The organism is Nocardioides pinisoli (assembly GCF_024199985.1).
GTDB classification, from domain to species: Bacteria; Actinomycetota; Actinomycetes; order Propionibacteriales; family Nocardioidaceae; genus Nocardioides; species Nocardioides pinisoli.
Genome location: NZ_JANARS010000013.1, coordinates 1 through 90964, shown reverse-complemented (window position 1 = coordinate 90964; position 90964 = coordinate 1). Strand labels below are relative to the sequence as shown.

76 protein-coding genes and 2 pseudogenes are annotated in these 90964 nt (G+C 72.7%); 35 read left to right on the top strand and 43 right to left on the bottom strand.

Features of this window, described 5'->3' with window-relative positions; translation table 11 throughout:
• Together NCI01_RS21110 and NCI01_RS21105 are read left to right on the top strand one after the other, a co-directional pair.
• Positions 1 to 1204 (top strand): molybdopterin oxidoreductase family protein (locus NCI01_RS21110; RefSeq protein ID WP_254183464.1); only part of this gene is annotated, 1204 nt, incomplete at its 5' end.
• Positions 1204 to 1668: a hypothetical protein gene (locus NCI01_RS21105; RefSeq protein ID WP_254183463.1), complete on the top strand. Its 465-nt coding sequence runs from the start codon at positions 1204 to 1206 to the stop codon at positions 1666 to 1668. The genes NCI01_RS21110 and NCI01_RS21105, both read left to right, overlap by 1 nt.
• Before the next feature lie 65 nt (positions 1669 to 1733).
• Here NCI01_RS21105 and NCI01_RS21100 read toward each other — a convergent pair whose 3' ends face one another.
• Positions 1734 to 2012, bottom strand: coding sequence for a hypothetical protein (locus NCI01_RS21100; RefSeq protein ID WP_254183462.1), 279 nt, complete (start codon positions 2010 to 2012; stop codon positions 1734 to 1736).
• 320 nt (positions 2013 to 2332) lie between these two features.
• Here NCI01_RS21100 and NCI01_RS21095 point away from each other — a divergent pair, with 320 nt between their 5' ends.
• Together NCI01_RS21095 and NCI01_RS21090 are read left to right on the top strand one after the other, a co-directional pair.
• On the top strand, positions 2333 to 2749 hold the full coding sequence (locus tag NCI01_RS21095; protein WP_254183461.1) for a hypothetical protein: 417 nt from the start codon (positions 2333 to 2335) through the stop codon (positions 2747 to 2749).
• A gap of 64 nt (positions 2750 to 2813) precedes the next feature.
• Positions 2814 to 3287, top strand: a complete 474-nt coding sequence (locus NCI01_RS21090; protein WP_254183460.1) for a hypothetical protein — start codon at positions 2814 to 2816, stop codon at positions 3285 to 3287.
• A gap of 155 nt (positions 3288 to 3442) precedes the next feature.
• Here NCI01_RS21090 and NCI01_RS21085 read toward each other — a convergent pair whose 3' ends face one another.
• Together NCI01_RS21085 and NCI01_RS21080 are read right to left on the bottom strand one after the other, a co-directional pair.
• A complete protein-coding gene (locus tag NCI01_RS21085) occupies positions 3443 to 3604 on the bottom strand; it encodes a hypothetical protein (protein ID WP_254183459.1) in 162 nt (53 codons plus the stop codon).
• Positions 3605 to 3742: 138 nt separating this feature from the next.
• Complete coding sequence (locus NCI01_RS21080) at positions 3743 to 4336, bottom strand: TetR/AcrR family transcriptional regulator (protein ID WP_254183458.1); 594 nt, start codon at positions 4334 to 4336, stop codon at positions 3743 to 3745.
• A 94-nt stretch (positions 4337 to 4430) separates the two neighbouring features.
• Here NCI01_RS21080 and NCI01_RS21075 point away from each other — a divergent pair, with 94 nt between their 5' ends.
• The 3 genes from NCI01_RS21075 to bla are packed head-to-tail and all read left to right on the top strand — an operon-like array spanning position 4431 to position 7050.
• Positions 4431 to 5384: a CPBP family intramembrane glutamic endopeptidase gene (locus NCI01_RS21075; RefSeq protein ID WP_254183457.1), complete on the top strand. Its 954-nt coding sequence runs from the start codon at positions 4431 to 4433 to the stop codon at positions 5382 to 5384.
• Positions 5381 to 6031: a hypothetical protein gene (locus tag NCI01_RS21070; protein WP_254183456.1), complete on the top strand. Its 651-nt coding sequence runs from the start codon at positions 5381 to 5383 to the stop codon at positions 6029 to 6031. Before NCI01_RS21075 ends, NCI01_RS21070 begins: the two co-directional genes overlap by 4 nt.
• Before the next feature lie 59 nt (positions 6032 to 6090).
• A complete protein-coding gene (gene bla, locus NCI01_RS21065; protein ID WP_302182414.1) occupies positions 6091 to 7050 on the top strand; it encodes a class A beta-lactamase in 960 nt (319 codons plus the stop codon).
• 23 nt (positions 7051 to 7073) lie between these two features.
• On the opposite strand, the gene NCI01_RS21060 is transcribed toward bla, so the two are convergent.
• Complete coding sequence (locus NCI01_RS21060; RefSeq protein WP_254183454.1) at positions 7074 to 7967, bottom strand: PAS domain-containing protein; 894 nt, start codon at positions 7965 to 7967, stop codon at positions 7074 to 7076.
• 92 nt (positions 7968 to 8059) lie between these two features.
• Positions 8060 to 8647, bottom strand: coding sequence for a TetR/AcrR family transcriptional regulator (locus NCI01_RS21055; RefSeq protein ID WP_254183453.1), 588 nt, complete (start codon positions 8645 to 8647; stop codon positions 8060 to 8062).
• A gap of 94 nt (positions 8648 to 8741) precedes the next feature.
• Between NCI01_RS21055 and NCI01_RS21050 the strand changes: the two genes are divergently transcribed.
• A complete protein-coding gene (locus tag NCI01_RS21050; protein ID WP_254183452.1) occupies positions 8742 to 9647 on the top strand; it encodes an alpha/beta hydrolase family protein in 906 nt (301 codons plus the stop codon).
• 25 nt (positions 9648 to 9672) lie between these two features.
• Here NCI01_RS21050 and NCI01_RS21045 read toward each other — a convergent pair whose 3' ends face one another.
• Positions 9673 to 11001 carry a wax ester/triacylglycerol synthase domain-containing protein gene (locus NCI01_RS21045; protein ID WP_254183451.1) on the bottom strand — a complete coding sequence of 443 codons (1329 nt, stop codon included), beginning with the start codon at positions 10999 to 11001 and terminating at the stop codon, positions 9673 to 9675.
• A 159-nt stretch (positions 11002 to 11160) separates the two neighbouring features.
• Here NCI01_RS21045 and NCI01_RS21040 point away from each other — a divergent pair, with 159 nt between their 5' ends.
• Positions 11161 to 11424 (top strand): GlsB/YeaQ/YmgE family stress response membrane protein, encoded by a 264-nt coding sequence (locus NCI01_RS21040; RefSeq protein WP_254183450.1) that lies wholly within the window; start codon positions 11161 to 11163, stop codon positions 11422 to 11424.
• Between the two features lie 41 nt (positions 11425 to 11465).
• On the opposite strand, the pseudogene NCI01_RS21035 reads toward NCI01_RS21040, so the two are convergent.
• The 7 genes and pseudogenes from NCI01_RS21035 to NCI01_RS21005 form a co-directional block, all read right to left on the bottom strand.
• Positions 11466 to 12373 (bottom strand): annotated as a pseudogene (locus tag NCI01_RS21035) (formylglycine-generating enzyme family protein).
• Between the two features lie 34 nt (positions 12374 to 12407).
• Complete coding sequence (locus tag NCI01_RS21030) at positions 12408 to 13070, bottom strand: sulfatase-like hydrolase/transferase (protein WP_254183449.1); 663 nt, start codon at positions 13068 to 13070, stop codon at positions 12408 to 12410.
• Positions 13067 to 13825, bottom strand: a complete 759-nt coding sequence (locus NCI01_RS21025) for a sulfatase-like hydrolase/transferase (RefSeq protein WP_254183448.1) — start codon at positions 13823 to 13825, stop codon at positions 13067 to 13069. The genes NCI01_RS21030 and NCI01_RS21025 overlap by 4 nt, the downstream gene beginning before the upstream one ends.
• 115 nt (positions 13826 to 13940) lie before the next feature.
• Positions 13941 to 15749, bottom strand: coding sequence for a histidine kinase N-terminal 7TM domain-containing protein (locus NCI01_RS21020; RefSeq protein WP_254183447.1), 1809 nt, complete (start codon positions 15747 to 15749; stop codon positions 13941 to 13943).
• Positions 15750 to 15886: 137 nt separating this feature from the next.
• Positions 15887 to 17704: an efflux permease Rv1217c-related protein gene (locus NCI01_RS21015; protein WP_254183446.1), complete on the bottom strand. Its 1818-nt coding sequence runs from the start codon at positions 17702 to 17704 to the stop codon at positions 15887 to 15889.
• Complete coding sequence (locus tag NCI01_RS21010; RefSeq protein ID WP_254183445.1) at positions 17701 to 18636, bottom strand: ABC transporter ATP-binding protein; 936 nt, start codon at positions 18634 to 18636, stop codon at positions 17701 to 17703. Before NCI01_RS21010 ends, NCI01_RS21015 begins: the two co-directional genes overlap by 4 nt.
• A 355-nt stretch (positions 18637 to 18991) precedes the next feature.
• On the bottom strand, positions 18992 to 25570 hold the full coding sequence (locus NCI01_RS21005; protein WP_254183444.1) for a ThuA domain-containing protein: 6579 nt from the start codon (positions 25568 to 25570) through the stop codon (positions 18992 to 18994).
• Between the two features lie 602 nt (positions 25571 to 26172).
• Here NCI01_RS21005 and NCI01_RS21000 point away from each other — a divergent pair.
• Both NCI01_RS21000 and NCI01_RS20995 read left to right on the top strand, forming a co-directional pair.
• Entirely contained in the window at positions 26173 to 28857 is a 2685-nt protein-coding gene (locus NCI01_RS21000) for a bifunctional acetate--CoA ligase family protein/GNAT family N-acetyltransferase (RefSeq protein WP_254183443.1), read from the top strand.
• Positions 28858 to 28955: 98 nt separating this feature from the next.
• Positions 28956 to 29552 (top strand): hypothetical protein, encoded by a 597-nt coding sequence (locus NCI01_RS20995; RefSeq protein ID WP_254183442.1) that lies wholly within the window; start codon positions 28956 to 28958, stop codon positions 29550 to 29552.
• Between the two features lie 44 nt (positions 29553 to 29596).
• Here the strand turns inward: NCI01_RS20995 and NCI01_RS20990 are convergent, their stop codons facing one another.
• A complete protein-coding gene (locus tag NCI01_RS20990; RefSeq protein WP_254183441.1) occupies positions 29597 to 30604 on the bottom strand; it encodes a YhjD/YihY/BrkB family envelope integrity protein in 1008 nt (335 codons plus the stop codon).
• A gap of 171 nt (positions 30605 to 30775) precedes the next feature.
• On the opposite strand from NCI01_RS20990, the gene NCI01_RS20985 reads away from it, so the two are divergent.
• Positions 30776 to 31399 (top strand): DUF1269 domain-containing protein, encoded by a 624-nt coding sequence (locus tag NCI01_RS20985; RefSeq protein ID WP_254183440.1) that lies wholly within the window; start codon positions 30776 to 30778, stop codon positions 31397 to 31399.
• 119 nt (positions 31400 to 31518) lie between these two features.
• Positions 31519 to 31914, top strand: coding sequence for an SHOCT domain-containing protein (locus NCI01_RS20980; RefSeq protein ID WP_254183439.1), 396 nt, complete (start codon positions 31519 to 31521; stop codon positions 31912 to 31914).
• A gap of 60 nt (positions 31915 to 31974) precedes the next feature.
• Here the strand turns inward: NCI01_RS20980 and NCI01_RS20975 are convergent, their stop codons facing one another.
• Positions 31975 to 33111: an aminopeptidase P family protein gene (locus NCI01_RS20975; protein ID WP_254183438.1), complete on the bottom strand. Its 1137-nt coding sequence runs from the start codon at positions 33109 to 33111 to the stop codon at positions 31975 to 31977.
• A gap of 147 nt (positions 33112 to 33258) precedes the next feature.
• Between NCI01_RS20975 and NCI01_RS20970 the strand changes: the two genes are divergently transcribed.
• Positions 33259 to 34791, top strand: coding sequence for an ATP-binding protein (locus tag NCI01_RS20970; RefSeq protein ID WP_254183437.1), 1533 nt, complete (start codon positions 33259 to 33261; stop codon positions 34789 to 34791).
• Here NCI01_RS20970 and NCI01_RS20965 read toward each other — a convergent pair.
• From NCI01_RS20965 to NCI01_RS20955, 3 genes are read right to left on the bottom strand one after another with little or no spacing between them, the layout of a single operon-like run.
• Entirely contained in the window at positions 34788 to 35561 is a 774-nt protein-coding gene (locus tag NCI01_RS20965; protein ID WP_254183436.1) for an MBL fold metallo-hydrolase, read from the bottom strand. The genes NCI01_RS20970 and NCI01_RS20965 overlap by 4 nt on opposite strands.
• Before the next feature lie 10 nt (positions 35562 to 35571).
• Positions 35572 to 36918, bottom strand: coding sequence for a hypothetical protein (locus NCI01_RS20960; protein ID WP_254183435.1), 1347 nt, complete (start codon positions 36916 to 36918; stop codon positions 35572 to 35574).
• Between the two features lie 56 nt (positions 36919 to 36974).
• Positions 36975 to 37436 carry a hypothetical protein gene (locus NCI01_RS20955; RefSeq protein WP_254183434.1) on the bottom strand — a complete coding sequence of 154 codons (462 nt, stop codon included), beginning with the start codon at positions 37434 to 37436 and terminating at the stop codon, positions 36975 to 36977.
• Between the two features lie 142 nt (positions 37437 to 37578).
• Here NCI01_RS20955 and NCI01_RS20950 point away from each other — a divergent pair, with 142 nt between their 5' ends.
• The 3 genes from NCI01_RS20950 to NCI01_RS20940 all read left to right on the top strand — a co-directional run bounded on the left by NCI01_RS20950 (position 37579) and on the right by NCI01_RS20940 (position 41143).
• Entirely contained in the window at positions 37579 to 39642 is a 2064-nt protein-coding gene (locus NCI01_RS20950; RefSeq protein WP_254183433.1) for a phage holin family protein, read from the top strand.
• A complete protein-coding gene (locus NCI01_RS20945; protein WP_254183432.1) occupies positions 39639 to 40736 on the top strand; it encodes an AI-2E family transporter in 1098 nt (365 codons plus the stop codon). Before NCI01_RS20950 ends, NCI01_RS20945 begins: the two co-directional genes overlap by 4 nt.
• 131 nt (positions 40737 to 40867) lie before the next feature.
• Positions 40868 to 41143, top strand: a complete 276-nt coding sequence (locus NCI01_RS20940) for an HU family DNA-binding protein (RefSeq protein WP_254183431.1) — start codon at positions 40868 to 40870, stop codon at positions 41141 to 41143.
• Between the two features lie 373 nt (positions 41144 to 41516).
• Here the strand turns inward: NCI01_RS20940 and NCI01_RS20935 are convergent, their stop codons facing one another.
• From NCI01_RS20935 to pta, 3 genes are all read right to left on the bottom strand, one after another.
• Positions 41517 to 43058: an HNH endonuclease signature motif containing protein gene (locus NCI01_RS20935; RefSeq protein ID WP_254183430.1), complete on the bottom strand. Its 1542-nt coding sequence runs from the start codon at positions 43056 to 43058 to the stop codon at positions 41517 to 41519.
• A 352-nt stretch (positions 43059 to 43410) separates the two neighbouring features.
• A complete protein-coding gene (locus NCI01_RS20930; protein WP_254183429.1) occupies positions 43411 to 44610 on the bottom strand; it encodes an acetate/propionate family kinase in 1200 nt (399 codons plus the stop codon).
• Positions 44607 to 46682: a phosphate acetyltransferase gene (gene pta, locus NCI01_RS20925; protein ID WP_254183428.1), complete on the bottom strand. Its 2076-nt coding sequence runs from the start codon at positions 46680 to 46682 to the stop codon at positions 44607 to 44609. Before pta ends, NCI01_RS20930 begins: the two co-directional genes overlap by 4 nt.
• Positions 46683 to 46869: 187 nt before the next feature.
• Here pta and NCI01_RS20920 point away from each other — a divergent pair, with 187 nt between their 5' ends.
• A complete protein-coding gene (locus NCI01_RS20920; protein ID WP_254183427.1) occupies positions 46870 to 47694 on the top strand; it encodes a sigma-70 family RNA polymerase sigma factor in 825 nt (274 codons plus the stop codon).
• A gap of 34 nt (positions 47695 to 47728) precedes the next feature.
• Positions 47729 to 48142, top strand: a pseudogene (locus NCI01_RS22960) (SRPBCC family protein); the annotation flags it as partial.
• On the opposite strand, the gene NCI01_RS22955 reads toward NCI01_RS22960, so the two are convergent.
• The 9 genes from NCI01_RS22955 to NCI01_RS20875 all read right to left on the bottom strand — a co-directional run bounded on the left by NCI01_RS22955 (position 48085) and on the right by NCI01_RS20875 (position 58415).
• On the bottom strand, positions 48085 to 48432 hold the full coding sequence (locus tag NCI01_RS22955) for a spore germination protein GerW family protein (protein ID WP_372495230.1): 348 nt from the start codon (positions 48430 to 48432) through the stop codon (positions 48085 to 48087). The pseudogene NCI01_RS22960 and the gene NCI01_RS22955 sit on opposite strands and share 58 nt — an antisense overlap.
• A gap of 200 nt (positions 48433 to 48632) precedes the next feature.
• The gene (locus NCI01_RS20910; RefSeq protein ID WP_254183425.1) at positions 48633 to 52109 is read right to left on the bottom strand and encodes an ATP-binding protein; all 3477 of its coding nucleotides are present in this window, start codon (positions 52107 to 52109) and stop codon (positions 48633 to 48635) included.
• A 2-nt stretch (positions 52110 to 52111) separates the two neighbouring features.
• Positions 52112 to 52888 (bottom strand): DUF4194 domain-containing protein, encoded by a 777-nt coding sequence (locus NCI01_RS20905; RefSeq protein ID WP_254183424.1) that lies wholly within the window; start codon positions 52886 to 52888, stop codon positions 52112 to 52114.
• Complete coding sequence (locus tag NCI01_RS20900) at positions 52885 to 54387, bottom strand: DUF3375 domain-containing protein (RefSeq protein WP_254183423.1); 1503 nt, start codon at positions 54385 to 54387, stop codon at positions 52885 to 52887. The genes NCI01_RS20905 and NCI01_RS20900 overlap by 4 nt, the downstream gene beginning before the upstream one ends.
• A 93-nt stretch (positions 54388 to 54480) precedes the next feature.
• Complete coding sequence (locus NCI01_RS20895; RefSeq protein ID WP_254183422.1) at positions 54481 to 56568, bottom strand: elongation factor G; 2088 nt, start codon at positions 56566 to 56568, stop codon at positions 54481 to 54483.
• 104 nt (positions 56569 to 56672) lie between these two features.
• On the bottom strand, positions 56673 to 57488 hold the full coding sequence (locus NCI01_RS20890) for a DNA/RNA non-specific endonuclease (RefSeq protein WP_254183421.1): 816 nt from the start codon (positions 57486 to 57488) through the stop codon (positions 56673 to 56675).
• A gap of 45 nt (positions 57489 to 57533) precedes the next feature.
• On the bottom strand, positions 57534 to 58118 hold the full coding sequence (locus NCI01_RS20885; RefSeq protein WP_254183420.1) for a TetR/AcrR family transcriptional regulator: 585 nt from the start codon (positions 58116 to 58118) through the stop codon (positions 57534 to 57536).
• Entirely contained in the window at positions 58105 to 58281 is a 177-nt protein-coding gene (locus NCI01_RS20880; RefSeq protein WP_254183419.1) for a hypothetical protein, read from the bottom strand. The genes NCI01_RS20885 and NCI01_RS20880 overlap by 14 nt, the downstream gene beginning before the upstream one ends.
• Entirely contained in the window at positions 58278 to 58415 is a 138-nt protein-coding gene (locus tag NCI01_RS20875; RefSeq protein WP_254183418.1) for a hypothetical protein, read from the bottom strand. Before NCI01_RS20875 ends, NCI01_RS20880 begins: the two co-directional genes overlap by 4 nt.
• Positions 58416 to 58517: 102 nt before the next feature.
• On the opposite strand from NCI01_RS20875, the gene NCI01_RS20870 reads away from it, so the two are divergent.
• The 3 genes from NCI01_RS20870 (at position 58518) to NCI01_RS20860 (ending at position 61435) form a co-directional block, all read left to right on the top strand.
• Positions 58518 to 59735 carry an acetyl-CoA C-acetyltransferase gene (locus NCI01_RS20870; protein WP_254183417.1) on the top strand — a complete coding sequence of 406 codons (1218 nt, stop codon included), beginning with the start codon at positions 58518 to 58520 and terminating at the stop codon, positions 59733 to 59735.
• Between the two features lie 107 nt (positions 59736 to 59842).
• On the top strand, positions 59843 to 61006 hold the full coding sequence (locus NCI01_RS20865; protein ID WP_254183416.1) for an endonuclease/exonuclease/phosphatase family protein: 1164 nt from the start codon (positions 59843 to 59845) through the stop codon (positions 61004 to 61006).
• 138 nt (positions 61007 to 61144) lie between these two features.
• Positions 61145 to 61435, top strand: coding sequence for a sigma factor-like helix-turn-helix DNA-binding protein (locus NCI01_RS20860; protein WP_254183415.1), 291 nt, complete (start codon positions 61145 to 61147; stop codon positions 61433 to 61435).
• Between the two features lie 9 nt (positions 61436 to 61444).
• Here NCI01_RS20860 and NCI01_RS20855 read toward each other — a convergent pair whose 3' ends face one another.
• On the bottom strand, positions 61445 to 62908 hold the full coding sequence (locus tag NCI01_RS20855) for a phospholipase D-like domain-containing protein (protein ID WP_254183414.1): 1464 nt from the start codon (positions 62906 to 62908) through the stop codon (positions 61445 to 61447).
• Positions 62909 to 63086: 178 nt separating this feature from the next.
• Between NCI01_RS20855 and imuA' the strand changes: the two genes are divergently transcribed.
• The gene (imuA', locus tag NCI01_RS20850) at positions 63087 to 63773 is read left to right on the top strand and encodes a DnaE2-dependent mutagenesis accessory factor ImuA' (protein ID WP_254183413.1); all 687 of its coding nucleotides are present in this window, start codon (positions 63087 to 63089) and stop codon (positions 63771 to 63773) included.
• 19 nt (positions 63774 to 63792) lie between these two features.
• A complete protein-coding gene (locus tag NCI01_RS20845) occupies positions 63793 to 65364 on the top strand; it encodes a DNA polymerase Y family protein (RefSeq protein ID WP_254183466.1) in 1572 nt (523 codons plus the stop codon).
• Between the two features lie 22 nt (positions 65365 to 65386).
• On the opposite strand, the gene NCI01_RS20840 is transcribed toward NCI01_RS20845, so the two are convergent.
• Positions 65387 to 65629 carry a hypothetical protein gene (locus tag NCI01_RS20840; RefSeq protein ID WP_254183412.1) on the bottom strand — a complete coding sequence of 81 codons (243 nt, stop codon included), beginning with the start codon at positions 65627 to 65629 and terminating at the stop codon, positions 65387 to 65389.
• A gap of 376 nt (positions 65630 to 66005) precedes the next feature.
• Here NCI01_RS20840 and NCI01_RS20835 point away from each other — a divergent pair, with 376 nt between their 5' ends.
• From NCI01_RS20835 to NCI01_RS20815, 5 genes are all read left to right on the top strand, one after another.
• Positions 66006 to 69413 carry an error-prone DNA polymerase gene (locus tag NCI01_RS20835; RefSeq protein WP_254183411.1) on the top strand — a complete coding sequence of 1136 codons (3408 nt, stop codon included), beginning with the start codon at positions 66006 to 66008 and terminating at the stop codon, positions 69411 to 69413.
• Between the two features lie 73 nt (positions 69414 to 69486).
• A complete protein-coding gene (locus tag NCI01_RS20830) occupies positions 69487 to 70437 on the top strand; it encodes a glycosyltransferase family 2 protein (RefSeq protein WP_254183410.1) in 951 nt (316 codons plus the stop codon).
• Positions 70434 to 71183: a sulfotransferase family protein gene (locus tag NCI01_RS20825; RefSeq protein ID WP_254183409.1), complete on the top strand. Its 750-nt coding sequence runs from the start codon at positions 70434 to 70436 to the stop codon at positions 71181 to 71183. Before NCI01_RS20830 ends, NCI01_RS20825 begins: the two co-directional genes overlap by 4 nt.
• A gap of 56 nt (positions 71184 to 71239) precedes the next feature.
• Complete coding sequence (rffA, locus tag NCI01_RS20820) at positions 71240 to 72436, top strand: dTDP-4-amino-4,6-dideoxygalactose transaminase (protein WP_254183408.1); 1197 nt, start codon at positions 71240 to 71242, stop codon at positions 72434 to 72436.
• Entirely contained in the window at positions 72433 to 73191 is a 759-nt protein-coding gene (locus NCI01_RS20815; protein WP_254183407.1) for a class I SAM-dependent methyltransferase, read from the top strand. Before rffA ends, NCI01_RS20815 begins: the two co-directional genes overlap by 4 nt.
• Here the strand turns inward: NCI01_RS20815 and NCI01_RS20810 are convergent.
• From NCI01_RS20810 to NCI01_RS22890, 4 genes are read right to left on the bottom strand one after another with little or no spacing between them, the layout of a single operon-like run.
• Positions 73166 to 74377: a polysaccharide biosynthesis protein gene (locus NCI01_RS20810; protein ID WP_254183406.1), complete on the bottom strand. Its 1212-nt coding sequence runs from the start codon at positions 74375 to 74377 to the stop codon at positions 73166 to 73168. The genes NCI01_RS20815 and NCI01_RS20810 overlap by 26 nt on opposite strands.
• Positions 74374 to 75939, bottom strand: a complete 1566-nt coding sequence (locus NCI01_RS20805; RefSeq protein ID WP_254183405.1) for a glycosyltransferase family protein — start codon at positions 75937 to 75939, stop codon at positions 74374 to 74376. Before NCI01_RS20805 ends, NCI01_RS20810 begins: the two co-directional genes overlap by 4 nt.
• A gap of 20 nt (positions 75940 to 75959) precedes the next feature.
• The gene (locus tag NCI01_RS22895) at positions 75960 to 76523 is read right to left on the bottom strand and encodes a DUF6390 family protein (protein ID WP_254183404.1); all 564 of its coding nucleotides are present in this window, start codon (positions 76521 to 76523) and stop codon (positions 75960 to 75962) included.
• Positions 76520 to 77080 (bottom strand): hypothetical protein, encoded by a 561-nt coding sequence (locus tag NCI01_RS22890; RefSeq protein WP_254183403.1) that lies wholly within the window; start codon positions 77078 to 77080, stop codon positions 76520 to 76522. The genes NCI01_RS22895 and NCI01_RS22890 overlap by 4 nt, the downstream gene beginning before the upstream one ends.
• A gap of 491 nt (positions 77081 to 77571) precedes the next feature.
• Between NCI01_RS22890 and NCI01_RS20790 the strand changes: the two genes are divergently transcribed.
• The gene (locus NCI01_RS20790; RefSeq protein ID WP_254183402.1) at positions 77572 to 79023 is read left to right on the top strand and encodes an HNH endonuclease; all 1452 of its coding nucleotides are present in this window, start codon (positions 77572 to 77574) and stop codon (positions 79021 to 79023) included.
• Between the two features lie 894 nt (positions 79024 to 79917).
• On the opposite strand, the gene NCI01_RS20785 is transcribed toward NCI01_RS20790, so the two are convergent.
• A complete protein-coding gene (locus NCI01_RS20785) occupies positions 79918 to 80415 on the bottom strand; it encodes an RDD family protein (RefSeq protein WP_254183401.1) in 498 nt (165 codons plus the stop codon).
• 3 nt (positions 80416 to 80418) lie between these two features.
• Positions 80419 to 81027, bottom strand: coding sequence for a hypothetical protein (locus NCI01_RS20780; RefSeq protein ID WP_254183400.1), 609 nt, complete (start codon positions 81025 to 81027; stop codon positions 80419 to 80421).
• A 460-nt stretch (positions 81028 to 81487) separates the two neighbouring features.
• Between NCI01_RS20780 and NCI01_RS20775 the strand changes: the two genes are divergently transcribed.
• A complete protein-coding gene (locus NCI01_RS20775; protein WP_254183399.1) occupies positions 81488 to 81931 on the top strand; it encodes a DUF7144 family membrane protein in 444 nt (147 codons plus the stop codon).
• Positions 81932 to 81934: 3 nt separating this feature from the next.
• Positions 81935 to 83335 (top strand): DUF2252 domain-containing protein, encoded by a 1401-nt coding sequence (locus NCI01_RS20770; RefSeq protein WP_254183398.1) that lies wholly within the window; start codon positions 81935 to 81937, stop codon positions 83333 to 83335.
• 293 nt (positions 83336 to 83628) lie between these two features.
• Here the strand turns inward: NCI01_RS20770 and NCI01_RS20765 are convergent, their stop codons facing one another.
• Both NCI01_RS20765 and NCI01_RS20760 read right to left on the bottom strand, forming a co-directional pair.
• Entirely contained in the window at positions 83629 to 84207 is a 579-nt protein-coding gene (locus NCI01_RS20765) for a hypothetical protein (protein ID WP_254183397.1), read from the bottom strand.
• 301 nt (positions 84208 to 84508) lie between these two features.
• Positions 84509 to 85210, bottom strand: coding sequence for a response regulator (locus NCI01_RS20760; RefSeq protein ID WP_254183396.1), 702 nt, complete (start codon positions 85208 to 85210; stop codon positions 84509 to 84511).
• 192 nt (positions 85211 to 85402) lie between these two features.
• On the opposite strand from NCI01_RS20760, the gene NCI01_RS20755 reads away from it, so the two are divergent.
• Complete coding sequence (locus tag NCI01_RS20755; RefSeq protein WP_308213243.1) at positions 85403 to 85594, top strand: DUF1918 domain-containing protein; 192 nt, start codon at positions 85403 to 85405, stop codon at positions 85592 to 85594.
• Between the two features lie 212 nt (positions 85595 to 85806).
• Here the strand turns inward: NCI01_RS20755 and NCI01_RS20750 are convergent, their stop codons facing one another.
• From NCI01_RS20750 to NCI01_RS20740, 3 genes are all read right to left on the bottom strand, one after another.
• Positions 85807 to 86091 carry a hypothetical protein gene (locus NCI01_RS20750; protein WP_254183395.1) on the bottom strand — a complete coding sequence of 95 codons (285 nt, stop codon included), beginning with the start codon at positions 86089 to 86091 and terminating at the stop codon, positions 85807 to 85809.
• A gap of 370 nt (positions 86092 to 86461) precedes the next feature.
• A complete protein-coding gene (locus tag NCI01_RS20745; RefSeq protein ID WP_254183394.1) occupies positions 86462 to 87136 on the bottom strand; it encodes a response regulator in 675 nt (224 codons plus the stop codon).
• 108 nt (positions 87137 to 87244) lie between these two features.
• Entirely contained in the window at positions 87245 to 88990 is a 1746-nt protein-coding gene (locus NCI01_RS20740; protein ID WP_254183393.1) for a GAF domain-containing sensor histidine kinase, read from the bottom strand.
• Positions 88991 to 89226: 236 nt separating this feature from the next.
• On the opposite strand from NCI01_RS20740, the gene NCI01_RS20735 reads away from it, so the two are divergent.
• Both NCI01_RS20735 and NCI01_RS20730 read left to right on the top strand, forming a co-directional pair.
• The gene (locus NCI01_RS20735) at positions 89227 to 90495 is read left to right on the top strand and encodes an MFS transporter (protein WP_254183392.1); all 1269 of its coding nucleotides are present in this window, start codon (positions 89227 to 89229) and stop codon (positions 90493 to 90495) included.
• A gap of 63 nt (positions 90496 to 90558) precedes the next feature.
• Entirely contained in the window at positions 90559 to 90816 is a 258-nt protein-coding gene (locus NCI01_RS20730; RefSeq protein WP_254183391.1) for a hypothetical protein, read from the top strand.
• Positions 90817 to 90964 lie beyond the last annotated feature (148 nt).

Sequence of the window (90964 nt, the reverse complement as noted above, 5' to 3'; positions counted from 1 at the left end):
CAACCCGGCCGTCTCGATGCCGGAGTCGGCACGGATACGGCGGATCCTGGGAGGCGACCAGTGCTTCGTCATCGTCCAGGACCTCTTCCTCACCGAGACCGCCGAGCTCGCCGACGTCGTCCTCCCGGCGGCGGGGTGGAGCGAGAAGACCGGCTGCTACACCAACGTCAACCGCACCGTCCACCTGTCCGAGAAGGCCGTCGACCCGCCGGGCGAGGCACGCAGCGACCTCGACATCTTCCTGATGTACGCCGACGCGATGGGTTTCACCAACAACTCCGGGCAGCCGCTCATCCGATGGCGCACCCCGGAGGAGGTCTTCGACGCGTGGGCCGCGGTCACCGCCGGGCGGCCGGTCGACTACACGGGCCTGTCGTACGACAAGCTGCGCGGGCCCAGCGGTGTCCCGTGGCCGGTCAACGAGGAGCATCCCGACGGCACCGACCGGCTCTACGCCGACGGCGTGTTCCCCACCGACACCGACGACTGCGAGACCTTCGGCCACGACCTCGCCACCGGCGGCACCGTGACCGAGACCGAGCACCGGGCGATGAACCCCGCGGGCCGCGCCTTCCTCAAGGGCGCGCCGTACACACCGGCGCACGAGGAGCCGTCCGAGGACCACCCGCTGCTCTACACGACCGGTCGCACGGTCTACCAGTTCCACACCCGCACCAAGACCGGCCGCTCGGGCGACCTCAACCGCGCGGCGCCCGACGCATGGGTCGAGCTCTCCGCCGCGGACGCCGACGCAAGAGGGATCGAGGAGGGCGACTGGGTGCGCGTGGCGTCCCCCCGGGGCTCGATCGAGGTGCGTGCCCGGGTCGGAAACGTCATGGACGGCGCCGTGTTCGCGCCGTTTCACTACGGCCACTGGGAGCCCGACGCCGACCTCGGCGCAGGCCACGACGACGCCAACCGCAGGCTGGCCAACGAGCTCACCATGACCGTGTGGGACCCCGTCTCCAAGCAGCCCACCTTCAAGACCGCCGCCTGCCAGGTGACCCGGCTCCGCGCCGGCGACGGACCGTCTCCCGCGCCGACGACCACGGCGTCCGCTCCGGACACCGACCGGCCGCCCCCGCCGCCGCAGCGCCGGCCTCGGCCCACGCAGGGCGGAGGTCCGACCACCAGCACCGAGCTGACGCACACCCCCGCCTACCCGCTCGACCCCGCGCAGTCATCGATGGAGGGAGAGACCTGATGCCGCACCTGACGACGTACATCGGTCTGGCCGACCACAGCGAGAAGACCCTCGCCGAGTCGTTCCGCGCCGTCGCCGAGGGCCACGCGCACGTCGCCGACGTCTTCCACACCTGTCAGATGCTCGCCGAGTGGTCGGAGGACAACCGCTTGGCGCTCGCCCCGATCATCGACCGCTACGGCGAGGCCGACGACGTCGACGAGCCCGAGCGGCTCCACGCGGCCGGGCTGGCCGAGGCCAGGGAGGGCGAGATCGGGCTGCTGCGCGACCTCCAGGACCTGCACGTGCTCGCGTCGCTGGTGCAGACGACGTGGACCGTCATCGCCCAAGGGGCGCAGGGCCTGCGTGACCGCGACCTCCTCGACGTCGCCCACCGCGCCAACGACCAGACCTCTCGCCAGCTGACCTGGCTCAACACCCGGATGAAGACGGCTGCACCGCAAGCGCTCATCGTCGCGCCCTGAGCCGGGCAGCTCGCCCGCGTCGCCCCGTCGCCGGGGCGCGCGGGCTCGTGACGGTCGGGAACGCGTCAGGCGGCGCGCACGACGAACTGCAGGCGGTCGTGCTCGTCGGTGCGGACGTCCAGGACGCTGTCGTTGAACCGCACGGCGGCGATGGGCCCGAGGAACACCCGCGCGCCGTCGTCGTCGATGACCAGGTCCGTCTCCTCGGGCAGGGTCACCCGCCTGACGGCGAACGTGGGTCGGTCGGCATGGCGACAGATGCGCAGACCCGGCGCGTGCCAGGGCACGGTCGACCTGGAGAGGGCAGCAACCGCTTCGTGGGCCTTGTCAGTGAGCGTGAGCATGGATGACTCGACTCCTTCTGTTGGCTACCCCTCCACCATGACGCCCCCTTCGGCGGAGACAACCGGCCTCACGCTCACGCCGTTATCAAGCGTCGCCAGATGGTTATCGCGCCGTGACCTCCACGCGTGGCGGCGTGGCCCGCGACCGCGCCGGACCCTGCTGCGACCGCCGCGGACGCTGCGGGCAGGCCGTCGTGTCGCCGACTTCTCACCGTCGCCCTGCTACAGGTGGAAGCATGCCTCGGACACGAACCAACGAACACACACCCACCCGCGCGGCCCAGCGCCGGAGGCCGGGTCGGGGTCGACCATGGTCCGTCGTGCTGGTGGTGACCGCGTGCCTGGTGCTCGCCGGCGCCCTGTCGTCGTGCGGCCAGGAGGACGCGCGAGGTGACACCGCGTCCCTGAGCGAGCGAGCCGAGAACGACGTCCCGCTCAACCCGCCGACCCTGCGGTTCCACGTGTCCGAGGACGGTGAGGTGGACGCTTCGCCCGATCGTGAGGCCGAGGCCGGGGAGGCTGTCGCGATCGTGCTCGAGAACGAGTCCGACGTCAGCTATGAGCTGCGCCTGTTGGATCCCGAGGGGGACGACGTCTTCGCCGTGGACGCGACGGCGGGAGGGCGCGGAGACGGGCGCGCGATGCCCCGCGAGGTGGGTACCCACGTCGTCGAGGTGTACCCCCGCGACGAACCGGGAGCGTCCGTGGAGTTCCCGGTCGAGGTGTCGGAGAACTGACCGGCGTGCGGTGGCCACCCGGGACGGCACCTCGCCCGATCCCAGCTGCTGGAGGGACGTACCGATGACCCGACGGATCCTGCTCGTCACCAGCCTCCTCCTGGGCCCGGTCCTGCTGTCCGGATGCTCTGACGCAGCCTCGGACGCGGCGCCGGGTGCGGTCGCGATCGGCACCAACGCTCGTACGGAGCAGCTCGATGCCTTCGGCTTCGCGATCGTCGTCGACGGCGAAGGGCAGGGTCGGGTCGTCGGCACGCTGCTCAACACCGAGCGGAAGCCCCATGCAGTGACGGGTGCCGCCATCAAGAGCGACGGAGCGCCCGTCCGCGCCGCCGTGCTGGCTGATGTCATCCGGCTGCCACCCCGGACGCCGGTCGACCTGCTCGAGGCGCCACTGGTGTCCGTGCCTGCGGGCGACCTGTCGGTGGGCTCCTTCGTCGAGCTGACGCTGGACGTCACCGACGGTGAGCTCGTGGAGATGCTGGTCCCCGTCGAGGCGAGGAGCGGCCCCTACGCCGACGTCGACGTGCTCGGTTGAAACGGACTGGCAGAGACCGCCGCTGCCGTCGACGTCCACCTTGACGAGGCGCTGCGGCGCGAGCTGCTCGAGCTGGTCCCCGAGCGCGACATCGCCGGCCACCGCGACTTCGCCCCGGTCCCTGCCGGAGCTGACCGGTGCCCTGACGTGCCGGGTCAGGTCCTCGACCGGACGACCCAGGCTCGGGCCTCGTGGAGGGCCGCCCAGGTGGCCTCGCCGATGACGGGTGTGGCACCGAAGACCCGCACCGGGGGTTGGACGGTCACCGGGACGGCGCGAGCCAGCAGGTCGGCCATGTCCGGGTCGAGCCCGGACACGTAGAGGCGACCGTCTGCCTCGCCGATCTGCTCCGCATAGGTGGCCAGGACGCGGAAGAAGGTGGCGCCCAGCGAGGTCCGGCCGCGCAGGAGTCACGCGCGACGGCGTGGCCATGTCGCGGCCGGAGGGAGCCATCCTCAGTCGACGGTGACGGCCGACACGGCGATCCTGAGGGTGTCGAGCTCGTAGGTGAGCCGGGCCTGGGCTCCCGGGAGCGCGCGCTCGAGGGCGAGCCCGTTGACGACCGTGAGCAGGAACCGAGCCTGCTGCTCGACGTCACCCGTCGCCAGCGCCCCCTCCTCGCGGAGCGCGGTGAGCCAGCGGACGAGTCGTTGCACGGCGAGCCGCTCGAGTGCGTGGAACGTGTGCTCCGACTCGGGGTCCGGAGGGGACGCGACGTAGGCACGGTGGAGCGAGCTGACGTAGTCGCGGGCCTGCTCCCCCGCCCCGACCTCGGCGAGGACGGCCTGGAGACACCTCACCAGCCGGTCGGACGGGCTCGACGCGACGTCGTCCATCGGGTCGTCGGGGACGTCGAGCGCGTGCAACCCGGCGACCACCGTGTCGATGAGCTCCCGCTGGGTCGGGAAGAAGTGCCTCAGGGAGCCGACGCTCACCCCGGCGCGCGCGGCCACCGCTCGGACGCTCAGCCGCGCCGTCGGGTCCTCCCCCAGCATCGTCGCCGCAGCGATCAGGATCTTGTCCCTGGTGGTCGGTGCGGCTTCAGCCACCGGTCAGCACCTCCTCTCCGGATTAACACACTGTGCTAGCGTCAGCGTAGCGTTAGTACAGCGTACTAATCTGACGAGACGTGAGGGGAACACGATGACGACCACCCAGCAGCCCTCCGGGCAGCCATGGCTCCTGCGGGAGGACCTGCCCTCGCCCTCGCGGGGAGTCCCGGCCGGGGTGGAGTACCACCGGGTCCTCGCCGGCGAGAGGCGCCGGATCCCCCGGGGCCTGCTCACGATCGTGCTGCTGCTGGTGGGCTTCGTCGCCTTCTCGGTCGTCTTCATCGAGGCGGCGAAGGTGATCGACCGGGAGGTCCTGGGGCGCGACGAGTCGTTCACGCCGCTGCGGCACGTCGCCGGGTCGCTGTCGCTCGCCCTGCTCATCCCCTACTCGATGCTGCTGCAGCGCGTCCTGTACGGCGTCTCGCCCGGGTCGCTGCACTCGGTCACCGGACGTTTCCGCTTCGACGTCCTCGGCAGGACGTTGGTGCTCTTCGGACCCCTCGTCCTGGTGGCGGTGGGGATCAGCGCCACCCAGGGCGGAACGACGACGACGTGGACACAGGCGGACCTCATCGTCATGTTCCTCAGCGGGCTCCTCGTCAGCCCGCTCGCAGCAGCGGGCGAGGAGTACGGGTTCCGGGGACTGATGTTCCGGGTCGTGGGCGGATGGGCACGCAGCGCCCGCGCCGGGCTCGTGGCGGGCGTCGTCGTGACGACGGTGCTCTTCTCCCTCATGCACGGAACGCTCGACCCCTACCTGCTGACCTCCTACCTGGTCCTGTTCGGATCGATGGCGATCGTGACCTGGCGCACCGGCGGCCTCGAGGTCGCCGTCGTCCTGCACAGCGTCTACAACCTGGCGCTCCTGCTCGCCACCACCCTCCACCTCGACGTCGGCGGCGAGCTCGAGAGCCGCGCGACAGCCGTCGGGTCACCCGTGAGCCTGGTTCCCAGCGCCGCGATCATCCTCGCCACCGGGGTCGTGTGGCTCATGACGCGCACGAGCGGACCCGCACGGACGCTCCCCCGGGGTGACGAGCGGTGAACGAGAGCTGGAACGACCGACGCCTGACCAGGCGCGCGCGGCCGGGCGACGGTCGACCGCTCACCCCCTTCCGGTGGTGGCAGCTGTTCCGGCGCTCGGTGCTCTCGATCTCGCTCGAGCACGCAGGCACGCCGGTCGTGCACACGGTCGAGGTCAGGCACGGGGGCGACAGCAACGGCGTGGTGCGAGCCGGCCTCTACCTCGACGGCGTCCTTCGCTTCGAGTCCAGGCTCCCGGCCAGGTTCCTGGTCGAGGGAGGTCACATCGAGGTCCGCAAGAGCCCCGGTGGCATGCGACGGTGCCACTTCGTCGCCCATGACGGGACAACACGTGCGCTCGTCCCCGACCCGAGGTCGGCCGAGGGGCGTCGCATGCGGTTCGCGCGCGACCACCCCCGCTCGAGCGCGATCATCGGAGCCGCGTCGATCGTGCTGCTGGTCGTCGGCATCGGACTCGGCGCGTTGCAGGCGGCCGGGCCCGTCTCGGAGATCCCCCCGATCGCAGCGACGCTCGGCACCTTCCAGTCACCCGTGCGGCTCCCGGCCTGGCTCAACCTGTGCCTCGGGATCGGCGCGTCGGCCGCAGCGGTCGAACGTGCCCTGCGGATGCAGTACCACTGGCTGCTCGACAGCGGCGCGGGCACGTGAGCCCATCCGAGCCTCTGATATCCACGACAGCGAATCCACGCCGAGAGGAAACCATCGACATGTCGCACATCGACCTCCGCGCCCGCGCCGGGAGCGCCTCCGCGGCGCTCTCCTGCCTCGCCGTCATCGGCGTTGTCACGGGTTGCGCGCCGACACGGACGGAGACCGAACCCGCGGGAGGAGCGGACTCTCCGCGGGCGGCGACGGCCCCGGCTCAGGCGCCCGCCGCGCTCCTCCGGTCACGGCTCGCGGCACTCGAGAAGCGTCGGGACGCCCGCCTGGGCCTGGTGGCGATCGACACCGGCACCGGCGAGACGGTCGGCCACCGCGCCGACGAACGGTTCGCGATGGCCTCCACCGTGAAGGTGCCGCTCGCCGCCACGGTGCTCGACCGGCTGTCGGCCCGCGACCTCGAGCGGCGACTGTTCTGGTCCGAAGCCGACCTCGTGCCCTACTCCCCCATCACCGAGATGTTCGTCGAGGACGGCATGACCGTTCGCCAGCTCATCGACGCCGCGCTCACCCTCAGCGACAACACCGCCACCAACGTACTCTTCGACCTCGTCGGCGGCCCCGGCGCCGTCGACCGACGTCTCGCCGAGCTGGGTGACACCGTCACCTCGGTCGACCGGGTCGAGCCCGACCTCAACGACTGGGAGCCCGGGGAGGTCCGCGACACCAGCACGCCGCGAGCGCTCGCGAGCACCGTGCAGGAGCTGGCACTCGGCGAGGCGCTCGACCGTGCCGACCGACGGCTCCTCAACGACGAGCTCGGCGACAGCGTCACGGGAGCGGGCCTGGTCAGGGCAGGCGTGCCGGACTCGTGGCAGGTCGGCGACAAGAGCGGCAGCGCGTCCTACGGCGTCCGCAACAACGTCGCCGTGGTGCACCCTCCCGGCCGGGCGCCCTGGGTCGTCGTCGTGCTGACGTCGCACGACTCCGCGGACGCCGACACCGACGACGAGCTCGTCGCGCAGGCCACGAGGCTGGTGGTCGAGCACTGGTCCGACCGGCCCTGAGGGGGTGGGCGCGACCGCCGCCGCTACGGCCTGACCACGTCGCGGAGCGTCTCCATCGCTCGCCCCACGGCGTCGCGGGCGACATCGATGCGGGCGGCGATGGGCGGTGCCGCTCGCGTCAGGGCACGGTCCAGCTCGAGTGCGGCCGCGAACAGGTCCTGGAGCACCTGGGAGTGGACCGCTTCGAGGAGGCGCTCCCGCTCCTCGATGCGGGCGAGGCGCTCGCTGCGCCGGATGTTGCAGACCCGGCTCGGCGACTCGGGGCTGGAGTAGAGGTCTGTCACGGCGACCTCCACCCACGACCAGGCGCCGTCCGTGCGGACCCGGAGCTCGCCGACGCGCTCGGCCCGCGTCGGGTCGGCTTCCAGCAGCTCGTCGAACGACTGCCGGTCGTCCGGATGGATGCGGTCGGCCAGGGGCGCGCCCACGACCGCGTCGACCGGCCAGCCGAAGAGGTTCGCGACGGCCGGACTGGCGTAGCTCACCACGTGGTGCTCGTCGACGAGGACCGCGGCGTCACTGGAGCGCTCCATCAGGTGCCGGACGGCGTCGCCGAGGTTGAGCGAGGCGCCGACGATGCCGATCAGCTCCCCGTCGCGGTAGACGCCGCTGTCGGTCACCAGGGCGTGCAGGATCTCGCCGCCACGGCGCCGGACCGGGAACCCGCCGGACCAGGCACGCCCCTCCCGCAGCGCAGCCATGATCTCCGCCGCCACCCGTTGGGACACCTCCGGCACCGTCACCTCCGCGATGTCACGCCCCACGGCCTCCTCGGCGGGCCAGCCGTAGAGCTGCTCGGCTGCTTCGTTCCAGAACGTCACGGTCCCCTGGGGGTCCGTCGCGATCACCGCGTGCCCCACCGCGCCCAACAGCTCGTCGGCGGACGGTCGGACGTCACGCGCCTCGGCCTTCTCCATCGCTCCAGCGTGCGCCCCCGGGCACCCCACGGTCATGGGGCGAAAGACCCGGACAGGGCGGGCGTCAGCCCGACCCGGGTGACCCAGATGGACTAGGTCGCCGGCTCGGAGCGACCGTCCGTCAGCCGGCACCCAGCGAGCAGCCGGACCACCATGGCCTTGGCGTCATCGCGCTCGTAGCCCGGCCCCAGGATGCAGAGGTTGCCCACGGCCCGCATGAGGGCGTACGCCGTCACGCTCGGGTCGAGCTCGTCCGCCGCGACGGCCGCGTCCACCAGCACCCCGCAGGCCGGGACCAGCTTGTCGAGCATGAGGGAGTGCAGGCTCTGGAAGCCGGCGTCGTCGGACTGCAGGGCCACCCCGAGGCCGTGCTTGGTCACGAGGAACTCCACGAAGGCGCCGATCCACTCCTCGAGGGCCCGTCCCGGCTCGGACGCGTCCTCCAGCTCGTCGGCGAGGGCGACGCACGCGTCGATCTGGTGTCGGTAGACGGCGATGACGAGCTCGGCCCGGTCCGGGAAGTGGCGGTAGACCGTGCCGACGCCCACGCCGGCGCGCGCCGCGATGTCGCGGATGGGGGCCTGCACCCCGCGCTCCACGAACACCTCGGCCGCGGCGGTCAGGAGCGCCTCACGGGTGCGTCGGGCACCGGCCTCGCGAGCTCCGACCTCTGGTGACACGGCTCTCCTTGTTTCGCGGAACAATGTTCCGCTACAGTGGCGGAACGACGTTCCGTCAAGTATGCGGCACGTCATCCCCGAACAGGAAGCCGACATGCCCACTCCAGCACAGCAGCAGACCGTCGCGGTCAAGCCGATCGCCGTACCCTTCGACGAGCGCGACGTGGTCCTCCAGGTGAAGGTGACCGCGCCCAGGCAGGGTGCCGACCTGCCCGTCATCGTCTTCTCGCACGGCAACGCGTGGTCGATGGACGGCTACGAGCCGCTCGTCGACCGGTGGGCGGCCGCAGGGTTCGTGGTCGTCCAGCCCACCCACCTCGACTCGCGCCGCAACGGGATCGGGTTCGACGACCCACGGTTCGGCTCGATCTGGCACGTCCGGATCACCGACCTCCACGCAGTCCTCGATCACCTGCCCCACGTCGCCGACGAGGCCGGCCTCGCCGAGCGCGTCGACCTGTCGCGGGTGGCGCTGGTGGGCCACTCGTGGGGCGCCCAGACGGTCGGGGCGCTCCTCGGCGCGCGCGTCCTCGACTCCGCAGGCCAGGCCGGGGAGGACTTCTCGCGCACCGACGTCTCCGCCGGCGTCCTCGTCGCCGCGACCGGGACCGGCGACTCCCTGACGCCCTTCGCCCAGGAGCACCTGCCGTTCATGAGGCCGGACTACAGCACCATGACGATCCCAGCCCTCGTCATCGCCGGCGACGAGGACCAGTCGCAGATGTCGACGCGCGGACCGGACTGGTTCCTCGACGCCTACGACCTCAGCCCCGCGCCCAAGGACCTGGTGGTCGTCCCGGGCGGGGAGCACACGCTCGGCGGGATCGCCGGGGAGGCCGTGGCCGAGACCACCGACACCGACCCCGGCCGCGTCGAGCTCGTCGCCGACGCCGTCAGCGCGTACCTCCTCGGGGCGCTCGATGTCGACACCGACGCGTGGGCCGAGTTCGGCGACGCGGCCACGGCCGGACGCCTGGCGGCGGTCTGGGCGAAGCGCTGAGGATCCCCCGCGGTGAAGCCGACGGTCACGGCAGCTCGGGGGCGTGCCCGACCGGGTCCCGTCGTGGTCGGCCCTGCTCCGGGACGAGGACGGACCGCCACGCCTCGCCGACCTTCGAGGCGAGGAAGTCCACGTCGGGCGTGCTGGTCGCGTCGGCCGTGATGCCGAACGCGAGGCGGTCGCAGTAGCTCAGCACCGCGAACCCGAGCCGCACCCGGTCCGCGATCGGCACGACCGGGAGCAGGGACCGGACCGGGCGGTCGAGGCACGACAGCGGCGTCCGAGGCCCTGGCACGTTGGTCGTCACCGTCGAGATCTGCTGCTGCGGCAGGCGCAGCCCCCACCGCAGGCCGCGGTCCAGCACGGGGAACGGCACGAGGCGCGCCAGCGCCTGCAGCACCACGCCGGCCTCGGGCTCGTGGGCCCGCCGCAGGGCGGCGACGCGCTCGTGGACCTGCAGCACGCGCTCCACCGGGTCGTCGTGCTCGACCGGGAGCATCGACAGCATCAGCGTCACCTCGTTGCCGGGCAGGCCGGCGGTGCCGGGTGCTCGTGACGACACCGGCAGCAGGGTGCGGAGGGCGTGCGGGTGGGGCTCACGCCCGCGCTCGAGCAGCAGCGCGCGCAGTCCGCCGCTGATCGCCGCGAGCACGAGGTCGTTGACGGTGACGCCGAGCTCGCGCCGGACGTCCGCGGTCTCGGCGATGCCGACCTCCGTCCACGCGTAGCGCCGGGTCCCGTCGAGGTGCCCGAGCAGGCCCTCACGCGCCACCGGCAGCACCGCGGTGCCGAGCGTGAGGGCACCGCGGACCGCCGCCACGATGCTCCCCCGGGTGACGCCCGGTGCCGCTCGGGGCGGCGTCGGCGGCGGCTCGGTCTCGGGGGCCTCCGAGTCGAACACCATGCGGTAGAGACCGGTGCCGGACACACCGTCGGCCAGCGTGTGGTGCACGCGGGAGAGCACGCCCCAGCGGCCGTCGGACAGGCCGCGGACCAGGGTCACGTCCCAGAGCGGTCGCTCGCGATCCATCCGCTGCGCCATGACCTCGGCCATGAGCGCCGCCACCTCCGCCCGGCCGCCCGGCGCCCGCACCCGCCGCACCGTGACGTGGTGGCGGAGGTCGAGGTCGGGCGCGGCCTGCCACGAGGGAGCCCGCAGCCCGAACCTCCCGGGCACGACCCGCTGCTGGTAGCGCGGGACCGCCGGCAACCGCGAGGCGACGACCCTGCGGACCTCGTCGACACGCGGCGGAGGCCCGTCGAGCACCGCCAGCGAGCCGATGACGAGGCAGGCCGCCGGGTCGGCGACCTCGGCGGCGAGGAACGCGTAGGACAGCGGCGTCAGGCGTTCCATGGTGACCTCCTCACGGTGACCAGTCTGGTCCTCATGCCGGCCCGGGGCCGGGGCCACCGGTCCCCCGTCGACCGTGACCTCCGGCCCTTTCCGTCCCGTCCGGAGCACCACACCTGCGAGATCACACAGTGGGCCCCCACGAAGCACTACGCTCCATCCATGTTGATCCTCGCCATCATCGTGTTCGGCTTGCTGGCCGGCGGTCTGGCGCAGCTGGTGCTCGGCCGGTCGATGCGCGACGTGAACTGGACGATCGCCATCGTGACCGGCCTGGTCGGCTCCTTCGTGGGCGGTCTGCTGGTGAGCCTGCTCGCCGGAGACGGTCTCGAGCTGCGCCCCAGCGGCCTGATCGGCTCCTTCGTCGGGGCGCTGCTGCTCACCCTCGCCTGGGGTTGGTGGGACAAGCGCCGCGGCGCCGCCTGACCGCGCCGCCACGGGGGCAATGACTTCGTAGGGCAGGGCGGTCAGCCGCTCGCGTCCGCGCCGGTCGCGGGACGTCGTACGCAGCGGAACCCGATGTGGCTCGTGCCGGTGTCGACCGGCTGCGGCCGGCGTGCCGCCGGACGGTAGCGCAGGCAGTAGGTGTCGGCGCACAGGTGCGAGCCGCCCTTGACGACCTTCCGGCCCACGCGGAACTGCGGCTGTGCCGGGTCGTAGCTGGCCTCCAGGTCGCCGCCGCGCGGGTCCTCCGGCGCGCAGCAGGTCGAGCCGGCGCCGTCGGGGTGCCGGTCGGTCCACCAGTCGTCCGTCCACTCCCAGACGTTGCCGGCCATGTCGTAGAGGCCGTAGCCGTTGGGCGGGAAGCTGCCCACCGGGGCCGTGCGCAGGAAGCCGCTCTCCCCCGTGCTGCGCCACGGGAAGTCCGGGCCGTCCCAGGTGTTGGCCATGATCCTGCCGCCCGGTCGCACCTCGTCACCCCAGGTGTACGTCGCCCCCTCGAGGCCGCCGCGCGCGGCGTACTCCCACTCCGCCTCGGTGGGGAGCGCGGCACCGGCCCACGCGGCGTAGGCGCGTGCGTCGGCGTGGGCGACGTGGACCACCGGATGGTCCTCGAGGCCGTCGATCGAGCTCTTCGGGCCGGGGGGTGACGCCAGCTGGCGCCGGGCTTCCACCGCCACCACTGGCTGAGGTGTCGCAGGTCGACCGGACCCCGGGTGGGGGTGAAGACCATGGACCCGGGGACGAGGTTCTCGAGCCGCGCGCCGGGGTAGTCGGCCGGGTCGAGCGGCTGCTCAGCGACGGTGACGTGACCGGTGTCTGCGACGAACGCCGCGAACTCCGCGTTGGTGACCGCTGTCGCCTCGATCGAGAAGGGGCCGACCCTGACCCGATGGGTCGGCGCCTCCTCCGGGTAGTGCTCGTCCGAACCCATCGTGAAGAACCCGCCCCCGAGGTCGACGGCCATGTCAGCTGCTGCCGATGCCGCTCTGCAGCCTGGCCAGCACCTTGTCGACGCTGAAGCTGGGCGGCTCCTGGCGCGCCGGGAACTCGGCCAGCACGGCGACCATGCGCGCGACGTACATCTGTGCCGGCACGATCAGGAACGCGTGGTCCAGCAGCCAGTCGTAGTAGGTGTTGGACGTGATGTCGGCCCGCTCATAGGGGTCGGTGCGCAGGTTGAACACCTTGGGTACCCGCAGTTGGGTGTAGGGCTCGGCCCAGACCTGCAGCGTCCCCGGGGCTCGTTGCTCGAGGAAGACGAGCTTCCAGTTGTCGAACCGCATGGCGGTCAGGTCGCCGTCGTCGGAGACGTAGAAGAAGTGCTGCCGGGGGCTCGCGTCCACCTTGCCGGTCAGGTAGTCGAGCTGGTCGTGACCGTCGAGGTGGACCTTGTAGGTCCGGCCGTCGAGCTCGGTCCCGCCCCTGAGCCGCTCCGCCACGTCGGGGTCCCCGGCGGCGGCGAGCAGCGTGACGAACCAGTCGCTGTGGCTGACGATGCCGTTGAGCACCCGGCCCGCAGGGATCCGGCCGGGCCACCGCACCACCGCCGGCACCCGGTAGGCGCCCTCCCAGCAGGAGTTCTTCTCGTTGCGGAAGGGGGTCATCCCGGCGTCCGGCCAGGAGTTCATGTGCGCCCGTTGTCCGTGGAGTACATGACGATGGTGTCCTGGGCCAGCCCGTTGTCGTCGAGGAAGTCGAGCACCTCGCCGACCAGGTCGTCGTGGTCGCACATCGTGTCGTGGTACTCCGACTGCCACCGACCCGCGCGCCCCCGGCTCCCGTCCTTGACGTGGGTGCGGAAGTGCATGTGGGTGGTGTTGAGCCAGACGAAGAAGGGCTTGTCGGCGTCCGCGGCCTCCGACATGAAGCGCAGGGCCTCCGGCACGACCTCGTCGTCGACGGTCTTCATCCGCTCCTTGGTGAGCGGTCCCGTGTCCTCGACCCGCTGGCCGCCCTCGCCGTCGGCCCAGCAGTGCACGACGCCGCGCGGGCCGAAGCGCTCGCGGAACCCCGGGAAGTCCTCCTCGGTGGGGTAGTCCGGCAGCTCGGGCTCTTCCTCCGCGTTGAGGTGGTAGAGGTTGCCGAAGAACTCGTCGAAGCCGTGCATCGTGGGCAGGAACTCGTCGCGGTCGCCCAGGTGGTTCTTGCCGAACTGACCGGTCGCGTAGCCGAGGTCCTTCAACGCCGTCGCGATCGTCGGGTCCTCCGGGCGGATCCCGGTGTCGGCCCCGGGGGAGCCGACCTTGGTCAGGCCCGTGCGGTAGGGGTTCTGGCCGGTGATGAACGCGGCCCGCCCGGCGGTGCAGCTCTGCTCCCCGTAGTAGTCGGTGAAGCGGACGCCCTCGTCGGCGATGCGGTCGATGTGAGGTGTCCGGTAGCCCATCAACCCGTCGCTTTAGCAGCTCAGGTTGCTGAGCCCGATGTCGTCTCCCCAGATGACGAGGATGTTGGGCCGGTCCGCCATGTGCCAACGCTCGCGACGGACGTCCCGGGTGGCTTCACCTGATCCGGGTGACGTTGCGGGTCGAGGCGTCGTACCTGATCACCAGCAACGCCAGGTCGTCGACGAGCTGGTCGCCGTGGAAGGCGCGGACCCCGTCGAGCACCGCCCCCGCCAAGCCGTCCGCGGAGAGGTCTCGATGGGCGCGCAGCAGCTCGGCGGTCCGCTCGGAGCCGAACTGGTCCCGGCCGCGTCGTGCCTCCACCAGTCCGTCGGTGAAGACGCACAACACCTCGCCCGGGGCGAGCTCGACCTCGGCGTCGTGCAGCTCGGGGTCGTCGAACAGCGCGAGGGCGGTGCCGAGCGTCCCGACCTCCTCGACCTCGCCGTCCGTCCGCAGCACGAGCGGCATGTGGTGGCCGGCGAGGGACAGGGTGATGCGGAGCGGTGCGGAGGGGTCGTCGTCCCCGCGGGGAGGCCGCAGCTGGCCGTGCACGAGCGTGCAGTGCCGCTCGGACTCCGTCTGCGCCTGCAGCACGGCGTTGACCTCGCGCAGGGTCGCCGCGGGCGTCAGCCCGGGACGCGCGAGGGCACGCAGCGTGTATCGGGTGGCGGCGCTGACGGCGGCCGCCTCCGCGCCCTTGCCGCTGACGTCGCCGAGCACGAAGGCCCACGACTGCTCGTCCAGCGCGAAGACGTCGAGGAAGTCGCCGCCGATCTCGCCGCCGTCCCCGGCCGGGACGTAGCGGCTGGCGAGCTCGCACCCCGGGACGTCGGGCAGCCTCGTCGGCACCATGCTGGCCTGCAGGGTCGCCGCGACCCGCGACCGGTCGTCCAGCACCTGCTGCAGTCGCTGCTGGTCGCGGACCCGCTGGGTCACCTCGCGGAGCACGACCAGCTCTCCGGCCATCCGCCCGGAGATGTCGGTGAGCGGCTGCTGGCTGACGTCGAAGGTCCGCCGGTTGCCACTGGCGACGTCCACCAGCTCGAGGCCGCCGGGTCCGACCTCGGCGACCCCGGAGGTGTCCAGCAGGTCGCCCACCCGCCTGCCGACCAGCTCGCCCCGCGGCCTGCCCGAGAGCGCGACGGCGGCGGGGTTGACGTCGACGATGCGCTCGAACGCGTCGATGACGAACACGGCGTCGACCATGCTCTCGACGACCGCGCTGCGGGCCAGCGGGGCCAGGTCGACGAGGCGCTCCTCGAACAACCCCCACACGAGCAACCCGCCGGTGACGGTGAACGCGAAGGGGGTCAGGTCGATCCGGGCGAACCAGCCGACCTCCAGGTTGTGCAGGATGTTGGCCGCCCACGGGAGCAGCGCCGACGACAGCAGCACCATGGCCATCCGGCGGTAGGTCCGCGCCAGGCGCACCATGCTGGCGACGAAGAGCACCGTCGCGCCGACGAGCAGCAGGTTGTTGTAGGCGAAGATCGCCCAGAACGCCGGCCCCGTCTCGACGATCGGCAGCTCCTCGGCGCGGGCCGTCGCCGGGTAGTAACGAACGAGGTCGTGCGTGGCCGGGACCGCCAGGACCGTCAACGCGACGACCGGGGGCACGGCGAGCAGCGTCACCAGCCGGCGCGTGACCAGCTGGCCCCGGCCGGTGTACTGCAGCACGAAGACCATCCAGGCCGGGGCGAGCGTGACGATGCCGACGTACTTGAGGTCGCCCCACCAGCTCTTCACCGCGACCTCATCGACGGTGAGCTCCACGGCGTACGCCGTCCCCCACCACGCGACGGCGACGAGCATCACCGCCAGGCTCCAGCCCATATGCGTGCCCCGGCGCCAGGCGACGTAGGCGGCCAGCGCGGCGAGCACCAGTCCGGCGCCGGCCATGAGGGTGGCGAGCAGGGTCAGCACCCGGGGTCCTCCGCGATCGTGCTCCTCCACGCGAGGTCGCGTGGCCGGACCTCAACGCTAACCGGGGGGGCGCGCCGCGTCCGGCGAACCGGCCGATCTGCCCCCTTTGGGTGACGCGCCGGCCGGCTCGCTCCCGCTCATCCGTCGACGTACAGCTCCTGGCGGAGGGGCTCGCGCCCCGACGGCCGGGGAGCGGCGCCGGACTCGGCCCGTCTCCTGAGCCCGGCCAGCATCCCCGTGGACATCACGAAGTCGGCGGGGACGATGGTCAGGACGTAGTGCGCGGCCAACCACCACGGACGCACGCGACCGCGCACCCTGAGGTGGACCCGGGTCCCGGTGCCCGGCACCACGGTCAGGTGGACGGTCCACGTCCACGTGATCCGTGCGCCGTGCTTCTCCGCCCATCCGGGAGGCAGGTGCGTCTGCGACCTCAGCACGAGGAGGTGGGGCCGGTCGACGCGTGCCACGCGGAAGAAGGCCGTGCCGGGCGCGCCGTCGGGGATGACGTCGCCGACGCGCAGGTCCCGCACCAGGAGCGGGTCCAGGTGGTCGAGGCTGGCCCAGTTGTCGGGGAACAGCAGCCGGTCCACCCAGTGCGGGGTGTAGTAGCCACCCAGGTGCCAGCCCATCTGGGTCAGCCAGGGCCAGACGTCCTCGGGCCGCGCCCGGATGGTGGCGCCGTGGTCCATCACCATCTGCGGGCGCCGGACCAGCTCGTCGCCGGGCAGGTCGGCGGCGCGCTCGCGTGCGAGGAGCGCGTACGCCGCCAGCCAGCGCAAGCGCGAGACCGCGGTGGCGAGCACCGGCTCGAGGCTGCCCTGGGCCTCGTCGTGGTGGAGCCGGAGCACCAGCGTGACGACGTAGATCACCACAGCCATCGCAGCGATCTGCATCATCGAGGCCCAGTAGGCGCCGACGAGGTCGACGTCGCCCCCGAACGAGGCGTACCACTCGGTCGCCGCGCCCTGGAGGTCCTGGATGCGATCGCTGAGCGCCCCGAAGATCAGCCCGAAGCCGACCAGGAACGCGGCCCACCCGAGCAGCGTGCCCCGCTGGAGCCGCCAGACCAGGCCCGTCGGGCTGAGCAGCTCCCGTCTCGCGTGGGCAGCACCTCGGCGCTCGGGCCACATGCCCCGCCCGACGTCGCGCCGGTCGATGAGCACGAGCGCCGTCGCGACGAGGATGGCGGTCAGGGCCGCAGCCAGGGCCACCGGCCACCACAGGTCGTCGGCGAACGGCCGCACCTGCTGCCCCCAGCCGATCGGGGACAGCCACGCGGGCCAGGCGCTGGTCACGCGGAGCGCGGCGGAGTCGACGCTGCCGAGCATGTTGCCCAACGCGGCGAGCGCGAACGACGCGCCGAGGGTCGCCCCGGCGAGGCCGGTCGCTCCGCGCGTGGTCGAGACCAGCTGGGAGGTCACCGCCGCGACGCCGCTGAAGGCGACCCCCACGAGGGCGATCGACGCACCTCCCGCCATCGACCCCGGGACGGGCTGGCCACTCGCGACCAGGGCGAGGCCCAACGCCAGGGACAGGACGACGTTGGCGGCGAGGGCCACGACGACGGCCGCGGCGAGCGAGGCGTACCGGCCGACCACACCGGCCGCGAGCACCTCCTGGCGGCCCAGCTCCTCGGCCTGGCGGGTGTGCCGGACCACGGCCAGCACGCTCATCATGGCCGCGAGCACGGCGAGCGTCAGGGCGTCGCGGTGCAGGGCGTAGGCGCCGACGCTCGCACCGGTCGCGAGGCCGAGCACGCGCATGCCCGGGTTCTCCACGACGATCCGGGTGTCGGGCTCGAGGAGCTCGGGGTGCGTGGCGTAGCTGTCGTCGAACATCGCCGTGGTGGCCGCGAGGAAGCCGGCCATGCCCAGGATCCACGCCGGCAGGAGGAATCGGTCGCGACGCAGGGCCAGCCGCACCAGACGGACCGTCCCGGTGAACCCGCTCATCGTGGCACCGCCTCGGCGTCGCCGCGGCCGTCGGCCCCACTGAGGTCGTCGCCGTAGTGACGCATGAACAGCTCCTCCAGGGTGGGCGGCGAGGTGGTCATCGACCGCACGCCCAGGGCGACCAGGCGCTGGAGCACGTGGTTGAGCTCGCTGGGGTCGACGCTGAACTCGGCGTGGCCGTCGCGGGCGTGCGCGTCGTGCACGCCCGCCCATCCGGCGACCGACCCGAGCGGCTCGACCGTGTCGACGACCACGGACGTCCGGGTCAGGTGGCGGAGCTCGTCGAACGTGCCCGTCTCGGCCGCCCGCCCCGCGCGGATGATCGTGACGCGGTCGCACAGCGCCTCCACCTCCGACAGGATGTGGCTCGACAGCAGGATGCTCCGCCCGGCGGCGCGCAGCTGCTGGACGACGTCCTGGAACACCGCCTCCATCAGCGGGTCCAGCCCGGAGGTGGGCTCGTCGAGGAGGTAGAGCTCGACGTCCGACGAGAACGCCGCCACCAGGGCGACCTTCTGCCGGTTGCCCTTGGAGTAGGCGCGGACCCTCTTGGTCGGGTCGAGCTGGAAGCGGTCCAGCAGGTCCGAGCGGCGGGCGGGGTCGAGCCCACCGCGCAGGTCGCCCAGCAGGTCGATCACCTCGCCGCCGGTCAGGTTGGGCCAGAGGTTCACCTCCCCCGGCACGTAGGCCAGCCGCCGGTGCAGCGCCACCGCGTCGCGCCACGGGTCGCCGCCGAGCAGGGCGACGTGGCCGGCGTCGGCGCGCAGCATCCCGAGCAGGACCCGGATCGTCGTGGTCTTGCCCGCCCCGTTGGGCCCCAGGAAGCCGTGCACCTCCCCCGCCTCGACGGTCAGGTCGAGACCGTCGAGGGCCCTGGTCCCCTGGCCGAAGTCCTTCACCAGTCCGCTCACCTCGATGGCGCTCACCGGCATCACTCCTCTGCGGTCGCACGACAGCCCAGACCTCCACCAGACCCCATCCCGGCCGGTGTCGGCAGGGCCGAACGCCACCTCGCACCCGGCCGTGCCGCCCCACCCGGTCAGGTCCTCTGGTCGGGTCCTCGGACCCGTCGCGCGGCCAGCCCGACGGCGATGGCGGCCTGACGTCATGGCAGCAGGGCGCCCGGACGACCGCGCGCCATGACCCTGTCGACGTACGTCATGGCTGGCGGCCGCTGGCACGACCGTCCGCCATGACCTCCGGGGCGAGGCCCGGGAACGACGTACGCCGCGCCGGCCGCCGGGTCTCCCCCGGCGGCCGGCGCGGCGTGTGGAGCGGTCCGCTGGGTCAGCGGACGGTGAACCTCCACTTCTCGACCGTGCGGTTGCCGAGCGCGTCCTCCGCGACGAGGCGCACGGTGTAGCGACCGGGCGACAGGGCGCGCTTGGGCGTCCACGACATCCGGTCCTTGCGGGCGTCGTAGCGCACGCCCCGGACCCGGTCCCCGCCGACGAACAGCTTCAGGTCACCGGAGCGGACCGCGGACAGCCCGTCCGTGACGACCGCGGCGACCTTCGGCGTACGGTCGCGGCTCGTGCCCTTCGGCGTCAGCTTCCGGACGCGCGGTCCGGTGCGGTCCACCGTCCAGGTCGCCGTGGCCGGCGTGGCGTCGGTGCCGCCGGCACCCACGGCGCGGACCCGCACCTCGTGCTCCCCGGCGTCGAGGTCCCGGTAGACCTTGGGCGAGGTGCAGGCCTGCCAGGCGGCGCCGTCGAGCGAGCACTCGAACGACGCTCCCGCCGCGCCCGGGCCGGTGGCCGCGAACCGGATGTTGGCGGTCTTGGCCCTCGTGACGTCACGCGGCGAGCCCGTGATCGTCGTGTCCGGGATGCCCGGGGCCGGCGGCTCGACGTCCTTCTTGGTCGTCGTGACGGTCACCGTGCCGGTGTCGGAGTCGGTCCCGTCGGTGACGACGTAGTCGAACGAGTCGGTGCCGGTGTGGCCGGCGTCCGGGGTGTAGGTGACCGTGCCGTCAGCGGCCGCCACGGCCGTGCCGTGCGCAGGATCGGTCACCGAGGCCACGGACAGCTCGTCACCCTCGTCGGCGTCGGTGTCGTTGGCCAGCACCTTGACGTCGACGGCCGTGCCCTGGGGCGTGGTCGCGGTGTCGTCGACGGCCTTCGGCGCCGAGTTGACCGGCTCGACCGGGTCCTCGCCGTCGACCAGGAAGGCGTCGAAGGACACCTCGTCACCCTCCTGCAGCACTCCCGCGGCGAAGACGCCGAAGCGTGGCGCGACCATCTCGTTGTCGACCGGCCTGGGGAGGTCCTCCCAGGTCTCACCGCCGTCGAAGGAGGCCTCACCGGCATAGCTCGTCCCGGTCTTGGTGAGCCGGAACCTCATGTCGGTCAGGTCGGTGCCGGCGGGGATCGGCAGCTCGGGCTGCGGGTTGGTCCCGACGATCACGTTGTCGACCTCGGAGCGCAGCTCGACCCGGTTGGGTGCGGGCTTGTCCTGGTCGGAGATGACGACGAGCTTCACGTAGTTGGCGTCGTCGGCGTAGGCCATCAGGCCGGCCTGGCTGTAGCCCCCGTCGAGCTTCGAGACGTCGGCGTGGGTCTCCAGGGTCCAGTCGTCACCGGCGTGGTCGGCCGACTGCAGGACGAGGTTGGACTTGCCCGTGCCGCCCAGGTAGATCTCACCCGGCGTCGTGGTCAGGAACAGGCGCCCGTCCGCCACCCGGTACTTCGTCGGGTCCGCGGCCACGATCGCGTTCCACCGGCACGTGTCGAGACTGCCGCCCTCGAACGTGTCGTCCGGTGTCTCGAGCCCGCAGTCCTCGGTCACCGTCACCGTGACGGTGCCCGTGTCGCTGCCACCGTTGCCGTCGACGACGGTGTAGTCGAAGGTGTCGGTGCCGACGAACCCGGCGTCCGGCACGTAGCGGACGGTGCCGTTGTCGTTGACCGTTGCCGCTCCGTCGCCGGGAGCGGTGACCGCCTCGACGGCGAGGGTGTCGCCGTCGGGGTCGGTGTCGCCGTCCAGGACGGGGATGGTGACGGCCTTGCCCGCCGTGGTGACGGCGGTGTCGTCGTCGGCGACGGGCGGGCGGTTGGCCGCCTCGGCCGGCGTGACCCTGAAGTAGTCGAACGTCGCCGTCCGGTCGGGCTGCTGGACCCCGAGCGCGAACAGGCCGAAGTCCATGTCGGCCGTCGGGTTGGGCACGGTGCCGATGACCTGCCAGTCACCTCCGTCGAACGCGGCCTCGCCGAGATAGCTGGTGCCGGTCTTGGTCAGGCGGAGCCGGTAGGACGTGACGTTGGCCGGCGCGGCCAGCTCGGGCTGCGGGTTGAGGATCGCGGCGCCGGACTCCGAGCGGAGCTCGATCCGGTTGATCCGGCCCGCGTTGACGTCGGAGATCGGGTCGAGCTTGACGTAGTTGTCGTCGTCGCCGTAGATGATCAGCCCGCCCTGTGCGTAGCCGTCGGTGAACGTCGTCGACATCCGCGTCTCGATCGAGTAGTCCTCGGTCGTGTTGGCGTCGGACTGCAGGATGAGGTTCCTCGTGCCGGACGCGTCGGAGTCCTGGTAGAGGTCGCCCGTGGTGGCGTTGATGGTCAGGGCACCGTCCGCCACGTCGTACAGCGAGGCGTCCTCGCGCACGATGGCGTTCCAGCGGCACTCGTCCAGCCCGTTGCCTTCGAACTCGTCGGTCGGGTCGGTGGCCCCGCTGGTGCCGTCGGGCTCGAACCGGATCCAGTCGAACGTCGCCGTCGGCGAGGACGCCGCGCCGCCCGAGACCGCGGTCGGGCCGATCTTGGGCTCGGCGAACGTGCTCAGCGGAGCCGGCCGGCCGACCGACGAGAACGTCTCGCCGTCGGCGGAGTAGGCCGCCCGCAGGTCGGTGCCGTCCGAGATGAGACGCACGTAGTAGGTCGACGGGAAGCCTGCCGGGACTCCGCCCAGCTTGTCCGCGGCGTCGTTGCGCGGGTTGCCCTGCGCCTCGTAGATGAACTCGACGTCGCGGATGCCGCCGGCCGAGATGAGGTGGACCGAGGCCCAGTTCTCGTCGTCGGAGTAGAGCCGCAGCCCCGCCTGGTGGTAGTTCTCGGTCACCTCGGCGGTGATCTTGGCGGTCACCTCCCACGCGCCGTCGGGAGCCTGCTGGACGATGATGTCCTCGGCGTTGCCGCCGACGCCGTAGAGGCTGCCGCTGTTGATCGGCAGCTGGAGGCCGCCGTTCTCGACGCTCCACTCGCCGCTGTCGCGGATGACGTCCCACTTGCCGTCCAGCGACGTGCCGTCGAACTCGTCGGACTGCTGGGCGCCGCAGGAGTTGAGGACCCGGATCGGCACCGTGGAGGAGCCGGTGGCGCCCGAGGGGTCGGTCGCGGTCAGGCGGGCGTTGTAGGTGCCCGGCTCGGTGTAGGTGTACTCGGCGTCGAGGGTGGTGGCGGTGTCGCCGTCACCGGGGACGCCGAAGTCCCACTTGTAGGTCAGCTCGTCGCCGTCGTAGTCCGACGCCGTGCCGGTGAAGTCCACGGTCAGCGGGGCCGTGCCCTGTCGCGGCGTGCCCTCGGCGCCCACCTGGGGCCGCGAGTTGACCGAGACGCCCTTGCCGGCGGCGTCGAAGAAGTTGACGTTGAACAGGCCGGTGGCCGAGGGGTTGTCGTTGGTGAACACGAGGAACAGCTCGTGCGATCCCTCCTGCGCCGACGCTGCGATGTCCATGTCGACGAACTGCCACTGCTGCCAGCCGCCGGTCACGGGTACGTCGACCGAGCCGGCCAGCGGTCCGGTGGGGCTGTCGAGCCGGGCCTCGATGGTGCCGCCGGCTCCGGCGGAGGCGACCCGGAAGCGCAGCTTCGGCACCTGGTAGAGGCTGATCGGCGCGTAGGACACGTGGTCGCCGGCGTCGATGTTGGACAGGTTGCGAGAGCCACCGAGCGGGTCGGTCGCCGCCTCGGTGGCGACGCCCTGCTGGCTGTCGAAGTGCTCGGCCTGCTTGCGCTTGGGCTGCAGGACGACCTCGTCCTCACCGGTCAGGGTGCGGACGCCGTCGGCACCCTCGTCGGTGTAGCTGGCGTTGATGACGCCGAAGATGTCGGCGGAGGCGTCGTGCCCCTCGTCCCGCACGGTCGGCAGGACGACGTCGCAGCCGGTGCGCGAGCTGAGCGGGTGGCCGTGCGAGTCGTGGCCCAGGATGTAGTCGATCTCGACCTTCGAGCAGTCGACCTCCCCGTCCTCGGGGTCGGTCACGTTGACCTTGACCCGTACGGAGTCGCCGAACTCGAAGAACGCTCCGTTGGGCGGCAGCTCGATCTCGACGACCGGGCGGGTGTTGCCGACGGTGACCACCGCGGTGGCCACACCGGTGCGCCCGGTGCTGTCCGTGACGGTCAGGCGGGCGTCGTAGACGCCGGTCTGCGTGTAGGTGAAGGTCGGGTTGGGCTCGGTCGAGTCCACCGTGCCGTCGTTCTGGAAGTCCCACTCGTAGAGCTCGATCGCGTCACCCGCGTCGGGGTCGCTCGAGCCCTCGCTCGAGAACTCCACCTCCAGGGGCGCGGCACCCGAGTCGGGGGTGGCGCTCGCGGACGCCGAGGGTGAGCGGGCGCCCTCGTTGATGGCGTTGATCTTGTAGACCGCGGAGTTCTCGTTGCCGGTGAAGTAGCCGCCGTTGCCGTAGTCGAGGACGTAGAGCGAGCCGTCAGGGCCGAACTCCATGTCCATGGCCGCGTAGAGCGTCATGGAGTCGAAGAACGGGTCGATGCCGACCACGTCGCCCTCGGTGTCCATCGCGACGTCGCGGATCCAGCCGCGGGTCCACTCGCCGGCGAAGAAGTGGTTGTCGAAGTACTCGGGGAACTTCACGTCCGACTCGAGCTCGGGGTCGAAGTTGTAGACCGGGCCGGCCATCGGGCCCTCGCCGCCACCGCCGAACTCGTTGGTGGTGACACCGTTGTAGGTGACGTTGCCGCCGTCGTACTTGATCCAGGCGGGCTGGGCCGGCGGCAGGTTGGTCAGTCCGGTGTTGCGGGGGCTGTTGTTGACCGGTGCGGTGCAGTCGAACTTGGGACCGGTGGCGTTGGTCGCGAAGTTCCAGTCGTTGTAGGTCTCGGCCGGGGTGTTGGAGCCGGTGCAGTAGGGCCAGCCGAAGTTGCCGGCCTCGCGGATCTGGTTGAACTCCACGATGCCCCCGGGCCCACGGTTGGGGTTGGCGCCGCCGGCGTCCGGGCCGTACTCACCGAGGTAGACGTAGCCGGTGCGCTTGTCGACCGTCATCCGGAACGGGTTGCGGAAGCCCATCGCGTAGATCTCGGGGCGGGTCTTGCCCTGGCTGTCGGAGGCCTCCGGGAAGAGGTTGCCCTCCGGCACGGTGTAGTCCGCCTCGGTCGGGTCGGGGGTGATGCGCAGGACCTTGCCGCGCAGGTCGTTGGTGTTGGCCGAGCTGCGCTGGGCGTCGTAGGCCGGGTTGCGGGTGGGCCGCTCGTCGAGCGGCGCGTAGCCGTCGGAGGCGAACGGGTTGGAGTCGTCACCGGTGGACAGGTAGAGGTTGCCGTCGGCGTCGAAGTCGATGGCACCACCGGCGTGACAGCAGATGCCGCGGTCGGCCTCGACCTCCAGCAGCACCTGCTCGGTGGCCGGGTCGAGGTCGTCGTCGACCATCTTCATCCGGGTCAGGACGTTGTGGCCCTTCCACGCCTCGAACTGCTCTGCGGTGCCCTCGTTGGGCGCGTCGCCGGCGGGGGTGTCGAGCGGCGGGGCGTAGTAGAGGTAGACCCAGCCGTCCTCCTCGAAGGTCGGGCTCACCGTCAGGCTCTGCAGCCCGTCCTCGTCGTGGGAGTAGATCGGCACGTCGTAGAGGAGCGTGGTGTTGCCCTCGAGGTCGGTCAGGAAGATGCGGCCGTCGCGGGCGTTGTGCAGCACCCGGCCGTCGGGCAGCACCGAGATGCTCATCGGCTCGCCGACCTTGTCGACGCCCTTGGCGAGGGTGACCTGCTCGAAGGAGGCGTCGGTCGGCGGGGGCGGGGTGCAGGCGTCGGAGGCCTGGCCCGCGGCGTACTCGATGCCGCCGAGCAGGTGGAGTCGGAAGAGCGGCTCGGAGAAGGAGGCGTCGGTGTGGCCGCCGCCGGTGTAGAAGCTGCGACCGCCGTCGAACTCCTGGTACCAGGCGATCGGGTGGTCGTCGTCGGTGGCGTTGCCGTCGTTCTCGACGTAGGTGGACTCGTCGAGGGACGCGATGACGTTGATGTTGGGGTTGACCCGCGGGCTGTAGTCGGTGCCGCCGCCGTTGACGACCGGGTTGTCCTTGGACTGGAAGTTGTACCACTCGTCGGTGCGCTCCCAGCGGTCCGGCAGCGCGCACGAGGACGGCGTGCTCTTGTCCTCGACGTCGATGGTCGCGGTGGGCGTGCCGGCGGGGTGGCTCTGGAAGTAGGCGCCCACGAGCTCGCCGTACCAGGGCCACGTGTACTCGGTGTCGGAGGCGGCGTGGACGCCGACGTAGCCGCCACCGGCCTGGATGTAGTCCTCGAACGCGGCCTGCTGGGTGTCGTTGAGCACGTCGCTGGTGGTGGACAGCCAGACGACGGCCTCGTACTGCTCGAGGTTGGCGGCGGTGAACTGCGTGGCGTCCTCGGTGGCATCCACGTTGAAGCCGTACTGCGCGCCCAGACGCTCGATCGCGCGGATGCCCGCCCCGATCGACCCGTGCCGGAAGCCCGTCGTCTTGCTGAAGACCAGGACGTCGTACGTCGGCTCGGCGAGGGCCGCAGCACCAGCGGCGCCCGGCGTCGCGCCAGTGGCGCCCTGGGGCGTGACCGCAGTGGCGGGGGCGGCGGCCAGGCCGCCGGCGGCGACGGCCGCGGCCACCACCCCTGCGACCGATGTCCTGACCCGTGCGGCGGATGAACCGAACCTGCTCATGCTGTCCTGCCTTCTGGAGACCAAGCGGGGGTGGAGCGACGGGGGGCGGGCGCGTGGTCCGGGCATGGAGCACCGGACGTCTCCCAGGACAGGTGACGCAGGGCCACCCGTGACGTGGGTCACAGTAGGTAGCAGGATTCGACGGCGTCAATACATAAGTCCGTTGGCTTTTCCCGACGAGCGCGCAGAAGATTTCAAGCCGGTCGTCAGAAGTGGAACTGGGCGCTCAGGCTGAGGTTGGCCGGATGCCGGCCGCCACGGCGCGCTCCTCATAGCTGGGGTAGCGCGGGTCGCTGCGGAGGTCCCCGCAGACGGTGAACGCGTTGTGGGTGACCCCGTCGTAGCAGGGGCCCTCCGCATGGTCGAACTGCCAGCTGTCGAGCTCGCGCAGGTAGTCGGCGGTGAAGCCGTAGGAGCTCAGGGAGCCGTTCTCGTGACGGATGGTGATGGTCGCGTGGCTCCGCCCACCCGGGATGTGCGCACGCTGCGCCGCGGGGCCTTCGTTCCCATTACCCCGTCACCCGCGCACCATGCCCCGCCCCGCCACCGCTTCGTCCCTCCGGACGCTGGCACGTCTGCGCCGGTTCTGGCACGTTGGGGACGTGACCGACCAGGCGGCCGCGGACCTCGCCCCGCGGGAGTGGAGCGCGGAGCCCGCGGACGTGCTGCTGGCCGACGGCACCGTGGCGGTGATCCGCACGCTGCGCGCGGACGACCGCGAGGCCGTGCTGGCGCTCCACGAGTCCGTGTCGGTGGACACGCTGCGCCTGCGCTTCTTCTCCCCCAGCCGCGAGGCCGGCCGGCTCTACGTCGACCACCTCTTCTCCCCTGGCAACTCCGCGTCGGCGGCCCTGGTCGCGCTGGTCCGCGGTCGCGTCGCCGGGCTGGCGACCGCCGAGCTGCTCTCCCCCGACAGCGCCGAGGTGGCCTTCCTGGTCGCCGACGAGGACCGCGGCCGGGGGCTGGGGAGCCTGCTGCTCGAGCACCTCGCCGCCCTCGGCCGCCGGCACGGGGTCAGCCGCTTCGTGGCGGAGGTGCTCGGCGACAACCACGGCATGCTCGGCGTCTTCCGCGCGGCCGGGTTCGCGGCCACCAGACGGACGATCGCCGGCGAGGTGGAGGTCGAGCTGCGCACCGATGCCTCGCGCGAGGCCGTGGAGGCCGCGGACCGGCGCGAGTGGCGCGCCGCCGCCCGGTCCCTGCGCCCGCTGCTCCACCCCACGAGCGTCGCCGTGGTCGGCGTACGTCGCTCGGCGGGCGGCTTCGGGCACGGTGTGCTGGCGGCGATCCGCAGCTCGCCCTACGCGGGTGCGCTGCACGTGGTCCACCCGGAGGCCGACGTCATCGACGGGCTCCGGACAGTCCGCAGGCTGGCCGACCTCGATGCCCCGGTCGACCTCGTCGTGGTCACGGTCCCGGCGGACGGGGTCGCCGACGTGCTGCGTGACGCGGCCGCCAACGGGGCCGGCGCAGCGGTGGTCGTCTCGTCGGGCTTCTCCGGCACCGGCAGCGACGAGCGGCGCAGCGAGCTGCTGGGCCTCGCCCGCGCGCACAGCCTCCGCCTGGTCGGCCCCAACTCGCAGGGCGTCCTGGCCAACGGCGACGGGCTCGACGCGACGTTGCTCCACGACGTGCCTGCGGTGGGGGGACTCGCCGTCGCGTCCCAGTCGGGCGGCATGGGCTTCGCCCTCCTCGACCTCGCCCGCGACGTCGGTCTCGGCGTGCAGGCCTTCGTCTCCCTCGGCGACAAGGTCGACGTGTCCAGCAACGACCTCCTGGCCGCCTGGATGGACGACGAGTCGGTCACTGCGGGTGCGCTCTACCTGGAGTCGTTCGGCAACGCGCTCAAGTTCGCCCGCACCGCTCGACGCTTCGCCGAGCACAAGCCGCTGCTGGCGGTCGTGGGCGGCCGGTCGCGGGCCCGTCAGGACCCGTCGGCCTCCTCGACCGTCGGGGTCGGGGTGGACGCGTTGCTCGACCAGTCGGGGGTGATCGCCTGCCGCACCGGCGCGGAGCTGACCGAGACCGCCCTGCTGCTCGTGGAGCAGCCGCTGCCGGCGGGGCTCCGGGTGTGCATCGTGTCCAACACCGGCGGCGTGGGCGCGCTCACCACGGACCGGGCCGACGGCCAGGGCATGCTCGTGACACCGACCTCCTACGGCCTCGGCGCCGCCGTGCGGGCCGCGGTCCCGGGCGCGGTCGACGTACGCAACCCGGTCGACCTCGGGGCCGACGTCACGCCGGCCGAGCTCACCGCGGCACTCCGCGCCGTGCTCGACGCGGGCGAGGCCGACGCCGTGCTGGTCGTCCTCGTGGCCAACCGGCTCACCGACCGGGCCGCGCTGTTCGACGCCGTCGCCCGGGCGCGACCCGCGGGCGCTGACGTGCCCCTGCTCCTGGTCACGCCCGGAGCGGCCTTCGACGCGGCGCGCGGGCTGCCGGGCGTCACCGTCTACCGCACGACCGACGCGGCGATCGGTGCGCTCGGTCGGGCGATGCGCTACGCCGCCTGGCGCCGCGTCCCGGCCGACCAACCAGAGGTGGAGCTCGGCACCCGCGGGGTCCACGCCCGCACGTGGGCCCGCTCACGGCTGGCGGCCCGCCGCGGCGAGCCGGAGTGGTTGGCGCCCTCCGCGCACGCCGAGCTGCTGGCTCCCTACGGCATCACCCTCGTCGGCCGGCTCGCGCGCGGGCCCGACGAGGCGGCGTCGGTGGCTGCCCAGATCGGCTACCCGGTCGCGGTGAAGGTGGCCGACCCGACCGTGCTCCACAAGTCGGACCGCGGGCTGGTGCGGATCGACCTGCGCAGCGGCGAGGACGTCGCCGACGCCGTACGACGCTTCGCCGACGAGCTCGGCCGCGAGGACGTCGACGTGCTGGTCCAGCCCCTCGTACTCGGACACCTCGCCTCCGTGGGCCTGGTGCGCGACCCGCAGCTCGGTCCCCTCGTGCGGGTCGCCAGCGGCGCAGGACCGGTGGGCGGCTGGGCCGAGGAGGTCCTGCTGCTGCCGCCGGTCGGGGTGGCGGACGCGGCGCGTGCGGTGCGGGCCCTCCGGCTCTGGCCCCAGCTTGTCGGCGACCACGGCCTCGAGGAGGTCGACCTCGCCCCGCTCGAGGCGCTGGTGACGTCGGTGGGCCGGTTGGCCGTCGACGTCCCCCACGTCGCCGACCTCACCCTCGAGCCGGTGGTCGTCAACGCCCACGGGCTCTTCTGCGTCGACGTCAAGCTCCGCATCGCCGAGCCACCCGAGCTCGACACCGGCATCCCCCGAAGGCTCCGGTCCTAGCGAGGTCCGCGAACCACCCGTCGCGGGTGGGGCACACCCGGCTCCCGGGGACGACCATCGAGGCGACCACCCGTCGTGCGGATCGAGGAGGAGCCGAGGTGCAGCCTGTTGCTGGAGGGGTCGACCGGACTCCACGGAGGGCGGCGCGACGCCGCCTCGCCGTCCTGACCGGCCTCGTCGTCGGACTGGCCGTCGTCCCGGGTTGCGGGTCGGACGACGACGCGGCGAACGAGCCCACGGCGGCCGAGTCGTGGGCCTCCGACCTGTGCTCGAGCGTCGGCGACTGGACCACCACGATGACGGACGCCCGATCGACCCTCAGCGAGCCGCGCGACCTGAGCGTCGACGAGGTCGAGGCGACGTTCACGGAGGTCCGCACGGCCACGTCCACGCTCATGACGGACCTCGGCGACCTGGGCGCACCCGACACCGAGGCCGGGGACGAGGCCGGGAAGCTGGTGTCGTCACTGTCGGAGGACCTGCAGGCGCAGGCCGCCGTCGTGGAGGACGCCTCGAGCGACCAGCCGCAGGGCATGGGTGAGCTCCTCGCCCGCGTCTCCAGCGTCACCGGTGCCGTGGCCCAGATGATCTCGGACACGCAGGCGACCGTCACCGACCTCGGCGCGCTCGACGGAGCCCAGGAGCTGGAGGACGCCTTCGCCGACACGGCGTGCTGCCAGGACCTCACGTCCTGAGGACCCGCTCCGCCCAACGGAGCCCGTCACGGCCGGGTCGTACGTCAGGGCCCGGCGCGACCGGAACGGCTGCGCCACCGGTCGAGCAGCACCCCGCCCGGGCCGACAGGGACTCCCGGCTCCCGCTCACCCCGCAGCCAGGTGCCGAACCACCCGCGGTCGACGGCGATCACCTGTCCGACCACGGCCGTGATGAGGACGCAGAAGGCCACGACGTAGAGCCACGCCAGATAGCTGAACGCGACCCCGATGGAGCCGTAGCGGTCGGCGCTGGCCTCCAGGGCGAGCGGCAGCCACACCGCCGATGCCGGTCGGACGACCAGCATCAGGCTCGCGAAGAGGACGGCCGCCGGCACCAGGAGCCGGGGCCGGACAGCGCCCGACAGCAGGAGCCACGGGACGAACGTGATGATGACGACGTCGCAGGCGAACGACACGACCCTCTCCCACACGGCTCCTGGCGGGACGGCGGCGGCGAACTGGCCCAGGGCCCGGACCACGAAGAGCGAGAGCGCCAACGCGACGACCACGGCCAACCACCGCCATGCCGACCGCATGCTGCTGCGCGGGCGCGGCAGCTGCCAGATGGCCGCGTAGGCGCGCGTCAGCGCCCGGGACAGGCTCGTGGCCGACGCCAGCACGATGAGTGCCCCCAGGAGGCCGAACCCGGTGCTCGCGGACGCCTCGACTGCCTGGTCGAGCACGGTCCGGGACTGCGCCGGCATGTCCACCGCGTCGGCGATCGTGTCCGGGTCCACGCTGCCCACCCAGCTGGCGAAGAGGATCAGGATGGGGAACACCGAGGTGAAGAACTGGGCCGCGATGGTCATCGAGCGGTCGAAGATCTCGATGCGCACGCAGCTCCCGGCGCTGTCGAGGAGGATCCGGCCCGGCCAGCCCGCGAGCAACCGCAGCAACGGCCGCTGCAGTCGCGGAGGCAGGCGATCGACGGCTTGGCGGGTGAGCTCCTCCGGCGACCACGTCGCGGGCACGTCGCCCTCCGGCGACAGGTCCGCCCCGGGGGTTGGGCTCCCGCCACCGACGTCGCTCATGCCTCGATGCCTACCGCAGGAAGAGCGCCGCAGCCTCACCTGACCCGGATGAGTCGTGTGCGCTGCGCGCGAGGACGGACCGCTCACCCGGACCGGGTGATCCGGGGCCCGCGCGCCGGCTGCCACCGTGACGGGCGGGCGCATCCGCGCCCTCACGAGCGAGGAGTGACCATGTCAGAGACGTCGAGCCCGGACACATCCGATGCGGGCGTCGTCGCCGGGATCAGCGACGGGGCCTACACCCTCGTGGTGGCCGACTTCGCGAACACCGAGTCGGCGATGCGCGCCTACGAGGACCTGCAGTCGGTGGAGGACGGTCGCACCGTCGCGATCGAGGGCGTCATCGTGGTGAGGCGCGACGAGGCCGGCGAGCTCGACATCCAGGAGGCGACTGACCACAGCACGCGTTCGGGCTTCCGGTGGGGCCTGGTCGGCGGCATCGCCCTCGGCGTCATCTTCCCGCCGTCCGTCCTGGGCAGCGCCGCGATGCTCGGCGGCGCGGGAGCGGTCACCGGCAAGCTCCGCCAGCGACACCACCGCGCCGAGCTGGCCGAGGCACTGGAGGACGCGATCGAGCCCGGCCACTCCGGCATCGTCGCCCTCGTCTCCGACCCCAGGGCGGTCAGGATCCGTACGGCGCTGGCCCAGGCGGACGCCATCGTCGAGCACGCCATCGACAAGGTCGCCGCCGAGGACATCAGGGCAGCGGCCGACGAGCAGGCAGCCGACGAGCAGGCCGACGATCAGGCGGTCGAGCAGGCCGACGATCGAGCGGTCGACAAGGACGAAGCCTGAGCCTGGTGAGCGGCCCGTTCCTCACCCGGAACGAGTGAGCAAACGCCCCAGGACCTCTGCCACGCTCGCAACGACCCTCGACCATGCGGCCTCGGGGGCGAGACCGAAAGGACGCGACCATGGACTCCATCACCTCAGACTTCTGGGACGTGCTGCTGTGGAGCTTCTGGTTCTTCATCTGGATCGCAGCGCTGATGGTGTGGTTCCGCTGCCTGGTCGACCTCTTCAGCGACGACTCGCTCAGCGGCTGGGGGAAGGCGGGGTGGGCGATCGTCCTCATCCTCGTCCCGTGGCTCGGAGCCCTGATCTACGTGATCGCCCGTGGCCGGAGCATGACCCAGCGACAGCTCGCGTCGGCGGAGAAGATGAGAGCCGACCAGGAGCAGTACATCAAGCAGGTGGCGGGCACCGGCCCGACCCCGGCCGACCAGATCTCCAACGGCAAGGCGCTGCTCGACAAGGGCGCGATCACCCCTGCGGAGTTCGAGGCCCTGAAGGCGAAGGCGCTCGCCTGAGGACACCACGGGCCCGCGACCGGGCCCCGCGGCCCGGTCGACGACCTTCTCTTCGAGCACCTACTCGACGACGCGCAGGTGGTGGTCGGAGTCGTTGAGCCGACGGCCTGCCTCGTCCGTGACGGTGACGATGTCCTCGATCCGGACCCCGAAGTCACCCGGGAGGTAGACGCCGGGCTCCACGGAGAAGCACATGCCGGGGAGCATCGGCTGCTCCTCCCCCTCGATCATGTAGGGCGGCTCGTGCGTGGTGGTGCCGATACCGTGCCCGGTGCGGTGGATGAACCGGTCGCCGAGCCCCGCCTCGGTGATCACCGCCCGGGCCGCCCGGTCGACCTCCTGGCAGGCGACGCCCGGTCGTACGGCGTCGACACCCGCCTGCTGCGCCAGGCGTACGACCTCGTGCACCTCGCGGACCCGCGCGGAGGGCTCCCCCACCGAGACCGTCCGGCTGGTGTCGGAACCGTAGCCGTGCATGAGCCCACCGAAGTCGAGCACGACGGCGTCACCCGGCTCGATCGTGCGGTCACCCGCCTCGTGGTGAGGGTTGGCGCCGTTGGGACCGGACCCGACCACCGTGAAGTCGACCTGCTCGTGACCCGTCTCCCGCAGCAGCCGGGCGATGTCGGCGGCGACCTCCGTCTCGCGCCGGCCGGCGAACCGGAGGCCGAGGACCTGCTCGTAGACGGCGTCCGCAGCGGCACCCGCGGCGCTCAGCCGGGCGAGCTCGTCGGCGTCCTTGACGGCCCGCAGCATGGGCAGCGCCCGGGTGAGCGACCGGTAGGTGGAGCCGGGCAGGGCCTCCTGCAGCCCGAGCAGGTGCAGCGCCCACGCGGAGTCCGCGATCCCCATGGTCGCGTCCGCACGCACGAGGGCGCCCGCCCGCGCGAACGGGTCCTCGCCGTCGGCCCAGTCCTGGATCGCCAGTGCCGGCGCGCCCACGGCCGCCTCGGCGTCGGGACGCTCGAGGGTGGGCACCAGCAGCGTCGGCTCGCGGTCGGGCGTGAGGACCAGCACGGTCAGCCGCTCGGTGATCGCGGTGGGCCGGTAGCCGGTGAGCCACACCAGGTCGGGACCGGGCGTGACCAGCAGGCCGTCGAGCCCCGCCCCGACCGCGTCGGCCACCGCTCGGCGCATCCGTGCGGCGTAGTCGTCCGTCGTGAACGGTGCCGGTGCCGGCGTCCCCGTGGTCGTCATCCGTCCACGCTAGGCGGGCGTCGTACGACGACTCCTCACCCCCGGCGGGCGAGTGCGGCCCCGCTTCACCCGTTCAGTGGGAACCGCTGGTGACCGCCGGCCCGTAGGAAGGGAGGTCACCCCGCCCCCTTCACCTGGAGCGCGTCGATGTCAGAAGGACCTGCAGACCCGGCCGGACGACCCGAGCCTCCTCCCGCCTCGGTCGCGGAGCGGGTGGAGGACTACCGCAGGCTGCGTGACGAGCTGGAGCGGGCGGTCCTCCCCCTCGCCACGTCGCTCGACGGGCGTCGGTTCACCTTCCAGGCCTCGCTCCACGACCTCGCCCTCAGGGTCGGCGGCTACGTCGTCCTCGAGGCCGAGGGGCGTGCCTCCTTCGGGCAGGTCCTGGCCATGCGACCGGAGACGCTCTCCACGGGTGACCTCGACCTCGGGACGTCGGCCTCCGGCGTGCGCGTCCGCGCTGCGAGCGGCGAGGGGGTCGTCCTCGACCGGACGGACGCCTCGTTCCACGACGCCCGCGTCCGTCCTGCGACGCCCGGCGAGGTCGACGCCTGGTTCGCGCGGGCGCGACCGGTCCGTTCCGTGCTCCCGATCGGCGAGCTGCTGCTCGCGGAGGGTGTCGCCGCCGGGCTCGACGCCGGTGGCTTCAACCGCCACACCTTCATGTGCGGGCAGTCGGGCTCGGGGAAGACGTACTCGCTGGGGCTCGTGCTCGAACGTCTCCTCGTGCACACGCGCCTGCGGATCGTCATCCTCGACCCCAACTCCGACTACGTGCACCTCGGGCACGTGCGCGACGGCACCGACCCCGACGTCGCTGCGCGCTACGCGCCTGCCGCCGCCGGCGTGTCCGTCTGGGAGGACGACGACGCGGCCGAGCACCCGCTGCGGCTCCAGTTCGCCGACGTCGACGCGGCGGCACGCGCCGCGGTCCTGGGGATCGATCCCGTCACGGACCGCGAGGAGCACGCCGCGCTGTCCGCATTGCTGGCCGCCGGCGACCGCGACCGGCCGTTGATCACCGGGCTCGACGCGCTGCTGGCCTCCGACGACCCTGAGGTACGACGCCTCGGCCTGCGGGCGGCCAACCTCGGGGTGCTCGACTGGTCCATCTGGAGCGGGGGTCGGTCCCGCTCGCTGGTGGACGAGCTGCGCGAGCCGACGTCGCGGTGCCTGGTCGTCGACCTGGGCTCGCTGGACAGCATCGACGAGCAGCGACTGGTCGCCGAGACGGTCCTCTCGACGCTCTGGCGGCACCGGGCCCGCCGCGAGCCGTGCCTGGTCGTGATCGACGAGGCCCACAACGTGTGTCCCAGCACCCCGAGGGACAAGGTCACGGCCCTCGCCACGGACTACGCGGCACGCATCGCCGCCGAGGGACGGAAGTTCGGCATCTACCTGCTGACGTCGACGCAGCGGCCGCAGAAGGTCCACGAGGAGGTGTTGTCGCAGTGCGACAACCTGCTCCTCATGCGGATGAACTCCGAGGGCGACCTCGAGCACCTCCGCGAGACGTTCTCCTTCGTCCCGTCCGGGCTCATCGAGAGGGCGACCACCTTCGGCCTCGGTGAGGCGCTCGTGGCCGGCACCTTCTTCCCCCACCCGACCTACGTGCGGTTCGGGTCGCGGACCTCCCGTGAGGGTGGCGCCGACATCCCGACCACGTGGGCGACCAGCTAGGGGTCCAGCACCACCGATGCGCCGACGTCGACGACGAGGGCCCGGCAGGACGGTGCCTCACGGGCCACGGCCTCCTCGAACCGGGGTCCGGCGGCATCCATCCAGCCGCGCGGGAACATCCGCCCGGCCGGCACGTGGAGCGTCCTCCAGTGCACGGGAAGCGCCCAGCGCGCGCCGGTCAGGCGACAGGCGGTCGCCGCCTGGGACGGACCCATGTGCCCCGGGGACAGCCTCGGCCCCCATCCACCGATCGGCAGCACCGCCACGTCCACCGGGGCTCCGGCGAGCTCGGACAGGCGCTCCATCTCCGGGTAGAGGTCGGTGTCGCCCGCCAGCCACACGACCCCTGAGGGTCCCCGCACGAGGTGCCCGTTGGCGGCGTTCGGCCGGTGCGGCATGGGCCGGGACTCGTGCACGGCCGGCACGAGCCGGACGGTCACGTCACCGGAGCCACCGACGCCCACCCACTCGTCCTCGGCGAGCCCGCGTCCGGCCAGGCCCTTCCGGGTCACCCACGCAGCGTTGTCGACCGCGGTGAGCACCGGCACCTCCCCGAGCATCCGCAGCGAGGCGACCTCGGCATGGTCGTGGTGGAGGTGGGAGAGCAGGACGGCGTCCGCCCGCGACCACGCGTCTCCCTCGGGGTGCACGCCGCCGCGCCGTCGCAGGACCCCGTTGTGGCGCCTGAGCAGGGGGTCGGCCACCAGCCGGACGCCGTCGATGTCGAGCACGACGCTGGCGTGCCCCAGCCAGGTGAGCGCAATGGTCATGAGGGACGTCCTAGGCGTGGCGCCCCTCGTCCGTGGGCCGCGTCGGGGCCCGGTCGGGGTCGGGCGCCAGCACCTCGATGACCAGGAGGACCGCGGTGGTGACCAGCACGAACGCAAGCGCGGTGGCACCGGTCGGGTGGTCCTGGGCGAGGTACCCGAGAGCGGCCACGCCGACCACGGCGGCGCGGACCGGGCCCCGGTAGGTGGCCAGCGCGACCCCGAACCGCCCGGTGTCCAGGCCGGAGCGCGAGCGGAGTCCCCGCAGGCCGGCGACGCCCCTCGTCAACCCTCGTCGAGCGCTCGCACCCGACCCGTGGGGAGCGCTGAGCCACGCCACGACCGCCACGGTGAGGGCGATGACGAGGACGCCGCGCAGGGCGACGCGGATGAAGGACACGAGCTGGTCGTAGACCGCGCCCGCCGCTGCCGCGGAGCTGCTCGCGGGCAGGGCGTCGAGGTAGAACGGCCGGAGCACGTTGAGCGTCACGCCGAGCAGCAGCATGGATGCCGCGACGGCGAGGCCGGACGCCAGCAGCGTCCGCCGGCGATCACGGGCGACGAGCACCGCGATGCCGATGAGGAAGAGGCCCACGACCGGCAGCCAGGTGCTGAACTCGTCGAGCGCGCCGACCGCCGACTGCACCGTCGCGAGGTCGTCGGACTGGACGATGGCGAAGCTGGCCGAGACCTCCGGGATCCGCTCCGCGATGCCGAGCCCGGCGTCGACCAGCTGCTTCTTCACGGTGTTGATGAGGGTCGCCAGGTTGACGTTGACCGTCCCCCGGTCGATCACGACCGCCCCGCCCGGGTCGCCGTTGAGGGCGGCGACCAGCTCGTCGTGCGCCGTCCGGTTGGCCTCCACCCACGCCTGCTCGAAGGCGTCGGACTGCACGAGGGCCAGGACGCGGTCGCCGACGAAGTTCCGTACGCCCGTGGCGAGGGGACCCGACAGGGCCTCCAGCGTCCCGGCCGCCCTGTCGGGCAGCCCCCGGTCCTCCAGCGCGGTCACGACCTCGTCGACGGCCGCGTCGACGTCGAGGTAGGAGAAGATGACCTCCTCGATCCGCGCGGCCACGGCCTTCTGGACGTCGGGGTCCTTCGCCAGCGGGGCGACCGTCGCGAGGTACTGGTCCGTGTCCTGGATGTGGCCGTTGGACCAGGTGGCCAGGACCGACAGCGGCGCCACCACCGCAGCCAGCAGGATGAGCACGCCCGAGACGACGGGACGCCACCATCCCCGTCGCTCCCCCGCCGTGGACGCCTGCTGGGAGGCCTTGAGGTCCGCGACCTCGCGCCGCAGGCGTGCGAGCTCCTCCTCCGGTGACTCCGCGCCGACCGGCGCCTCGAAGCTGGTCATGCTCCACCGTGCGACCACCGCGCCGCCCCGGCGTCACCCGCATCGGGTGACCGGGTCTACGAGAGCCGCGCCGTCGGGGCGGTGCCGACCCGTCGTACGCGCTCCAGGACGGCGCCGGACGCGATGCACGCGTGGAGGAAACGGTCCAGCTCGGACGTCGTCAGCGTCACCCGCACGACCGTCAGCTGGGGCACCGGGTAGTGCGTGCACCGCAGGTGGCGCAGCAGGGGCCGACCGAGCTCGCCCGCCACCCTGACCTCGTACGTCGTGGCGCCGGTCCGCCGGGTGTCCTCCGCGCGGTGCACGCCGGTCACGGTGAGGCCCACCGTCCCGATGTCGTGCAGCAGGGCGTCCAGGTCCTGGGGGCGGGTGACGCGTCGACGCAGCGCCGTCTGGGCCGGAACGGTCCGGACGGTCATGTCCGGGTGGTCGGTCCGCAGCCAGTCGGGCGGGCAGCCGGTCAGCTGCACCTCGTAACGGAGCCCTGGCTGCCCCTCGCCGCCGGAGGGTTGGGTCATCCGCCCACAGTGAGCGCGACGGGCGATCTGCACGTCACCCTCGTCGGGTGAGGCCGATGTGTCGCGACCTCTCCATGCTGGCTACCGGAGCACCGTGAAGGGGCACGCCCATCCCGGCGAGGCCGGCTGACAGGAGCATCGAGTGACCTCGTCCCACCCGTCCCAGCCGGACGAGCACCCGAGCGCGCCCGCCGACCGTCGGTCCCGGGTCCGCGTCACCCTCGCCGACGTCCTGCGGCTGCTGGGCACGGGCTTCCTGACCTTCCTCTCGCTCCTGATCACCGCCGAGCTGCTGCCCGGGTTCACCTTCACGTCGTGGTGGCCGTTGGCGGTCGCCGCCGCCGTGGGCGGGGTGGTCGGGATGCTGGTACGACCCGTGCTGGCCCTCGTGTCCGCTGCCGTCGGGTGGGTCGCCGTCGCCGCCGCGGCGATCTTCGGGCAGGCCCTCATCATGCAGGCGGCCATCACGATCGTGCCCGGGGCGTCGTTCGACTCCTTCTGGACGGCGGTGGCCACCGCGTGGCTGACAGCGGCGATCGCGACCCTCCTCGCCTGGCTCGCCAGCGCGGGCACCGACGAGTCGATGACGGCCAGCCTGATGCGGATCCAGCCGGGCACGGTCAGCGACCCCGAGGTGGACGGCGTCCTGTTCATCCAGCTGGACGGCGTGTCCTTCCCGGTCATGCAGTGGGTGCTGCAGTCCGGCACGATGACGACCCCGCGGCGCTGGCTGGACACCGGCAGCCACGCGGTGCACGAGTGGGCCGTCCAGATGCCGTGCACGACCCCCGCCAGCCAGCAGGCGATCCTCCAGGGCAGCGCCGCCGGTGTCCCCGCGTTCCGCTGGTACGACCGCGAGGTCGGTCGGGTCCTGGTGGCCAACAGGCCGGCGGACGCGTCCGTCATCGAGGCACGGGCGAGCACGGGGATGGGCCTGCTCGCCGACGGCGGTGTGTCGGTGTCCAACCTCTTCACCGGCGACGCCCCGCGAGCCTGCATGACGATGAGCAGGCTCGAGGTCAGCCGGGGCTCCCGCCGCACCCGGCAGGTGTTCGCGCGGTTCGTGCTGCGTCCGGACGGGCTGGTGCGCAGCGTCTCGCGGACCGTCGCCGAGCTCGGCCGCGAGCGGTTCCAGGCCCGGCGCCAGCGCCGACTCGGCGTACACCCTCGCGTGCACCGCTCCTGGACGTTCGCCGGCCTGCGTGCCTTCAGCAACTGCCTGCTCCGCGACCTGAACACCACCGTGGTGGCCGAGGAGATGATGAACGGCACCCGCAGCATCTACGTGGACTACGTCGACTACGACGAGATCGGCCACCACGCCGGCGCCACCCGGATCGAGTCCCTCGCCGCCCTCAGCGGCCTCGACCAGGTCCTGACGGTGCTCGAGAAGGTCGCGGAGCGCGCGCCGCGGCGCTACCACATCGTCGTGCTGAGCGACCACGGCCAGTCCCAGGGCGAGCCGTTCGCGACGCGCCACGGCATCGAGCTCAGCGACCTGTGCCGGTCCCTCACCGACTCGACGACGACGGGCGTCGAGAGCAGCATCGAGGGCTGGGGACGCGTCGACTCGGTCATCGAGGACCTGGGCGGCACCCACACCAGCGGGATGACCAGCGCGGCGACCCGACGCGTGGACACCAAGCTCGGCGGGGACGACGTCGACGCCGGGGAGGCGGAGCTCGTCGTGCTGGGGAGCGGCAACCTCGGCCTGGTCTACGTGCCGGGAAAGCGGCGGTTGCTCATGGAGGAGATCGAGGAACGCTGGCCCAGGCTGCTGCCGGGGCTGCTGGCGCACCCGGGCGTCGGGTTCCTCAGCGTGCTCAGCGAGCGCGGGCCCCTCGCCCTGGGGCAGCACGGGCGTCGTCACCTCACGACCGGCGAGGTCGAGGGCGTCGACCCGCTCGCGGCGTTCGGTCCGCACGCCGCGTCGGTGCTGGAGACGGCCACCTTGATGCCCGAGGCCCCGGAGATCTACGTCAACAGCAGCTATGACCCGGTCACCATGGACGTGGCGGCGTTCGAGCCGCTGGTCGGCTGCCACGGCGGGCTCGGGGGCTGGCAGGACCGCGGCTTCGTGATGGCTCCCACGCACCTGTTCTCCCCGGACGGTCCGATCACCGGAGGTGACGAGCTGCACCAGCACCTGGTCGCCATGCTGGTCGCCCTCGGCCACCGGACCCAGCTCCAGAGGACGCCGTCGTGACCCTGCCCTCCGCCCGCACCACCACCATGCTCCTCGGCGCCGCGTCCGTCGTGGTGGTCCTGGCCGGGGTCAAGGCGGCGTCCGAGATCGTCTGGCCGGTCATGCTCGCCCTGGCGCTGACGGTGCTGCTCCACCCGCTGCGCAGGAGGCTCGAGCGGCGGGTCCCGGTCTGGCTGGCCTCGACCACCCTGCTGGTGACGGCAGTGGCGCTCCTGCTGTCACTGGCCCTGTCCGTGGGGCTCGCGATCGCTCGGCTCGCGCAGCTCGTCCCCTCCTACGCAAGCGAGTACGACGACCTGGGGGCGAACATCGAGAAGACGCTCGACGCGCTGGGCGTGGGAACCGAGCAGGTCGACGCGATGGCGGCCAAGGTCGACCCGCAGCGCATCGTCGACGTGGCGACGTCGTTGCTGTCCAACGTGGCGTCCCTCACCTCGAGCCTGTTCCTCATCGTGACCCTGCTGGTCTTCTTCGCCTTCGACGCCGCGAAGACCGATGGGCTGGTCAGGCTGGCGCGGGCGCACCGTCCCCAGCTCGTCGAGGCGCTGGAGTCCTTCGCTTCGGGCACTCGCAGCTACTTCGGTGTGTCCGCCGTCTTCGGGCTCATCGTCGCCGTCATCGACACGGCGGTCCTCTGGGTGCTCGGCGTGCCCGGAGCCTTCATCTGGGGCGTGCTCGCGTTCGTCACCAACTTCATCCCCAACATCGGCTTCGTCATCGGGATCATCCCCCCGGCCCTCATCGCGCTCCTCGAGGGCGGTCCGTCGCTGATGCTCTGGGTCATCGTCCTCTACGCCGCCGTGAACGTGGTCATCCAGTCCTTCATCCAGCCCCGGTTCGTCGGCGACGCGGTCGGGCTCTCGACCAGCCTGACCTTCCTGTCGCTGGTCTTCTGGACCTGGATCCTGGGTCCGATCGGCGCACTGCTCGCGGTGCCGTCGAGCCTGCTCGCCCGAGCGCTCCTCGTCGAGGCCGACGTGGCGCAGCGGTGGCGCCTGCCGCTCATCAGCGGGGCCCCGGAGGGGGCGTCGCGTGGTGACCGGTCCGGGCCACCGCCGGACGACGACGCGGCCCCGATCCAGGACGGTGCCTGACGCCACGACGTACGACGACAGGGGGCCGCCGCGTCACCGCCGTGCACCCCTTCGGGTCGGCCCGCCGCGCACCGAGGCCGGCCGACGTGTTGAATGGCCGCTGTCCAACAACCGAACGAGCAGGAGCTCACGTGAACAAGACCCAACTGCGCGACGCCATCGCCTCGCACGCCGAGCTGAGCAACGCCCAGGCCGACAAGGCCCTCGAGGCCGTCATCGCCTCCATCACCACCGCCGTCGCCGGCGGCGACAAGGTCACCGTCCCGGGCTTCGGGACCTTCGAGTCCCGCGAGCGCTCGGCTCGCACGGGCCGCAACCCGCAGACCGGCGAGACGATGGAGATCGCCGCCAGCAAGGCGCCGGCCTTCAAGCCGGCCGCCGCGTTCAAGAACGCCGTCAACGGCTGACGCAGACAGCTTCGCCGGCAGGACCGGTCGCGACGTCACCTGTGACGACCGGCTGACCGGCTCCGGGTCGCTGGGTGCACGCCGTCGGGCTGCACCCAGCACCCGGCCCTCCGGCTGATGAGAGGCCGGCCACCGCCTGTCAGGCGCCAGACCTCGCGCCGGCCGCCGGTCTCGAAACGCCGTCAACGGCGGACGCCCGGAGCTTCGCCGTCGAACGTCCGGTCGCGACGCCACCCGTGACGACCGGGCTGACGGGCTCCGGGTCGCTGGGTGCAGGACGCCCGGCTGCACCCAGCACCCGGACCTCCCGACGAGAGGCGCCGGGCGCGCCTGTGCCCCCGCCGTCACAAGGACTGCGGGGTACGGGGCGGGGTCATGGTCGGCGAGGTCGTGGGATGCCGGGCGGATCCGGCTGCTCGACCGACCTCGTGACCGGTGGGTCGATCGAGCTCGTGCCGGTGTGGTCGCGGCGGTAGCCGTGCCCGTGCGGGCTGGTCCACTCGAACACCCCTGGCGCGACCATCGCGTAGCGCCAGGCCGAGTGCGTCTTCAACCGGTGGTGGAACCGGCACAGGCAAGCCAGGTTCCACGTGGCGGTGGGTCCGGGTTGGGGCCGGCCTTCGGCTTCGGCGTCGGGGTCGTGCGGGATGACGTGGTCGATGTCGGCTCGCCGCGCCGGGCGGGTGCACCACGGGAAGACACAGGTGCGGTCGCGGAGAATCACCTGCTCGCGCATCTTGTCCGGCACCTGGTAGGCGTCGGTCGCCAGCTGGGTGTTGAGGTCGATGACCGGCTTGATGGTGACCCTGGTCCGGGAGTCGGCACACCAGGACTTGATCTGGTCGAGCAGGACCAGCCGCTGCCCCTCCTCGAGCCGTCCGGTCGGTCCGAAGACGGTGGTGTCGCCGGACAGGTTGGCGGCGAAGTGGACGTGGAGCACGACCTCCCGCGCGGCTGGCAGGCCGTCGGGGACGGTGCCCGTGTCGCTGTCGGTGCCTGTGCCTGTGCCTGTGTCGGTGTCGGTGCCTGTGTCGGTGTCGGTGCTGGTGTCGGTGCCCGTGCTGGTGTCGGTGGTCTTGGCCGCGGTGGCGCCTTGGGTGTGGAGGTCGAGGGCGGTCTGGGTGCGGGCCAGGTCGCCGAGAGCTTTGGCCCGGCGGACGTCGAGGGACTCGGTGGAGCCGAGTGCCTTCAACGTGGCCGCACCGTGGGCCAGGGCACGGTCGACGTCGAGAGCGTCGGCGATGCCGAGCTCGGCCTCCATCCGCATCGTGCCGGCGTAGTGGACGTCCTGGGTGTCGATGCTGGCGTGGCGGGGGTCGACGTAGAGCCAGCCGTCCTCCGGATCCTTCGTCGGGTCCGGCTCGGCGAGGTCGAACCGCTTGATCGCCCCGGCGACGAGCCGGTCGAGCTGGGCCGGGCCGACCTTCCCGGCCACGGCCGCGACCTGGGCGTCGACGAACCCGACCGCCTCCCGCGTCAGCGACGGCGTGGAGTGGATGGTGGTCTCCGCGACCAGCCGGGCCCGCCACGCCGGCACTCGGCCGGCGTGCACCTGCGCCCACAGGCGGGGCAGGCGGTGCCGCAGCTCCAGGGCGTGGCCGATGAGCTTCTTCGCCGCCGTCGTCGACACCCCGAGGACGCTGCCGAGCTCGGCGACGCAGAACTCCGCCACCAGCGGGCACCCCTCACCCGCGATGGGCTCCTCATGCTCACGACCGCCGGCGGCCAGCGAGAACACGGCCGCGTCGTGGATCGACTCCGGCGGGTGGAGGTCGGCCCATCGGGCGGCGAGGAGGAGCTGGCGGGCGGCCTCGGCCTGCTCGGCGTCGCGGGAGGCCTTGATCGTCGCGAGCAGACCCGAGGCGGTGAGGTCCTCGACCTCACCTGCTCCGGGCCCTGCCTGCGCTTCGATCATGTGTTCGATCCTACGCTCGACCACCGACAACGGTCGCCCCGGAAACGGCCCTGGTGTGGATGGTCGCTGGGCGACTTCTCAGACGGGTTTCGTGACGGGACTTCGTCCCCCTCAACCAACGAGGCGCGACGGTCTCGATCCGTCCGCTCGTTCCTCGCGGGCTACTCGACCAGCGAGATCGGCTGCGGACCAGCGAGGGTGGCGGGGGTGGCGGGTCTCGATACGCCCGCTCGTTCCTCGCGGGCTACTCGACCAGCGAGGTGGGCGGGCGCAACCAGCGGGGGCGAGGGGGCTCGACACGCCCGCTCGTTCCTCGCGGGCTACGTGGACCAGCGAGGTGGCCCAGCAGCGGTCAGTCGGCGCCGTGCACGACGGCCAGCGCCTGGCGCGCGATCTCCCACTCCTCGTCCGTCGGCACGACGAGGACGGCGACGGCCGACCCGTCGGCCGAGACCAGCCGGCCGTCCGTGGCCGGCGCGTCGTTGCGGACGGGGTCGAGGACGATGCCGAGCCGGTCGAGGCCGGTGAGGGCTGCCGTCCTGAGGGCGGCGCTGTGCTGGCCGACCCCGCCGGTGAAGACCACGGCATGCAGCTCGCCGAGCGCGGCGTAGTAGGCGCCGACGTACTTGCGGACGCGATAGGCGTAGACGTCGAAGGCCAGCGCCGCCGCCTCGTCGCCGGCCTCCGAGCGCCGGGTCAGCTCTCGGAAGTCGTTGACCCCGGAGAGGCCACGGAGGCCGGAGTCACGGTAGAGGGCCCGGTCTATCTCCTCCAGGGACCAGCCGAGCTCGCGGTGCAGGTGGCCGTGGATCGCCGGGTCGAGGTCGCCGGAGCGGGTGCCCATGACCAGCCCCTCGAGCGGGGTCAGCCCCATCGAGGTGTCGACGGACCGCCCGCCGCGGACCGCCGCGGCCGATGCGCCGTTGCCGAGGTGCAGCACGACGAGGTTGGTCTCCTCGACCGGACGGTCGAGCAGCTCGGCCGCGCGGCGGGACACGAAGGCGTAGGAGGTGCCGTGGAAGCCGTAGCGACGGATCCGGTGCTGCTCGCGCCAGGCCAGCGGGACGGCGTACGTGTAGGCGTGCTCGGGCATCGTCTGGTGGAACGCGGTGTCGAAGACCGCGACCTGCGGCACCTCGGGGAAGAGACGCACCGCGACCCGCAGGCCCTCGAGGTTGGCCGGGTTGTGCAGCGGCGCGAGCGGGACGAGCTCCTCGACGGTGGCGAGCAGCCGGTCGTCGACGACCACCGGCTCGGCGAAGAGGTCGCCGCCGTGCACGACGCGGTGCCCCACCGCCGCCAGGTCCTTCGGCTCGATCGCCGGACCGTGGCGCTCGAAGGCCTCGAGCGCCGACCGCAACGCGTCCTCGAAGTCGGCGACGTGACGCTCCTCGGTGTGGTCCTCGCCGCCGACCGAGTGCGTCAACGTGCCGCTGTCCTCGCCGATGCGCTCCACCGTGCCCGACGCCCGGGCGACCCCGGAGCGGCCGTCGAGAAGGCGGTACTTCAGCGACGAGGACCCCGCGTTGAGGACCAGCACCTCATCCGTCACGAGCGCTCCTGCGCCTGGATCGCGGTGATCGCCACGGTGTTGATGATGTCGCGCACCAGCGCGCCGCGGGAGAGGTCGTTGACCGGCTTGCGCAGGCCCTGGAGGACCGGACCGACCGCCAGCGCGCCGGCGGAGCGCTGCACGGCCTTGTAGGTGTTGTTGCCCGTGTTGAGGTCGGGGAAGACGAAGACCGTCGCCCGCCCGGCCACGGCGGAGTCGGGCAGCTTGGTGCGCGCGACCGCGGCGTCGATCGCGGCGTCGTACTGGATCGGGCCCTCCACGAGCAGGTCGGGCGCCCGCTCGCGGACCATGGCGGTGGCCTGGGTGACCTTCTCGACGTCGGTGCCGCTGCCGGAGGTGCCGGTGGAGTACGACAGCATCGCGACGCGCGGCTCGACGCCGAAGCTGGCGGCCGTGCGTGCCGACGCGACCGCGATGTCGGCCAGCTGGGTCGCCGTGGGGTCGGGGTTGACCGCGCAGTCGCCGTAGACGAGCACCTGGTCCTTGAGGCACATGAAGAACACCGACGACACCACCGACACCTCAGGGACCGTGCGGATGACCTCCAGCGCCGGGCGGATGGTGTGCGCGGTGGTGTGCACCGCCCCCGAGACCATCCCGTCGGCGAGCCCCAGCTCGACCATCATCGTGCCGAAGTAGGACACGTCCACGACGATGTCCCGAGCGGCCTCGAGGTCGATCCCCTTGTGCGCGCGACGCTCGTGGTAGGCCTGCGCGAACCGCTCGCGCAGCTCCTCGTCGTAGGGGCTCAGCAGCCGGGCGCCGGACACGTCGATGCCGAGGTGGGCCGCCTTGGCGCGCACGATCATCGGGTCACCGAGCAGCGTCAGGTCGGCGACGTTGCGGCGCAGCAGCACGTCGGCGGCGCGCAGGATGCGCTCCTCCTCCCCCTCCGGCAGGACGATGTGGCGTCGGTCGGCGATGGCGTCGTCGAGGACCCGGTGCTCGAACATCAGCGGCGTGACGACCGAGGTGCGGGCCACCTCGAGGCCGCTCATCAGCTCGTCGCCGTCGACGTGCTCGGCGAAGAGCCTCAGGGCCGTCGCGATCTTGCGCGGCGAGTCCTTGTCGAGCCGGCCGCGGCGGTTGGTCAGGGTGGTCGACGTCGCGTGGGTGCCGAGGTCGGTGGCGATGATCGGCAGCGCCACCTCGAGGCCGTCGAGCAACCTCTCCACCTGCTCGGGCAGGTCGAGCCCGCCGTTGAGCACGATGCCGGAGATCTGCGGGAAGCTGGCCGACTGGTGGGCGGTCAGGACGCCCAGGACCACCTCCGGACGGTCACCGGGCGTCACGACGAGCGCGCCGTCGAAGAGCCGGTCGAGCACGTTGGGCAGGGTCATCGCCGCGACCACCAGCCCGGGGACCTCGCGCGCCAGCTGGCTCTCGTCGCCGCGCAGCAGCCGGCCGTCGCACGCCGCCATCAGGTCGCCCACCGACGGCGCGCTCAGCAGCGGCTGCTCGGGCAGGGCGAAGGCTGGTACGCCGTCGCGGCGCAGCGCCGTCGCCGTGCGGTCGGTCGCCTCCGGATCGACGCGGTTGGCGATGACGGCGAAGAGCGTTGCGTGGTTGGCGGCCAGCTCGGCCTGCGCCATCGCGGCCGCAGTGCGCAGCTGGTCGACGCCCCTCCCCTGCCCGTTGAGGACGAGCAGGACCGGTGCGCCGAGGTTGGCGGCGACCCGGGCGTTGAAGGCGAACTCGGCCGGGGCCCCGACGTCGGTGTAGTCGCTGCCGACGATCACCACCGCGTCGCTCTGCTCGGCGACCTGGTGGTACCGCGCGACGATGCGGTCCATCGCCCCGTCGGGGTCGGCGTGCACGTCGTCATAGCTGACGCCCGCGCACTCGTCGTAGGTCAGGGCGACGGCGTCGTGGGAGACGAGCAGGTCGAGGACGTAGTCGTGGACGTCGCCCGTCGACGCCTCGGCACGCACCACCGGCCGGAAGACCGCCACCCTCGCCACCCGGCGCGACAGCTGCTCGAGCACCCCGAGCGCGACCGCGGACTTGCCGGTGAACCCCTCGACACCGGCCACGTAGACGCTGCGAGCCATGGCCCGACCCTAGCGGCCGAACCGGGCGCCGGTGGACGCCACCCGCCCCCGGCGCGGCGGGCGTGTCCACGGTTTGTCCAACGTTTCGCTTTTCGGCTGTCGGGCCGCCCTCCTGCGCGGAGAGGATCTCGTCAGGCTCGCACCCGGGCCGAGACACGTTGACCCCATGTCCGGAAGGAGACGGCTCGTGACCACCCTCGCGATGCCCCCGCACCCGCCCCACGACGCGTCACCCGCGCAGGCCGAGCGCGACGAGCGCGCACGACGGACCGCCTCCATCGTCGACGAGCTGCAGCGCGCGACGTCGGACGCGGCGCGACGGGAGCTCGTGGACGAGCTCATCGCCACCAACGTCGCGGTCGCGCGCTCCCTGGCAGCCCGCTACCGCAACCGCGGCATCGACGTCGACGACCTGGAGCAGGTCGCCCTCGTCGGCCTCGTCAAGGCGGCCCGCCGCTTCGACCCCTTCGCCGGGCACGACTTCATGTCCTACGCGGTCCCGACCGTTCGCGGGGAGCTGCGCCGGCACTTCCGCGACTCGGGCTGGATGATCCGCGTCCCGCGCAGCGTGCAGCAGCTGCAGTCCCGGATCCGCGCGAGCCAGCACGAGCTCGAGGCCCTGCTGGGACGTTCGCCGCGGCCGTCCGAGATCGCCGTCCACCTGGGAGCCGACCCGGACGACGTCGTGGAGGCGCTCGCGGCCGACGGCTGCTTCCGGCCCGCCTCGATCGACAGCAGCGCCGGTGACCAGCACGGCGGCACCATCGCCGACGTGCTGGGAGGCGAGGACCGCGGCTTCGCGTCCCTCGAGGCCAGGCTCGTGCTCGACTCTGCGGTCGGCCGCCTGACCGAGCGGGATCGCCAGATCCTCCGGTGGCGGTTCGTGGAGGAGCTCACCCAGCGCGAGATCGCCGGCCTCGTCGGGCTGACGCAGGCACAGGTGTCCCGGACCATCACCCGGCTGCTCGCGCGGCTGCGCACCGACCTGTCCGAGCCCCTGTCCGCTGCCTGATCCGGAGCTGCCGCAACGGCCGGTCGGCGGATGGGTGAACCGGAGACGGGTACCGAGGGCACGACCACGTGAGGAGCGCATCGTGCCGCACATCGAACGAACCGTCACCGTTCGCGGCCGGCAGGAGGACGTGTTCGCCTTCCTGGCCGACTTCACCACGACCATGCAGTGGGATCCGCCCACCCGGACCACGGAGCGGATCGCGGGCGACGGGGGCGTGGGAACCCGCTACCGCAACATCTCGCGAGTGCTCGGCAGCGACACCGAGATCATCTACACCGTCGTGGTGCACGAGCCCCCACGCCGGCTGGAGCTCGACGGCGAGACGTCCTCCATGGAGATGCACGACAGCATCCAGGTCGACCAGGACGGCGACCTGGTGCGCGTCACCTATCGCGCGGAGTTCCGCCCGCAGGGGATGCTCAAGCTCGCCACCCCCCTCCTGCCGCCAGCGCTGAAGGTGCTGATCACCGTGAGCAGGCGGACCGGGTCGACGGCGGGCCGCCAGGTCACGGCGTCGCCCTTGATGACGTACATCCCGACCGGACGGCCGGTCATGCCGAACCCGCCGCCCTCGCCGTTCTGGCCCTTCTCGTCCGTCCCGGTCCCACCGCCGAACCCACCGGCGACGGATGCGACGGGAATGATGGTCACGCCGTCGCGCTGGTAGGGCTCCCCGTAGATCCGCTTGACGGTGATGGCGTCCTTCGCCGTGCTGACGATCTCGTCGACGTTCATCCTTGCTCCTTCGTCCGGCGCGCAGGCCCACCGCGGGCGCTCGGTCAGGCCCGACGGCGCTCATCGGCCCACGCGGTCTCTCCCCTCCATCGTTCGACACCCGCGTGGCCCGGGGCAGGGCCGAAGTGCCCCCCGGAGCCGGGCCCCCGAGGGCTCGGGGTCGACCTGGCCGTGCCCGACGAGCCGGACGACCGGTGAGGTCAGTCCCGGCCCTCCGCCGCGGCAACCGTCGCCGCGTCGGTGATGGGCGTGATCCAGGACTGGTGGGTGGTGCTGTTCTTGGTGATGGCGAGCAGCTCGTCCATGTGGGGCTCGAGGCCGGTGACCTTGTCGAGCGGGACCCCGACGATGAGCTGGAACCCGAGCCCGCGCCACGCCTGGACCGCGCGACCGGCGAACTCGGAGTCGGCCTTGACGAAGCCCTCGTCGAGTAAGACCGGGGCGAACCGCGGTCGCGACCGCATCTCGTCGCCCAGCCGGAAGCGGAGGGCGGAGCCGACGATGAACGCGACCAGCTCCTGGCTCTCGCCTCCGCTCTTCTCCCCCAGCGTCCGGTAGGTCGCGCGCAGCTCGCCGGTGGTGTGGTCGTAGCGCTCGGCGCTGACCTCGACGTGGCGACGTACGTCGAGCAGGCGCTCGCGGTCGGTCAGCGAGGTGGCCACGTCGCCGACCTGGCTCGGCTTGCGCAGCTGCTGCATGAACCTGCTGAGCTCGGCGAAGCGCTTCTCGAGGGCCTCCTCGTCGATCTCGGTCGTCGAGCCCGACGAGAGGGTGCGCAGGTCCTTCATGAACGTCTGCACGTGGGCGGGCGCCAGACGACGCAGGCGGATCCTGAGCCGGTCGCCGGACGCACCGAACTCCAGGCGCCTCAGGATGGCGTTGATCGGCTCGAGCCGGTCCTCGATCTCCTCGACGGAGGCGGCCATCGCGCCGACGAGGGGCACCAGGTCCTGGCCGCTCCACTCCGTGAGACGGCGTCGCCACTCGGACCGCCGAGCGGCCAGACCCTCCCCGCGGATGTCGTCGAGGATGCGTGCGTAGTCGGGGTAGGAGTCCGCGGTGGCGCCGAGGTTGGGCGAGTCCCACTGGAGCTTGTAGACCCGGAACACCTGCGCGAGGTCCTCGTCCACGCGTCGGAGCTCGGCCTCGGCGTCGCCGACCGCCGCCCGGAGCCGCTCGGCGAGCCGCTGGGACGACTCGGCGAACCGGTCGAGGTCGTCGGGGTCCGCGGGCGAGGCGGCGGCGGCGAAGTCGACCGCGAGGGCGGCCTCCTGCTCCGCGCTGAGCACGACCTCGCCGGCGTCCTCCATCGCCTGGAGCCGGTCCTTGACGACGTCCTCGGCGTCGACGAGGTCGCCGTGGGCGGCGTTGAGCTCGCGCTGCCGCTGCTCGACGGCGTAGCGGGCCCGCCGGGTCTCCTCCAGCCGTGTCGTGAGCTCCGCGATCTGCGCCTCCAGCGCCTGGAGCCCGTCGTCGGACTCGAGGATCTCGGAGCGCCGCCGCTCGAGGTCGGCGATGCGCCGGTCGCTGGCGTCGACGTCGAGGTCGTCGAAGCGTGCTGCGACGAGCACGTCGTAGGACGTGCGCTGCTGCTCCAGCACCCGCGACCGCCGGTCGAGCTGGGCGACCTCGGCGCCGACGCCGTCGAGCCGCTCCTCGAGGTCGGCGAGCTCGGCGTCGACCTCGGCGATCGCGTCGGCGTTGGAGAACCCGATGATGCTGCGGGTGTCGTTGCGTCCGTGGGCGCCGCGACGACCGTTGCGCGTCTGGCCCTCGACGGTGACCCGGAAGCCGGCGCCTGCGAGCTCGTGGGCCGACTCCACGCAGAGCGCGTTGCGGGACGGCTCGCCGACGTGGGCCTGCACCCAGCCCGAGAAGGGCGAGTCCTTGAACACCAGCTTGCCGGCGATCCGCTCGGGATCGGCGGGGCCGAGGTCGGGGAGGTCGAGCTCGACACCCTCGAAGGTGAGCCGGCCGCGGAGCCGCAGCCCGTCGATCGCGGCGGAGAAGCCCTCGAGCCGGTCGAGCGGCACGAGCATCATCCGCGCGCTCGCGCCGAGGACCGTCTCGACGGCCGTGCGCCACCGGGCCTCGTCGGGTGCGACGTCGACGAGCTCGGCCACGAACGGCAGCTCGTCCACGTCGAGCCCGCTGGCGCGCGCGACCTCGGCGCGCAGCTCGTCCATCCGGACCGGCACCCGGCCGGCACGGCTCTCCAGCGACGCCCGCTCGCGGCGCAGCTCGGCCTGACGCGCGCTGAGCGGGAACTGGTCGCGGAGCACGGCGTCACGCTCGCGCTGGATCCTCTCCTGCTCCCGCTGGAAGCCCGACAGCCACTGCTGGGCGTGCATCTGGAGCACGGCGAACGACTCGCTGGACAGCAACGCCGCGTCGACGTCGGGCGCCTGGGCGTCGGTCGCGTCGATGAGCGGCAGCAGCCGCTCCTGCAGGACCTCACGGCGCGCGAGGCGGTCGTCGCGGACGACCTGCTCCTGCTCCAGCGACAGCGCGAGCGACTGGAGCGTCGACCCGCCGGCCGCCCGGTGGGACTCCTTGGCAGCCTCGAGGTCGGCCAGGTAGGTGCGCTCCGCGGACGTCGTCGTGCCGAGCTCGTCGACGGCCGACGCCCGGTCGGCGCGGTTGTCGGCCACGGCCGACTCGATGAGTCGCAGGTGGGTGCGCAGCAGCCACATCCGGAGCGGGGTGTCACCGTCGAGCGTCACGCCGTAGGAGTCGAGCTCCGCGAGTCGCCGGCCGGCCGCCACCTTGCGGTCGTGGAGGTCGGCGATCGGGGCCAGCAGCTCGAGCTTCTGCTCCTCGGTGCGCATGGCCGAGTGGGCGGTGTCGAGGTCGTCGAAGTGCTCGATCGCACGGTCGGCGGCGGCGAACGTCGAGGGCCGCTCGAGCACCATGTCCTTGTAGAGCTCGTCGACGCTGCGCACCTGGTTGCCCGCCTGGATGCGGGCGAGCAGCCGCAGCGCCTTCGCGCCGTCGCCGTTGGCGCCGATGCCGAGCCGCGCGTGGAGCACGGCGGCGAACTCGGCGTAGGTCCGGTGCACGCGGATGCTGGGGAACAGCTTCTTCAGCGTGTTGGCGTGGAACCGCTCCGGCACGGCGACCTCGAGCGTGTCGAGCGGCAGCGCGCCGTCCTGCGTGGCCAGCTGCATCTGCACGTCTCCCGACCGGGTCGCGCGCCGCGGGACGTAGTAGGTGCGGAGCACGGTGAACCGACCACCCTGGTCGTTGACGAACGTCATCGCGATCGCGCCCCAGGTGTCGGAGCCCTTGCCGCGGAGGAGCTTCTCGACCGGCCGACCGGTGCGGGCGTCGTCGACGACGTCGACCGCACCGCGGAGGTAGGACAGCAGGTTGCGCTGACCCGCACCGCGGGCGCGGCCCGCGACGGCGTCGTTGGAGGCACCGTTGAACTTGGTGTCCGACGGCATCATCAGGGCCGTGTAGGCGTCGAGGATCGTGCTCTTGCCGACGCCCGAGGCGCCCGAGATCATCGTCGCGTCACCGCGCAGGGGGACGACGGTGAGGCCGCCGAAGCCGCCCCAGTTGACCAGCTGCAGCAGCGCCGCCCGCCACTGCATCGTGTCGTCGGCGGGAGTGGCGACGTCGCGGCGCTCGAACAGCCCGTCGACCGTCGTCTGCTCGATCTCGTCGATCGACATGCTCACTGCTCCTCTGCGGGGTCGCCGGCGGCCACGGGGTCCGCGTCGGCGTCGTCGTCGAACAGGTCGGCCGGGTCGTCCGGCTCGGCCGGCGCCTCGGCGTTGGCAGTCACCAGCGCCTCGAGCAGCTCCTGCAGCAGCTCCAGCGGGATGAGGGGCTCGACCGCCTCGCTGATCTCGAAGCGGTCCTCGGACCCGGTGCCGATCAGCAGCCCTGCCTTGACGATGCTGGTGATCGCGTTACGCGCCCGCTTGTCGTCGCCCGAGACGTCGGTGGCGTGCGGGGGCCGGAAGCTCGCGACGTAGTCGACGACATCCTCGCGGTCGACGAAGACGCGTGCGTCCCCGCTCGCCACACCGGCCCGCAGCCGGTCGCGCAGGTGGACCAGCACGAGCGTCTCCTCACGCGACCACGCGGCGTCGTAGAGCATCGTCGGGAAGCGGACGCCGGTCTCCGACGTCGCCTGCCGCTTCCACGCGACCTCACGGGAGCGGTCGAGCTGGAGGTCGAGGAAGAGGTCGTTGAGCCGGGACCGGATGAGGCGCTCGTGCTCGACGAGCACGACCCAGTCGCGCGGGTGCGTGCGGGCGCTGATGAAGCGCTGCTTGAGCAGGGTCACCAGCGCGCGCCGCTGGGCGTACTCGAGGCCGCCCTCGTCGCCCTCGAACAGCGAGACGGACGTCTCGTCGAGGAGCTCCTCGTCGACCCCGGCGTCGATCTCGACCATCTCGACCACATCGGTCGTCTCGGTCGTCTCGGGATGGGTCTCGACACTCATGGGCGGGTCTCCGTCGTGGGGGTCTCGTCGAGGTCGGGGTCGGGCAGCGGCGTGCGGGGCACGGCGAAGGTCCGCGTGCTCCCGTCGGGCCGGACGGCCTCGAACGCCTCCAGGGCGTCGTCGGGCCGCCACTCGCGGTCGGCTGCGAGGTGCAGCAGCCCGAAGATCTCGACCGGCCGCCGCAGCGACGGCTCCAGCCCGTCGAACAGGGCCCCCAAGGACGCGGCCGGGAGGAGGGAGCTCAGCACCGCGTCGAGCCGCTCCCGCAGCGCCGTCAGCTTGGGTCCACCCTGCGCCACGAGCTCGGCGAGCGAGACCGGGGGCGCCAGGTCGGGGTCGGGCGTGCTGATCCGGTCGGGCAGCACGTCGTCGGCAGGATCGTGGAAGCGCTCGCGGAGGTGGTCGATGCTCGTGCGGGCGGGCAGGAGCGCGACGTCGTGGGCGGCGCGCGGGCCCGTGGTGGCCATCCACGTCATCAGCTCGGCCTCCACCTGGCGCAACGTCTGCTCCAGCTCGCGGTCGCGGGCCGCGTCGTGGGAGACGATGTATTCCTTGAGGGTCGCCGTCACCCGCGACCGCTGGGCGAGCACACGGTCGAGACCGTCGCGCACCAGTCGGACCGTGCCCCGCAGCTCGGCCCGGTCGGCGTCGCTCAGGATGCGGTCCGACAGCGGGTGCTCGAGCAGGTCGGTCAGGTCCTCGCGCAGCTGCGTCACCAGGGCGTCGTCGCGCAGCAGCGCGAACGCGCCCTCGAACGCGCGTCCCTCGTGCGTCGCCGTCATCAGCGCGTCGGCACGGGCCAGGTAGTCGTCGATCACCTCGCCGGCAGGACGGTCCTCGGCCCGGAAGGCGGAGAGGATCTCCGCCCTGATGGTCGCGAAGCGCTCCTCCACCCGGGCGAAGTCGCTCGGCAGCGCGGAGATCAGGGACAGCAGCTCGGTGAAGCCCTCGAGCATGTAGTCCTCGGTCGCACCCTCGAGCTCGCCACCGTCGACGAGGCGGTCACGCTCGGCCCGGAGCCGGGCGATCTCCTCGTTGAGGATCGTGACGCGGGCGGTGCGGTCGGGGTTGGCCTCGGAGTTGAAGCGCCGGACCGTGCCGAGGATGGTCGCCACCCGGTGCTCGCTGAGCGTGGCCCGGTCACGGGCCAGGTTCTTGACCAGCTCGAGCGCCTGCTGCGCGTGCGAGGTGAGCGCGTAGACCTCGTGCCCGGCCTCGTCGAGCGACCGCACCAGCCACTGGCCGCGCATCCAGCGCTGGCAGATCTCCCGGCCGGTGCCGGTCGGGACGTCCTGCTCACCGGCGAGCCTCATCTGGGCGACGTGCTCCTCGACCTGCGTGTGCAACCGCGCCGTCGGGATCGGGTTGTTGGTGCGGCCGAACGCGGTGCGGAAGATCGTGATGACGACAGGCGCCTGCCGCTGGTGGAGCAGGGTGAGCGTGGGTTGCGCGAAGGCACCCTTGACGCGCGCCAGCTCGCCTGCGATCTCGCTCAGCACCCGTTCCCTCGATTCGTTCCCCGCCTGTGTTCGGTGCGCAAGCATCGCAAAGGGCACCGACGCCTCGTGGACAGGGCCCGCCGGATGCCCGGGTCAGCGGAGCGGGAGCGAGGCGGAGACCTGCTCCGGGACCCGCTCGTAGCCGGCGAAGGTCCGGGTGAACGACGCGGAGCCGTGGGCGAGCGAGCGGAGCTCGGCGGCGTAGCGGCGGAGCTCCAGCTGTGGCACGTGCGCCCTGATCACGACCGCGCCGGGGGCGCGGGCCGGCTCGCTGCCCAGGACCTTGCCCCGACGCGCGGACAGGTCCCCCATGATGGTGCCGACCAGGGCGTCGGAGACGAGCACCTCCACCTCGTCGACCGGCTCGAGGAGGCACGTGCCGGCACGGGTCGCCGCATCGCGCAGCGCCAGCCCGCCGGCCGCCTGGAACGCCATGTCGGAGGAGTCGACGCTGTGGGCCTTGCCGTCGGTCAGGGTCACCCTGATGTCGACCACCGGACAGCCGTGGTCGACCCCGCGCAGCATCTGCGACCGGACGCCCTTCTCGACCGAGGGGATGAACTGTCGGGGAACCGCGCCTCCCACGACGCGGTCGACGAACTCGAAGCCGGCACCCTGCGGCAGCGGCTCGACCTCGATGCTGCACACGGCGTACTGCCCGTGCCCGCCACTCTGCTTGACGTGCCGGCCGTGCCCGGTGGCCGGGCCCACGAACGTCTCCCGCAGCGCCACCTGGACCTCGACCTCGTCGACCTCCACGCCGTAGCGGCTGGCGAGCCGGTCGAGCAGGACGTCCGCGTGGGCCTCGCCCATGGTCCACAGCACGACCTGGTGGGTCTCCTCGTCGTGCTCGACGCGGAGGGTGGGATCCTCGGCGGCGAGTCTCTGGAGTCCCGAGCCGAGCTTGTCCTCGTCGCTCTTGGTCCGCACCTGGATCGCCACCGGCAGCTGGGGGTCGGGCACCTGCCAGGGCTCGAGCACGAGCGGCATGTCGACCGAGGCCAGGGTGTCGGTGGTCTCGGCCCGGCTGAGCCGCCCGACGGCGCACAGGTCGCCCGCGACCACGGACGGGGCGGGTCGCTGTGACCTGCCCAGCGGCACGGAGAGGGACCCGATCCGCTCGTCCTCGTCGTGGTCGGGGTGGCTGGAGGCTGCGTCGTCCGAGCCCGCCCACGCCGATCGGTGGCCGGACACGTGCACCGTGGCGTCCGGCAGCACCGTCCCGGAGAAGACGCGGACCAGGCTGACCCGCCCGAGGTAGGGGTCGGTGGTCGTCTTGACGACCTCCGCGACCAGCGGACCCGACGGGTCGCACGTGATCGCCGGACCCGGTCCACCCGTCGGCGTCCAGACCTTCGGCATCGGGTGCTCGAGCGGAGAGGGGAACGCCGCCACCACCAGGTCGAGCAGCTCGACCGCTCCGACGCCGCTGGTCGAGTCGACGGGGACGACGGGGTGCAGCGAGCCCCGCGCGACGGCGACCTCGAGGTCGCGGAGGAGGAGCCCGGTGTCGATCTGCTCGCCGCCGACGTAGCGCTCCATCAGCGTCTCGTCCTCGGACTCCTCGATGATGCCCTCGATGAGCGCCGCTCGCTGCGCGTCGTGCCCGTGGTCGTCGGTGATCAGGCCGACGAGGCGTCCACCCTCGTGCAGGTGGACGGGCAGGACCCGCTCGCCGAAGGCACCCTGCGCCTGCGCCACCACGCCGTCGACGTCGGCGCGCGCGTGGTCGAGCTTGGTGACGACCACCACGCGGGGCATCCCCACGTCGGCGCACTCGCGCCAGAGCGCGCGCGTCGGCTCGTCGACCCCCTCGTTGGCGGCGACGACGAACAGCGCGCAGTCCGCGGCACGGAGGCCCGCCCGCACCTCGCCCACGAAGTCGACGTAGCCGGGGGTGTCCAGCAGGTTGATCTTCACGCCGCGGTGCACGAGCGGCGCGAGCGCCAGCGCGACGGAGCGCCGCTGGCGATGCTCGACCTCCTCGAAGTCGCACACGGTCGTGCCGTCCTCGGTGCTGCCCGCCCGGTTGATCACGCCGGCCGCGACCAGCAGGCGCTCGACGAGCGTGGTCTTCCCCGACCCGGCAGCGCCCACGACCACGACGTTGCGGATCGCCTCGGGCCGCGTCACGACCGGAGGGCCGGCCTGGCTGCCACTTCCACCGGATTCCTTGCTCACCGTGGCGGCTCCTGCTCACTCGTGCGACGTCGGAGGAGGGTCAGTTCACTGTCGCCCGATCGGCCCCGCGAGGCAAGGGCCAGCATCCCCGGGTCGTCGGCGCGCTACCAGCCGACCTGCTCGACGTCGGTGACGAGAACCGGGCTGGCGGGACGGAGCTCGTCCGGCTCGACGACCTGGCGCAGGCTCGCGAAGGTCAGGCCGGTGCGCTCCTCGAGGAGCGCGAGCGGCACGAGCCAGGTGTCGAAGTCGTCGAGGAAGTCGGGGACCGCCCGCTCGAGCCCGTCGAGGTCCTGGGTCAGGACGAAAGCCTTCGCGCGCAGGCGCCCGTCGAGCCGGTAGACGACCACCTTCCAGTGCTCGACCGGCAGCTGGACGCCACGATAGGGCGGGTCCTCGGGATCGAGCACGGGGCCGGCGAAGAGGCTCAGGCGCCGCTCCTCCAGCCCCACGAGGGCCAGTACGGCGTTCTCGAGCAGCCCCCACACCCCGCCGCGCCCGGACTGGTTGAAGTCCTGGTGCTGCGGCGTGATGTTGGTGAAGTGGAACGAGTCGGAGCTGGCCTGCTGCGCCTCGGCGAGGGTGCCCCACAGGAGGTCGGAGCGCCGCGCCACGTGACCGCGGTCGAGGTCGTTGTCGGCGTAGGCCTCCTCGCCGGTCTGCGCGTCGGCCGGGATCCGGGGGTCGAGGCGGAAGCGCTCGCCCGAGCGGCTGATGCTGTCGCCGGGGAACAGGCGCAGGCCGTCGACGTTCCAGGCGACCCACCACGCCAGCCGGCGCTCGGGGTGCATGCGCACCGTGAAGTGCGCGTAGTCGAGCGGCGTGGCGAGCGCGGGGTCCTCGTCGGGACCGGGCGGGGGCGCCTGCGGCGGGGCGAGGTCGGTGTCGAGGAAGCGAGGGTCGTACCCGAGGTCGGCCATGCCCGCAGTCTCGCGCACCCCACGGACATCCCGGGGTCGCTGGGCTCAGCCCGGTGCCATCAGCACCCAGAGCAGCTCGAGGGTCCGGTCCATCCACTCCGGCGCCACCTCGCCACTGCGGACGAGCTCGCCGACGTAGGCGCCGACCATCAGGGTCACCACGCCCTCGGCGTCGAGGCCGTCGCGCAGGAGACCGGCGTCGACGTCGTCGCGGATCCGCCGGACGAGGGCGTCGACGTAGGGCTGCAGTGCCGCGCGGAACAGCCCGGTGAACTCGGGGTCGGTGTCCCCCACGATCGCGGCGAGGCCGCCGGGGCCCAGGACGACGCCCATCTGGTGCCACGCCTGCTCGAGCACGGCCCGGATCTTGTCGCGGACCGTTCCGTCCTCGGGCACGTCCGGCAGGCCGATGGCCGCGGTCAGCGCGGCCGTCAGCAGCTCGCCCCGGTTGGCGTGACGACGGTAGATGGAGGTCTTCGCGACGCCCGAGGTCGAGGCGACCCGGTCCATGGTGACCGCCCCCGGGCCACTGTGGCGGACCAGGTCGAGCACGGCGGCCTGCAGGCGCTGGTCGACCGACGCCGCGCGCGGGCGACCGGGTCGCGGGGACGCCGGGTCAGTGGTGGTCATGCTCACCATCGTGTCGAGGAGCCGGCTGCTCCGGGACGTGCCCCGCTGCGCGGTCACGCGGGACGAGCGACGCCGCGGTGAGCAGCCCCAGCACCACGGCGTACGTCACCACGGCCGCGGCGGTGAAGGCGAGCAGGACGAGGAGCGGGTGCACCGGGCTCACGCAGCCTCGTCGAACCGGCGCTGCTCCGGGTCCGTGCGCCACTTGTCGAGGAAGTAGACCCAGGTGACCGCGCCCATCGAGAGACCGCCCGCCAGCGACGCCGCGACGATGAAGACGCCTACCTCCGCGCTCATTCCTGACACCTCTTCCTTCGCCGGTCCACGGCGCCTCGGGGTTTCGATACGAACATCGTAGCGATATGCCCCAAGGTCGGCACCACGACTAGGTTCGGTCGCATGCCCGACATCGTCATCTGCGAACCCGTCCGCACCCCGGTGGGGCGCTACGGGGGCGCGTTCGCCTCGCTGTCCGCCGTCGACCTCGCGTCGACCACGCTCTCCGAGCTCGTGCGCCGTACGGGCCTCGGCGAGGGCGACGTCGACGACGTGATCCTCGGCAACTGCTACCCCAACGGCGAGAACCCGGCCATCGGCCGGATCGCCGCCCTCGACGCGGGTCTCGGGACGGGGGTGCCGGGCCTCCAGCTCGACCGCCGCTGCGGCTCGGGCCTGCAGGCGGTCCTCCATGCCGCCTCGCAGATCGCCAGCGGCGCGGGCACGGTCGTCGTCGCCGGCGGCGTCGAGTCGATGTCCAACGTCGAGCACTACGCGCTCGGCCTCCGGACCGGCGTGAGGAGCGGCTCGGTCGAGCTGCTGGACCGTCTCGTCCGGGCCCGCGAGACCGCCGGCGGGAAGGACCACCCCGTCCCCGGCGGGATGCTGGAGACGGCTGAGAACCTCCGTCGCGAGTACGACATCTCGCGTGAGGAGCAGGACGAGCTGTCGGTCCGCTCCCAGCAGCGGGCCGGTGCCGCCCACGAGGCCGGCCGGTTCGCCGATGAGCTCGTCCCGGTGACCGTCCCGGGTCGCCGCGGCGAGCCGGACGTCGTCGTGGACCGCGACGAGCACCCGCGACCCGAGACCACCCTCGAACAGCTCGCCGCGCTGCGACCCGTGCGCGAGAAGGTCGACCCCGCCTCCACCGTCACCGCCGGCAACGCCAGCGGCCAGAACGACGGCGCCGCCATGTGCGTGGTCACCACCCGCGAGGAGGCCGAGCGCCGTGGGCTGCGCCCGCTGCTGGCCCTGCGCTCCTGGGCCGTGGCCGGCGTCGGGCCCGAGGTGATGGGCATCGGTCCGGTCCCCGCCACCGCAGCCGCCCTCGACCGGGCAGGGCTCACCCTCGACGAGATCGACCTGATCGAGCTCAACGAGGCCTTCGCCGCCCAGGTGCTGGCCTGCCTGCGCGAATGGAGGGTCGACCCGACCGACGAGCGGCTCAACCCCAACGGCTCCGGCATCTCGCTCGGCCACCCGGTGGGCGCGACCGGGGCCCGCATCCTGGCCACGATGGCCCACGAGATGCAGCGCCGGGAGGCCCGCTACGGCCTCGAGACCATGTGCATCGGTGGCGGCCAGGGACTCGCAGCCATTTTCGAGCGCGTCAGCCCGTGAGTCCATCACCGGCGCGACCGCCGTGCCGCTCCTCACGGGAGGCCAGGTCGTGACTTTGCCCTGAATTGGGGTTTGCCGCACCACGATCCGGGTGCGACGGTCCGAGGATGACCAGAGCCCCTCGTCACCGCGTCCTGCTCGGCCTCCTCGCCTCCCTGCTCGCGCTGGGCACCGCCCTGGTGCCCGGCGCGAGCGTCCATGCGGGTCCTCCGGGCGCTGGGAACGGCACCCCCGCGCGCACGGCCACCGTGATGACGCGCAACCTCTACCTCGGCGCCGACCTCGACCCGATCCTGACGGCGCTCGCCAGCGGCAACAACGCCGCCGTCGTCGGTGCGGCGACGCAGACGTGGGCGGCCGTGCAGGCGACCCGGCCCGAGGAGCGGATGGACGCGATCGCCGACGAGATCGTGGCGGCCGACGCGGACGCCGTCGGCCTGCAGGAGGTCACCACCTGGACGACCTTCGCCTACAACCCGCTCAACGGCACCACGAGCAACCCGACGGTCGCCTACGACTTCCTCGACCTGCTGCTCGACGCACTCGCTGAGCGCGGCGCCGACTACCGCGAGGTCGCCGGGGCCACGGCCTCCAACTTCTCCTCGCCGCCCATCCCCTACCTGGCCAGCCCGACCGCGACATTCCCGACCCGGGCGGTGCGCCTGGCGGACCGTGACGTGATCATCGTCCGGGACGACGTCGCGGCGGCCAACGCCCGCACCGGGACCTACCAGAACATCATCAGCTTCCCCTTCAACGGCAGCCTGCTGCCCGTGGCGCGGGGCTGGGGCTCGGCCGACCTCACGGTGGGCAAGGCCACCTTCCGCTTCGTGAACTCCCACCTCGAGGCCTTCGGCATCCCCGGTCTCGACGGCGAGCAGGTGCGCGTCGCCCAGGTCGGCGAGCTCCTCGCCGCCCAAGCGGCACTCGCGGCCGAGCTCGGCGAGCTGCCGATGGTCTACGTCGGTGACTACAACTCCCGGGCGCCCGACGCGCCGGCGTACACGCGCCTCCTCGCGGGTGTCGGAGCCGACGCGTGGCCGCGCAACCACCCCGGCGACCCCGGCTTCACGTGCTGCCTCGGCGCGACCCTGACCGACCCGGACAACCCGCTCACCTCGCGGATCGACCTGGTCCTGCACAGCAACGACGTCAAGGCCGCCCGCGCCCACATCGTCGGCGACGACCCGGCTGACATGACCGCGTCCGGTCTGTGGCCCTCGGACCATGCCGGCGTCGTCGCTCGCCTGGTGGTGCCCGCGCGCCGCTGAGGAGGAGCAGCACAGGCTGTCCAACGTTTGTCCATGGTTTTCGCTTTTCGGCTGTCGGCCGGTGCGCGTGCACGTCAGAGTCGTCCCACGACCGGTGCACGAGCCGGGCCGTGCGACCGACCGTCGGGAGGAGACCCCATGACCGCGAGCATCACCGAGCTGTCCGAAGCGCCGGACCGAGCACGGACGATCGGCGACCTGGTGGGGTGGGTCGACCGCGGACCGGAGTCCGTCGAAGCCCGGCTCGTGCTCGGCGTCGCCGTCGGCGGGCTCCCCGAGCGCGCGCGGCGCGTGCTGGGGTGGCGCCTGGTGGACGAGCAGACCCAGCGGCAGGTCGCCGACCTCGTCGGCCTGCCGCAGGGGCAGGTGGAGCGCATCCTCAGGCGCGTCGTCGTCGGCGCGCGCTCCGGCCCGCTCCCCGCGGCCTGAGGCCGACGGTCAGTCGGCCTCCCAGTAGGGCCCCGGCAGGTAGCGGTCCGGCTCGACCGTCGTGACCGGTCGACGCACGGTCCGCCAGACCGTGCGCATCGTGCCGTCCGGCTGTCGCACGGTGCGGCGGACGCGGAAGTTGGCGTAGGTGGTCGTGTAGGCGTTGCGGGTGTTGCGGGTGTTGAACCACTGGTAGTCGAAGTTGCGTAGGTACTTCTTCGCCACGACCGCCCCCCGCACGGTGAACCAGACCTCGTCGTTGGCGGTGCTGAGGCTCGACCAGTTCACCGAGCCGGTCAGCACCATCGAGGTGTCGGGCACGCCGTTGAAGGTGCCCTGGATGACGAGGTACTTCTGGTGGCTGTAGTAGTCGAGGATCAGGTCGTCGATGCCGTCGTTGTTGAGGTCGAAGTTGTCGTCGAGGTCGTAGTCCATGCCCGTCGAGCGCAGCGGGATCCGCCCTCGCTTGGTGGGAGCGGCGATGACGCCCTTGGTGTGGTAGCCGATGAGGCCGTAGGTGACCCGCACGTCGCAGCCCTGCACCCACTTCTGCCGGATGGCCTCGGCCAGGTAGTCGCCGCGGGTGCCGCGCATGGTGTGCATGGACAGCGCCAGTCGCGTGCGCTCCATCTTGCCCGTCACCGGGTCGGGGGTCAGGCACTGGACACGGTCGAGCAGGTGGACCACCAGGTCGTCCTTGAGCCGCGAGACCCGCGGGAACGCGACGGCGGTGTGCTTGTCGAGCGAGTCGTCGCACGCCACGCCGTTGGCCGGGGTGCCGCAGAAGGCGATCGGCGCCTGACGGGTGTCGTAGTCCGTGGCCATGTCCTTGAAGAGGCCGACGAACTGGCGGAAGAGCTCGTGGTCGCCGTCGGTGAAGTAGAGGTCGTTCCACTGGTGGATGGCCGCGTTGCGCGTCATGTTGGCCGAGCCGACCGCCACGACGTCCTCGGACTTCCCCGCCTCGCTGAAGAGGTAGAACTTCGAGTGCAGGTTGTTGAACTCGTTGGCCGCCCCCCGGCAGCTCTGCTTGCACTTGTAGATGAAGCTGCCCTTGTTGCGGTTCTTGCCGATCTCGGCACGGACCACCTTCATCGCAGGCGTCTCCCAGTGGTCGTTCAGGAGCATCTGCACCTGCACGCCTCGACGGTGGGCAGCGACCAGCGCCCGGGCGACCGGCAGGCGGTCGAAGGAATAGATGGCGATCCGGATCGACGACCCCTTGGGCGTGTGGTTGATCGTGTCGATCACCCGGCGCTCGATCCTGAAGTGTCCCTTCGCGAGGTGCGGGTCGTTGAAGTAGGGGCCGCTGTAGGCCTCCCACCGCTTCGACTTCGGCTTGGCCGCGGGGGCCGCCTCACTGGTGGACTGCGACGCCGATCCGCCGGACACCGCCTGCCCCGGGGCCACCAGGCCCAGCGTCGCCACCAGCACCAGGCAGAGGCCCCCCACGAGCCTCGAGATCTTCGACACGACCGCAACCCTTCCGTCGAACAGTCCGGTCAGCATAAGCAGAGCCGGCCCGTTCCGACCGCTCGCCGGGCCGCATCTCGCCACCAGCTCCACGACGTGGTCTGATGGCCCACCCCAGGAGCCGAACGCGGCACCGCCCCGCTTGACTCGTTCGAACACCTGTTCGATCATGGGGACCATGTCGTCCGCCCGCTCCGTCGCCGCCCTGGACCCCGGTCGTTCCGTGGTCGAGCAGCTGCGCGAGCGCGTGGCGGCGATGGAGCGTCGACCGGCCGGGGAGCCGGTCGCCACCCTGCCCGGGCTGGCCGACCTGGTCCCGCTCCACGCCGGATCGACCTACGCCGTCGACTCGGCCTCGCTGGCCCTGGCACTGGCCGCAGGGGCCTCGCAGGCCGGCGAGTGGGTCGGCTTCGCGGGGTGCACCGACTTCGGGGTCGAGGCCGCGGCCGAGCTCGGGATCGAGCTGTCGCGCACGGTGCTGGTGCCCGACCCGGGCGAGCACTGGCTCGAGGTGACGGCCGCGCTGGTCGACGTGCTGCGGGTCGTGGTGCTGCGGGCGCCCGCCTCCGTGGACGAGCGGACCGCGGGGATCCTCGACTCGCGCCTGCGCACGCGGTCCTCCGTGCTCGTCGTCCACGGGCACTGGCCGCGCGTCACCGCCCGGCTCAGCGTCGAGGAGTCCGGATGGACCGGCCCGACCTCCGGACGCGGCGAGCTGCAGGAGCGGCGCGCCCGGGTCGTGGTGCACCGGGGTGCCCGTCCGCCCCAGCGTGCCGACCTGGCCTGGCCGGGCGTGCGCCGCATCGAGCCGCTCCCCGGCCGGCAGGTCCGCGAGATCCGGGCCGTCGACGGCAGAGCCGGATGACGGTGCGACCGTGAGGGTCATGGTCGTGTGGTGCCCCGACTGGTCGGTGGTCGCCGCGCTCGAGGAGGCGGACCGGTCGCTCCGCTCCCCCGCCGCCGTGCTGTCGGCCAACGTCGTGGAGGTCTGCAACGGTCCGGCGCGCGCCGAGGGCGTACGCCGCGGGCAGCGCCGCCGCGACGCCCAGGCCCGGTGCCCCGACCTGCTGCTGCTCCCCGCCAACCCCGACCGCGACGCCCGCTCCTTCGAGCCGGTCCTCGCGGTGGTCGAGGACCTGCGCCCCGGGGTGGCCGCCCTGCGCCCCGGCCTGCTCGCCGTACGCGCGCCCGGCAGCTGGTACGGCAGCGAGACCGCGGCGGCGGCCACCACGTGCCAGGCACTCGTCGAGACGGGGGTGTGGGACGTGCGGGTCGGCATCGCCGACGACCTCTTCACCGCCGAGCAGGCCGCCCGGACCGCGGAGGTGCAGTCGTGGACGGTGGTCCCGGACGGCGGCTCCCCGTCGTTCCTGCGCGGCCTGCCCGTCCACGTGCTCCAGGACGACGGGCCGCGCGGCCGCGAGCTCGTCGGACTGCTGCAGAGGCTCGGCCTGCTCACGCTGGGCGACCTGGCCGACCTGCCGGGCGACGCGGTCGAGCAGCGGCTCGGTGCCTATGGCGCCACCGTCCGGCGACGCGCACGCGGTGAGGACCCGGCGCTGTTCGCGGCCCGCACCCCACCACCCGAGCTCGAGGCGGAGGTGCCATTCGAGCCACCGCTCGACTCCGTGGAGGCGATCACCTTCAGCGTGCGCACGACCGCCGAGCGGTTCGTCTCCCGGCTCGCCCACCACCAGCTCGTCGCCACCGGCGTCCGGGTCGAGGCCGAGTCCGACGGGGTCGTGTGCTCGTCGCGCACGTGGCTGCACCCGCGCCACTTCGGTGCCCGTGACCTCGTCGACCGCGTTCACTGGCAGCTGCAGTCGGCCGGGTCCACGAGCGGGGCCGGCGGATCGCTGCGCGCCCGCAAGGGCACGGGCGAGGTGCGCGCGCCGATCGACCGCGTCCGGTTCGTGCCCGAGCTGGTCGAGCCGGCCGCCGCCCACGGCGAGGCGCTCTGGGGCTCGGCGTCCGACGACCTCGTCGAGCGCGGGGTGGCCCGGGTGCAGGGCATGGTGGGCTTCGACGCCGTACGCCGGCCGGTGCTGCAGGGCGGCCGCAGCCCGTCGGCTCGCCAGGCGCTGGTGCCGTGGGGCGAGCGGGCGGTCGACCTCCGCCCGCTGGACCGGCCCTGGCCCGGGCGCGTCCCCGGCCCGGCACCGGTGCGGGTCTTCTCCCCTCCCCGGCCGGCCGAGGTCGTCGACGACGCCGGCCGCGAGGTGCGCGTCACCGACCGCGGTGTCGTCACCGGAGAGCTGCGGCACTTCCGGGCCGTCGGGCAGGACCTGCCCTGGCAGCCGGTGACGGCGTGGGCCGGCCCCTGGCCCACCGACGAGGGCTGGTGGTCGGGCGGCGCCGGGCCGACTGCTCGCTTCCAGGTCGTCGGCGCCGACGGCCGGGCCTGGCTCCTGGTGCGGGCACCGGACGGGTGGGCGCTGGAGGCCGGCTATGACTGACCGCGGGCGGCGAGGGTCCGGCTCAGTACGGAAGCTCCAGCGTCCACCCGTCGCCGTCCACGACGGCTCGCACGCTCATCGTGCCGCTGCTGCTCCCAGCGTCGAGCTCGAGCTGCAGCCGCCCGCCGACGTCCTCGTCGAGCAGGGCGACCTCGAAGCCGACCGGCCGCGATGCACTCGCACCGATCGCCTGCTCGTCCGGAGAGACGCTGACACCCTGCGCCTCGCCCACGGTGACGACCGTGGCGTCGTCGATCCGGTGCACACGTACACGGAGATCGAGTCGCCCAGCGGGTGACGCGTGCCGTCCACCGCCAGTCGCCAAGGGGCGCTCGGATCGCCGCTCCCGCCGCGGTCGGCGAGGGCAGCGCACGCAGCCATGTCCTGGGGCGGGGTGAACTCGTCCTGGGAGCAGCCCTGCAGCCACATGCCCACCACGACCACCGTGCAGAGCAGCTGCCCACAAGTCCTCGGTGCGCCACGGCTCGTTCGGGCTCTGTCGGGAGAGCGGGGCACCGGCCCATGCTCCCATCATCGAACCGATGTCAGGCCACGGCAGCACGGGCCGCTTGACTCGTTCGAACGCGTGTTCGACCATGAGGCATGCCATCCATCCCTGATCGAGAGCATCGCGAGGGCTGATGGGCTGGAACAACCCCCAGATGCACTGGAAGGAGCTCGAGCGCCGGCTCAGCGGCCTGCCGGGAGCCGACGACGCCCCGGTGTCGCGGCGCAAGCGGGCCTCCACCGAGGCGCGGTCGATCGAGCGGCCGGCCGCGGTCACGCCCTACGCCGAGCTGCACTGTCACAGCCACTTCAGCTTCCTCGACGGCGCGTCCTCCCCGGCCGAGCTGGTCGAGGAGGCCGTGCGGCTGGGCCTGCACGCGCTGGCGGTCACCGACCACGACGGCTTCTACGGTGCCCCCATGCTGGCCGAGGCGGCGGCAGCCTACGACCTGCCCACCGTCTTCGGCGCCGAGCTCTCGCTCGGCCTCACCGGCCCGCAGAACGGCGTACCGGATCCCGAGGGCAGCCACCTGCTCGTGCTGGCGCGGGGGGTCGAGGGCTACCACCGGCTGGCCGCGGCGATGACCGACGCGCACCTGCGAGGTGACGAGAAGGGCCGCCCGGTCTACGACCTCGACGAGCTGGCCGAGCAGGGTCGCGGCCACTGGGCGGTGCTCACCGGCTGCCGCAAGGGCGCCGTGCGGCAGGCGCTCGCGACGGGTGGCGAGGCGGCGGCGGCCGAGGCCCTCGACCGGCTGACGTCCCTGTTCGGGCTCGAGCACGTGCTGGTCGAGCTCTCCCCGCGCCCCGGCGCCGACCCCACCAACGCCTCGCTCGCGCGCCTGGCCGCCGTCCACGGCCTCGACGTCGTGGCCGCGGGCAACGTCCACCACGCGACGCCCCGCCAGCACCGGCTGGCCTCGGCGATGGCTGCGGTCCGGGCCCGCCGCAGCTTGGCCGAGCTCGACGGCTGGCTCGACCTGTCGGCTTCGGCCCACCTGCGCAGCGGAGCGGAGACAGCGGCCGCGCTGTCGTCCCACCCCGAGGCCGTGGCGCGCAGCGTCACCCTGGCCGACGAGCTCGCCTTCGACCTCCGCAAGGCCTCCCCCGCCCTGCCCAAGCGGCAGATCCCCGACGGCCACACCGCCGACTCGTGGCTGCGGGTGCTGGCCGAGCGCGGCTTCGCCGAGCGCTACGCCGGCGTCCCCCACGAGGCCGCGGCCCGCGAGCGGCTCGAGCACGAGCTGCGGATCATCGCGGAGAAGGACTTCGCCGGCTACTTCGTCATCGTCCACGACATCGTCGCCTTCGCGCGCGAGCGCAGGATCCTGTGCCAGGGGCGGGGCTCGGCCGCCAGCTCGGCGGTCTGCTACGCCCTCGGCATCACCGCCGTCGACGCGGTCTTCTACAAGCTGCCCTTCGAGCGGTTCATCTCCGCCCACCGCGACGAGGAGCCCGACATCGACGTCGACTTCGACTCCGACCGGCGCGAGGAGGTCATCCAGTGGGTCTACGACACCTACGGCCGGCGCAATGCCGCCCAGGTGGCCAACGTCATCGCCTACCGGCCGCGCATGGCGGTGCGTGACGCCGCCAAGGCGCTCGGCTTCTCCCCCGGCCAGCAGGACGCCTGGTCCAAGCAGATCGACGGCTGGAAGTCGGTCGTGGCCGGCGACATGGGCGACCCGGCCGCCCACGACGTGCCGGCCCCGGTGGTCGCGCTGGCCGAGGAGCTGATGGGCGCCCCGCGCCACCTCGGCATCCACTCCGGCGGGATGGTGCTCACCGAGCGGCCCATCGGGGAGGTCTGCCCCATCGAGCGGGCGCGGATGGACCGTCGCACGGTCCTGCAGTGGGACAAGGACGCCTGCGAGTCGATGGGGCTGGTGAAGTTCGACCTGCTCGGTCTCGGCATGCTCGGCGCCCTCGACCACATGATGCGGCTGGTCGCCGACCACCTCGGCGAGGAGTGGGACCTCGCGACGATGCCGAAGGAGGAGCCCGCGGTCTACGACATGCTCTGCCGCGCCGACTCGATCGGAGTCTTCCAGGTCGAGAGCCGGGCCCAGATCGGCACGCTGCCGCGGCTGCGCCCGCGGGAGTTCTACGACCTCGCCATCGAGATCGCCCTGATCCGCCCCGGACCGATCCAGGGCGGGGCCGTGCACCCCTACGTCCGCCGCGCCACCGGGCAGGAGCCGGTCACCTACGACCACCCCGAGCTGGTGCCGGTCCTCGAGCGCACCAAGGGTGTCCCGCTGTTCCAGGAGCAGCTGATGGCGATGGCGGTGACGCTCGGCGACTGCAGCCGCGACGACGCAGACCTGCTGCGCCGCGCGATGGGGTCCAAGCGCGGGGTCGAGCGCATCGAGTCGGTCAAGCAGAAGCTCTACGCCGGCATGCAGCGGCGCGGCATCACCGGCGACCTGGCCGACTCGATCTACGTCAAGATCCTCTCCTTCGCCAACTTCGGCTTCGCCGAGTCGCACGCCCTGTCCTTCGCGCTGCTGGTCTACGCCTCCTCCTGGTTCAAGCTGCACTACCCCGCGGCCTTCCTGGCCGGGCTGCTGCGCAACCAGCCGATGGGCTTCTACTCCCCGCAGTCGCTGGTCCACGACGCCCGCCGCCACGACGTCGACGTACGCCGCCCCGACGTCACCCTGTCCGCGGCGCAGGCCGAGCTCGAGCCCGTCTCGTCCGACGCCGCGTCCGGCCCCGTGGTCGCGACCGGTCTCGCGGAGTGCTGCCGGCCGAGGTTCGAGCGCGTCGAGTGGGTGCCCGGCACCCCCGACCCGGTGCCTGCCCACCGGCGCGACGGTGCGCTCGCCGTACGCCTCGGGCTCGACTCGGTGCGCGGCATCGGGCTCGACGTGGCGCGCCGCATCGTGGCGGCCCGTGAGGAGGCAGCCTTCACCGGGATCACCGACCTCTCCCGGCGGGCCGGCCTGACGTCGGCGCAGCTCGAGGCCCTGGCCACCGCGGGGGCGTTCGACGGTTGGGGGCTGGACCGGCGCTCGGCGCTCTGGGCGGCCGGCTTCGCCGAGGCCGCCGACCACCTCCCCGGCATCACCCCCGCCCCCGCGGCGCCCACGCTGCCTGGGATGAGCGAGCCGGAGATCACCCTCGCCGACCTGTGGGCGACCGGCGTCTCCCCCGAGCGCCACCCGGTCGAGCACCTGCGCGACGAGCTGCGCCGGGCAGGCGTCCGCTCCGTCGCCGAGCTGGCCGACGCCGAGTCCGGACGGCGCGTCCACGTGGGCGGGCTGGTGACCCACCGCCAACGACCGGGCACCGCGATGGGTGTCACCTTCCTCAACCTCGAGGACGAGACCGGGATGCTCAACGTCGTGTGCTCCATCGGGGTGATGAAGGCCCACCGGCAGGCGGCCCGCAACAGGGTCGCCGTCGTCGTGCGCGGACGCCTCGAGCGCAACGAGGGTGTCACCAACCTCGTCGCCGACCGGGTCGAGGCCATCGACGTCGTCGTCCCGGGGGCCGGGGCCGTCCTCCAGGCGCGGGCGTCCTCACGTGACTTCCGCTGACGGGTGCCTCCGGGGTCCCTCCGGACGCCGAGGGGTGGGGCGCGCCCCCGGCGGGTGACCCTATGCTCGCAATGTGGCCATCGACCCGTTGCGAGCGTCCGAGCACTCCTACTCGGTCGTGATCCCGGTCTACAACAGCCAGGACGTCGTCGGGCGCACCATCGACGCGGTGCTCGAGGTGTTCGAGGCCGCCGGGCTGCGCCACCAGGTCGTGCTCGTCAACGACGGCAGCCGCGACGGGAGCTGGGACGTCATCAGCGCCCGTGCGGCGCAGTCGCCACACGTCGTCGCGCTCGACCTGCTGCGCAACTACGGCCAGCACCACGCCAACGTCGCCGGCATGCGCGAGGCGACCGGCGACTACGTCATCACCCTCGACGACGACCTGCAGAACCCTCCCGACCAGGTGCTGCTGCTGATCGAGAAGGCGATGCAGGGCCACGACGTCGTCTTCGGCCGCTTCGAGCGCAAGCAGGCGCGGGGCTACCGACGCCTGGGCAGCAGGGCGATCAGCATGATCAACCGCCGCGTGTTCGACCAGCCGCCCGGCCTGGCGGTGTCCAACTTCCGCATCCTGCACCGAGACGTGGTGGAGCGGATCTGCGCGTCGCGCACGGCACACCCCTACATCACCGGGCAGGCACTGATGTTCTCGAGCAACCCGGCCGACGTGCTGGTGCGCCACGACCCCCGGCCCGTCGGCACCAGCAACTACGGCCTGCGACGGATCGCCTCGTTGGTGCTCACCATCCTGTTCAGCTATTCGGTCTTCCCGCTGCGGCTGGCCGCAGGCGTCGGCTTCGCGGTCGCGGGCGGCAGCTTTCTGCTCGGCCTCTTCTACCTCGTCCGCGCCCTCTTCGTGGACTCCACCGTGCCCGGCTGGACGACGATCGCCGTGCTCCTCGCCCTGATGAACGGCTTCGTCATCATGCTGCTGTCGATGCTGGGCGAGTACGTCGTCCGCACGCTCAACGCGGTGAGCGCGGTCACGACCTACCACGTGGCGCGCAGGGTGTCGTCATGAGCGGCTGCGACCACCGGCACCTGCTCGTCATCGGCGCCCAGCGGTGCGGCACGACCTACCTGAGCCGGGCGCTCGACGCGCACCCCGACCTCACCATGGCCCGCCCCTCGCCGCCCGAGCCGAAGGTCTTCTGCGACGCCGAGGCCGCTGCCCGGGGAGCCGAGTCCTACCACCGCACGTGGTTCGCGCACGCCCGCGACGAGGTGCTGCTCGGCGACAAGAGCACCAGCTATCTCGAGGACCCGCAGGCCCCGCGCCGGGCCGCGGAGATGCTCGGGGAGCCCGAGGTGGTGGTCCTGCTGCGCCACCCGGTGCGCCGCGCGGTGTCCCACTGGCGGTTCAGCACCGCCAACGGCTTCGAGGACCGCGACCTCGAGGAGGCCCTGCTCGCCGACCTCCGCGACGAGCAGCCGTGGGACCCCGGGCGCTCGTCGGTGTCGCCGGTCGCCTACCTGCGACGGGGCCGCTACGCCGAGCAGCTGGCCCCGTGGACGGCGACGTTCCCCGCGACCACGCACGTGCTGTTCCTCGAGGAGCTCCTGGCCGACCCCGAGGTGCTGCCCGGTCTGGTCGCGGACGTCGGCCTCGACCCGGGCCGGCTGCCGGCCGCGGAGGGTGCGGTGGTCAACGCGAGCCCCGGCGAGGCGCCCGTGCTCGACGCAAGCGTGACGAGCACGATCGAGGGGTACTTCCAGGACAGCAACGCCCGCCTGGCCGACCAGCTGGGGAGGCCATTGCCGTGGTGACCCGCAACGACACGTACGACCCGAGACGACGAGAAGCACACAGGGAGGTGCCCGCCGTGGCACAGGCACACGCGCTCGAGGACGGCCCCGTCGGGGAGCTGCCGGACATCGCGTTCAACATCCCGTCGGTGGAGGGTCGCGAGCTCGACCACGTCCAGGAGGCCGTCCGGAGCGGGCACCTGTCGTCGGGCGGTGACTTCGCGCGCCGCGCGGCCGAGGTCCTCGCGGCCGACGCCGGCTCGCCGGAGGTGCTGATGACCACCTCGTGCACGGCGGCCCTCGAGCTGTCGGCCATGCTGATGGACCTCAAGGAGGGCGACACGGTCATCGTCCCGTCGTTCACCTTCACCAGCACCGGTCTCGCCTTCGCCCGGCAGGGTGCCGGCCTGGTCTTCTGCGACATCGAGCCCGTCACGCTGGGCCTGGACCCGGCCCACCTCGCGACGCTCCTCGACGAGCACGTGCGTGCCGTCGTGATCGTGCACTACGCCGGCGTCGCGTGCGACGTCCAGGGGATCCGCGACGTCCTGGCCGAGTGGCCGGAGGTGCGCCTCGTCGAGGACAACGCGCACGGCCTGTTCGGCACGTGGCGCGACCAGCCGCTGGGCAGTCTTGGCCGCTACGCCACGCTGAGCTTCCACGAGACCAAGAACTTCGTCTGCGGCGAGGGCGGCGCGCTCCTGCTCAACGACCCCGAGGACGTCGACCGTGCCCGCGTGCTCTACGACAAGGGCACCAACCGCCACGCCTTCATGCTCGGCCAGGTCGACAAGTACACCTGGAAGGACACCGGCTCCTCGTTCGGGCTCTCCGACGTGCTGGCCGCCTACCTCCTCGGCCAGCTCGAGCAGCGCGAGGTGGTGCAGGCCAAGCGGCGACGCGTCAGCGAGCGCTACGCCGCCGCGCTGGCGCCCCACGCCGACGAGCTGGGCTTCGAGCTGATGCGGGTGCCGGAGGACCGCGGTCCGGCCCACCACATGTTCTACGTCCTGCTGTCCCACCGCGACCGGCGCAACGACGTGCTGGAGCTGATGCGCAAGGCGGGCGTGCAGGCCACCTTCCACTACCAGCCGCTGCACGCCTCCGACGCCGGTCGCTCGTTCGCCGTGCGCCCGACGGACTGCCCGGTGTCGCAGGACGTCAGCGAGCGGCTCCTGCGCCTGCCCTTCCACAACAACCTGTCCGACCCCGACCTCGACCGTGTGGTGGCCTCGTTCCTCGAGGCGAGCACCGCCACCCTCCCCGAGCGGTGAGCGCCGCGCCCAGCCCGGGTCCGACCGTGCTCGGCCCCGGTGGGCAGCCGGGCTCCTCGTCGCTGCGGCACGAGGGCTACTGGTGGCACCGGGCCCGCACCGACCTGCTGGCCGCCGTGATGGCGCCGCACCTGGCGGCTCCCGGGCGCACGCTCGACGTGGGCAGCGCGGACGCTCCCAGCGTGGGCTGGATGCGCGGCGCCCAGCAGCACGTGGCGCTCGACCTGTTCCCCGCGGGCCTGCGGGCCGGTGAGGGCGTCGTGGGGTCGGCGACCGAGCTGCCCTTCGGTGACGCGACGTTCGACGTCGTGTCGGCGTTCGACGTCGTCGAGCACTGCGCCGACGACGGCCGCGCGGTCGCCGAGCTGCGGCGGGTGCTGGTGCCGGGCGGGCGGATGCTGCTCTCGGTCCCCGCCTACCAGTGGGCGTGGTCGGACCACGACGTCCAGGCGGGTCACCACCGGCGCTACACGCGGGCCGGCATCGTCGCGCTGGTCGAGCAGGCGGGGATGCAGGTGCTGCGGGCGACGTACGCCTTCGGTGGGGTGTTCCCGCTGTTCGCGGCCGAGCGGCTGCGGCGCCGGGTCCGTCCGGCCACCGCCGGCGACTCGCGGCTGCCGGAGGTGTCGCCGGGCGTCGACCGGGCGCTGATGGCCGTCTGCCGGACCGAGGCGCGCCTCCTGCGCCGCCGCGACCTGCCCTTCGGCTCGTCGGTGTTCGTCGCGGCCCTCAGGCCGCCGTCCGACCGCCCCTGAGCACCCGCGAGGCGACGACCCCCAGCAGCACCGTGGCAGCGACCTCGGCGACGAGGAACGCCGCCGCGACGCGCTCGACCGGCACGAGCGCGGTCGACGACAGCAGCACCGCCGCTCCCGCAACGACGGCGAGTCCCCAGGCGCCGGCGACCCGGCCCGGGCGGTCGAGCGCGAGGGCGCCCACCATGAGCACGACGTTGACCAGGGCGACCGCGCAGCCCGCGGCGATCACTCCTGCGACGCCCGTCCCCACGGTGACGGTGGCACCGAAGACGGTCCGCACGAGGAGCGGCCCGAGCGTCACGCCGATGGCGGCCCCCAGCGCCACCGTGACGGCACCCAGCAGCGCCAGCCGCCGCGCGAGCACACGCAGCGTGCGACGGTCCCCCGCGACGACGAGCCCGGTGACCTGGTGGGTCACCTGAGGCAACGTGCCGAGCACCACCATGTACGGCGCTCGGAACAGCGCGAGCGTCGCGAACATCGCCGTGACCTCGGCAGGCGTGCCGCCGAGCAGCGCCAGCACCACCGCTCCCCCGGTCAGCACGCCCTGCGCGAGCAGCTGCCCCGTCGCGGCTCCGCCCAGGAACGCCAGCGAGCCGGACCCCGAGCCCGTCCCGCCGAACCGCCATACGCCCGGCCACAGCGCGACCAGGGCGCCGGCCACGAGGCACAGGCCGTGGGCCACCGGGTCGTGCACCTGCGCCACCAGCAGCACGGCCACGAGGACGCAGCGCAGCGCGTTCTCCGCGACCAGGCTCACCGCCACCGCGGCCATCCGGCCCCGGCCCGCCAGGGCCCCGCGCAGCACACCGACCGCGGCCGAGCCCAGGACGACGAGCACGACCAGCACGGGGAACCACGCGTCGTCGCGGTGGAACAGGCGGTCGCGGAACAGCCAGGCGAGCGCGCCGGAGGCCACGGCGGCAGCCGCCACCACGGCGCCGACGCGGCCGGCCGAGCTGCGGACGTCACCCTCACGGCCGGCCGTGAGGCAGCGGGCGACCCAGTGCTGCAGCGGGAAGGTGAACGCCGCACCCGCCAGCGCCCACACGGTCCAGAGCACCGACACCGGAGCCGCGGCGCTCGCGCCCAGGCCACGCGTGACGAGCGCGAACAGCAGGTAGGCCAGGGCGCCGCTCAGCACCGAGCCGGCGGCGAGCAGGAGCGGGGCGCGGCGGCTCACGGGACCAGAGGCTCGGCGTGCGGGTCGTCGGCGTCGTAGCCGGCCGCAGCACGCAGCTCGGCGATCGTGTCCTCACCGAGCGAGGCGCGGGCGTACCACTCCCACATCGGCGCGCTGCCGACGTAGACGTAGTCGGGCTGGATCGAGGCCCGCCAGCGCTGCGAGACGGTCTCCCCCACCGCGACGAGGTCGGGCCCGTCCGCGACGAGGTCGCGCTTGAAGCCGTCCAGCCCACCGGGCCAGGTGTCCTCCATGTAGTCCTGCAGCCCGCTGCGGAACATCTGGTAGCGCGTCGGGTTGGTGCGCTCGGTGAGCACCAGGGGCTGGGGCGCCTCGATCGAGGTGATGGTGGCGCCCGGCGGTAGCGTCGCGAGCACCGCATCGGTGGCCTCGCGCTGGTCCTCCAGCGTGTCGTCGCGGGTCGAGACCGAGTACGTCAGGGCGATCACGACCGCGGCTCCCGCGAGCACGGCCCCGGCCACGCGGCGAGGGGTGGGAGCGAGCCCGTGCGCCGCGACAGCGAACGCGGCCCCGAGCCCCACGGCGGCGAACGGCAGCACCGGGAACAGGTCGGCCCAGGCGTCGTACTCCTGCAGGATCCAGGCCAGCCCGGCCGCGAGGCCGGCGGTCATGGCCGGCAGCACCGCCAGGCCGGGCTCCGCGGCGCGGGCCCGGCGCGACACAGCGGCCAGCGAGACCAGCACCAGCAGGACGGTCCCGCCGAGGAGCAGCCAGACGCTCACGCCGTAGGCGGCCTGCAGGTCCTCCCACACCAGCTCGCGCTCGGCGTCGAGCGGGTTGGGAACGGTGTAGCGGCGGTTGATGACGTAGAAGGCGTCCCACGTCGCGCTCAGCGACCCGGCGAGGGCGAACCAGGTGCCGAGCACGGCCACCGGCACCAACCCGCCGAGCGCGACCCGCACCAGCGCGCGGACGCGTCCGCCCTGGGCGAGGAGCAGCGCACCGACCACCACGGCGGTGAAGGTGCTGAAGAACGCCGTCTGCAGGCACAGCGTCGCGAGGCTGGTCAGCACCCCCGCGGTGAACCAGCGCCGGTGCGTCACCGCCCAGAGCGCGCCGAGCACGAACAGCGTCATCGGGGTCTTCTCGCGCGGCCCGTTGGAGGCGTACTGGATGAAGCCGTGGAAGGCGAGCATCGCGCCCGCGGCCACCAGGCCGGCCGCGCGGGAGCGGAAGAGGTCGCGTCCGAGCAGGTAGGCGACGCAGACGGCCGCCGTGGCCATGAGCATGAAGAGCACGCGCATCGTCACCACGTCGTCGAGGCCGCCGACGCGCGCCACCAGGGCACCCACCCCCGGCAGCACGTGGGCCAGGGGGCCGGCGCGGTTGAGGACGCCGAGGTAGGGCGGCACCCCCTCGGCCACCTGCTGACCGGCGTAGCTGTAGATGCCGAGGTCGCGCGTCAGCGCGCCCTGGAAGCCGTGCAGCACGTAGACGACGACCGACACGACCGCCACGACGGGCACCAGCGGATCGACCGCCCGCAGCCGCGACGCCCCACCTGACCGGACGCCGTCGGACCGGTCGGGACGAGGGGGCACGCGGACACCCTAGGGGAGCCCTACGAGAGCAGGCGGGCCGGCGCCGGGAGCCGTGTCGCGTCGACCGCGGCGAGCACCTCCTCCTCCGTGGCGTCGCCGAGGCCGCGGAGGAGGCCGAGCCAGGGGTGGACGTCGAGCACGTGGAAGGAGTGGTGCGGCAGCGCCCCCAAGGGCACGGGGCGACCAGGTGCTCCCACGTCCGTCCGGCGCGTCGCCGGACGCGTCCGCGAGCGAGGCGCCGAGCAGGCGGACCCCCACGCCGTCCAGGAGGTCTTGCCGACCCCGTAGGCCTCGACCACCCGGTCGTGCCGCGAGTCGCGGACACCGTTGGCCGCGGCGATCGGCTCCAGGTAGGGCCACGCGCCCTGGAAGGCCCGGGGTCGGGGTCGGCCCGATCGAGCAGCGCGTCGGTGACGCCGAGCGGCCTCAGAACTTCGAGGGTGCGCGGGTGCACCACCTTGGCTCTCGACGCGCGCGCCGCGTCGGTCGCCGCTCGACGACGCGTACGACGGCGCCGTGCAGGTGGGCCTGCACGGCCGTCGCCGGCCCGGTCGGCCGGCGCCGACGACGAGGACGTCGCTCACGCCGCCAGCACCCGCCACCAGGCGTCGACCTCGGTGGGGGCGTAGCCCTGCAGCAGCGTCGGGTCGTCGAGCACCTCGTCGCGGCGGCGGCCGGGGATCACCCGGTAGTCCATCGAGCCCACCACCGACACCAGCTCGAGGACCCGCCACAGGCACCGGGAGTAGTGCTCCGCTGCCCGGGCGCCGTCCCACTCGTAGAGCCCGCGATAGGTGCCGTGGTCGTCGTCCGCCAGCCAGAGCTTGGAGACGAAGCCGGGGAAGCCGATGAACAACGGAGTGTTGAGGACGCTCTCCGCGCGGAACAACGCGTGCGCGCCGGGCGAGGACACGCCTCGCAGCCGGAAGGACACGATCAGGACGCAGGGGTCGTGGGGCGTGCGGAACGCGGCCGTCTCCCGGTAGACGCGGGCCGAGGTGCCGTCCGCGAAGTGGATCCGCCGGCCCACGTGCACCCGGGGCTGGCAGACCTCCCGTCGCCCCAGCATGACGAGCGAGGACACCACGCACCGACCCACCTCGCGGGCAGCCACGCGACGCGGGACCGGAATCGTCGACACGGTGACCTCCTCGACGTCCTCGACGTCCTCGACGTGGTGGCTTCGGCAACCCACCGTGGACGAGGCGGGTCCGGGCGACCAGTGGCGAAGGTCCTGGGCACCCCCGGGTGCGCCCCCGCAGTACGCGCCGACCAGCGCGCGTACCGGCGGGTCTGCGCTCCCGCTGATCGAGCAGGGACGAAGTCCCACCACGAGACCCGCGACTCTCGCTGGTCGAGTAGCCCGCGAGGGACAAGCTGTCTATCGAGACCCCTCGGGCTCCGCCGCCCTCGCTGGTGGAGGAGGGACAAGGTCCAGTCACGAGAGCCGCGACGCTCGCTGGTCGAGTAGCCCGCGAGGAACGAGGGGGCTATCCGAGATTTCTCGTACGTCGCTGGTCGAGGAGGGACGAAGTCCCGTCACCAAACCAGTCCAGAGGCCGCTGAGCAACCGTGCACAGCCGTGTCCGCTGTCCACGGCCACTGTCGGTGGTCGAGCGTAGGATCGAACACATGATCGAAACGCTGGCAGGGCCCGGAGCAGGTGAGGTAGAGGACCTCACCGCCCGTGACCTGCTGTCAGCGGCCCAGGATGCCCGCCGCGTCGAGAACGCTGCCGCTGCGCGTCTTCTCGAGGTGGCCGCCCGTTGGGCTGACCTGCATCCGCCGGAGTCGATCCACGACGCGGCCGTGTTCTCGATGGCTGCCGGCGGTCGGGAGCACGAGGAACCCATTGCCGGCGAGGGATGCCCGCTGGTGGCGGAGTTCTGCGTCGCCGAGCTCGGCAGCGTCCTCAAGATCTCTACCACCGCGGCGAAGAAGCTCATCGGCCACGCCCTCGAGCTGCGCCACCGCCTCCCCCGCCTGTGGGCCCAGGTCCACGCCGGCGCCGTGCCGGCCTGGCGGGCCCGCGCGGTGGCCGAGACCACCATCCACTCCACGCCGTCGCTGACGCGGGAGGCGGTCGGGTTCGTCGACGCCCAGGTCGCCGCCGTGGCCGGGAAGGTCGGCCCCGCCCAGCTCGACCGGCTCGTCGCCGAGGCGACCAAGCGGTACGACCTCGCCGTCCCTGACCCGACGGCGGACCCGGAGGACGGCTGGCTCCACGTCGACCCCCGCCACGCGAGCATCGACACCCAGGACGTGCACTACGCCGGGACGATGCGGATGGAGGCCGAGCTCGACATCGCCGACGCCCTCGACGTCGACCGCGCCCTGGCCCACGGCGCCGCCACCTTGAAGGCGCTCGGCTCGACCGAGTCGCTGAACGTGCGCCGGGCCAAGGCCCTCGGCGACCTGGCCCGCACCCAGACCGCCCTCGACCTGCACACCACGGGCTCGGGCACTACGACGGCGGGCAGCACCCCCGACGACGGACTGCCGGTCGCGCGGGAGGTCGTGCTGCACGCCCACTTCAACGCCACCCTCGACGGACTGTCGACCGTGTTCGGGCCCACCGGCCGGCTCGAGGAAGGGCAGCGCCTCGTGCTGCTCGACCAGATCAAGTCGTGGTGTGCCGACTCGCGCACCAAGGTCACCATCAAGCCCGTCATCGACCTCAACACCCACCTGCGGGCGCCCGGCTACGACATCCCCGACAAGCTGCGCGAGCAGGTCATCCTCCGCGACCGCACCTGCGTGTTCCCCTGGTGCACCAGACCCGCACGCCGAGCCGACATCGACCACGTCATCCCCCACGACCCCGACGCCCAAGCAGAAGGCCGGCCCCAACCCGGGCCGACGCAGACCGACAACCTCGCCGCCTTGTGCCGCACCCACCACCGGCTCAAGACACACTCCGCCTGGCGCTACCGGATGGTCGCGCCCGGGACCTATGAGTGGACTTCGCCGCACGGCCACCGCTACCGCCGCGACCACACCGGCACGAGCTCGATCGACCCACCGCTCACGAGGTCGGTCGACCCGCCGGATCCGCCCGGCATCCCCCGACCCCGCCGACGATGACCCCGCCCCACACCCCGCCACCCACCAGGTAGCGGGGCCACAGGCACGTTCAAGCAGCCTTGGAACTTGTCGTTCCATCGGATCAAGCGCGCTGGGACAGGGACAGCTCGAGCGTTCGCCAGCACGAAGTTCGTCGGGGACGACCCGTCCCACGGACAAGGACCACCGGCATTCCGCAGTGCTGCGCGGGGACTCCGAGCACTTGCTCTGCCCTGCTCGGCTCGACTGCCCGCCCGCCGCGCGATGTCCTGTCTTGGTCAGCGACCTCATACGGAAGCTCACGAGTCCGACGCGTGGCCGGGCAGAGCTGAGCCGTCGCCCGGTCGTGGAGCACGACTTCACCTGGGTCGGGCGTCGAGCGCGACTGGGGCCCACCAGGGAGCGCAGCTCGCTGGGCCCGACTACCCGTGGCTCTGTCAGCGGGACTCCGCGGGCTCGTCCGAGCGCGGCCGCGGGCTGGCGCCGAGCCGGTCGACGAGCCGGTCGACGAACCAGTCCCGCGCCAGTGCCGCCGCCTGGTCGAGCCGCCGGGCTCCTCGAACAGGTGGGTGCGCCCTCGACCTCGGCGAGTCTGTCGGGCACACCGCAGCTGCGCCTGCGCCTCCCGGCCTGCCGAGGCGATCGGTCGCAGGGCCGGGGCCATCGGCGCGTCTCCGGCCCCGCCACCAACGCGGACCTCCTGCTGGCGAGCGCCTTCTGGACGTCCCAGGTCCTGCACTTCGAATGGGGCGGGAGCCTCCTTCGCCGGCCGGTGGCGGAGATCCTCGTGGGCTGGCACGTCGAGCGGGGATACCTGTGGCCCTACGTCCTGCTGACCTACCTGCTCTCCCCACTGGTGGTCGGCCTGCTGCTCCACCCCGGGGGGCTGAGCTCGAGACCGGACGTCCGCGGGCCTCAGCGCGGCGCGTGGTGGGGACGGTCCTCCGGCTGCCAGTCGTAGACGACCGAGGTTCGCAGGAGGGCGTCGGCCACCGAGCGGTTCTGGCGGCTCACCACCACCCAGAGGATGCCGATGGGGAAGGCGGCGCTCAGCAGGGCGCGGACGAAGGCGCCTGGAAGCCGGGGCCGCCGGCCCCGGTGGTCGACGACCCGGAGCCCCATGACCACTCCGCCGTAGGTACGCCCCACGAGCCACCAGCCCAGGGTCTGGTAGACGACCAGCACGACGAACGCCGAGGCGATGCTGAAGAGCAGGCCGAAGTCGGGGAAGCTGAAGTTGCGCGGGTCGATCAGCAGGAGGAGCACCACGAGGGCGCCGTAGCACCCCAGCAGCACGAGCCCGACGACGAGCCCGTCGATCCCCGCGGCGACCATGCGGGTGACCAGTCCGGCGCGCCGGCGCTGGTAGGGACGTGCCTCCCGCGGGAGCGGGGACACCTCCCTCTCACGCACCGCTCACCTCGAGGAGTCGGCGCGCTTGGGCTCGCGCTGGTGCTCCGGAGCCTGCGTGGTCCGGTCACCACGTCGCAGCAGCAGCCTGTCCACAGCCCGGCTCAGCGCCTCGTCGGCGGCGATGCCTTGCATGCGGACGCCGCGGACGGTGTCCGACGCCATGGACCCGGTCGACTCACGGATGATCTCCGGCAGGTCGACGCCGTCGATCACCTCCGCCGCCAGGGCGACCAGGTCGAGCCTGGCCAGGACCGCCTGCACGATGGCGTGGAGGTCCACCCGGTGCAGCACGACGGCGGTGAGGTCCACCCGGTCGAGCACGGCGTCGACGTCGAGGCGGGCGGCGACGGCGTCGACGTCGAGGCGGGCGGCGACGGCGTCGAGGTCGAGGCGGGCGGCGACGGCGTCGAGGTCGACCCGCTCCACGACCTGGTCGACGTCCACCCGCTGCACGACCGCAGGCAGGTCGACACGCTCCACCACGGCGTCGACGTCGACGGTCGAGACCACGCGGTCCAGGTCGACGTGGCGGAGGACGAGGTCGGTCAGGTCGGTCCGGCGCAGGACCTCGTCGACCACCACGGGCACGACTGCGTCGAGACGCGCCTCCACCTCGGCGGCGAGCGCCTCGCGGCGCGCCTCACCCGACCGGGTGAGCGCGGCGAGGGGGGGTCTCCGGCCACAGCGACGCCGGGAGGAGCGGTGGTCGCAGCACCGCACGGGCCAGCGGTCCGAGCAGCGTCCGTGCGCGGCCGCCGGCTGTCGCGATCGTGTCGATGAGGCCCGCCGACACCGCGACTGCGACGTCGGACGGGCGGATGTCCGGGCCAGGTCTGGTCACGTCGTCACCCTCCGTCGTCCCGCCCATCGCACACCTTCACGGTGGGTGGCGGATCACCCTCATCGGATGAGGTCGCCGCGGCCGATCGGGGGCAGATTGGTGGGTGCAAGCACTGATACGTCCAGTGGCACGTCTCCAGGAGGAACCCAGATGTCACAGCCGACCTCACACCCGACGTCGCACCCGGACTCACGGCCGACGTCGCCGTCCACCCCGCAGCCCAGCGGCACGATGGACGAACCAGCCACGCCCTACGCGTCCGGCGCCGAGGAGGAACCCACGCTGTGGGTGGGGTGGATCGTCTTCGGCAGCATGATGATGATCATGCTCGGCACGTTCCACGCCATCCAGGGCCTGGTCGCGCTCTTCCGCGACGAGTACTTCCTCGTCGGCAAGAACGGCCTCACGATCGAGCTCGACTTCACCGCCTGGGGATGGACGCACCTGGTCCTGGGCGTCGTGGTCGCCGCTACCGGCGTCGCGGTGCTCTACGGCCAGATGTGGGCCCGGGTGACCGGCGTCGTGATCGCCATGTTCAGCGCGCTGGTCAACCTCGCCTTCCTCGCCGCCTACCCGCTCTGGTCCACGATGATGATCGCGCTCGACGTCCTCGTCATCTGGGCGCTGACGGTCCACGGGGGCGAGATGAAGGCGGCCAGGCAGCGAGGCTACTGACGGATGGGCGGCCGGAGCCCGGCTGAGCGGGAGCGGGCCGGCCGCGACGCCCGCTCGCAGGTCCCACCCGAGGGCCACGGCGCCCTCGGCACCGCCGGACGCCCCGACCCGGTCCGGGTCCTGCTGGACCAGGACTCCTCGCGCGTGCCCGAGCTGGTGCCCATCCGTCACGCCAGGATGGCGGAGTCACCGTTCGCCTTCTTCCGGGGCTCCGCGGCCGTGATGGCCGGCGACCTCGCCGGCACACCACGGTCGGGCTTCGACGTCCAGCTCGCAGGAGACGCCCACCTGGCCAACTTCGGCACGTTCGGCTCGCCCGAGCGGACGCTGGTCTTCGACCTCAACGACTTCGACGAGACGGCTCGCGGGCCGTGGGAGTGGGACCTCAAACGGCTGGCGGCGAGCCTGGTGGTCGCGGGTCGGGCCAACGGCTTCACCGAGAAGCAGAACAGGAAGCTCGCCGTCACCGCGGCCCGCCGCTACCGCGACGCCATGACGTCCTTCGCAGGCATGGGCAACCTGGCCGTGTGGTACGCCCGGATGGACGTCGAGGGCGTCCGGCAGCAGCTCGGCGACGAGCTCGATCCCCGGCTCCGCAAGCGGCTCGACCGGTCGGTCGACAAGGCACGCACCCGTGACCACCTCCGCAGCCTCGACAAGCTCACCGAGGTCCACGACGGCGAGCGACGGATCCTCGCGGACCCGCCCCTCCTGGTGCCCGTGTCCCACCTCGCCGGCGACGCGTCCCGCGAGGAGATCGAGAGCGGGGTGCACGACATCCTCCGCGACTACGTCGCCTCGCTGAGATCCGACCTCCGCGAGCTCGTCGGGTCCTACGACTTCGTGGACATGGCGCGCAAGGTGGTCGGGGTCGGCAGTGTCGGGACCCGCTGCTGGGTCGTGCTCCTGCGCGGCCGCGACGACGACGACCCGCTCTTCCTGCAGGTGAAGGAGGCCCAGGCCTCCGTGCTGTCGCGCCACCTCGGCCCCGGGGCGTACGACAACCAGGGCGAGCGGGTGGTGGCCGGGCAGCGGATCATGCAGGCCGCGAGCGACGTGTTCCTCGGCTGGCACCGCACCACGGGCCTCGACGGCACGGCACGCGACTTCTACGTGCGACAGCTGCACGACTGGAAGGGATCGCCCGACGTCGAGAGCCTGACCCCCAAGGGCCTGCGGCTCTACGCCCGGCTCTGCGCCTGGACGCTCGCCCGGGCGCACGCCCGCTCCGGCGACCGCATCGCCATCGCCGCCTACCTCGGGGACGACGACCGCCTGCCCCAGGCGGTCGCCGACTTCGCGACCACCTACGCGGACCTCACCGAGCAGGACCACGCGGCGTTCGCCGCGGCCGTGGCCGACGGTCAGCCTGCACGAGCGGCGGACGACCGAACGCGACGCTGAGCGCGGGGGCGCGCCCTCAGGCGTACGTCGCGTCGCGTCACGTCTGCTTCACGTCTGCGGCGAGACCTCGTCCGCGGTCAGCTCCCACGCCGAGGCGATCTCCTCCTCGGTGCGGAGCGGGACGACCATGACCGGGCTGCTCGCCTCGCGCAGCACGGACCGGACGAGCGAGCCGAGCCGCTCGGGCGTCCACGACCACTACCCGTGCCGGCCCACGACGACGAGGGAGGCGTGCCGCGACGCATCGACGAGCGCGTCGACCGTTCGTCGGCGGGGGCGTCCATGACGGTGCCTCAGCGATCGCGCGACCCCGGCCCGGCGCGGCGCCGGTCCGGCACGGCCGTGACGAGCCAGTCGACGAAGTGGGAGGGGTCGCGGAGCTCGAGCTCGTCGAGCAGCCGGCGCCGCTCCTCCACCAGTGCCAGCCGCCGCGACACGGACGTGGTGGGACGCACGACCTCCGCGGTGGTCGAGTCCCACCGCCGGTGCAGGTCCCGCGTCGAGAGCGCGTCGGGAGGACCGCTCGTGCGCCGCGAGGACCACAAGACGAAGCCGGTGCGGCAGAGCGAGATCGCCGGCGGGGAGACTGAGAGGAGCACCAGGCCCACCATGGTGCCGGTGTTGCCCCACGTCGTCACCAGGGCGTCCGCGGCGGCAGCTCCCACGCCCCACCACAGCAGCGAGCGGCGCACCAAGGTCCAGCGGTCCGGCCGCTCCTCGACGATGGCGAACGCGAGCGCGGCAGCGAACAGCCCCACGCCCACGCCCAGGAGCGTCATCCGCAGCAGGCCACCGGACGCGACGTCGAAGACGGACGCGGACCCGACGGCCACCGCCGTCACGAGCGTCCACGTGAAGCGGTAGGTCCTCATGGCTGCCTCCTGGTGCTGACCGCTGCGCCGGCGGAGCACCGGCTACGACCACGGTCCGGCAGGGAGCCCACCCCCGGACAGGGTCGACAGACCGCAGGTCGCGGGCCCGACGCACCCGTCCGAGGTGACCTTGGGCCCTGACCGGCGATCTTCTCCGAGATCACCCTCGCCGACCTGCCCCTCGTCCGGGGCAAGAACGCCTCCCTGGGTGAGATGCACCGCCACCTGACCTCGGCTGGCGTCCGCGTCCTGGAGCCGTCGCTCGCCGCCTGACCCGGCCGCCTGACCCGTGCTCGGTCGGTCAGCGGGGCGGCACGTCGCGGCCGCGCTCCCCCGACCCCGGGCGGCGTGCGGCCATCACCGCCGCCTGCGTGCGGCTCTCGACCCCGAGCTTGGCGAGCAACGTCGAGACGTAGTTCTTCACCGTCTTCTCGGCCACCCCGAGGCGTTCGGCGATCTGGCGGTTGGTCAGCCCCTCGGCGACGAGTGCGAGGACCTGCTCCTCCTTGGGCGTGAGGTGCTGGGTAAGGGGGTCCCGGTCCGAGCCGTGTCGTAGCCGGTGCAGCACCCGCGCCGTCACGGCGGGGTCGAGCATCGACTGGCCCGCCGCCACCCGCCTGACGGCGGAGACGAGGTCGTTGCCGCTGATCTGCTTGAGCACGTAGCCCGCGGCGCCGGCCATGATCGAGGCGAACAGCGCGTCGTCGTCGTCGTAGGACGTCAGGACCAGCACCTCGATGCGGGGGTCGGCCGACCGGATCTGGCGACAGACCTCGATGCCCGAACCGTCGGGCAGGCGTCCGTCCACGACGGCGACCCGCGGACCCAGCGCCGCGATGCGGACCGCGCCATCGGCCGCCGTGCCGGCCTCGCCGATCACCTCGATGTCGGGCTCGGCCTCCAGGAGCGACCGCACGCCACGGCGGACGAGCTCGTGGTCGTCGAGCACGAACACGGTGATCGGCTCCTCCGACACCGGAGCGCGGGCGCCTGCGTCCTCCATGGGACGACGGTAACCCCGTTCGGCGCCTCAGGTCCCGGTCCGAGCGCCCCCTCCCGAAAGGTCCAACGTCACCACAGGCCATGTGCGCGGTGCCGGGAGGCGGCGACGGAGATCAGGCGCGCAGCGCGCACCGCGGAGCGGGCACGCCACCGCCACCACGGGGGAAGGGCCGCCGCATGCCTCGAACTGGCCATGATGCTCCTCCACTCGGGTGCGGACGGCACCGACGCTAGGCGTGGTGCGCGTGCCGGGACAGGGTCCGAAGTCCCGGCACGGTCCGGGACCCTGGCGGAGGTGCGGCACGCCGACGGCACCCCGCCCTACGTGGTCCGGTGGTCCGGTGGTCCGACACCGGCCACGAGGCACTCGTCTACCCCCGCCTGATCACCACGACGTCGGCCGGGACGAGGTCGCCTGCTGAGAGCACGACGCCGGCATCTGCTCGAGCTCGTCCATCACCCGGTCGGCGCGGGGCACTGCCGCGGGCGCGGCCGGCGGGATGTTGGGGCCGACCTCCCTGACGGCGGGCGGCCTCGGTCGCCGTCAGGGCCGTCGGGGTCCCCCGGTCCGTCGACGCCATGGACAGCAGCAGGCGGTCAACGTGTGCGACGCGGTCGCGGCACGTCGATCACGCCGACGCCCGCCCAGAGGCGCAGGTGCCGGGGCCCGCGGTTGGCGGGCCGCTGCGACAGCAGCTCCTTCGTCCTGCGCTCGGCCTCGGCCACGACCTCCGCCGGCGGGACGCCGTCGAGGAGCGCGGTCCGCACCGACCGCGAGAAGGTCCGCAGGACCGATCCGGCCGGCACGTCGCACCGGTCGTCGACGAGGCGGTCGGCGGCCTCGCGAAGCTCACGGTTGGTCAGGCGTGCCGACGTCGTCATCGCAGCCACTTCCGACCTCCGGTCCCCACGTCCTCGTGCGGCTGGTGCATGGTCTCTCCTGTCCTGCACGTGTGTGCCCCCTCCCTCCGCACCCGGGTGCCCCGTCCCGACCCTCGTGACTTTCACAGCGCGGCGTGCGGCTGCAGAGGGCCGGTTGCGGGGCACCCGGTGCGACACCCCCGTGTGGTCTAGATCTCAGTTCACGCCCCCGGCAGGCACAATGGACCAAGGTCCCTGCTTTTCTCGGGACCGCGTACTGGGCCGGGCACCGCCGGCCGCCCGGGCGCGCTGAGCGCCCCGCCCCGGCGCCCCCGCTCGCGCGGGTCCCGGTCAGGGTCCCGGGCAGGGTCCCGGGCACAGCGGACGACGATCAGCCGGCGCGCTTCGCCGCGAAGACCGCTGCCTGGGTGCGGCTGGTGAGCCCCAGCTTGGCGAGCATGGACGACACGTAGTTCTTCACGGTCTTCTCCGACAGGTGCATGTGCTGGGCGATCTCGCGGTTGGTCAGGCCGTCGACCACCAGCTCGAGGATGCGCCGTTCCTGCGGGGTGAGCTCGCGCAGGTCGCCGTCCTCGGGCGGGCCGTTGCGGATCCGGTCGAGCACGTGGGCGGTGATCGCCGGGTCGAGCATGGACTGCCCGGCCGCCACACGCCGTACCCCCTCGACGAGGTCGCCGCCGCGCACCTGCTTGAGGAGATAGCCCGACGCGCCGGCCATGATCGCGGCGAACAGCGCGTCGTCGTCGTCGTACGACGTGAGGATGAGGCCCTTGATCGTCGGGTCGACCGATCGCACCTGGCGGCACACGTCGATCCCCGAGCCGTCGGGGAGCCGGCCGTCGAGGACCGCGACGTCGGGGCGGAGGGCCGGGATCCGTCGAGCCGCCTCGGCGGCCGAGTCGGACTCGCCCACGACGACGACGTCGCCGGCCTGCGTGAGGAGCTCCTTCAGGCCTCGTCGGACGATCTCGTGGTCGTCGAGCAGGTAGACCCTGATCGGCTGCGGTGCCGCGTAGGCATGCGGGCGGACGGCCTCCTCGCTCATGTGGCCATCGTCGCGGAGGTCCCGGTCCGGAGGGACCGGCATAGGGTCCACTCGTCGGGGGACCTTCGACCCGGGACCGTGCCGGGCGGTCCGCCGGAGGTCCCGGGGTCACTCCGGCGGAGGGCCCAGCGGCACCCACCACGTCAGGGTCGTGCCGAGGCCGGCCTCGGACTGCACCACCAGGTCTCCCCCGTGGCCGGCGGCCCGCTCACGCAGGTTGTGCAGGCCGCTGCGCAGGACGTCCTCCGGCATGCCCTGCCCGTCGTCGACGACGCTCACCTCGAGCATGTCGTCGCCGACGCCGACCCGCACCTCCACCGAGGACGCGTTGGCGTGCCGGCCGACGTTGGTGAGCGCCTCGCTCACCACCGCGAGGAGGTCGGACGCGACGGCGGGTGGCACGGTCGTGCGCACCGGACCCTCGAACCTCAGCTTGAGACGCAGCTTCATCGTCGCGGCAGCCCGCTCCACGAGGCTCTCGATCTCGCTCTGCAGGTCCGTCGAGGTCTCGAGCGTGCCGAGCGCGAAGATCGTGCGGCGGATGTCCCTGATCGTGTCGTCGATGTCGTCGATGGCCAGGCGCAGGCGGTCGGCCGCATCCCCCTCGGGCAGCAGCGCCGTCGTGCTCTGCAGGCCCAGACCCACCCCGAACAGGCGCTGCACGACGAGGTCGTGCAGGTCACGCCCGATGCGGTCGCGCTCCTCCAGGAGCGTGACCCTCCTCCGGTCCTCCCGGCTCCTCGCCAGCTGGAGGGCCAGCGCCGCCTGCTCGGCAAAGCTGCTGGGGAGCGCCGGGTCGAGACGCTGGAAGATGTCGAGCCGCTCGCTCGTCCACGCCAGCGAGAGCACACCCTCGACGCCGGAGCCGGAGCCGGACCGGAGCGGCAGCACCATCACGGGCCCGAGGCGCGGCCATCCCTCCAGGGACGAGGGGTCGACGGCACGCGGGTCGGCGGAGACGTCGTCCACCGCGACGGGGACCCCGGTGCGCACCACGAAGCTGGCCAGCGACTCCTTCATCGGCAACGCGTCCATCGCCTCCCGGTCGACCGGCGCACCCGCGACGACCTCGAGGTGGAGGTCGTGCGGGTCGGAGCCGCTGACCACCCAGGCGACGTCGGCGCCCGACACCGACCTGGCCCTGTCCGCCACGGCCTGCAACGCCTGGTGGGGGGTGGTGTCGTTGGCGAGCAGCGAGGTGATCTCGGCGGTGGCGCTCAACCAGGCCTGGCGCCGTTCGGCCTCCTCGTAGAGCGTCGCGTTCTCGATCGCCACGCCAGCCGCGGCCGCGAGGGCGACGACGACGGACTCGTCGGTCTCGGTGAAGCCCTGCCCGTCCACCTTCTCGGTGAGGTAGAGGTTGCCGAACACGCGCTCGCGCGTGCGGACCGGCACGCCGAGGAACGACGACATCGGCGGGTGTTGCTCGGGGAAGCCGTAGGACGCGGGATGCGCGGCGATGTCGCGCAGCCGGAGGGGCCGCGGGTCGTCGAACAGCAGCCCCAGGAGGCCGTGACCGGTCGGCAGGTCACCGATGCGGTCCACCACGTCGCCGTCCATCCCGTGGTGGACGAACGTGCGCAGCTGGCGCTCCGGTCCCTCCGACAGCACGCCGAGCGCCGCGTAGCGCGCACCTACCAGGCTGCTCGCGGAGCGGACGATGCGCAGCAGCACGCCGTCGAGCTCGAGCCCGGAGGTGATGGCCACCACCGCGTCGAGGAGGTGTCGCAGCCGGTCCTGCTCGTCCAGGAGGCCGTGGACGCGCGCGAGGACCTCGCGGAGCAGAGCATCGAAGTCGACCTCCGCCAGCGCGCGGTCCCGAGACTCCTCGCCGGATGCGCTGCGCTCACCCATCGACCTCACACGTTCTGGTTGGGCCCGAGACCGCCGCCAGCCTATGCCCGCGCCCGCGACGGCGGGAACCCCTCGAGCGGTCACCGCCCCGCGGGCCGGAGCCCAGCGCCCCGTCCGTCCGGCCGACCGCGATTCCGCGAGGCGAGCCGGGACTCCTAGGATGGTCACCGCAGAGGGTTCAACGCGTCCTTGGAGGTGGGTTCGGCGCGTCCTGCCGACGCACCCGAAGGACCCTCGTGACCCCCCTCGCCTCCTACCGCCGACTCCTGTCGATCGCCGGCCCCACCTACGTCCTCGTGGCGTTCGTCGGCCGCCTCCCGCTGGCGATGAGCCAGCTGGGCACCCTCCTGCTGGTCTCCACCGCCACCGGCAGCTACGGCGTCGGCGGCCTCAGCGCCGGCGCCCTGGCCGTGGCCAACGCCGTCGGCGCGCCTGTCGCCGGCTCGCTCGCCGACCGCGTCGGACAACGGCCGGTCGTCCTGGTCCAGTCGCTGCTCGGCGCGACCGGGCTGGCCGCGCTCGTCGCCGTGGTCGGCAGCGGGGCCGCCGACGCCCTCGTCGTGCTGACCGCCGCCGCCACCGGGCTCGTGCTCCCGCAGGTGGGCCCGCTGGCGCGGGTGCGGTGGCGCCCCCTGACGCGCGCCACCGGGACGCACCAACGCCGCCTGGTCGACGCCGCGTTCTCCTACGAGGGAGCGGCGGACGAGGCATCGTTCGCGATCGGTCCCGCGCTGGTCGGCCTCTCGGTCGCAGCCTTCTCCCCGTCGGGCGCCCTGCTGCTCGCCGCGGTGCTGCTGGCGGTCTTCGGCTCCGCCTTCGCCCTCGACCCGTCCGCGCGCCTGACCCACGACGCGGACCGGGCGGTCGGCACCGGCCGCCTCCTCGGCGCTGCCTTCGGCGTCCTCGTCCTGGCCCAGGTGTCCATCGGCATGCTGTTCGGTGCCACGCAGACCGGGGCGACCGTGCTCGCCACCGACGCCGGCACGCCGGGCGTCGCCGGCCTGGTGCACGCCACGCTCGGCGTCGGCAGCGCGCTCGCGGGCCTCGCGACGGCGTACGTCCCCGAGCGGTTCGGGCACGAACGCCGCGCCCTGGTCGCGGCATGGGCGCTGCTGGCCCTCTCGCTCCCCCTGCTGGTCGTCGGCTCCCTGGCCGGCACGGCCGCGACCGTGCTCGTCCTCGGCGTCGCGGTGGCGCCCTACATGATCGCCGTCTTCTCGCTCGCCGAGCGCGTGGTCCCGCCTGCCAAGGTCGGCGCCGCGATGACGACGCTGGCCAGTGCGACCGGCCTCGGCTACGCCCTCGGCTCCAGCCTCGCCGGCCGGCTCGCCGACGCGGCGGGCGCGACCGCGGCCTTCGGCGTCACCGTCGGCGCGACCGTGCTGGCGGCCGCCCTGATGTCCACGCAGCAGCAGCGGCTCCGCACGGCGTCGGTCGGGGAGCCGTCTCCTCCTGCGACGCCGGCCGAGCCCTGGGTGGCGGCCCCGGTGGGCGGCAGCCGGTAGATTGGCGGTGTCCACGACGCTGCGGCACCGCGCCACAGCCCTGCTGGACGGGTCGGATGCCCCATGCTGGAAGCTGGTCCGGAGTTCGAACCCGGGCGTCATCAGCGGCTGTCGTCGCTGCTGGAGGACGTCCTGGTGGCACGGCGGGTGCTGGACAGTGCCCGGCACGACAAGCGGCTCGCCGAGCAGCAGGTGCTGCGCCGGGAGCTGCTCGAGGCGCTCGAGGCCTATGCCGAGGCGCTCGCCCAGGTGGGGGCGCCGCTGCCCCCGCGGCTGCGGTCGGAGATCGACCTCTACCGCGGTCTCGGCGGCCGGGGCTGACTGATACCTCCTCGTGGGAGTCGACAGCACCGATGGTGGTGCTGATCGTCGTCTTCTCAAGGAGGTGCCCGGATGCGGTTCGTTGGCGGTGAGGGGCAGGCCGGTTTCCTGCGTGTGATGGATCGAGCAGGGCCGGCCCGGACATTGC

Coding starts and splice junctions, on each gene's coding strand:
- NCI01_RS21105 (WP_254183463.1), top strand. CDS start 1,204: ATGCCGCACCTGACGACGTACATCGGTCTGGCCGACCACAGCGAGAAG.
- NCI01_RS21100 (WP_254183462.1), bottom strand. CDS start 2,012: ATGCTCACGCTCACTGACAAGGCCCACGAAGCGGTTGCTGCCCTCTCC.
- NCI01_RS21090 (WP_254183460.1), top strand. CDS start 2,814: ATGACCCGACGGATCCTGCTCGTCACCAGCCTCCTCCTGGGCCCGGTC.
- NCI01_RS21075 (WP_254183457.1), top strand. CDS start 4,431: ATGACGACCACCCAGCAGCCCTCCGGGCAGCCATGGCTCCTGCGGGAG.
- bla (WP_302182414.1), top strand. CDS start 6,091: ATGTCGCACATCGACCTCCGCGCCCGCGCCGGGAGCGCCTCCGCGGCG.
- NCI01_RS21060 (WP_254183454.1), bottom strand. CDS start 7,967: ATGGAGAAGGCCGAGGCGCGTGACGTCCGACCGTCCGCCGACGAGCTG.
- NCI01_RS21050 (WP_254183452.1), top strand. CDS start 8,742: ATGCCCACTCCAGCACAGCAGCAGACCGTCGCGGTCAAGCCGATCGCC.
- NCI01_RS21045 (WP_254183451.1), bottom strand. CDS start 11,001: ATGGAACGCCTGACGCCGCTGTCCTACGCGTTCCTCGCCGCCGAGGTC.
- NCI01_RS21040 (WP_254183450.1), top strand. CDS start 11,161: ATGTTGATCCTCGCCATCATCGTGTTCGGCTTGCTGGCCGGCGGTCTG.
- NCI01_RS21030 (WP_254183449.1), bottom strand. CDS start 13,070: ATGAACTCCTGGCCGGACGCCGGGATGACCCCCTTCCGCAACGAGAAG.
- NCI01_RS21025 (WP_254183448.1), bottom strand. CDS start 13,825: ATGGGCTACCGGACACCTCACATCGACCGCATCGCCGACGAGGGCGTC.
- NCI01_RS21015 (WP_254183446.1), bottom strand. CDS start 17,704: ATGAGCGGGTTCACCGGGACGGTCCGTCTGGTGCGGCTGGCCCTGCGT.
- NCI01_RS21010 (WP_254183445.1), bottom strand. CDS start 18,636: ATGCCGGTGAGCGCCATCGAGGTGAGCGGACTGGTGAAGGACTTCGGC.
- NCI01_RS21005 (WP_254183444.1), bottom strand. CDS start 25,570: ATGAGCAGGTTCGGTTCATCCGCCGCACGGGTCAGGACATCGGTCGCA.
- NCI01_RS20990 (WP_254183441.1), bottom strand. CDS start 30,604: ATGAGCGACGTCGGTGGCGGGAGCCCAACCCCCGGGGCGGACCTGTCG.
- NCI01_RS20985 (WP_254183440.1), top strand. CDS start 30,776: ATGTCAGAGACGTCGAGCCCGGACACATCCGATGCGGGCGTCGTCGCC.
- NCI01_RS20980 (WP_254183439.1), top strand. CDS start 31,519: ATGGACTCCATCACCTCAGACTTCTGGGACGTGCTGCTGTGGAGCTTC.
- NCI01_RS20975 (WP_254183438.1), bottom strand. CDS start 33,111: ATGACGACCACGGGGACGCCGGCACCGGCACCGTTCACGACGGACGAC.
- NCI01_RS20970 (WP_254183437.1), top strand. CDS start 33,259: ATGTCAGAAGGACCTGCAGACCCGGCCGGACGACCCGAGCCTCCTCCC.
- NCI01_RS20965 (WP_254183436.1), bottom strand. CDS start 35,561: ATGACCATTGCGCTCACCTGGCTGGGGCACGCCAGCGTCGTGCTCGAC.
- NCI01_RS20960 (WP_254183435.1), bottom strand. CDS start 36,918: ATGACCAGCTTCGAGGCGCCGGTCGGCGCGGAGTCACCGGAGGAGGAG.
- NCI01_RS20955 (WP_254183434.1), bottom strand. CDS start 37,436: ATGACCCAACCCTCCGGCGGCGAGGGGCAGCCAGGGCTCCGTTACGAG.
- NCI01_RS20935 (WP_254183430.1), bottom strand. CDS start 43,058: ATGATCGAAGCGCAGGCAGGGCCCGGAGCAGGTGAGGTCGAGGACCTC.
- pta (WP_254183428.1), bottom strand. CDS start 46,682: ATGGCTCGCAGCGTCTACGTGGCCGGTGTCGAGGGGTTCACCGGCAAG.
- NCI01_RS22955 (WP_372495230.1), bottom strand. CDS start 48,432: ATGAACGTCGACGAGATCGTCAGCACGGCGAAGGACGCCATCACCGTC.
- NCI01_RS20910 (WP_254183425.1), bottom strand. CDS start 52,109: ATGTCGATCGACGAGATCGAGCAGACGACGGTCGACGGGCTGTTCGAG.
- NCI01_RS20905 (WP_254183424.1), bottom strand. CDS start 52,888: ATGAGTGTCGAGACCCATCCCGAGACGACCGAGACGACCGATGTGGTC.
- NCI01_RS20890 (WP_254183421.1), bottom strand. CDS start 57,488: ATGGCCGACCTCGGGTACGACCCTCGCTTCCTCGACACCGACCTCGCC.
- NCI01_RS20885 (WP_254183420.1), bottom strand. CDS start 58,118: ATGACCACCACTGACCCGGCGTCCCCGCGACCCGGTCGCCCGCGCGCG.
- NCI01_RS20875 (WP_254183418.1), bottom strand. CDS start 58,415: ATGAGCGCGGAGGTAGGCGTCTTCATCGTCGCGGCGTCGCTGGCGGGC.
- NCI01_RS20870 (WP_254183417.1), top strand. CDS start 58,518: ATGCCCGACATCGTCATCTGCGAACCCGTCCGCACCCCGGTGGGGCGC.
- NCI01_RS20865 (WP_254183416.1), top strand. CDS start 59,843: ATGACCAGAGCCCCTCGTCACCGCGTCCTGCTCGGCCTCCTCGCCTCC.
- NCI01_RS20860 (WP_254183415.1), top strand. CDS start 61,145: ATGACCGCGAGCATCACCGAGCTGTCCGAAGCGCCGGACCGAGCACGG.
- imuA' (WP_254183413.1), top strand. CDS start 63,087: ATGTCGTCCGCCCGCTCCGTCGCCGCCCTGGACCCCGGTCGTTCCGTG.
- NCI01_RS20845 (WP_254183466.1), top strand. CDS start 63,793: ATGGTCGTGTGGTGCCCCGACTGGTCGGTGGTCGCCGCGCTCGAGGAG.
- NCI01_RS20835 (WP_254183411.1), top strand. CDS start 66,006: ATGGGCTGGAACAACCCCCAGATGCACTGGAAGGAGCTCGAGCGCCGG.
- NCI01_RS20825 (WP_254183409.1), top strand. CDS start 70,434: ATGAGCGGCTGCGACCACCGGCACCTGCTCGTCATCGGCGCCCAGCGG.
- NCI01_RS20790 (WP_254183402.1), top strand. CDS start 77,572: ATGATCGAAACGCTGGCAGGGCCCGGAGCAGGTGAGGTAGAGGACCTC.
- NCI01_RS20775 (WP_254183399.1), top strand. CDS start 81,488: ATGGACGAACCAGCCACGCCCTACGCGTCCGGCGCCGAGGAGGAACCC.
- NCI01_RS20770 (WP_254183398.1), top strand. CDS start 81,935: ATGGGCGGCCGGAGCCCGGCTGAGCGGGAGCGGGCCGGCCGCGACGCC.
- NCI01_RS20765 (WP_254183397.1), bottom strand. CDS start 84,207: ATGAGGACCTACCGCTTCACGTGGACGCTCGTGACGGCGGTGGCCGTC.
- NCI01_RS20760 (WP_254183396.1), bottom strand. CDS start 85,210: ATGGAGGACGCAGGCGCCCGCGCTCCGGTGTCGGAGGAGCCGATCACC.
- NCI01_RS20755 (WP_308213243.1), top strand. CDS start 85,403: ATGATGCTCCTCCACTCGGGTGCGGACGGCACCGACGCTAGGCGTGGT.
- NCI01_RS20750 (WP_254183395.1), bottom strand. CDS start 86,091: ATGACGACGTCGGCACGCCTGACCAACCGTGAGCTTCGCGAGGCCGCC.
- NCI01_RS20745 (WP_254183394.1), bottom strand. CDS start 87,136: ATGAGCGAGGAGGCCGTCCGCCCGCATGCCTACGCGGCACCGCAGCCG.
- NCI01_RS20740 (WP_254183393.1), bottom strand. CDS start 88,990: ATGGGTGAGCGCAGCGCATCCGGCGAGGAGTCTCGGGACCGCGCGCTG.
- NCI01_RS20730 (WP_254183391.1), top strand. CDS start 90,559: ATGCTGGAAGCTGGTCCGGAGTTCGAACCCGGGCGTCATCAGCGGCTG.